The 111,457-nt window shown below is 66.4% G+C and carries 106 protein-coding genes (1 of these 106 only partly in view); 34 read left to right on the top strand and 72 right to left on the bottom strand.

Translation table 11 applies throughout. The annotated features are described in order from the left end of the window. Nucleotides 1–32: 32 nt before the first annotated feature. From pyk to speD, 5 genes are all read right to left on the bottom strand, one after another. Entirely contained in the window at nucleotides 33–1,469 is a 1,437-nt protein-coding gene (gene pyk, locus ATF69_RS09170) for a pyruvate kinase (RefSeq protein WP_056743254.1), read from the bottom strand. A 108-nt stretch (nucleotides 1,470–1,577) separates the two neighbouring features. After that, nucleotides 1,578–2,375 carry a CPBP family intramembrane glutamic endopeptidase gene (locus ATF69_RS09165; RefSeq protein ID WP_244303682.1) on the bottom strand — a complete coding sequence of 266 codons (798 nt, stop codon included), beginning with the start codon at nucleotides 2,373–2,375 and terminating at the stop codon, nucleotides 1,578–1,580. A gap of 2 nt (nucleotides 2,376–2,377) precedes the next feature. Beyond that, nucleotides 2,378–3,775: an aminopeptidase P N-terminal domain-containing protein gene (locus ATF69_RS09160; RefSeq protein ID WP_146870676.1), complete on the bottom strand. Its 1,398-nt coding sequence runs from the start codon at nucleotides 3,773–3,775 to the stop codon at nucleotides 2,378–2,380. After that, on the bottom strand, nucleotides 3,772–4,548 hold the full coding sequence (locus tag ATF69_RS09155; protein WP_146870675.1) for a nucleotidyltransferase family protein: 777 nt from the start codon (nucleotides 4,546–4,548) through the stop codon (nucleotides 3,772–3,774). Before ATF69_RS09155 ends, ATF69_RS09160 begins: the two co-directional genes overlap by 4 nt. Next, on the bottom strand, nucleotides 4,545–4,934 hold the full coding sequence (gene speD / locus ATF69_RS09150) for an adenosylmethionine decarboxylase (RefSeq protein ID WP_056068022.1): 390 nt from the start codon (nucleotides 4,932–4,934) through the stop codon (nucleotides 4,545–4,547). Before speD ends, ATF69_RS09155 begins: the two co-directional genes overlap by 4 nt. A gap of 123 nt (nucleotides 4,935–5,057) precedes the next feature. Between speD and tkt the strand changes: the two genes are divergently transcribed. Together tkt and gap are read left to right on the top strand one after the other, a co-directional pair. Beyond that, nucleotides 5,058–7,139 carry a transketolase gene (gene tkt, locus ATF69_RS09145; RefSeq protein WP_146870674.1) on the top strand — a complete coding sequence of 694 codons (2,082 nt, stop codon included), beginning with the start codon at nucleotides 5,058–5,060 and terminating at the stop codon, nucleotides 7,137–7,139. 88 nt (nucleotides 7,140–7,227) lie between these two features. Further along, a complete protein-coding gene (gap, locus tag ATF69_RS09140; protein WP_056068017.1) occupies nucleotides 7,228–8,226 on the top strand; it encodes a type I glyceraldehyde-3-phosphate dehydrogenase in 999 nt (332 codons plus the stop codon). Between the two features lie 112 nt (nucleotides 8,227–8,338). Here the strand turns inward: gap and ATF69_RS09135 are convergent, their stop codons facing one another. Then, nucleotides 8,339–9,442: a mechanosensitive ion channel family protein gene (locus tag ATF69_RS09135; protein WP_146870673.1), complete on the bottom strand. Its 1,104-nt coding sequence runs from the start codon at nucleotides 9,440–9,442 to the stop codon at nucleotides 8,339–8,341. 373 nt (nucleotides 9,443–9,815) lie between these two features. Between ATF69_RS09135 and ATF69_RS09130 the strand changes: the two genes are divergently transcribed. Next, a complete protein-coding gene (locus ATF69_RS09130; RefSeq protein ID WP_146870672.1) occupies nucleotides 9,816–10,193 on the top strand; it encodes a DUF4398 domain-containing protein in 378 nt (125 codons plus the stop codon). A 103-nt stretch (nucleotides 10,194–10,296) separates the two neighbouring features. Then, nucleotides 10,297–11,217, top strand: a complete 921-nt coding sequence (locus tag ATF69_RS09125) for an OmpA family protein (RefSeq protein WP_146870671.1) — start codon at nucleotides 10,297–10,299, stop codon at nucleotides 11,215–11,217. Between the two features lie 79 nt (nucleotides 11,218–11,296). Here ATF69_RS09125 and ATF69_RS09120 read toward each other — a convergent pair whose 3' ends face one another. The 3 genes from ATF69_RS09120 to ATF69_RS09110 all read right to left on the bottom strand — a co-directional run bounded on the left by ATF69_RS09120 (nucleotide 11,297) and on the right by ATF69_RS09110 (nucleotide 13,843). Next, complete coding sequence (locus tag ATF69_RS09120; RefSeq protein WP_146870670.1) at nucleotides 11,297–12,316, bottom strand: aldo/keto reductase; 1,020 nt, start codon at nucleotides 12,314–12,316, stop codon at nucleotides 11,297–11,299. 58 nt (nucleotides 12,317–12,374) lie between these two features. Further along, nucleotides 12,375–12,983: a YdeI/OmpD-associated family protein gene (locus tag ATF69_RS09115; RefSeq protein WP_146870669.1), complete on the bottom strand. Its 609-nt coding sequence runs from the start codon at nucleotides 12,981–12,983 to the stop codon at nucleotides 12,375–12,377. Between the two features lie 62 nt (nucleotides 12,984–13,045). Continuing rightward, nucleotides 13,046–13,843: a sigma-70 family RNA polymerase sigma factor gene (locus ATF69_RS09110; RefSeq protein ID WP_342212238.1), complete on the bottom strand. Its 798-nt coding sequence runs from the start codon at nucleotides 13,841–13,843 to the stop codon at nucleotides 13,046–13,048. Between the two features lie 361 nt (nucleotides 13,844–14,204). Here ATF69_RS09110 and ATF69_RS09105 point away from each other — a divergent pair, with 361 nt between their 5' ends. Next, nucleotides 14,205–14,828, top strand: coding sequence for a hypothetical protein (locus ATF69_RS09105; RefSeq protein ID WP_146870667.1), 624 nt, complete (start codon nucleotides 14,205–14,207; stop codon nucleotides 14,826–14,828). Nucleotides 14,829–14,970: 142 nt separating this feature from the next. On the opposite strand, the gene ATF69_RS09100 is transcribed toward ATF69_RS09105, so the two are convergent. After that, on the bottom strand, nucleotides 14,971–15,354 hold the full coding sequence (locus ATF69_RS09100; protein WP_146870666.1) for a hypothetical protein: 384 nt from the start codon (nucleotides 15,352–15,354) through the stop codon (nucleotides 14,971–14,973). A gap of 235 nt (nucleotides 15,355–15,589) precedes the next feature. Between ATF69_RS09100 and ATF69_RS09095 the strand changes: the two genes are divergently transcribed. Continuing rightward, a complete protein-coding gene (locus ATF69_RS09095; protein WP_146870665.1) occupies nucleotides 15,590–16,909 on the top strand; it encodes a flavin-dependent oxidoreductase in 1,320 nt (439 codons plus the stop codon). A gap of 134 nt (nucleotides 16,910–17,043) precedes the next feature. Next, nucleotides 17,044–17,649: an ATP-dependent Clp protease proteolytic subunit gene (locus ATF69_RS09090; RefSeq protein WP_146870664.1), complete on the top strand. Its 606-nt coding sequence runs from the start codon at nucleotides 17,044–17,046 to the stop codon at nucleotides 17,647–17,649. A gap of 78 nt (nucleotides 17,650–17,727) precedes the next feature. Here the strand turns inward: ATF69_RS09090 and ATF69_RS09085 are convergent, their stop codons facing one another. The 8 genes from ATF69_RS09085 to ATF69_RS09050 form a co-directional block, all read right to left on the bottom strand. Continuing rightward, nucleotides 17,728–18,681, bottom strand: a complete 954-nt coding sequence (locus tag ATF69_RS09085; protein WP_108498508.1) for a Gfo/Idh/MocA family oxidoreductase — start codon at nucleotides 18,679–18,681, stop codon at nucleotides 17,728–17,730. Nucleotides 18,682–18,705: 24 nt separating this feature from the next. Further along, nucleotides 18,706–19,572, bottom strand: a complete 867-nt coding sequence (locus ATF69_RS09080) for a class III extradiol dioxygenase subunit beta (RefSeq protein WP_056742996.1) — start codon at nucleotides 19,570–19,572, stop codon at nucleotides 18,706–18,708. Nucleotides 19,573–19,574: 2 nt separating this feature from the next. Then, nucleotides 19,575–20,015, bottom strand: a complete 441-nt coding sequence (ligA, locus tag ATF69_RS09075) for a protocatechuate 4,5-dioxygenase subunit alpha (RefSeq protein ID WP_056067994.1) — start codon at nucleotides 20,013–20,015, stop codon at nucleotides 19,575–19,577. Between the two features lie 4 nt (nucleotides 20,016–20,019). Next, nucleotides 20,020–20,949, bottom strand: coding sequence for an amidohydrolase family protein (locus ATF69_RS09070; RefSeq protein WP_146870663.1), 930 nt, complete (start codon nucleotides 20,947–20,949; stop codon nucleotides 20,020–20,022). A 33-nt stretch (nucleotides 20,950–20,982) separates the two neighbouring features. After that, complete coding sequence (locus ATF69_RS09065) at nucleotides 20,983–21,987, bottom strand: Bug family tripartite tricarboxylate transporter substrate binding protein (protein ID WP_146870662.1); 1,005 nt, start codon at nucleotides 21,985–21,987, stop codon at nucleotides 20,983–20,985. Between the two features lie 86 nt (nucleotides 21,988–22,073). Next, nucleotides 22,074–22,757: a 4-carboxy-4-hydroxy-2-oxoadipate aldolase/oxaloacetate decarboxylase gene (gene ligK / locus ATF69_RS09060; protein ID WP_056067987.1), complete on the bottom strand. Its 684-nt coding sequence runs from the start codon at nucleotides 22,755–22,757 to the stop codon at nucleotides 22,074–22,076. A gap of 1 nt (nucleotide 22,758) precedes the next feature. Beyond that, the gene (locus ATF69_RS09055) at nucleotides 22,759–23,793 is read right to left on the bottom strand and encodes an amidohydrolase family protein (protein WP_056742987.1); all 1,035 of its coding nucleotides are present in this window, start codon (nucleotides 23,791–23,793) and stop codon (nucleotides 22,759–22,761) included. A gap of 35 nt (nucleotides 23,794–23,828) precedes the next feature. Beyond that, nucleotides 23,829–24,521 carry a substrate-binding domain-containing protein gene (locus ATF69_RS09050; RefSeq protein WP_146870661.1) on the bottom strand — a complete coding sequence of 231 codons (693 nt, stop codon included), beginning with the start codon at nucleotides 24,519–24,521 and terminating at the stop codon, nucleotides 23,829–23,831. Between the two features lie 169 nt (nucleotides 24,522–24,690). Here ATF69_RS09050 and ATF69_RS09045 point away from each other — a divergent pair, with 169 nt between their 5' ends. Then, on the top strand, nucleotides 24,691–25,671 hold the full coding sequence (locus ATF69_RS09045) for a LysR substrate-binding domain-containing protein (RefSeq protein ID WP_146870660.1): 981 nt from the start codon (nucleotides 24,691–24,693) through the stop codon (nucleotides 25,669–25,671). Between the two features lie 44 nt (nucleotides 25,672–25,715). Here the strand turns inward: ATF69_RS09045 and ATF69_RS09040 are convergent, their stop codons facing one another. From ATF69_RS09040 to ATF69_RS08995, 10 genes are all read right to left on the bottom strand, one after another. Further along, entirely contained in the window at nucleotides 25,716–26,708 is a 993-nt protein-coding gene (locus ATF69_RS09040) for a tripartite tricarboxylate transporter substrate binding protein (RefSeq protein ID WP_146870659.1), read from the bottom strand. A gap of 66 nt (nucleotides 26,709–26,774) precedes the next feature. Further along, complete coding sequence (catC, locus tag ATF69_RS09035; protein WP_146870658.1) at nucleotides 26,775–27,053, bottom strand: muconolactone Delta-isomerase; 279 nt, start codon at nucleotides 27,051–27,053, stop codon at nucleotides 26,775–26,777. 68 nt (nucleotides 27,054–27,121) lie between these two features. Further along, complete coding sequence (gene pcaD, locus ATF69_RS09030; protein WP_146870657.1) at nucleotides 27,122–27,940, bottom strand: 3-oxoadipate enol-lactonase; 819 nt, start codon at nucleotides 27,938–27,940, stop codon at nucleotides 27,122–27,124. Nucleotides 27,941–28,006: 66 nt separating this feature from the next. Then, nucleotides 28,007–29,374 carry an MFS transporter gene (locus tag ATF69_RS09025; protein WP_146870656.1) on the bottom strand — a complete coding sequence of 456 codons (1,368 nt, stop codon included), beginning with the start codon at nucleotides 29,372–29,374 and terminating at the stop codon, nucleotides 28,007–28,009. A gap of 36 nt (nucleotides 29,375–29,410) precedes the next feature. After that, nucleotides 29,411–30,187: a 1,6-dihydroxycyclohexa-2,4-diene-1-carboxylate dehydrogenase gene (locus tag ATF69_RS09020; RefSeq protein WP_146870655.1), complete on the bottom strand. Its 777-nt coding sequence runs from the start codon at nucleotides 30,185–30,187 to the stop codon at nucleotides 29,411–29,413. 14 nt (nucleotides 30,188–30,201) lie between these two features. Further along, nucleotides 30,202–31,233, bottom strand: coding sequence for a benzoate 1,2-dioxygenase electron transfer component BenC (benC, locus tag ATF69_RS09015; protein WP_146870654.1), 1,032 nt, complete (start codon nucleotides 31,231–31,233; stop codon nucleotides 30,202–30,204). A gap of 16 nt (nucleotides 31,234–31,249) precedes the next feature. Further along, nucleotides 31,250–31,738 carry a benzoate 1,2-dioxygenase small subunit gene (gene benB, locus ATF69_RS09010; protein ID WP_146870653.1) on the bottom strand — a complete coding sequence of 163 codons (489 nt, stop codon included), beginning with the start codon at nucleotides 31,736–31,738 and terminating at the stop codon, nucleotides 31,250–31,252. After that, nucleotides 31,735–33,099, bottom strand: a complete 1,365-nt coding sequence (locus tag ATF69_RS09005) for a Rieske 2Fe-2S domain-containing protein (protein WP_146870652.1) — start codon at nucleotides 33,097–33,099, stop codon at nucleotides 31,735–31,737. Before ATF69_RS09005 ends, benB begins: the two co-directional genes overlap by 4 nt. 94 nt (nucleotides 33,100–33,193) lie before the next feature. Beyond that, nucleotides 33,194–34,129: a catechol 1,2-dioxygenase gene (catA, locus tag ATF69_RS09000; protein WP_146870651.1), complete on the bottom strand. Its 936-nt coding sequence runs from the start codon at nucleotides 34,127–34,129 to the stop codon at nucleotides 33,194–33,196. A 70-nt stretch (nucleotides 34,130–34,199) separates the two neighbouring features. Further along, the gene (locus ATF69_RS08995; RefSeq protein ID WP_146870650.1) at nucleotides 34,200–35,393 is read right to left on the bottom strand and encodes a muconate/chloromuconate family cycloisomerase; all 1,194 of its coding nucleotides are present in this window, start codon (nucleotides 35,391–35,393) and stop codon (nucleotides 34,200–34,202) included. A 143-nt stretch (nucleotides 35,394–35,536) separates the two neighbouring features. Here ATF69_RS08995 and ATF69_RS08990 point away from each other — a divergent pair, with 143 nt between their 5' ends. Continuing rightward, nucleotides 35,537–36,535: a LysR family transcriptional regulator gene (locus ATF69_RS08990; RefSeq protein WP_146870649.1), complete on the top strand. Its 999-nt coding sequence runs from the start codon at nucleotides 35,537–35,539 to the stop codon at nucleotides 36,533–36,535. 83 nt (nucleotides 36,536–36,618) lie between these two features. On the opposite strand, the gene ATF69_RS08985 is transcribed toward ATF69_RS08990, so the two are convergent. The 7 genes from ATF69_RS08985 to ATF69_RS08955 all read right to left on the bottom strand — a co-directional run bounded on the left by ATF69_RS08985 (nucleotide 36,619) and on the right by ATF69_RS08955 (nucleotide 43,324). Further along, on the bottom strand, nucleotides 36,619–37,596 hold the full coding sequence (locus ATF69_RS08985; protein ID WP_146870648.1) for a tripartite tricarboxylate transporter substrate binding protein: 978 nt from the start codon (nucleotides 37,594–37,596) through the stop codon (nucleotides 36,619–36,621). Between the two features lie 8 nt (nucleotides 37,597–37,604). Then, a complete protein-coding gene (locus tag ATF69_RS08980) occupies nucleotides 37,605–38,336 on the bottom strand; it encodes an ABC transporter ATP-binding protein (protein WP_146870647.1) in 732 nt (243 codons plus the stop codon). Then, a complete protein-coding gene (locus ATF69_RS08975; RefSeq protein WP_146870646.1) occupies nucleotides 38,329–39,102 on the bottom strand; it encodes an ABC transporter ATP-binding protein in 774 nt (257 codons plus the stop codon). Before ATF69_RS08975 ends, ATF69_RS08980 begins: the two co-directional genes overlap by 8 nt. Nucleotide 39,103: 1 nt before the next feature. Next, the gene (locus ATF69_RS08970; RefSeq protein ID WP_056067974.1) at nucleotides 39,104–40,099 is read right to left on the bottom strand and encodes a branched-chain amino acid ABC transporter permease; all 996 of its coding nucleotides are present in this window, start codon (nucleotides 40,097–40,099) and stop codon (nucleotides 39,104–39,106) included. Beyond that, nucleotides 40,099–40,971: a branched-chain amino acid ABC transporter permease gene (locus ATF69_RS08965; protein ID WP_060984885.1), complete on the bottom strand. Its 873-nt coding sequence runs from the start codon at nucleotides 40,969–40,971 to the stop codon at nucleotides 40,099–40,101. Before ATF69_RS08965 ends, ATF69_RS08970 begins: the two co-directional genes overlap by 1 nt. Before the next feature lie 246 nt (nucleotides 40,972–41,217). After that, nucleotides 41,218–42,402, bottom strand: a complete 1,185-nt coding sequence (locus ATF69_RS08960) for an ABC transporter substrate-binding protein (RefSeq protein WP_146870645.1) — start codon at nucleotides 42,400–42,402, stop codon at nucleotides 41,218–41,220. A 145-nt stretch (nucleotides 42,403–42,547) separates the two neighbouring features. Next, entirely contained in the window at nucleotides 42,548–43,324 is a 777-nt protein-coding gene (locus ATF69_RS08955; RefSeq protein ID WP_146870644.1) for a GntR family transcriptional regulator, read from the bottom strand. A 252-nt stretch (nucleotides 43,325–43,576) separates the two neighbouring features. Here ATF69_RS08955 and ATF69_RS08950 point away from each other — a divergent pair, with 252 nt between their 5' ends. Then, nucleotides 43,577–44,632 (top strand): aromatic ring-hydroxylating dioxygenase subunit alpha, encoded by a 1,056-nt coding sequence (locus ATF69_RS08950; RefSeq protein ID WP_146870643.1) that lies wholly within the window; start codon nucleotides 43,577–43,579, stop codon nucleotides 44,630–44,632. Then, nucleotides 44,629–45,594, top strand: a complete 966-nt coding sequence (locus ATF69_RS08945; protein WP_146870642.1) for a PDR/VanB family oxidoreductase — start codon at nucleotides 44,629–44,631, stop codon at nucleotides 45,592–45,594. The genes ATF69_RS08950 and ATF69_RS08945 overlap by 4 nt, the downstream gene beginning before the upstream one ends. A 122-nt stretch (nucleotides 45,595–45,716) precedes the next feature. On the opposite strand, the gene ATF69_RS08940 is transcribed toward ATF69_RS08945, so the two are convergent. The 3 genes from ATF69_RS08940 to ATF69_RS23390 form a co-directional block, all read right to left on the bottom strand. Beyond that, nucleotides 45,717–46,073, bottom strand: coding sequence for an HPF/RaiA family ribosome-associated protein (locus ATF69_RS08940; RefSeq protein ID WP_056742968.1), 357 nt, complete (start codon nucleotides 46,071–46,073; stop codon nucleotides 45,717–45,719). A gap of 128 nt (nucleotides 46,074–46,201) precedes the next feature. Then, complete coding sequence (locus ATF69_RS08935) at nucleotides 46,202–48,223, bottom strand: adenylate/guanylate cyclase domain-containing protein (RefSeq protein WP_146870641.1); 2,022 nt, start codon at nucleotides 48,221–48,223, stop codon at nucleotides 46,202–46,204. Then, nucleotides 48,195–51,764, bottom strand: coding sequence for a TonB-dependent receptor domain-containing protein (locus ATF69_RS23390; protein WP_146870640.1), 3,570 nt, complete (start codon nucleotides 51,762–51,764; stop codon nucleotides 48,195–48,197). The genes ATF69_RS08935 and ATF69_RS23390 overlap by 29 nt, the downstream gene beginning before the upstream one ends. 293 nt (nucleotides 51,765–52,057) lie before the next feature. On the opposite strand from ATF69_RS23390, the gene ATF69_RS08925 reads away from it, so the two are divergent. Beyond that, nucleotides 52,058–52,933, top strand: coding sequence for a gamma-glutamyl-gamma-aminobutyrate hydrolase family protein (locus tag ATF69_RS08925; protein WP_146870639.1), 876 nt, complete (start codon nucleotides 52,058–52,060; stop codon nucleotides 52,931–52,933). Here the strand turns inward: ATF69_RS08925 and ATF69_RS08920 are convergent. Then, nucleotides 52,916–53,869: a LysR family transcriptional regulator gene (locus ATF69_RS08920; RefSeq protein ID WP_146870755.1), complete on the bottom strand. Its 954-nt coding sequence runs from the start codon at nucleotides 53,867–53,869 to the stop codon at nucleotides 52,916–52,918. The two genes, ATF69_RS08925 and ATF69_RS08920, sit on opposite strands and share 18 nt — an antisense overlap. A gap of 76 nt (nucleotides 53,870–53,945) precedes the next feature. On the opposite strand from ATF69_RS08920, the gene ATF69_RS08915 reads away from it, so the two are divergent. The 4 genes from ATF69_RS08915 (at nucleotide 53,946) to ATF69_RS08900 (ending at nucleotide 57,567) form a co-directional block, all read left to right on the top strand. Then, nucleotides 53,946–54,293: a protocatechuate 4,5-dioxygenase subunit alpha gene (locus ATF69_RS08915; protein ID WP_146870638.1), complete on the top strand. Its 348-nt coding sequence runs from the start codon at nucleotides 53,946–53,948 to the stop codon at nucleotides 54,291–54,293. Nucleotides 54,294–54,305: 12 nt separating this feature from the next. Next, a complete protein-coding gene (locus ATF69_RS08910) occupies nucleotides 54,306–55,151 on the top strand; it encodes a class III extradiol dioxygenase family protein (RefSeq protein WP_146870637.1) in 846 nt (281 codons plus the stop codon). Between the two features lie 136 nt (nucleotides 55,152–55,287). Next, nucleotides 55,288–56,562: a putative DNA modification/repair radical SAM protein gene (locus ATF69_RS08905; RefSeq protein WP_146870636.1), complete on the top strand. Its 1,275-nt coding sequence runs from the start codon at nucleotides 55,288–55,290 to the stop codon at nucleotides 56,560–56,562. A 15-nt stretch (nucleotides 56,563–56,577) separates the two neighbouring features. Beyond that, a complete protein-coding gene (locus tag ATF69_RS08900; RefSeq protein ID WP_244303681.1) occupies nucleotides 56,578–57,567 on the top strand; it encodes a TIGR03915 family putative DNA repair protein in 990 nt (329 codons plus the stop codon). Here ATF69_RS08900 and ATF69_RS08895 read toward each other — a convergent pair. Both ATF69_RS08895 and ATF69_RS08890 read right to left on the bottom strand, forming a co-directional pair. Next, nucleotides 57,461–58,462 carry a pyridoxamine 5'-phosphate oxidase family protein gene (locus tag ATF69_RS08895; RefSeq protein WP_146870635.1) on the bottom strand — a complete coding sequence of 334 codons (1,002 nt, stop codon included), beginning with the start codon at nucleotides 58,460–58,462 and terminating at the stop codon, nucleotides 57,461–57,463. The genes ATF69_RS08900 and ATF69_RS08895 overlap by 107 nt on opposite strands. Next, nucleotides 58,459–59,100 (bottom strand): glutathione S-transferase family protein, encoded by a 642-nt coding sequence (locus ATF69_RS08890; protein ID WP_146870634.1) that lies wholly within the window; start codon nucleotides 59,098–59,100, stop codon nucleotides 58,459–58,461. Before ATF69_RS08890 ends, ATF69_RS08895 begins: the two co-directional genes overlap by 4 nt. A gap of 116 nt (nucleotides 59,101–59,216) precedes the next feature. Between ATF69_RS08890 and ATF69_RS08885 the strand changes: the two genes are divergently transcribed. Beyond that, nucleotides 59,217–60,155 carry a LysR family transcriptional regulator gene (locus ATF69_RS08885; protein WP_146870633.1) on the top strand — a complete coding sequence of 313 codons (939 nt, stop codon included), beginning with the start codon at nucleotides 59,217–59,219 and terminating at the stop codon, nucleotides 60,153–60,155. An 85-nt stretch (nucleotides 60,156–60,240) separates the two neighbouring features. Further along, complete coding sequence (locus tag ATF69_RS08880; RefSeq protein WP_146870632.1) at nucleotides 60,241–60,567, top strand: hypothetical protein; 327 nt, start codon at nucleotides 60,241–60,243, stop codon at nucleotides 60,565–60,567. 153 nt (nucleotides 60,568–60,720) lie between these two features. On the opposite strand, the gene ATF69_RS08875 is transcribed toward ATF69_RS08880, so the two are convergent. Continuing rightward, nucleotides 60,721–61,314, bottom strand: a complete 594-nt coding sequence (locus ATF69_RS08875; RefSeq protein ID WP_146870631.1) for a TetR/AcrR family transcriptional regulator — start codon at nucleotides 61,312–61,314, stop codon at nucleotides 60,721–60,723. 115 nt (nucleotides 61,315–61,429) lie between these two features. On the opposite strand from ATF69_RS08875, the gene ATF69_RS08870 reads away from it, so the two are divergent. Beyond that, the gene (locus ATF69_RS08870; protein WP_146870630.1) at nucleotides 61,430–62,257 is read left to right on the top strand and encodes an SDR family NAD(P)-dependent oxidoreductase; all 828 of its coding nucleotides are present in this window, start codon (nucleotides 61,430–61,432) and stop codon (nucleotides 62,255–62,257) included. Nucleotides 62,258–62,287: 30 nt separating this feature from the next. Then, nucleotides 62,288–63,421 (top strand): thiolase family protein, encoded by a 1,134-nt coding sequence (locus tag ATF69_RS08865; RefSeq protein WP_146870629.1) that lies wholly within the window; start codon nucleotides 62,288–62,290, stop codon nucleotides 63,419–63,421. Nucleotides 63,422–63,466: 45 nt separating this feature from the next. On the opposite strand, the gene ATF69_RS08860 is transcribed toward ATF69_RS08865, so the two are convergent. From ATF69_RS08860 to ATF69_RS08835, 6 genes are all read right to left on the bottom strand, one after another. Then, nucleotides 63,467–63,943: an FKBP-type peptidyl-prolyl cis-trans isomerase gene (locus ATF69_RS08860; RefSeq protein WP_060985498.1), complete on the bottom strand. Its 477-nt coding sequence runs from the start codon at nucleotides 63,941–63,943 to the stop codon at nucleotides 63,467–63,469. A 161-nt stretch (nucleotides 63,944–64,104) separates the two neighbouring features. Continuing rightward, entirely contained in the window at nucleotides 64,105–65,184 is a 1,080-nt protein-coding gene (locus ATF69_RS08855) for a pirin family protein (protein ID WP_146870628.1), read from the bottom strand. A 226-nt stretch (nucleotides 65,185–65,410) separates the two neighbouring features. Further along, nucleotides 65,411–66,856: an MFS transporter gene (locus tag ATF69_RS08850; protein ID WP_146870627.1), complete on the bottom strand. Its 1,446-nt coding sequence runs from the start codon at nucleotides 66,854–66,856 to the stop codon at nucleotides 65,411–65,413. 156 nt (nucleotides 66,857–67,012) lie between these two features. After that, entirely contained in the window at nucleotides 67,013–67,501 is a 489-nt protein-coding gene (locus tag ATF69_RS08845; RefSeq protein ID WP_146870626.1) for a DUF1579 domain-containing protein, read from the bottom strand. Nucleotides 67,502–67,533: 32 nt separating this feature from the next. After that, entirely contained in the window at nucleotides 67,534–68,241 is a 708-nt protein-coding gene (locus tag ATF69_RS08840; RefSeq protein WP_244303680.1) for a glutathione S-transferase family protein, read from the bottom strand. Further along, nucleotides 68,238–68,666 carry a VOC family protein gene (locus ATF69_RS08835; protein WP_146870625.1) on the bottom strand — a complete coding sequence of 143 codons (429 nt, stop codon included), beginning with the start codon at nucleotides 68,664–68,666 and terminating at the stop codon, nucleotides 68,238–68,240. Before ATF69_RS08835 ends, ATF69_RS08840 begins: the two co-directional genes overlap by 4 nt. Before the next feature lie 112 nt (nucleotides 68,667–68,778). On the opposite strand from ATF69_RS08835, the gene ATF69_RS08830 reads away from it, so the two are divergent. Further along, nucleotides 68,779–69,444: a TetR/AcrR family transcriptional regulator gene (locus ATF69_RS08830; protein WP_146870624.1), complete on the top strand. Its 666-nt coding sequence runs from the start codon at nucleotides 68,779–68,781 to the stop codon at nucleotides 69,442–69,444. A 127-nt stretch (nucleotides 69,445–69,571) separates the two neighbouring features. Here the strand turns inward: ATF69_RS08830 and ATF69_RS08825 are convergent, their stop codons facing one another. Then, the gene (locus ATF69_RS08825; RefSeq protein WP_146870623.1) at nucleotides 69,572–70,558 is read right to left on the bottom strand and encodes a helix-turn-helix transcriptional regulator; all 987 of its coding nucleotides are present in this window, start codon (nucleotides 70,556–70,558) and stop codon (nucleotides 69,572–69,574) included. A gap of 137 nt (nucleotides 70,559–70,695) precedes the next feature. Between ATF69_RS08825 and ATF69_RS08820 the strand changes: the two genes are divergently transcribed. Both ATF69_RS08820 and ATF69_RS08815 read left to right on the top strand, forming a co-directional pair. Beyond that, the gene (locus ATF69_RS08820) at nucleotides 70,696–71,424 is read left to right on the top strand and encodes an NIPSNAP family protein (protein ID WP_146870622.1); all 729 of its coding nucleotides are present in this window, start codon (nucleotides 70,696–70,698) and stop codon (nucleotides 71,422–71,424) included. Nucleotides 71,425–71,474: 50 nt separating this feature from the next. Continuing rightward, on the top strand, nucleotides 71,475–72,011 hold the full coding sequence (locus ATF69_RS08815; protein WP_099731821.1) for a hypothetical protein: 537 nt from the start codon (nucleotides 71,475–71,477) through the stop codon (nucleotides 72,009–72,011). A gap of 100 nt (nucleotides 72,012–72,111) precedes the next feature. Here ATF69_RS08815 and ATF69_RS08810 read toward each other — a convergent pair whose 3' ends face one another. Then, nucleotides 72,112–73,023 (bottom strand): oxidoreductase, encoded by a 912-nt coding sequence (locus ATF69_RS08810; RefSeq protein ID WP_146870621.1) that lies wholly within the window; start codon nucleotides 73,021–73,023, stop codon nucleotides 72,112–72,114. Nucleotides 73,024–73,180: 157 nt separating this feature from the next. Here ATF69_RS08810 and ATF69_RS08805 point away from each other — a divergent pair, with 157 nt between their 5' ends. Beyond that, entirely contained in the window at nucleotides 73,181–74,164 is a 984-nt protein-coding gene (locus ATF69_RS08805) for a LysR family transcriptional regulator (protein ID WP_146870620.1), read from the top strand. 178 nt (nucleotides 74,165–74,342) lie between these two features. Here ATF69_RS08805 and ATF69_RS08800 read toward each other — a convergent pair whose 3' ends face one another. Continuing rightward, nucleotides 74,343–75,140, bottom strand: a complete 798-nt coding sequence (locus ATF69_RS08800) for an SDR family oxidoreductase (protein ID WP_146870619.1) — start codon at nucleotides 75,138–75,140, stop codon at nucleotides 74,343–74,345. A 141-nt stretch (nucleotides 75,141–75,281) separates the two neighbouring features. Between ATF69_RS08800 and ATF69_RS08795 the strand changes: the two genes are divergently transcribed. Beyond that, the gene (locus ATF69_RS08795; RefSeq protein WP_146870618.1) at nucleotides 75,282–76,208 is read left to right on the top strand and encodes a LysR family transcriptional regulator; all 927 of its coding nucleotides are present in this window, start codon (nucleotides 75,282–75,284) and stop codon (nucleotides 76,206–76,208) included. 76 nt (nucleotides 76,209–76,284) lie between these two features. Further along, the gene (locus ATF69_RS08790) at nucleotides 76,285–76,986 is read left to right on the top strand and encodes an aspartate/glutamate racemase family protein (RefSeq protein ID WP_146870617.1); all 702 of its coding nucleotides are present in this window, start codon (nucleotides 76,285–76,287) and stop codon (nucleotides 76,984–76,986) included. Nucleotides 76,987–76,992: 6 nt separating this feature from the next. On the opposite strand, the gene ATF69_RS08785 is transcribed toward ATF69_RS08790, so the two are convergent. Both ATF69_RS08785 and ATF69_RS08780 read right to left on the bottom strand, forming a co-directional pair. After that, a complete protein-coding gene (locus ATF69_RS08785) occupies nucleotides 76,993–77,973 on the bottom strand; it encodes an alpha/beta hydrolase (RefSeq protein ID WP_146870616.1) in 981 nt (326 codons plus the stop codon). A 37-nt stretch (nucleotides 77,974–78,010) separates the two neighbouring features. Next, nucleotides 78,011–78,583, bottom strand: a complete 573-nt coding sequence (locus ATF69_RS08780) for a hypothetical protein (protein WP_146870615.1) — start codon at nucleotides 78,581–78,583, stop codon at nucleotides 78,011–78,013. Between the two features lie 257 nt (nucleotides 78,584–78,840). On the opposite strand from ATF69_RS08780, the gene ompR reads away from it, so the two are divergent. Both ompR and ATF69_RS08770 read left to right on the top strand, forming a co-directional pair. Then, a complete protein-coding gene (ompR, locus tag ATF69_RS08775) occupies nucleotides 78,841–79,605 on the top strand; it encodes an osmolarity response regulator transcription factor OmpR (protein WP_146870614.1) in 765 nt (254 codons plus the stop codon). After that, nucleotides 79,602–80,990, top strand: coding sequence for an ATP-binding protein (locus ATF69_RS08770; RefSeq protein WP_146870613.1), 1,389 nt, complete (start codon nucleotides 79,602–79,604; stop codon nucleotides 80,988–80,990). Before ompR ends, ATF69_RS08770 begins: the two co-directional genes overlap by 4 nt. 142 nt (nucleotides 80,991–81,132) lie before the next feature. On the opposite strand, the gene ATF69_RS08765 is transcribed toward ATF69_RS08770, so the two are convergent. Beyond that, entirely contained in the window at nucleotides 81,133–83,091 is a 1,959-nt protein-coding gene (locus tag ATF69_RS08765) for a sigma-54-dependent Fis family transcriptional regulator (protein WP_146870612.1), read from the bottom strand. Between the two features lie 312 nt (nucleotides 83,092–83,403). Here ATF69_RS08765 and exaC point away from each other — a divergent pair, with 312 nt between their 5' ends. Next, on the top strand, nucleotides 83,404–84,927 hold the full coding sequence (gene exaC, locus ATF69_RS08760) for an acetaldehyde dehydrogenase ExaC (RefSeq protein ID WP_146870611.1): 1,524 nt from the start codon (nucleotides 83,404–83,406) through the stop codon (nucleotides 84,925–84,927). 181 nt (nucleotides 84,928–85,108) lie between these two features. Continuing rightward, on the top strand, nucleotides 85,109–85,486 hold the full coding sequence (locus ATF69_RS08755) for a DUF779 domain-containing protein (protein WP_146870610.1): 378 nt from the start codon (nucleotides 85,109–85,111) through the stop codon (nucleotides 85,484–85,486). A 101-nt stretch (nucleotides 85,487–85,587) separates the two neighbouring features. On the opposite strand, the gene ATF69_RS08750 is transcribed toward ATF69_RS08755, so the two are convergent. After that, on the bottom strand, nucleotides 85,588–87,558 hold the full coding sequence (locus ATF69_RS08750) for a methyl-accepting chemotaxis protein (RefSeq protein WP_146870609.1): 1,971 nt from the start codon (nucleotides 87,556–87,558) through the stop codon (nucleotides 85,588–85,590). A gap of 278 nt (nucleotides 87,559–87,836) precedes the next feature. Between ATF69_RS08750 and ATF69_RS08745 the strand changes: the two genes are divergently transcribed. Beyond that, the gene (locus ATF69_RS08745; protein ID WP_056742911.1) at nucleotides 87,837–88,277 is read left to right on the top strand and encodes an acyl-CoA thioesterase; all 441 of its coding nucleotides are present in this window, start codon (nucleotides 87,837–87,839) and stop codon (nucleotides 88,275–88,277) included. Beyond that, nucleotides 88,274–89,245, top strand: coding sequence for an EamA family transporter (locus ATF69_RS08740; RefSeq protein WP_146870608.1), 972 nt, complete (start codon nucleotides 88,274–88,276; stop codon nucleotides 89,243–89,245). Before ATF69_RS08745 ends, ATF69_RS08740 begins: the two co-directional genes overlap by 4 nt. Before the next feature lie 48 nt (nucleotides 89,246–89,293). On the opposite strand, the gene ATF69_RS08735 is transcribed toward ATF69_RS08740, so the two are convergent. The 12 genes from ATF69_RS08735 to def form a co-directional block, all read right to left on the bottom strand. Continuing rightward, nucleotides 89,294–90,286 (bottom strand): M14 family metallopeptidase, encoded by a 993-nt coding sequence (locus ATF69_RS08735; RefSeq protein ID WP_146870607.1) that lies wholly within the window; start codon nucleotides 90,284–90,286, stop codon nucleotides 89,294–89,296. After that, entirely contained in the window at nucleotides 90,283–91,257 is a 975-nt protein-coding gene (locus ATF69_RS08730; RefSeq protein WP_146870606.1) for a Bug family tripartite tricarboxylate transporter substrate binding protein, read from the bottom strand. Before ATF69_RS08730 ends, ATF69_RS08735 begins: the two co-directional genes overlap by 4 nt. 169 nt (nucleotides 91,258–91,426) lie before the next feature. Continuing rightward, nucleotides 91,427–92,326 (bottom strand): LysR family transcriptional regulator, encoded by a 900-nt coding sequence (locus ATF69_RS08725; protein ID WP_146870605.1) that lies wholly within the window; start codon nucleotides 92,324–92,326, stop codon nucleotides 91,427–91,429. Nucleotides 92,327–92,425: 99 nt separating this feature from the next. After that, nucleotides 92,426–93,250 (bottom strand): orotidine-5'-phosphate decarboxylase, encoded by an 825-nt coding sequence (gene pyrF, locus ATF69_RS08720; RefSeq protein WP_116748285.1) that lies wholly within the window; start codon nucleotides 93,248–93,250, stop codon nucleotides 92,426–92,428. Between the two features lie 184 nt (nucleotides 93,251–93,434). Continuing rightward, entirely contained in the window at nucleotides 93,435–93,992 is a 558-nt protein-coding gene (locus ATF69_RS08715; protein WP_056742900.1) for a FlgO family outer membrane protein, read from the bottom strand. After that, complete coding sequence (locus ATF69_RS08710) at nucleotides 93,989–94,675, bottom strand: hypothetical protein (RefSeq protein ID WP_056742898.1); 687 nt, start codon at nucleotides 94,673–94,675, stop codon at nucleotides 93,989–93,991. Before ATF69_RS08710 ends, ATF69_RS08715 begins: the two co-directional genes overlap by 4 nt. Before the next feature lie 216 nt (nucleotides 94,676–94,891). Continuing rightward, nucleotides 94,892–96,091: a phosphoglycerate kinase gene (locus ATF69_RS08705; protein ID WP_146870604.1), complete on the bottom strand. Its 1,200-nt coding sequence runs from the start codon at nucleotides 96,089–96,091 to the stop codon at nucleotides 94,892–94,894. Nucleotides 96,092–96,174: 83 nt separating this feature from the next. Further along, nucleotides 96,175–96,510 (bottom strand): AzlD domain-containing protein, encoded by a 336-nt coding sequence (locus ATF69_RS08700; RefSeq protein ID WP_146870603.1) that lies wholly within the window; start codon nucleotides 96,508–96,510, stop codon nucleotides 96,175–96,177. Continuing rightward, the gene (locus ATF69_RS08695) at nucleotides 96,507–97,280 is read right to left on the bottom strand and encodes an AzlC family ABC transporter permease (protein ID WP_425291770.1); all 774 of its coding nucleotides are present in this window, start codon (nucleotides 97,278–97,280) and stop codon (nucleotides 96,507–96,509) included. The genes ATF69_RS08700 and ATF69_RS08695 overlap by 4 nt, the downstream gene beginning before the upstream one ends. Before the next feature lie 47 nt (nucleotides 97,281–97,327). After that, the gene (fmt, locus tag ATF69_RS08690) at nucleotides 97,328–98,302 is read right to left on the bottom strand and encodes a methionyl-tRNA formyltransferase (RefSeq protein ID WP_146870601.1); all 975 of its coding nucleotides are present in this window, start codon (nucleotides 98,300–98,302) and stop codon (nucleotides 97,328–97,330) included. Nucleotides 98,303–98,364: 62 nt separating this feature from the next. Next, nucleotides 98,365–98,871 (bottom strand): hypothetical protein, encoded by a 507-nt coding sequence (locus ATF69_RS08685; protein ID WP_146870600.1) that lies wholly within the window; start codon nucleotides 98,869–98,871, stop codon nucleotides 98,365–98,367. Continuing rightward, nucleotides 98,871–99,380 (bottom strand): peptide deformylase, encoded by a 510-nt coding sequence (gene def / locus ATF69_RS08680; RefSeq protein WP_056067873.1) that lies wholly within the window; start codon nucleotides 99,378–99,380, stop codon nucleotides 98,871–98,873. Before def ends, ATF69_RS08685 begins: the two co-directional genes overlap by 1 nt. 199 nt (nucleotides 99,381–99,579) lie before the next feature. Here def and ATF69_RS08675 point away from each other — a divergent pair, with 199 nt between their 5' ends. Both ATF69_RS08675 and dprA read left to right on the top strand, forming a co-directional pair. Continuing rightward, nucleotides 99,580–100,782: a LysM peptidoglycan-binding domain-containing protein gene (locus tag ATF69_RS08675; protein WP_082564861.1), complete on the top strand. Its 1,203-nt coding sequence runs from the start codon at nucleotides 99,580–99,582 to the stop codon at nucleotides 100,780–100,782. Between the two features lie 79 nt (nucleotides 100,783–100,861). Further along, a complete protein-coding gene (dprA, locus tag ATF69_RS08670) occupies nucleotides 100,862–102,028 on the top strand; it encodes a DNA-processing protein DprA (protein WP_146870599.1) in 1,167 nt (388 codons plus the stop codon). A gap of 126 nt (nucleotides 102,029–102,154) precedes the next feature. On the opposite strand, the gene ATF69_RS08665 is transcribed toward dprA, so the two are convergent. The 5 genes from ATF69_RS08665 to ATF69_RS08645 form a co-directional block, all read right to left on the bottom strand. Then, nucleotides 102,155–104,554, bottom strand: a complete 2,400-nt coding sequence (locus ATF69_RS08665; protein WP_146870598.1) for a DUF1631 domain-containing protein — start codon at nucleotides 104,552–104,554, stop codon at nucleotides 102,155–102,157. Between the two features lie 17 nt (nucleotides 104,555–104,571). Then, nucleotides 104,572–105,522: a protein translocase subunit SecF gene (secF, locus tag ATF69_RS08660; protein WP_056742880.1), complete on the bottom strand. Its 951-nt coding sequence runs from the start codon at nucleotides 105,520–105,522 to the stop codon at nucleotides 104,572–104,574. A gap of 12 nt (nucleotides 105,523–105,534) precedes the next feature. Beyond that, nucleotides 105,535–107,418, bottom strand: coding sequence for a protein translocase subunit SecD (gene secD, locus ATF69_RS08655; RefSeq protein WP_146870597.1), 1,884 nt, complete (start codon nucleotides 107,416–107,418; stop codon nucleotides 105,535–105,537). A gap of 112 nt (nucleotides 107,419–107,530) precedes the next feature. Further along, entirely contained in the window at nucleotides 107,531–107,866 is a 336-nt protein-coding gene (gene yajC, locus ATF69_RS08650; RefSeq protein WP_015016243.1) for a preprotein translocase subunit YajC, read from the bottom strand. 299 nt (nucleotides 107,867–108,165) lie between these two features. Beyond that, nucleotides 108,166–111,457, bottom strand: partial view of an indolepyruvate ferredoxin oxidoreductase family protein gene (locus tag ATF69_RS08645; protein WP_146870596.1) — the 3' portion only. 278 nt of this gene lie beyond the right edge of the window; only the last 3,292 of its 3,570 coding nucleotides appear in the window; its start codon lies off the right edge, out of view; its stop codon occupies nucleotides 108,166–108,168.

Below are 111,457 nucleotides of genomic sequence, written 5' to 3'. Positions count from 1 at the left end.
CCGCAGCGGTGAGGGAGCAACCCTTCGATCGGTCAGCTGGCCACGCAGATCTTCAGCATGTTCGTGCCGCCGGGTGCGCCCATGGGCTCACCGCAGGTGATGGCGTACACATCCCCCTTTTGCACGATGTTGCGGCTCTTGAGGTGGCGCTCGGCCTGATCCAGCGCAGTGTCGCGGTCAGCACTGGTGTCCATCAGCAAAGGGCGCACGTTGCGGTACATGGCCATCTTGCGTTGCGTGGCCACCTTGGGGGTGAGCGCATAGATGGGGATGCGGATGCTGTGCCGGCTCATCCACAAGGCAGTAGCGCCACTGTCGGTCATGGCGACGATGGCCTTGGCGCCCAGGTGGTGGGCGGTGAACAGCGCGCCCATGGCGATGGACTGGTCGATGCGGCCAAAGGTCTGGCCGGTGAAGTCGGCATCGAGCTGGTGGTCTTCCGCCGCTTCGGCCGCGGCGCAGATGGTGGCCATCTCTTCCACGGTCTCGAGCGGGTAGCGGCCTGCGGCCGTCTCGGCACTCAGCATCACGGCGTCGGTGCCATCCAGCACGGCGTTGGCCACGTCACTCACCTCGGCGCGCGTGGGCACGGGATTGGTGATCATGCTTTCCATCATCTGCGTGGCGGTGATCACGACCTTGTCCAGCTCGCGCGCCATGCGAATCATCTTCTTTTGCAGCGCGGGCACGGCCGCGTTACCCACTTCCACGGCCAGGTCGCCACGCGCCACCATGATGCCGTCGGAGACACGCAGGATGGCCTCCAGGTGCGGGATGGCCTCGGCGCGCTCGATCTTGGCGATCAGGCCTGGCTTGTGGCGGTACTCGGAAGCAGCCACATTGCACAGCTGGCGCGCCATTTCCATGTCGGTCGCGTTCTTGGGAAAGCTCACGGCCACGTAGTCGGCCTGAAAGCTCATCGCCGTGCGGATGTCTTCCATGTCCTTGGCTGTCAAGGCCGGTGCCGTGAGTCCGCCGCCCTTCTTGTTGATGCCCTTGTTGTTCGACAGCTCGCCGCCCACCTTGACGGTGGTGTGTACTTCTTCGCCCCGCACCGCATCCACGGTGAGCACGATCAGGCCATCGTTGAGCAGCAACAGGTCGCCCGCCTTCACGTCGCGCGGCAGCTCCTTGTAGTCCAGCCCCACGCCTTCGATGTCGCCCAGCTCGGTGCGCGAGGCGTCGAGCACGAATTTGGCACCCGATTCCAGCTGCACCTTGCCTTCGGCAAACTTGCCCACACGGATCTTGGGCCCCTGCAGGTCGGCCATGATGGCCACCTCGCGGCCTGCGCGCTGGGCAGCGGCACGCACGGTGGCGGCGCGATCGATGTGGTCCTGCGCCTTGCCGTGGCTGAAGTTCAGCCGCACCACGTTCACCCCCGCTCGGATCATCGCCTCCAGCAGCGCCGGATCGCTCGATGCAGGACCCAGGGTGGCAACAATCTTGGTGGCGCGGCGGGTAGGCATGGACATGTCTCTTTTCTCTCTGTCGTTGGGGATGTAATCGAGTTTCAATTCTCACACGAAGCGGTTACATGCGAGTTACCCCGTGCAGCGGCACCGTGACTCGGCCTCTCAGAGCAGCGGAGATGACAGCAGATGCGCCAGCACATGCGCAATGACCGCGGCCTCCAGGCCGTGGCGCGCATAGAGCCAGCCCGCCACCAGACCAAAGGCCGTGTTGCCCACCAGCACGAACGCCACCACATGCACGGTCAACACCCCGGCCAGCGCCTGCGCGGCAGGCAGATGCCCCACGGCAAACAACACAGCGCTGAGCAACACCGCCGCAGCCACCAGCCCCTTGCCTGGCCGCCCCTGACCACGCTGCAGCAGGCGCCAGCCCAGCCACAGCAGCAGGGTCATCACGCCCCAGCGCACCAGCAGCTCTTCGGTGATGCCGCCATACAGCAACTTGACCGCCAATGGCATGGCACTGGCAGGATCGGAGGGCTGCAGCGCCGTGGGCGCCAGCCGAGACAGCACCCATAGCCACGCAGTGCCCGCCACCCCACCGCAGACTCCGGGCAGGAGTTGGGCCCGCAGCGCGGGCCCTGCGGGCCGGCCGGCCAGCCAGGACGACATGGCCGGCGCCTGCAGGCCCACACGAGGCGCCAGCCAGACCCCGAGCGCCACGGCCAGCGCCAGGAGCACCGCCGTCTGCAACCCGCTGAGCACCAGCACGACCCCTGGTGGCAGCGGCAGCAGGGCTGCGTTGGCCTTCAGGGTGGGCAGCAGCGCCCAGACCACCGCCACCACGCCGGGCATGCCCAGCAGCCACAGTGCACCGCCCAGCCGCCACTTGCCGGGTTGCGCCGGAGCGCGCGCCGCGCCTGCCCCCGCAGTGTTGTCCACGGCCATGGTTTTGCCCACGCTCAGGCGCGCATCAGCGCTTCGATTTCGTCGGCTTTCACCGGGACACCGCGCGTAATCAGCTCACAACCCGTCTCGGTGACGATGGCATCGTCTTCGATGCGGATGCCGATGTTGTGGAACTGCTCGGGCACGCCGTCGGCGGGGCGCACGTAGATGCCGGGCTCGATGGTCAGCACCATGCCGGGCCGCAGGATGCGGCTGGGGCGATTGGTGATCGTTTCGCCCGAGAGCGGGTCTTTGCGTTCGCTGGTCTGACCCACCTCGCCGGGCTCCACATAGCTGCCGCAGTCGTGCACATCCATGCCCAGCCAGTGGCTGGTGCGGTGCATGTAGAACTGGAAGTAGGCGCGCTTGTCGATCACGTCCTGTGCGGTGCCCACCTTGTTCTTGTCGAGCAGGCCCAGGTCCAGCATGCCCTGCGCCAGCACGGCCACCGTGGCGTCGTGCGGGTCGTTGAAGCGTGCACCTGCCTTGGTGGCCGTCACGGCCGCATCCTGGCTGGCCAGCACCAGGTCGTACAGCGCACGTTGCGGGCCCGTGAATTTTCCGTTGGCGGGGAAGGTGCGGGTGATGTCGCTGGCGTAGCTGTCCAGCTCGCAGCCCGCGTCGATCAGCACCAGCTCGCCATCGCGCACCAGTGCGGCATCGGCCCGGTAGTGCAGCACGCAGGCGTTGGCACCGGCGGCCACGATGGAGCTGTAGGCCGGGTACTGCGAGCCCGCATCGCGGAACGCATGCAGCAGTTCGGCATCCAGGTGGTATTCGCGCACATCCTCCCCGGCGCGTAGCATGCGGGCCGAGCGCTGCATGGCGCGGATGTGGGCCTGCGCGCTGATGGCGCTGGCGCGGCGCATGATGTCCTGCTCGTGGGTGTCCTTGAACAGGCGCATCTCGTCGAGCAGCGTGCACAGGTCGTTCTGTTCTGCGGGGCAGATGGCGCCATAGCGCACACGGCCGCGCACCACGTTGAGCCAGCCCTCCACCCGGGCGGCCAAGCCGCTGTGCGTGGCAAACGGGTACCAGACGCAGGCCGTGTTTTCGAGCAGGCGTGGCAGTTTGCTGTCCAGTTCGGCCATCGAATGCGCGGCATCCACACCCAAGGCCGCAGGCGCAGCGGTCGGGCCCAGGCGGTAGCCGTCCCAGATCTCACGCTCCAGGTCCTTGGGCTGACAGAACAGCGTGCTGCGGCCATCGTGCGCCAGCACTAGGCAGGCGCCAGGCTCGGTAAAGCCTGTCAGGTAGTAGAAGTAGCTGTCGTGGCGGAACAGAAAGTCGCTGTCCCGGTTGCGCGGACGCTCCAGTGCCGTAGGAATGATGGCAATGCCCCCGGGGCCCAACTGGGCAGCGAGGTGCGCGCGGCGCTGGGCATAGACAGAGGCAGGCACGGTGGTGTTCATGGCGCGTCGTGAGAATAGGAATTGAGTTCGGCCAGCCGCTCTGGCGTGCCCACATCGGTCCAGCGGCCGGTGTAGAGCTGCGCACTGACGCGGCCATTGTCCATTGCACGGCGAAGCAGCGGCGCCAGCGGGGCTTTGATGCCGCTGGGGTTTCCGGGCGGAATGTCGCACCACGGCGCTGCAAACAGCTCGGCGCGCAACAGGGCGATGGTGCTATAGGTGTAACGCGGTGCGGGGTCGTCGGCGGGCAGGTTGAGCGCCAGCCCGTCTGCCGACAAGCCAAAGTCGCCACGCGGGTTATGCGCCGGATTGGGCACCAGCCACAGGTGGGCCAAATGATCGCTGGCCTCGAAGGCCGCTACCGCTGCGCTGTCGAACACGAAATCGGGCGCAAACACATCGCCTGCGGCCAGCCAGAACACCGGGCCGAGCTGCGGCAATGCACGGGCGATACCGCCAGCGGTTTCCAGCGCGCCGCCAAAGTCCACCCCTTCGTGGGAGTATGAAATTGATAGCTGCTCAGGCATATTTTTCCAGCGCTTGGAGGCAAAAATGCTAGAAAAATACCCGCTGATCTGTTCGCCCAGCCATGCGGTGTTGATCACCGCCCGCTCCACACCTGCGTCCAGCAAAGCCTGCAGGTGCCACTGCAGCAGTGGCTGGCCCTGCACCTGCAGCAGCGGCTTGGGCATGCTGTCGGTCAGCGGGCGCATGCGCTCGCCACGGCCTGCGGCCAGAAGCAGGGCAGGCACCTGATGGCGGGCGGCACTCATGCCGCCACCCCGCTCACAGAGCCCCGCTGGAGCGCATGGCGCTCCACGGTGGTGGGGTCGAACAAGGCCAGCAGGGCTTCCATCAGCGCACGCGCCTTGGCCGAATGGTCGGCGCCGAAATTGCACACATACACATCCAGCGTCACGCCGCGCTGCTCGGGCCACGTGTGCACGCACAGGTGCGACTCGGCCAGCAACACCGTGGCAGTCACCCCGCCGGGGCCATGCTCGGTGGCAGGAAATTCATGGAACAACTGCCCCACAGGCTGGAGCCCAGCGGCGCGCACCGCTTCGGTACAGGCGCGACCCAGGGCGGTAGCGTCCAGCAGCCATGCGGAGGCGCAACGGCAGCCATGGAGATCGGCGGTGAGATGCAGTCCTTGCATGGGCCGCACTGTAGTGCATTGCCACCGGGCTTCCTGCTGGCAGCCTGCGAATTCAGGTGAGCGCAAGCCACCTCGGTAAAATGCCGGGTTTCCCCCGACTCACCCACCCTGAACTCTCCCCCCATGGCCAACACCCAGCAATCCCAACAGATGGCAAATGCGATCCGCGCATTGGCCATGGACGCCGTTCAACAAGCCAACTCCGGCCACCCCGGCGCCCCCATGGGCATGGCCGACATGGCCGTGGCGCTGTGGAGCCGCCACCTCAAGCACAACCCCACCAACCCCCAGTGGTTTGACCGCGACCGGTTTGTGCTGTCCAACGGCCACGGCTCGATGCTGCTGTACGCGCTGCTGCACCTCACGGGCTACGACCTGCCGATTGGCGAGCTGAAGAACTTCCGCCAGCTGCACAGCAAGACGCCCGGCCACCCCGAAGTGGGCTACACCGCTGGCGTCGAGACCACCACCGGCCCGCTGGGCCAGGGCATCACCAATGCCGTGGGCTTTGCGCTGGCTGAAAAGCTGCTGGCCGCCGAGTTCAACCGCGAAGGCCATGCCGTGGTGGACCACCACACCTACGCCTTCCTGGGCGATGGCTGCCTGATGGAAGGTATCAGCCACGAAGCCGTGTCTCTGGCAGGCGCCTGGAAGCTCAACAAGCTGATCGCCCTGTACGACGACAACGGCATCAGCATCGACGGCCAGGTCGCTCCCTGGTTTGCCGACAACACCCCCCTGCGTTTTGTGGCCAGCGGCTGGAACGTGATCGGCCCCATCGACGGCCACGATGCTGACAAGGTGGCCGCCGCCATCGAAGAAGCCAAGAAGCAGACCGAGCGCCCCACCCTGATCGTGTGCAAGACGCACATCGGCAAGGGCAGCCCCAACCGCGCCAACACCGCCAAGGCCCACGGCGAGCCCTTGGGCGCCGAAGAAATCGCGCTGACCCGCGAAGCCCTGGGCTGGGCCAGCGAACCCTTCGTGATCCCCGAAGACGTCTACGCCAGCTGGGACTCCAAGGCCAAGGGCCAAATCGCTGAAGCCGCCTGGAACGACCGCTTTGCCGCCTATAGCAATGCATTCCCCGAGCTGGCTGCCGAGCTGACGCGCCGCATGAACGGCGACCTGCCCGCCAACTTTGCCCAGGTGGCCGTGGACACCGTGGTGGCCGCCCATACCAAGGGCGAAACCGTGGCCAGCCGCAAGGCCAGCCAGCTGGCGCTGGAAGCCTTCACCGCCGCCCTGCCCGAACTGCTGGGCGGTAGCGCCGACCTGACCGGCTCCAACCTCACCAACACCAAGAGCACGCCCAACCTGCGCTTTGACATGCAGGGCAACGTGGTCAAGACCGAAGCCGCGAATGGCGACAAGGTCGGTGGCCGCCACATCAACTACGGTGTGCGCGAGTTCGGCATGGCCGCCATCATGAACGGCGTGGCACTGCACGGCGGCTTCATCCCCTACGGCGGCACCTTCCTCACGTTCAGCGACTACAGCCGCAACGCCATCCGCATGGCAGCGCTGATGAAGCAGCGCGTGATCCACGTGTTCACGCACGACTCCATCGGCCTGGGCGAAGACGGCCCCACGCACCAGTCCATCGAGCACGTGGCCAGCCTGCGCCTGATCCCGAACCTGGATGTGTGGCGCCCTGCCGACACGGCCGAAACCGCCGTGGCCTGGAGCGTAGCCCTGTCCAACCGCAACAAGCCCACCGTGCTGGCCCTGTCGCGCCAGAACCTGCCCTACGCGCCCAAGCGCGACCTGGGCGACATCTCGCGCGGCGCCTATGTGCTGTCAGAACCCTCCGACGTGGGCATCAAGAAGAAGCCCGTGGCCGTGATCATCGCCACCGGGTCTGAAGTACAACTAGCCCTCAAGGCCCAGCGCCTGCTGGCCGACAAGAAGATCGGCGTGCGCGTGGTCTCCATGCCCAGCACCACCACCTTTGACCGCGAAGATGCCAAGTACAAGAGCAGTGTGCTGCCTGCGGGCGTGCCGCGCGTGGCCGTGGAAATGGGCGTGACCGACGGCTGGTGGAAGTACGGCTGCGCCGCCGTGGTGGGCATCGACACCTACGGTGAATCGGCCCCCGCGCCTGTGCTGTTCAAGCACTTCGGCTTCACCGAAGAGAACGTGGCCGACGCAGTGCTGGTGGCCATCGGCGCGGCCCGTCTGAAGCCCGCCAAGAAGGCCCGTTAAAACGCCCTTTGCCCGCTGCGCACCGCTGCCAGCGGGCGCGCGGCGGCCAATTCATGATTTCGACTTTGCAACTTTGAAGAGGCTCCCTATGACGATCAAGATTGGTATCAACGGCTTCGGCCGCATCGGCCGCAACGTGCTGCGCTCGGCCATCCAGAACTTCAGCGACATCGAAGTCGTGGGCATCAACGACCTGCTGGAGCCCGAGTACCTCGCGTACATGCTGCAGTACGACTCGGTGCACGGCCGCTTCGACGGCACCGTGGCCGTGGAAGGCAACACCCTGATCGTCAACGGCAAGAAGATCCGCCTGACGCAAGAGCGCGACCCCGCCAACCTGAAGTGGAACGAAGTCGGCGCCGACGTGGTGATCGAATCCACCGGCCTGTTTCTGGACAAGGTCACCGCGCAGAAGCACCTGGACGCTGGCGCCAAAAAGGTCATCCTGTCGGCTCCGTCGAAAGACGACACCCCGATGTTCGTGTTCGGCGTGAACCACGACACGTACGCGGGCCAGGCCATCATCTCCAACGCATCGTGCACCACCAACTGCCTGGCCCCCGTGGCCAAGGTGCTGAACGACAAGTGGGGCATCAAGCGCGGCCTGATGACCACCGTGCACGCCGCCACCGCCACGCAAAAGACCGTGGACGGCCCTTCGAACAAGGACTGGCGCGGCGGCCGTGGCATTCTGGAAAACATCATCCCCTCCAGCACTGGCGCTGCCAAGGCCGTGGGCGTGGTGATCCCTGCGCTGAACAAGAAGCTGACCGGCATGTCCTTCCGCGTGCCCACCTCCGACGTGTCGGTGGTGGACCTGACGGTGGAGCTGGACAAGGCTGCCACCTACGAAGAAATCAAGGCCGAAATGAAGGCCCAGTCCGAAGGCGCCCTGAAGGGCGTACTGGGTTACACCGAAGACAAGGTGGTGGCCACCGACTTCCGTGGCGATACCCGCACGTCCATCTTTGACGCTGACGCCGGCATCGCGCTGGACGGCACCTTCGTGAAGGTCGTGAGCTGGTACGACAACGAATGGGGCTACTCGAACAAGTGCCTGGAAATGGTGCGCGTGGTCGCCAAGTAAGCTTTTTTGAGAAGTTGAAAAAGCGCTAGAAGCAACTACCCTGTTCAAGCCGGTCGCCTGCAAAGGCTGCCGGCTTTTTTTCGTCTGCGCGTTTGTGGTGGCTTGCCCCGCCTCAGAGCATGGCAGCGGCAGGTGCCTGCGGCGGCGCACTGGCAATGTGCACCGTGCAGGTAGGAAACGCAAATTCCACGCCCATGGCTTTGAACTCGCGCAGCAGCCCAAGGTTGATGGACTGCTGCAGGTCCATATAGAGGTTGTAGGCCGGGTCTTCGACGATGTAGACCACCTCATAGTCCAGCGAGTTGGTGCCCAGCGCCTTGAAATGTGCACGGTCAAAGCGCAGCTCCGGGTGTGCCTCGATGAGGTTGCGCACAACGCCTGGAATGGCCTCGGCCTGCTCGGGGGTGGTGCCATAGGCTACGCCAAAGGTGAACACGATGCGCCGCCGCTCTAGCATGCGGAAGTTGCTGATGGTCTGCTTGAGCAGGTCGGTGTTGGACATCACGATCTGCTCGCCCTGCAGACTGCGGATGCGCGTGGTCTTGAGACCAATCACCTGCACGGTGCCCGACACATTGCCCACCACGATGAAGTCGCCCACCTCGAAAGGCTTGTCCACCGCAATCGCTAGCGATGCGAACAGGTCGCCCAAAATGTTCTGTACCGCCAACGCCACGGCAATACCGCCCACCCCCAGGCTGGCGATGAAGGCCGTGATGTTCACCCCCACGTTGGACAAGATGGCCAGCAGCACCACGCTCCACAGCAGCGTGCGCAGCCCCCACGACATCAGCGTGGCCGAGGCGCTGACCTGCGTCATGCCGCTGGACGAGTGCCGCTCCACATAGCGGCGTACGCCAATGCCAATCGCGCGCATGCCCCACAGCCCCATCTGCAGCGCCACGGCGACAAACCACAGCTGGCTCAGACGGCTCTCCCAGCGGCCCGGCAGGTCGAGCAGGCTTGCGCCCACCAGCAGTGCCACAACCAGCATCAGTGTGCGGCTCGTGCCTTCCAGCACATCCACCAGGGTCAGTGCCATGCCGCTGTGTGACTGCGTGGCCCACACTTTGGCGCGGCGGGTCAGCAGGTGCAGCACCACAAGGATGGCTGCGTAGGTGGCCACAGCCGCCGCCAGGGCCACACACAGGCTCCATAGCGGCACGCCCGCAAAGGTGGTCTCCTGGACCCAGGTAAAAAAGGTGGATGGCGGCATGCAGTAACTCTCCTCTTCGTTGTGTTGCGGTGATGAAGCAGGCGTGCGCAGCGCCCGCGCAGGTGCCCGGCCATGGGACGTGGCGTACGGGTGAAGGGCACCCGCAACAACACGCTGCGTGCGCGCGCTGTCATTGATCGAGACCCGGGGGAGATGAGAGTTCCCGAACGCAACAAGCCACTCTGCTTCAAGCAAATGGAGAGCGCCTTGTTTGCAAGTGTTCGTAAGACATGCCCCACAGCAATACAGAGGCAGGGCCTACGCCTGCTTGCCGGGCGTGCCCCAACAATGCATCAACACCAGAACCCCCTGGTGGCCCGCCCGCTACGTCGGCACGGCCTACCCAACCACCTCCAGAGGAGTCCACCACACCATGCATTCATCCGCATTGATCCGTACCGCCACAGCGGCACTCGCACTGGGCGCACTGACCGCCTGTTCTTCCACCCCGGCGCCCACCGAACAGATGGCGGTCACCCGAACCACTGTCAACCGCGTGGCGGCTGCCCCGGCTGTGGCCACCAGCGCCCCCGTGCAGTTGCAACAAGCACGCGAGAAGCTGATGCAGGCCGAAAAAGCGATGGCAGAAAAGGACTATGTGGCAGCGCGCCGCCTGGCCGCTGAGGCCGAGGTAGATGCCCGTGTCGCTGAAACCCGCGCAGACGCGGCGAGCAATGCCGCCAACCTCGCCCAAGTGCAAGACGGTATCCGCGCACTGCAAGAAGAAATCAACCGCCGATCGCCCCGCTGAGCCAGCGCCAACCATGGGGCCACCGCGCCCCCTGGCTTCGCCTCAGGCACCACACCGTTGAGGCCCCGCGATTGCCCCATCCCATTTCAAGGAACACCTGACCATGCACCGCATTTTTCATCGCACCACCGCCCTGTGCACCAGCCTGATTGCCGTTGGCCTGCTGGCCGCGTGTGCAAGCACCACGCCATCGCCTGCACTGGAAGAGGCTCGCACCGCAGTGGGCACTGCGGCCGGAGACCCCACTGTGAACCAGTACGCGCAGCTCGAACTGAAGCAGGCCACCGATGCGCTCGCCCAGGCCGACCGCGTGTGGGCGGACGACCACGATACATCCGAGACCAACCACCTGGCGTACATCGCCCGTCAACGCGCCGAGATCGCCACCAACGCAGCCCGCGCACGCCAGCTCGATGCCAACATCCAACAGGCCGGCAGCGAAGCCGACCGCATCCGTCTGCAGGCCCGCACCCAAGAGGCTGACGCGGCCCGCCTGCGCGCCCAGCAAGCCCAGCAGCAGGCGATGAGCGCCGAGCAACGCGCCGCACAACAGCAGGCGCAAGCCACCGCTGCCATGGCCCAGGCCAATGCAGCACAAGACCGCGTGCGCGCACTCGAAGCGCAATTGCGCGAACTCGAAGCCCAGCAGACCGAACGCGGCTTACTGGTGACCTTGGGCGATGTGCTGTTTGCCTTCAACAAGGCCGAGCTCTCGGCCCAGGCCGGCCCGCGCCTGGACAAGCTGGCGAACTTTCTCAAACAGTTCCCGGACCGCAAGCTGCTGATCGAGGGCTACACCGACAGCGTGGGTGGCGACAGCTACAACCAGGACCTGTCAGACCGCCGCGCACAGTCCGTGCGCGATGCGTTGGTGCAGCGCGGCGTGGACAGCAGCCGCATCGCCGCACGCGGCTACGGCAAGGCTCACCCGGTGGCTGACAACGCGTCGCCCGAAGGCCGCGCCATGAACCGCCGTGTGGAGATCGTGATTGCCGATGACAAGGGCAATTTGCGAGGCCGTTGAGGCTCCACAAAAAGCCCCACCGTCAAGCCGTATTGAAACTGCAGTGAACCTGCACTGAAGCCCACAAAGACCGCGCCGCCTACGCTGCGCGGTCTTCAAACGTTTCGGTATCGACTTCGCTCGCGGCTTGTGCGTTGTAGCGATGGCCCACGACCGTGCGCTCGTTGATCAGCGCATCCAGCCGCGCCATGGTGGCGGCGTCCAGCCGCACGTTGGCAGCATCCAGGTCGTCCTGCAAATGCTCCACACTGGTGGTGCCTGGGATGGGAATGATGTGCTCGGCCTTGTGCAGCAGCCACGCGAGCGCCAGCTGGGCGGGGGTGCAACCCACATCGTGCGCAATGGCTTGGTAGCCATCGAGCAGCTTCAGATTGGCGGCATAGGCGTCGGGCGCAAAACGGGGCATGGCGCGGCGGATATCCTTGGCATCTAGCGTGCTCACATCGCGCAGATCGCCACACAGAAAGCCCCGCGCCACGGGGCTGAACGCCACAAAGGCGGCGCCCAGTTCTCGGCAGGCGTCCAGCACAGCAATCTCGGGGTTGCGCGTCCAGAGCGAATACTCGGTCTGCACCGCAGCAATGGGGTGCACCGCGTGCGCCTTGCGCAGCGTGGCGGCCGACACCTCCGACAGGCCGATGCTACGGATCTTGCCCGCACGCACCAGGTCGGCCAGTGCGCCCATGCTGTCTTCAATGGGCACCTTCTTGTCCCAGCGGTGCAGGTAGTACAGGTCGATCACGTCGGTCTGCAGACGGCGCAGGCTGTCTTCGCAGGTCTGGCGCAGCGTGGCGGGGCGGCCGTCGATCACGCGCACCAGCTTGCCGTCGCCATTCACATCCACGCCCTGCATGCCGCATTTGCTGGCCAGGGTGAAACGGCTGCGGTGCTGCTTCAGCACACGGCCCACCAGGGTTTCGTTGGCGCCAAAGCCGTACAGCGTGGCGGTGTCAAACAGCGTCACGCCCGCATCCAGCGCGGCCAGCAGCACGCGTTCGCCCTGCTCGGCAGACACCGGGGAGCCATAGGCGTGCGACAGGTTCATGCAGCCCAGGCCGATGGCCGAGACGGAGAAAGGTCCAAGGTTTCTTTGTTGCATGCCGCGAGCTTACGGCAAGCGAGGCAACCCACCGGGTGGCTCGGGCTTGGAGGCTGGGCTAAGCCTTTGCAACGGGTGGCCGCTTCGCCCACAGCTCAATGCGCTCGCCCGCAGCACAGGCGGCCACCAGCTGCGCAAACCGCGCCTCCCGGGTCGCATCACGTTTGGCGGATGTGACCCAGTGCAGCATCACCTTGCGGTAGCTGGGCGGTGTGGACTCCTGAAAGTACCGCCACGCGGCCTTGTTGCGCTGGAACGTGCGTTGCAGCGCCACCGGCAACTCGGCCACCCCCGCCTGCTCGTGCGAGTAGATGGCCGACTTGTCTGCCTTGCGGTGCGCGAAGGCGGCCAGCCCCGCAGGCGTCATGCGGTCTGCCGCCTGCAACTGCTCTACCTTGGCGATGTTGACCGCGCTCCAGATCGACGACGGCTTGCGCGGCGTGAAGCGGATCGAATACGTGTGCTCGTCAATACGCCGCCGAATGCCATCGATCCACCCAAAGCACAGCGCTTCGTCCACCGACTCCGGCCAGCCCATGCTGGGGCGGCCCGAGCCCACCTTGTGAAAACCCACCAGCAGCTCCGTCGCGCTGGCAGCGTGGCGCTCCAGCCAATCGCGGAACGCCTGCGGGGTGGCAAAGAAGGTGGGCGCGGGCTGCTGGATCATGGTGCTGCAAACGTCCTTCCGTCTTGCCTTCTTCCTACCAGCTGCAGATGCAGGTGCGCGGGTCAGGCCACCACGGCGTCATGCACTTGCTCGGCGTGTGGCCCCAGCGGCACCACGCACAGCGTCACACCATCGAGCGTGAGCACCAGCCCCAACTGCCCGCCTACCTGCACCACCCCACCCACAGTGGCGCTTGCGTGCTGGGCACGCGGTGGCACAAGCTGCATCGCCTGGGCTGCGGCATGCACCGCCCCCGCGCTGACGGGCGGCTGGCGCAGCAGCGCCCACAGTGTCTGTGGGTCTCGCGATTGCAGCGACTGCAGATACAGGCGCAGCGCTGCTGCGGTGGCGCCCTTGGGTTCATGGCTGGATTCGTCACCCTCCTGCGCCTGCCGCAGCCGCTGCAAGGCGCGGCGCAGTTGCTGGCGGCTGGCTGCTTCAGACCGACCGCTGGCCTGCGCCAGCTCGGCATGGCTAGCGTCGAACACCGCATGCAACAGCACCGCAGCGCCCTCCGCGGGCGTCACACACTCTGCCAGTCGCCGCAGCGCCAGCGTGGCCTGCTGCGCAAGAGCAGCATCGGCCTCCGCAGAAGGTGCGACCGCGCCAGCGACATCGGCGTGCACGCTCTGCACGGCTTCAGCCAGCCATTGCGCCATCCACTGGCGCCGCCGCAAACGGTCGATGGCCAGATTGCGCACCACTGTCAGCAGCCAGGCCTGGGCAGCATTGAGCGCAGGGACATTGGCCTCCAGCGCGCGCACATAGGCGTCCTGCACCGCGTCTTCAGCATCGGCCGGGCCTAGAAGGCGCGTGGCGGCGCGCACCAAGGCACTGCGGCTGGCGCCTACGAGCGCCACGGTGTGTTCGTCTTTTCGCATCGGAGCATGGTGCCACAGCCTGACTGGACGCGCACCAGGGCAAAAGATGGAGGCCCAATGCAGAGCGAGCACGCCTCGACCTCGCCACGGGATGCAGAGCTCGCGCAAAGCCGCCTCGTCCCAAACGAACTTTTCGGTCTGCAAACGATTGGCATCGGTTCCATGGAGGCCACGCCATGAGGGTGATCAACACTTTCTTCAGGCATAGCGCAGGCTATAGTGCACCTCGCTGCGGCTCCGTCGGGTGCGCTCTCCGTGCCGGAACCATAGCCCTTACTTCCTCCACCGCTCCAGTTGTCGCCGGGGCAAACAACGCCCCTTCTACCCGTTGACTGCCACAATGACGAACGTTCTCAGCGAAAAGAAGCGGGCTTCACTGGCTGCGCTGTACCACGACATGCCCATCGAGGAGCTGGAACGCCGAATCGCCGAAGGTCAACTTGCGGCACCAACGATGGCCATCGCACGGGAGGTTTTGCACTACAGGCTGGAGCATGGTGACTCGACGCCAGGGTCGGCCAGCGCCACACAGCGCGGTGGCAACCAGGGCTCGGTTGTGGGAACGGCGATGGTGCAGGTGCTAGTGGCGTGTTTGAGCTGGGTGGTCCTCCCTGGACACTTGGCCGCACTGGTCACGATGGTGGCAGTTTGCTGGGTAGTGGTCGGTCTGGGCAAGGCGTTACCTCGTGTGGGGCTGGCCGTGGGAGTTGTCTTTGCCCTGGCGCCCCTGGGTCTGTTGCTATGGGCATGGCGTACCGGGGCGCTAGTGATGCGGGGCGGTGACTACAAACCCCTGGAGGCCTTACTGACATGGGTGGGGTTAGTCATCGCGTTCGGGCTGTTTTGGTCACTCGCCAGCTTGCTCATCTTCGGCTCTCGCCACAAGGGCTCGTGGCGTGACTTGCACGACAAGCTTGAGAAGATGAGCGATGAACAGAGAGAAGCCATCACCAGGCGACGCTGAGGGGCTTGGAAACGCCGCCTGTACGTCCGATCCTGCGGCAGGAGACCTGACGTGGAGCGGCATTGGCGCCCGAGTGAATGTATTGCGGTTCTTTGAAGCAGGCGGCTGCTCAGGGCCCATTCCGGACGTCAGTCGATAGTGATCAGTACCAGCTTGCTTGGTTAACTGCCACTTCTTTGAATAGCACCCAAGGACAATTGACTGCAAAGGCCCTCAGCATTTGTTTCGCTTCGCTGCGAGATGTGTCCTTCACGTCATCGGCCCGAATCAATGCCGCTTGCAGCGCGTGATTCCACTCACTCTCGTTGCCTCTAAGGCCAACCACGAGAGCGACTATCTCTCGCGGCGTAGCGCGCTCTGGAATTGAGTAATCTGCAACGTGGTTGCGAACAAACTCCGCCAAGTGGCTCACGTAATCCGTGCCAGCCCAGGCGAGCAACTCGCCCTCCGACAACGCTGCAAGTTGATGGAACCATTCGACTTGATCATCTCGTGAGATAGGCAGGCCTGTACCGCGCTGATTCATGTGATGCTTCTAAGAGGATGGTTGAACGAAAGCTCTCGGCCGATAGTACTCACTCCAATGTCCCCAGCAGTTGCAATGCAGCCTAACCCTCTGGTCTGGGAACAACCTAGGTACCTACGCCTGACAAGGCTGGCTGAACGGGCACAACCCGCCGCAAAAAGCCACCCGCTATTCCCCCGATTCGCCTGCGGCGTCCGCGACAAGCTCCACCCGCCGTTCCATGGACAATCTCGGCATGTCTGGCGCACCTACTCTTACTTCACACCCCTCCTCGCCCCGCCCCGTCCTGATCGCTGGCGGCGGCATCGGTGGCATGGCCAATGCCCTGACCCTGCACCAGATCGGCGTGCCCTGCATCGTCTTTGAATCGGTGCCCGAGCTGCAGCCGCTGGGCGTGGGCATCAACCTGCAGCCCAACGCCGTGCGAGAACTGCACGACCTGGGGTTTGGCAACGAGGTGCTGGACACGATCGGCCTGCAGGCGCGCGAATGGGCGCTGGTGGGTCGCAACGGCAACGAGGTGTACGCCGAGCCACGCGGGCTGGACGCAGGCTACCACTGGCCCCAGTATTCGGTGCACCGGGGGCAGCTGCAGATGATGCTGTTCAACGCCGTGCGAGAGCGCCTGGGAAACGACGCTGTGCAACTGGGGCAGCGGGTGGTGGGCTACCGGCAGGAGGCGAATGGCGTCATCGCCATTGCCGAGACACGCGATGGTGAGAAGCGTGAAGTAGCCGGATCGCTGCTGATTGCCGCCGATGGCCTGCACTCGGCCGTGCGGGCGCAGATGCACCCCACGCAGCCGCCCATCCAGTGGGGCGGCGCCATCATGTGGCGCGGCACCACGCCGGGGGTGCCGGTGCGCACGGGCGCGTCGTTTGTGGGCGTGGGCTCGCTGCGGCACCGTGTGGTGTTCTACCCCATCACCCCGCCCGACCCGGCCACAGGCCTGGCCACCATCAACTGGATCGCCGAGATCACGGTCGACAACCAGGGCGGCTGGCAGCAGGGCGACTGGAACCGGCGCGTGGCACTGGAGGAGTTCATCCACCACTTCGAGGGCTGGAACTACAGCTGGCTGGACGTGCCTGCCATGCTGCGCGGCGCCAAGGACATTTTTGAGTACCCCATGATCGACCGCGACCCCGTGCCCACCTGGGTAGACGGCCGCGTGGCGCTGCTGGGCGACGCGGCGCATGTGATGTACCCCGTGGGCTCCAACGGTGCCAGCCAGGCCATCGTGGATGCGCGCGTGCTGGGGGCGCAGCTCATCGCGCACGGTGTGGGCCCGCAGGCGCTGCGTGCCTATGACGACAAGCTGTGCAAGGACATCTCTGCGCTGGTGCTGCGCAACCGGGGCTCCGGCCCGTTTGGTCTGCTGGGGCTGGTGGACGAGCGCTGCGGCGGGGTGTTCGACCACATCGACGACGTGCTGCCGCGCGAGGAACGCGAGGGCTTCATGGCCCGCTACAAGGCGGCGGCGGGCTTTGCGATCGAGACGCTGAATGCGGCGCCGCCCACCATTGCGCCGGGGCAACGCGTGGCCGCAGGCTGAACAGTCCAAAGGGTGCAGTGCGGGCCAGTGGGTCCGCCATGCAGCGCTGGCCTGGATATGCAAGCGCAGAGAAATGTCACGCCCGGCGTCTCTCGTTCGTCAAGGCAGTCCTATCACTCGCAAGGACTTGCCCCATGGACACGCCAGACACCACCACACCCGCTCCAGCCCCAACCCAAGGCGCCGAACCGCGCACGTCTTACCTGGAAGAAAAAGCCTTCAAGGCCCGCACCCTGCTGGTCTTTGGCACCATCACCGACACCCTGGCCGCCGATGTGGCGCGGCGGCTGATTGCGCTGGATGCCGAGAGCGCCGAGCCCATCGACATGCTGGTGAGCTCGCCCGGCGGGCACCTGGAGTCGGGCGACACGATCCATGACCTGGTGCGCTTCATTTCTCCGCCGGTGAACATGATTGGCACCGGCTGGGTGGGCAGCGCGGCCACGCACCTGTACCTGGCGGCACCCCGCGAGCGGCGGTTCTGCCTGCCCAACACGCGCTTTCTGATCCACCAGCCCAGCGGTGGCGCCGGCGGCCCGGCCAGTGACATCGCCATCCAGGCGCGCGAGATGGTGAAAGCGCGTGAGCGGATTGCAGCCACCATCGCTCGGCAGACCGGCAAGCCGCTGGAGGTGGTGCTGGCAGACATCGAGCGCGACCGCTGGCTGTCGGCCGAAGAGGCCGTGGACTATGGTCTGGTCTCGCGCATCATCGAGCACAAGGCGGCATTGAAGGAGTGATGCCAGGCACCCCTAACTATCAAATGCATAGCTGCTGGCGCTTGATATAAAAGCGCCAGCAGCCAATTGGGCTTGCAATCAGCCTGCGTTGAGCTGCAGCTCCAGGTCGTGCAGCACCTGGTAGCACGGCAGCACCTGTGCCACGCTGGCGTTGGGCTCGCGGCCTTCGCGGATGGCGGCGAAGAACTCGCGGTCCTGCAGCTCGATGCCGTTCATGCTCACATCGACCTTGCTCACGTCGATCTTCTCTTCCTTGCCATTCACCAGGTCGTCGTAGCGCGCGATGTACGTGGCCGAGTCGCCGATGTAGCGGAAGAAGGTGCCGAGCGGGCCGTCGTTGTTGAACGAGAGCGACAGCGTGCAGATGGCACCGTTGGCGGCCTTGAGCTGGATGCTCATGTCCATCGCAATGCCCAGCGTGGGGTGGATAGGGCCCTGGATGGCGTTGGCCTTCACGATGGGGCTGCCGGCCTGGTAGGCGAACAGGTCCACCGTGTGGGCAGCGTGGTGCCACAGCAGGTGGTCCGTCCAGCTGCGGGCCTGGCCCAGCGCGTTCATGTTGGTGCGGCGGAAGAAGTAGGTCTGCACATCCATCTGCTGGATGTTGAACTCGCCTGCCGTGATCTTCTTGTGCACGTACTGGTGGCTGGGGTTGAAGCGGCGGGTGTGGCCACACATGGCCACCAGGCCGGTCTGCTTTTGCAGGGCGATGACCTTCTCGCCATCGGCCAGCACGTCGCACAGCGGGATCTCGACTTGCACGTGCTTGCCCGCTTCCAGGCAGGCGAGGGTCTGGCTGGCGTGCATCTGCGTGGGCGTGCACAGGATCACGGCGTCCACCTCCTTGATCGCCAAGCTGTCGGCCAGGTCGGTGGTGACATGCTTGATGCCGTACTTGTCGGCCACTTCCTGGGTCTTGGCCAGGTCGCGGCTGATGAGGGAGACGACTTCGACGCCGTCAATGTTCTTGATGCCGTCCAGGTGCTTGATGCCGAAGGCGCCAGCGCCGGCGAGTGCGACTTTGATGGTCATGGTGTGTGTCCTTTGGCGTGTTTTTTAGGTGTTCTCAAGAATCAGGTGGCCCACGGCGGTGTTGGACGCGGGCACATGGTAGAAGCGGTGCGCCAGCTTGGGCGGCTTGCCACCAGCCACATCGGCCATGGCGCCGCGGGCGATGAGCCACATCACGAGTTCAATGCCTTCGCTGCCCGCTTCGCGTACATAGTCGATGTGCGGGATGCTGGCGGCGGCCTCGGGGTCGTTGATGAGCTTGTCGAGGAAGGCGTTGTCAAACTCTTTGTTGATGAGACCTGCGCGCGGGCCCTGCAGCTGGTGGCTCATGCCGCCCGTGCCCCAGATGTGCACGTTCAGGTCTTCGTCGTAGCTCTCCACGGCCTTGCGGATGGCCTGGCCCAGGTTGTAGCAGCGGCGGCCGCTGGGCACGGGGTACTGCACCACGTTGACGGCGAACGGGATCACCGGGCAGGGCCAGGCGCCCGTCTTCGGGTCTTGCTCGCCGCACATCAGCGACAGCGGCACGGTGAGACCGTGGTCCACGTCCATCTTGTTGACGATGGTGAGGTCAAAGTCCTGCTGGATGACCGACTGGGCAATGTGCGCGGCCAGGTCGGGGTGGCCCTGCACCACGGGCACGGGGCGGGGGCCCCAGCCCTCGTCGGCGGGCTGGAACTGCGCGGCCGTGCCGATGGCGAACGTGGGGATCATCTCCAGGCTGAAGGCCGTGGCGTGGTCGTTGTAGACCAGGAAGATCACGTCGGGCTTGTTGTCCTTCATCCATTGCTTGGAGAAGTCGTAGCCCGCGAACAGCGGCTTCCAGTAGTCTTCCTGCGTCTTGCCCAGGTCCAGCGCAGCGCCAATGGCAGGCACGTGCGACGTGAACACGGAGGCGGTGATCTTGGCCATGGTCAGTTTCCTTTCTTGCCGGCAGCGCCTTGTGGCTGGCGGTGAGCCTGTGCGTCGCCGTCTTCGCCGATCACGCGGTTGCCATTGGCCGAGCGGCCGCCGCTGATCATCATGTTGCGGTATTCCTCTTCGGTCATGCCGGTCATGCTGCCCGCCATCTGCTGGAAGCTCTTGCCATCGGTGGCGCCGATCTTGGCCAAAAAGTAGATGTTGCCGCCCAGGCGGATGCACCAGTTCAGGTCGCGTGCCAGCACGGCCTGCTTCTGCTCTTCGGTCATCGCCCATTCATCGAGGTAGGCGCGTTCGTTGGCCTTGAAACGCTCGCGGTTGCCGGCCTTCATCAGGCTCATGCAGAACTGGTTGAGCCAGTAGCCCTTGCGGCTTTGCTCGGCGTCGAAGATGGTCGTGCCGGGCACGTCCAGGTAGGGTTTGTCGAGTGGCATGGCATCAGCCTTTCTTTGTCACTTCTTCAGGCCAGTAGAGGCGCATGGGGTTGTCCACCAGCAGCTTTTGCTGCAGCTCCGCCGTGGGGGCGATGTGCGGAATGAAGTCCACCAGCAGGCCGTCGTCGGGCATGTGGTCCTTGAGGTTGGGGTGGGGCCAGTCGGTGCCCCACAGCACGCGATCGGGGAACTCTGCGACCACCTTGCGGGCAAAGGGCACGACGTCCTGGTACGCGCTCTGCTCACCATTCAGCGCCTTGGGGCCGGTGACGCTCAGGCGCTCGGGGCAGCTCACCTTGCTCCACACATTGGGGTGCTGGCGCATGAACTTCAGGAACAGCTCAAACTCCGGTCCGTCCACCGGCTTGTTCACATCGGGGCGGCCCATGTGGTCCACCACCACGGTGGTGGGCAGGGCGGTGAAGAAGTCCCACAGCTCGGGCAGGTCCACGGCCTCGAAGTAGATCACCACGTGCCAGCCGAGCTTGGCGATGCGCGCGGCAATCTCCATCAGCTCGTCCTTGGGCGTGAAGTCCACCAGGCGCTTGACGAAGTTGAAGCGCACGCCACGCACACCGGCGTCGTGCATGGCCTGCAGCTCTTGGTCGGTGACCGAGCGCTTGACGGTGGCCACGCCCCGCGCCTTGCCGCCAGAGTGGACCAGCGCATCCACCATCGCGCGGTTGTCCGCACCGTGGCAGGTGGCCTGCACCACCACGTTGCGCGCAAAGCCCAGGTGGTCGCGCAGCGCGTACAGCTGGTGTTTGCTGGCGTCGCAGGGCGTGTACTTGCGCTCAGGCGCGTAGGGGAACTCGGCCCCGGGGCCGAACACGTGGCAGTGCGCGTCCACAGCGCCTGCGGGCACCTGGAAGCGGGGTTTGCAGGGGCCGGCGTACCAGTCCAGCCAGCCGGGGGTCTTGGTGAATTCGCTCATGGGCGTGGGTCCTTGGTTGCTGGGTGGGGCAGGTCAGTCGAGGGACACGTTGGCCTTCTTGATCACGTCGCCAAAACGCTGGCTCTCGTCCTTGACGAACTGGGCGAACTGCGCGCGCGTTGTGGGGAAGGGCTCGTAGCCAAAGCTCTTGAACTTCTCCTGCACATCGGCGCCGGACAGGGCCTGCTCGATGTCCTTGCGGATCTTGTCGGTCACGGCAGCAGGCAGGCCGGGCGGCACGGCGATGGCGTTCCAGCCCGTCACCTCAAAGCCCTTGGGGCCACCCGATTCGCCCACGGTGGGCACATCCGGAAAGCTGGCCAGGCGCTGCGGCGCGGTGACGGCCAGAAAGCGCAGCTTGCCCGCACGTTGCAGCGGCCCGGCCGTGGCGGCGCTGCCCAGCGCAAACGACAGCTCGCCGGTGGAGACCGAAGTGTAGAGCTGCGTCGTCTCTTTGTAGAGCACATGCTCCATCTGCGTGCCGGTGGCGCTTTCAAACAGCTCGGAGCCCAGGTGCACCGGGTTGCCGATGGACCAGGAGCCGTAGTTGAGCTTGCCGGGGTTGGCCTTGGCGTCGGCCACGATGTCGCCCACGGCTTTGTATTTGCTGTTGGCGGCCACCGTGAAGAAGAAATAGGTCTTGAACAGCGGCAGCAGCGTGTCGAAGTCCTTGGCCGTGTCGTACGGCAGCTTCTTGAACAGGCTGGGGTAGGCGGCCAGGTGCACGTTGTCGAGCACGATCAGGTCATGCCCGTCTTTGGCGCCGCGCTTGAACGCATCGATGGCGATGAAGCCGTTGCCACCGGGGCGGTTCTCGACCACCACGGGCTGGCCCCAGCTCTTGGACAACTTGTCGGCCACCAGGCGGGCCACGCCGTCCGGGCCACCGCCCACGGGGAAGGGCGTGATGATGCGCACGGGCTTGGACGGAAACGCCTGCGCCGAGGCGAACTGGGGCACACAGCCCAGGGCTGTGGCCAGGCCCACGGCCAGGCCCACACGGCGGGAGAGAGAAACGGGAGGCACGGAACAACGCATGGAAAGAAGAAGCTATTTGCTATTAATTACATAGCTGCAAGCGCATGATTGACTAGCGCTTGCAGCCCAAAAGACTGAAAAACCGCTCAATCGATGTACTTGAGGCCCGCCTTCTCCAGGCCGGGGCGCATGTTGTACATGTCCAGGCCCAGCACGCCGCTGGCGAGCTTGGCGCGCTTCTCGCCCTCAAAGCTCTCGCGCTTTTGCGCGGCGGCCAGGGTCTCGGCCGCGCGGGCGGCGGGCACACACACCACGCCGTCGTCGTCGGCCACGATCACGTCGCCCGGCGTGACCAGCGCACCGGCACACACCACGGGGATGTTGACCGAGCCCAGCGTGGCCTTGATGGTGCCCTTGCTGCTGATCGCGCGGCTCCACACGGGGAAGTTCATCTCCTGCAGCGTCTTCACGTCGCGCACACCGGCGTCGATGATGAGGGCGCGCGCGCCACGCGCCTGGAAACTGGTGGCCAGCAGGTCGCCAAAGTAGCCGTCGGTGCACTCCGAAGTGACGGCCGCCACCACGATGTCGCCGGGCTGGATCTGCTCGGCCGCCACATGCATCATCCAGTTGTCGCCAGGCTGCAGCAGCACGGTGACGGCCGTGCCGCTGACCTGCTGGCCGCTGTAGATGGGGCGCATATAGGGCTTGAGCAGGCCCACGCGGCCCATGGCCTCGTGCACGGTGGCCGAGCCCAGGGCTGCGAGGCCGTCAGCGGCTGCGCGGTCAGCGCGGGTGATGTTGCGATAGACAACGCCAAGTTCAAACATGTCAGAGCCCCTTTGCCTTCAGGCGTGAGTCGAGTCGGGAGAACACGCGGCGCGTGTTGGCTTCGTAGATCTGGTGCTTGTCGTCGGCACTCAGGATGGTGGAGGCCTCGATGTAGCGCTTGGTGTCGTCGTAGTAGTTGCCGGTGGTGGGGTCAATGCCCCGCACCGCGCCGATCATTTCGCTGGCGAACAGCACGTTCTTCACCGGGATCACGGTGTTCAGCAGGTCGATACCGGGCTGGTGGTACACGCAGGTGTCGAAGTACACGTTGTTCATCAGGTGCTCGTCGAGCAGCGGCTTCTTCATTTCCTGCGCCAGCCCACGGAAGCGGCCCCAGTGGTAAGGCACCGCGCCACCGCCGTGCGGGATCAGGAACTTGAGCGTGGGGAAGTCCTTGAACAGGTCGCCCTGGATGAGCTGCATGAAGGCCGTGGTGTCGGCGTTCAGGTAGTGCGCGCCGGTGGTGTGGAAGCACGCGTTGCAGCTGGTGCTCACGTGGATCATGGCGGGCAGGTCGTACTCCACCATCTTTTCGTAGATGGGGTACCAGTGCTTGTCGGTCAGCGGGGGGCTGGTCCAGTGGCCGCCGGAAGGGTCAGGGTTCAGGTTGATGCCCACGGCGCCGTATTCGTGCACGCACTTTTCCAGCTCAGGGATGCAGGTCGCGGGATCGACACCGGGGCTTTGCGGCAGCATAGCCACGGGCACGAAGTGGTCGGGGAACAGCGTGGAGACCCGATAGCACAGCTCGTTGCAGATGGCGGCCCAGGTGCTGGACACATTGAAGTCGCCGATGTGGTGGGCCATGAAGCTGGCGCGTGGGCTGAACAGCGTGATGTCGCTGCCGCGCTCCTTCATCAGCTTGAGCTGGTTGGTCTCGATGGACTCGCGCAGCTCGTCGTCGCTGATGTGCAGGTCTGCCACTTTGGGCATGGCGGCTGGGTCTTTGATGCCGGCGATCTGCGCATTGCGCCAGTTCTCCAGCGCCTTGGGGGCCGTGGTGTAGTGGCCGTGGCAGTCGATGATGAGGCTCATTTTTGGGTGCTCCAGGAAGGTGTTCTTGTGATCGGTCAGGCGGGGGTCATGCCCTGCTTTTGCTTGGCGTCCGCCGCAGCGGGAGAGGCCAGGTAAGCCAGCAACGCACGTGCTGCATCCGCCTGTTGCGAATGCACGCCAACGCCTGCGGAAAACGTGGTGGTGATCTGGATGGCCGGTGGCAGCGGGCCCACGATCTGGATGCCCTGCACGTGCAGCAGCTCGCTCAGTTGCTGAAAGCCCAACGCCACCTCGCCCTTGGCCACCAGCGAGCCCACGGGCACGCCGGGGGGCGCCTGCACCATGCGCGGGGCGATCTGATCGGCAATGCCCCAGCGCTCGAACAGCTTGGCCAGCGCCACGCCGCTGGGGCCGGTGGACAGGCTGATGCTGGGCGCAGCCAACACGGCCTGGCGCACGGCGTCTTCGCTCGACAGGTCGGGCAGCGGCGCGCCGGCAGGCACGGCCACGGCCACGCCGGAGTGCACCCAGTCCACCTTGCTACCGGGCACCAGATGGCCCGCAGCCAAAAGCTTGTCGATGGCGTCGGAGGCGAGGATCACCACGTCGAATGCCTCCCCGGCCGCCACGCGCTTGGCGGCGTCCACCCCGCCCACCGATTCGATGGCGGCCTGCGTACCCGACTGCTGTGCAAAACCGGCCACCAGATCGGCCAGCACCTGGCGCGTGGCCATGGAAGAAATGCCACGGATCACGGTCTGCGTCATGCGTTGTCTCCTGCCGGGCTGCGGGTGGCCCAGGCGGTGCGTGCAGTTGTATACATGCCGCCGATTGTGGGCAGCCGCAGCCCAAACATGAAGGCGGCACCGGCACTACCAGATATATCATTCCGTGATCGTTGACCTACAGCTATTGCAAATAGCAGAGAGCCTTGCCATGGACCTCAAGCAGATCGAATACTTTGTGCGGGTGGCCGAGCTGGGCAGCTTTACCCGCGCCTCGGTGGTACTGGACATCGCCCAGCCTGCGCTGAGCCGCCAGGTGCGCCTGCTGGAGGTGGAGCTGCGCCAGAACCTGCTGGTGCGCAACGGCCGGGGCGCCACGCCCACCGAGGCGGGCAAGCTGCTGCTGGAGCACGGGCGCGGCATCCTGCACCAGGTGGAGCGCGCCCGCGAGGAGCTGGGCCGCGTGCGCGGCGCCCTGGCCGGGCGCGTGGCCATCGGCCTGCCGCCCAGCATTGCCAAGGTGCTGACCGTGCCGCTGACCCGCGCCTTCCGCGTGAAGATGCCCGACGCGGCGCTGGCCATCAGCGAGGGCCTGTCGGTTGCCATGCGCGAATCGCTGACCACCGGGCTGCTCGACATCGCACTGCTTTACAACACCACGCCCGCGCCGGGCATCGAGACCACGGCGCTGCTGGAGGAAGACCTGTTTCTGGTGCAGCGCCGCGCCCCAGGCCAGAGCGAGGCGGAGGCCGATGCCCTGGCCCGCACGCCCCTGCCGCTGGACGAGCTGCCGCGTTTTCCGCTGGTCATCCCCACGCGCCCCAACTCCATCCGCATGCTGGTGGAATCCGAACTGGCAGCACGCGGCAAGCGCCCGCAGATCAGCCTGGAGATCGATGGCGTGGCGGCCATCCTGGACCTGGTGGCCGACGGCGCGGGCTGTGCGGTGCTGCCCATGAATGCGGTCACCACGTCGGGTAAGCCCGAGGTGTTCAGCACCCGGCCACTCCAGGGCGCTACGGGAGACGGGGGGGCCGACACGGCCGAGGGATCTGCTGGCGGTGGTCGGTTGCGCAGCAAACTGTTCATGGCCGTGAGCTCCCAGCGCCCCGCCACACTGACCCAGCAGGCGATGGCAGAGCTCATCCGCCATACGCTGCGCACGCTCTATCCGGCGTCGGTGGTGGCCTGATAGGTAAAGGTGTTGAAAGCGCGCGGCGGCAGGCTCGGAGCCTGTCAGTCCGCGCGGATTTGGCGCTGCCGGATGAGTTGACCCCAGCGGTCCAGTTCGTGGTTCAGGTGCGCGGCCAGCTCCTGCGGCGTGGAGCCGATGGGCTCGGCGCCCACACCCTCCAGCTTTCGCAGCGTCTCGGGCTGTTTCATAGCGGTATTGAGCACCTTGTTCAGGCGCGCAATCACCTCGGGCGGTGTACCCGCGCGGACAAACACTGCGAACCAGGGAGATACCTCGTACCCGGTTACGCCCGCCTCGGCCAGAGTCGGCACGTCAGGCAGCGCGGCAGAGCGCCGCGCTGTGGTCACGGCCAGCGCGCGCAGCTTGCCGGACTGGATGTGCGGCCGTGCCGATGTGATGCTGTCAAACATCAGGTCCACCTGGCCACCCAACATGTCGGTCACAGCAGGTCCGCTGCCCTTGTACGGAATGTGCGTGATCTGTACACCCGCCATGGACGCGAAGACTTCGCCTGCCAGGTGGATGGACGTGCCGTTCCCCGCCGACGCATAGGTGAGCTTGCCAGGCGCCTTCTGGGCACGGGCAATCACCTCTTTGACCGTGCGCTCGACGGAGCTGGCGGCATTGACGACCAGCACATTGGGCACCATGGCCAGCAAGCTCACGGGGGCGAAGTCCTTCACCGGGTCATACGTGAGCTTCGGGTAGAGCGCCCGGTTAGTGGCCATGCCAATCGACGTGATCATGATGGTGTAGCCGTCGGCAGGCTGCTTGGCCACGTGGTCGGCCCCGATGTTGCCGCCAGCGCCTGGCCGGTTCTCAATCACCACCGGCTGGCCAAGCTCGCTCGCGGCCCTTTCACCCAGGGTGCGTGCAATCAAGTCCATCGCACCACCAGGGGGGAACGGCACCACCCACTTGATGGGCTTGCTGGGCCAGGTGGACTCAGGCTGGGCCCGCGCCGGTGCGGTCAGCATCAGCGTTGCAGCAACAGCCGCGATGGCGGCTGCAAGGATTTGGCGTAGGGGGCGCATGGTGGGCCTTACAAAGAAGCACAGGGGAGCGTCAGCAGCGCGGTGCGCACGCCGACGCAGGCCACCTCAGGCGATGGCTGAAGGGTGTTTGGCCAGCGGGGTAACGGTGATCTTCATGTACGGGAACAGTGGCAGCTTGCTCAGCAGGTCGTGCAGCTCGTCATTGCCGGGCACATCGAACACGCTGTAGTTGGCGTACTCGCCCACCACGCGCCACAGGTGGGCCCATTGGCCGCTCCGCTGCAACTGCTGGGAATAGGCCTTTTCCTCGGCCTTGATGCGCGCGGCTTCTTCGGGGGCAATGGAGGCAGGAATGTCAACGATCATGTGGACGAGGTACAGCATGGGTTTCCTTGAAAGAGAGTTGCGAAAGGGAAAGAGGGTATGGGGTATGGGGTATTGGACGCGGCGGCTCAGACAGCGGCCACCGCCGCACTGGCCAGAAAACCCAACACGGCCTCGGAGAAAGCCTGCTGCGCCTCGAGGTTCGACAGGTGCGATGCGGGCACCACGGCCAGTCTGGAACCTGGGATGCCAGCCTGCATGGCTTGGGCATCGGTCACCGTGGTGACGGGGTCCGAATCGCCCGCCAGCAGCAGCGTGGGCGTGGCAATACGGTTCAGCGCATGGCGCAGGTCCGATGCACCAAGCGCCTCGCAACAGGCGGCATAGCCTTCGGGTTCGATACCTGCGATCCACTGCTGGGCTCGCTGCACGACGGCCGGATGGGCTTGGGCAAACTCCGCAGTGAACCAGCGTGCGGGCGCCGAATCAGCCAGCGACCGCATGCCGGCGACACCTGCGGTGCGCACCATGGTAGCCCGCTCCATCCAGGGGCCCAGTGCACCAATGCGGGCCGCACTGTTGCAAACGGCCAGCGCCTGCAGGCGATCACTCGCATGCACACCCAGCCACAGGCCGGTGTGTCCGCCCATTGAAATGCCGCAAAACGATGCCTTGTCCACCCCGAGCGCGTCCAGAATGGCCAGCACGTCAAGCCCCAGCTCTTCAAAGCTATATGGCCCTGGGGTGACCGGGCTGCCACCGTGGCCACGCGTGTCGTAGCGGATGACGCGGAACGTCGAGGAAAACGCAGGCACCTGTGGCTCCCACATTTCCAGAGTGGTGCCCAGCGAGTTGCCCAGCACCAGCGCGGGTGCTGCGGCGTCGCCATCCACGGCAACGCGGAAGGTGCCGCGTGCGGTGGCGAGTGCGATGGCTTGGTGGCTCATGTTTCTCCTTCAATGATCGAAGCTGCCAGCACTGACGGTGCGCTGGCAGCGGCAGGGATGTGCAGCTCAGCGCACCACGCCAGCCCGTACGGGTTGCAGGTGCACGGCGGCGGCAGGCTGGGCTTGGAAGGCCTCGCGCCGGTACCAGATGATGAACGCACCCATGGCCAGCGCAGCCACCAAGCCCGGCAGCGCGAACGCCAGGAAGTTCAGCTTGAGTGGCAGGGCGGCGGCCAACAGAGAGCCACCGAGCAGCGGGCCCACGATGGCCCCCGTGCGGCCAACACCCGAAGCCCAGCCCAGGCCGGTGGAACGCATGGCCAGCGGATAGAACTGCGCCGTGTTCGCATACAGCAGGATCTGCGTACCGATCGTGGTGGCTCCGGCAATGAAGATCAGCAGGTACAGAAGCGGCATAGGGCTGTTGAAACCCAGCAGCGCAATAGCCACTGTCCCTACGGCAAAGAATGCCACCACCACCTTGGGCAGGCTGAAGCGGTCACCCAGCCACCCGCCTGCAATGGCGCCGGCCATGCCGCCGAAGTTCAGTGCCAGCAGGAACGACAGGCTCGAACCCAGGCTGTAGCCTGCACCCGCCATCAGCTTAGGCAACCACGAACCCAGTGCGTACACCATGAGCAGGCAGCAAAAAAACGCCAGCCAGATCATGAGGGTGCCCACCGTGCGTCCGTCCTTGAAGAGGTCGAGCATCGGAACGCCTGCGCCTTTGGCGTCGGCCGCCACCAGACGCGCGTCAGCGTCGATTCGTGCCTCCGGATTCACGCGGGCCAGCATGTCACGCGCTTGCTTGTCCTTACCCTGGCGCACCAGAAAGCCTACCGATTCCGGCAGCTTCCACATGATCAGTGGCAGCAACAGCATGGGGAAGGCCGCTGCGAAAAACATCGCCTGCCAGCCAAAGCGCGGCAGGACGTAGATGCCCAGTCCGGCCGAAAGCATGCCACCCAGCGAGTAGCCGCTGAACATCAGCGCCACCAGGGTACTGCGGGCACGCTTGGGGGCATATTCGTTCATCAGAGCCACGGCGTTGGGCATGAGACCGCCACAACCCAACCCAGCGATGAAGCGGTAGATACCGAACTCGGTCGGTGTCTTGGCAAAGCCATTGAGAAAGGTCGCGAGGCTGAACATCATGAAGCAGATCGCGATGCCCTTCTTGCGCCCAATGCGGTCAGCCAGCGGGCCGAAGATGAATGCACCGAACATCATTCCAAACAGTGCGTAGCTGCCGAGCGCACCCGCCTGCACGGGCGAGAGTCCCCATTCGGTCATCAGTACGGGCAGGACCACTCCGTAGATGAACAGGTCGTAGCCGTCAAAGACCAGCAGCAGGGCGCACAGCACCACCACCATCCAGTGAAACCGCGTGAAGCGGGCGTTGTCGATGACGGGGTTGATTTCGATTGTTTTCATATGTGTCTCCTCAAAAGATGGGCATGCGCCGCAATGTCAGCCCTGGTCGCCACCACCGACAGGGATGACCGTGCCAGTGATGTAGGACGACTCGTCCGAAGCCAGAAACAGGATCGCTGAAGCCTGCTCGTCCAGCGTGCCGTAGCGCTTCATGAGCGTGCTGTCGACGGTCTGGTCCACGATCTGCTGGTACCAGGCCTGCTCCTTCTTGCTGGGCTTGGCACTGTTGCGCGGAATGCGGCGTGGAGGCGCCTCGGTGCCCCCGGGCGCCACGGCGTTGATGCGGATGCCGCGCTCGCCGTTCTCGAAAGCCAGGCAGGCGGTCATCGCGTTGACCCCGCCTTTGGCCGCACCGTAGGGCACGCGGTTGACGCTGCGCGTGGCGATGGACGACACGTTGACGATGGCGCCCTTTTTCTTCTTGAGCATGTAGGGCAAGACAGCCCGGCAGCCCCATAGCGTGGGGAACAGCGAGCGGCGCACCTCGGCTTCGATTTCATCGGGGCCATAGTGCTCGTAGGGCTTGGTCCAGATGGTGCCGCCCACGTTGTTCACCAACACATCGATGCGGCCAAAGGCCTTGTGTGTGGCCTCTGCGGCCTGCTGTGCGCCTTCGAACTTTTCGAGGTCGGTCTCGATGGCGATCACGCGGGTGACCTCCGCCAACCGGTCGCGCAGCTCACGCACCAGCGGCGAGCGGTCCACCAGGGCCAGCGTTGCGCCTTCTGCGGCGGCGCGCTCAGCCACGCGTTCGCCGATGCCTTGTGCGGCGCCGGTGATCAGCATCACCTTGCCTTCAAATCGTTGGTTCATGGTGGGGTCCTCGGTCACGCAGCCACAGGCGCGGCGGCCTGGTTGGGCGTGAATTTTTCATAGTGGAAGCTGGCGGGCGCAATGCCTGCCGTCTTGAAATAGCGCTGCACGGCGTCGACCATGGGCGGCGGGCCGCACAGGTACACATCGACATTGCCGTCATGCAGTGCCTGCGGGGGCAGGTGGTCGGTCACGTAGCCCTGCTGCGGATGCGCGGTGGCGGCATCGGCCACGCAGGTGCTGAAGGTGAAGCCCGGAATGCGGCGCGCGTAGTCTTCTAGGCGCTCTACCAGCACCAGGTCCTGGTCGCGCGTCACGCCGTACAGCATGTGGATGGGCTGCGCGCAGCCTTGTACGGAGAGCGTCTCCAGCATGGAAAGGAAGGGCGCCAGCCCTGTGCCGCCAGCCAGGAACAGCAACGGCCGCGCCACGGGGCGCAGGTAGAAGCTGCCTAGCGGGCCGATCATCTCCAGCGTGCTGCCGGGCTGCGCCTGGGTGAGCCAGCTGCTCATCAGCCCCCCCGGAACATGCTTGATCAGGAAGGTCATGCGGCGTGCGCCGGTGGCCGAGCTGAAAGAGTACGACCGGTGCTGGCCGCTGCCGGGCACGCCGATGTTCACGTACTGCCCGGGCAGAAAGGCCGGTGCATCCTCAGGCACGTCCAGCGTCAGCTCGTAGGCCGCATCGCTGAAGCGCTCCACGCCGGACACCGTGCCGCTGAATTCGGCCGTGCCGGTCTTGCAGGCCGTGGAGGGCACAGGCACCGCGATCACGCAGTCGGAGCGGGGGACCATCTGGCAGGTGAGCACCAATCGCTGCCCCGCCTCTTCGGCGGTCAGCGCGTCTTCGATGAAGTCGTCGCCCAGGTCATAGTCGCCGCTTTCGGCGCGGCACTTGCAAGTGCCGCACACGCCGTCGGAGCAGTCCATGGGCAGATTGATGCGCTGGCGGAAGGCGGCGTCCAGGACTTTCTCCTGGGCGCCACAGGAAATGAAGCGGGTGACCCCGTCTTCAAAATTCAGGGCAATGTGGTAGCTGGTGCTCATCGTGCTCTCCTGTCTGTCAGACGTGGTACACGTCGATGACCTGGCGGATGTAGTCGTTTTTCAGGACGATCTTTTTGCGGCCGATGAGGAAGCTGTTTTCCTGGCGGCGCAGCGTCACGAAAATGGTCCCGAAGAATTCGTCCGTGGCCTTGTAGCGGTGGCTCAGCGTGTGGAAGTTGTAGCGGACATCCACCTCGGTGCCACGGTCTGCCAGTACCTCGACATTGAGCACGGCATGGCCTGTACGCGCCTCGGGCATGGAAGCACCAGAGCGCTCCGTCTTGATGCGGAAAACGCGGTCTTCCAGTCCATGGCGATTGCTGTAGTAGATGAGCGAGATCTGGCTGTTCGGGTCTTCGGTGATGCAGTCGTCATCGTCCCACGCGGGCATCCAGTACTCCACATCCTCAGCGTACAAGGCCAGCCATTCGTCCCACAGGCGGTCATCCAGCAGGCGGGCTTCGCGGTACAAGAAGGTGCAGATGGCGCTGTAGTCGGCGGTCATGCTGTGCCTCCCTTGCGCTCGGTTGCCACGGCCTTGCGCATCTCTTGCGCCCAGTACTCGTGCTGGCACACAAACAGACCTTCGTCCTCGCTGCGCTCGCCGCTCAGCAGGGGTTTGAGCCCCATCTTGCGGGCGTTCTCGTCCTGCCCTTCAATCCACAGCGGTGCGCCGCGACTCAGGTCGTTCCAGGGGGCGGCCTTGCCGGCGTAGCCGCTCTGGCACGAGCGGAACTCTTCCAGGTCATCGGCCGTGCCCATGCCGGACACATTGAAGAAGTCTTCGTACTGGCGGATGCGCGTGGCGCGGTCTTCAGCGCTTTCCCCCTTGGGGGCAAAGCAGTAGATGGTAATTTCCGTCTTGTCCACACTGATGGGGCGCGCCACACGGATCTGCGTGGAGAACTGGTCCATCAGGTACACGTTGGGGTATAGGCACAGGTTGCGCGTCTGCTTGACGATGAACTCGGCCTTGTCTTCGCCCAAGCGCTCCTTGAGCTCGTCGCGGCGGTTGTAGACCGGGCGCACCTCGGGGTTCATGGTGTTGGTCCACAGCAGGATGTGGCCGTTTTCGAAGCCATACACACCGCCCACGCTCTTGCTCCAGCCGTTGGCGTCCACGGCCTTGGTGCCGCCTTCCTTGCGGCGGCCCATGGTGGCGGCGTAGTTCCAGTGCACCGAGCTCACGTGGTAGCCATCGCAGCCGTTTTCCATCTGGAGCTTCCAGTTGCCGTCGTAGATGTACGAAGAGTTGCCGCGCAGCACTTCCAGCCCTTCAGGCGCCTGGTCCACGATCTGGTCGATGATGACTTTCGTCTCGCCCAGGTAGTCTTGCAGGGGCTGTACGTCGGCGTTGAGGCTGCCGAACAGAAAGCCCTTGTAGCTTTCAAAGCGCGCCACCTTCTTGAGGTCGTGCGAGCCTTCCTTGTTGAACTGCACCGGGTACTCGGTGGTCTTCTCGTCCTTGACCTTGAGCAGCTTGCCGGTGTTGTTGAACGTCCAGCCGTGGAAGGGGCAGGTGAAGCTGCCCTTGTTGCCATGCTTCTTGCGGCACAGCATGGCGCCTCGGTGTGCGCAGGCATTGATTACGGCGTTCAGCTGGCCGTCCTTACCCCGCGTGATGACGATGGGTTGACGACCGATGTAGGTGGTGAAGTAGTCGTTGATCTCGGGGATCTGGCTCTCGTGCGCCAGATAGACCCAGTTGCCTTCGAAGATGTGCTTCATCTCGAGCTCGAAGAGCGCGGGGTCCGTGAAGATGTCCCGGCGGCAACGGAAGACGCCGTTTTCCTTGTCGTCCTGCAAGGCGCCTTCGATCAGGGCTTCAACATCAGAGCGCTCGGCCATAGCAGCGTTGGTGTTCATAGTGGATTCCTCAGGGTGCAGCAGTTCCCCCGCCGCGATATGCGCGGCAGTGCAGGGGAGAAAGCAAAGGGGAGCGGAAGGCGGTCGGGGCGGATCAGGCCGCCAGACGGGGGCGTTCCACCAGCTGGTTGTCCACGCCGTTGACCAGCGCGCTCAGCGTGAAGTCAAAGACGATTTCTGCGAACGGTCCGTCGACGCCCTGGGCCTGGATGCTGGCGGCGTCAGTGCGCTCGACCAGCGGTGGCACCAGGCCTTCGCGGGTGGCGTAAGCAAAGTCGTCGTTCACCAGCGGATCGCCATCGATGTTGATCTGCGTGGTGAGCTTGCGGTGGCCGTCGGCCGTCACGAAGAAGTGGATGTGCGCAGGGCGGTTGCCGTGGCGGCCCAGCTGGTTCAGCAGGGCTTGCGTGGGGCCGTCAGGTGGGCAGCCGTAACCCTTGGGCACGATGCTCTGGAACTTGTAGCGGCCCTGTGCGTCGGTGATGATGGTGCGGCGCATGTTGAAACCCTGCTGCTCGCCCGTGGGGTCGAAGTGCGAGTAAAAGCCCTTGGTGTTGGCATGCCACACCTCGACCTTGGCATTGGGCAGGGGCTTGCCGTCGGCACCGTGCACGGTGCCGTGCATGATCAGCGTATGGCCTGCCTTGTCGCTGCCATCGTCCAGGCGGGCAAAGCCGTGGGCCTCCGGCGCGCCGGCCACGTACAGGGGGCCCTCGATGGTGCGGGGCGTGCCGTTTTCAATGCCCAGCGCTGCGTCCTTGGCGTCCATGCGCATGTCCAGGAAGCGGTCCAGGCCCAGGCCGGGAGACAGCAGTCCGGCTTCGCTGCGCGCGCCCAGCGTGTTCAGGTAGGCAACGCCCGCCCAGTATTCATCGGAGGTGATGTCCAGGTCGTCGATGGCCTTGAACAGGTCCGACAGCAGGCGATGCACGATCTGCTTGGCGCGGGCATTGCCGCCAGGCTGGGTCAGGCCGCTGGCCATGCGCAGGAAGTCCTGGACTTCGGGGGTGTTGAAAATGTGGGTGGTCATGGTTGTCTCCTCGGATCGTGGGATGGGTACAGGAACTGGGCTGGGGGGGAACTGAAAGACGCCTGCCGGATCAGTGCGCAGCGGAGGGTTGCCCCACCCCCACGGCATGGCTGCGTTTGCGGTCGCGACGGAAGTGCTGGACACGGTCTTCGTCCAGCGCAATTCCCAGACCGGGGGTTGTGGGGACCGCCAGCTGGAAATCTCGGTACTGCAGGGGCTCAGCCAGAATTTCTTCGGTCAGCAGCAGCGGGCCGAACAGCTCGGTGCCCCACTGCAGATGGCGGAACGTGGCAAACACATGGGCCGAAGCCATGGTGCCCACCGCGCCTTCGAGCATGGTGCCGCCATACAGCTCGATGCCGGCGGCATCGGCAATGGCAGCCACTTGCAGGGCTTCCAGCAGGCCGCCCGATTGCTCGATCTTCACGGCGAACACATCGGCGCCCGCCACACGTGCCAAGGCAAAAGCCGAGGCAGGCCCGGTCAGAGACTCATCGGCCATCACCGCAATCGGGTAACGGCCCTTGAGACGCGCCAGCGCATCGACCGACGCCACGGGCTGTTCGACCAGGTCGCAGCCTGCATCCACCAGCGCGGCCAGGCCGTGTTGCGCGTCGAGCTCACTCCAGGCCATGTTCACATCCACACGGACGGAGGCGCGGTCGCCCAGAGCCTTCTTGATGGCAGCCACATGGGCCACGTCATCGGCCACGCTGCGGCGGCCGATCTTGAGCTTGAAGATGTTGTGGCGGCGCTGCGCCAGCATGCGCTCTGCCTCGGCAATGTCCTTGGCCGTGTCGCCGGAGGCCAACGTCCAGGCAATCGGGAGGCTGTCGCGCACCCGGCCGCCCAGCAGCTGCGAGACGGGCAGACCGGTGCGATGGCCCAGGGCGTCGAACAGCGCGGTCTCGATGGCGCACTTGGCGAAGCGGTTGTCCTTGATGGCCTTGTTGAGGCGGGCCATGATGGCCGGCACATGGTTGGCGTCGGTACCGATCAGCAGTGGAGCGAAGTAAGTGTCCACCGCGAGCTTCATACCTTCGGGCGACTCGGCGCCGTAGGCCAGGCCGCCGATGGTGGTGCCTTCGCCCACGCCAACGGTACCGTCCGCGCAGTAAACGCGCACCAGCATCAGGGTCTGGCCGTTCATGGTGGCCATGGACAGCTGGTGCGGGCGGATGGTGGGCAGGTCCAGCAGCAGGGTCTCGACCCGCTCGATGACGGCGGCGCCTGCGGAAGACTCGGGACGTTGTGTGTATTGCATGGACTGAATTGGACCGCTGGACCCCCTTCGCAATCCAACACCAAATAGGTCTTGCTCAATACCCTGAAGGTATAGTGTTGATTGAGCCCCATAAAAATCAACCACTTGCGAATGTGCGATTCGCAAACCTATGGTTTACCCTGATGGATATCCGCCAGCTCAAATATTTCGTCGCCGTAGCCAATGCGCGCAACTTCACGCGCGCCTCCGAGCTGCTGCACATTGCGCAGCCACCGCTGAGTCGGCAAATCCAGTTGCTCGAGGAGGAGCTGGGGGTACAGCTGATCCTGCGCAATAGCCGCCCATTGCGCCTGACCGAGGCCGGGCGCATGTTCTACGAGCAGGCGTTGCAGATCCTCAACCGCGTTGATCAACTCAAGACGGCCACACGCCAGATCGGCCTGAACCAGCAGCGCACGCTGTCGATAGGCTTTGTGGCATCCACGCTGTACGGTGGCCTGCCCATGCTGGTGCGCAAGCTGCGCCTGCAGCACCCGAATGTGGACATCCAGCTCGTGGAACTCACGTCGCAGCAGCAGTTTGCAGCGCTGAAATCTGGCCGGATTGACGTGGGCTTTGGGCGGGTGCGGGGCAACGACTCCACGGTGGCACGCACCATCCTGCGCGAAGAGCGTCTGGTGCTGGCCCTGCCGCCAGACTCTCCGCTAGCCGGGGAGTCCAGCCGCATTGCGCTGAGCGCGCTGGAAGGTCAAAAACTCATCGTGTACCCCAAGGAGCCCCGGCCCAGCTTTGCGGACCATGTGCTGAGCCTACTCAACGACCATGCGGTGCGGCCGGCGGAGGTCCACGAGGTCCGCGAGATACAGACCGCGTTGGGTCTGGTGGCGGCGGACTCGGGCCTGTGCCTGATCCCCGCGTCTGCGCGGCTACGCAGCGACCTGTGTTACCGGTTGATCGACGATGCGCGCATCACATCGCCCATCATCATGAGCCACCGGCTCAATGACAACGCCTGGTACATCCCCGTCATCAAGGAGATGGTGGCCGCCATGTACGCAGAGAACCCGCCCTGGCTGGATGTGGAGCACAGCGTGTTTCCGGGCGGTGGCGGTGCAGCCCCATCACGACCTGCGCCGGAGGCAAAGCCGCCACGCGTGCGCAAGAAGCCCAGACCAGCCTGAGCGGCCCGACCCGGTGCACGCCTTTTCAGGAAACCATCATTGCCCACGGCACACGCTGAGGGTGTGGCGTGGCGATGGCGGGCCTACTGCCGTGGAATGCGAGCCCGGGCGATCACATCACTCCAACGGCGCACATCGGCGGCCAGGTGCTCGCCCAGTTGCGTGGGGGTGCTGCCCTGGGCATGGAGGTTCAGTTCCAGCAGGCGCTTTTTGACGTCGGGCTGGGCCAGCGCGGCCTGCACCTCGCGCGAGAGGCGCTCCACCACGGCCGGGGGCGTCTTGGCGGGCACGGCTAAGCCGTTCCACGAGGTCACATTGAAGCCCGCGAGCGGCCCGCCGCTCTCGCGCACCGTGGGCACATCGAGCAGCTGCGGCGCCCGCTGCGCGCCCATCACAGCCAGCGGCCGCAGGGCCTTGGCGCCGATCTGTGGCATGAGACCACCCAGGATGTCGATCATCACGTCGATCTCGCCACCCCGCAGCGCCGTGATGACCGGCGGCGTGCCGTTGAAAGGCACCACCTGCGCGTCGATGCCCGCCGTCACCTTGAACAGCTCGGCCGCCAGGTTCTGTGTGGTGCCGATCTGTGGCGTGCCGATGTTGAGCTTGCCCGGGTGGGCTCGCGCATAAGCCAGAAGCTCGGCCAGGGTGGCAAAACGCCCACCTTCTTTCACCACCACGGCCAGATCAAACGTGGCCAGCAGCGAGACAGGCGCAAAGTCCTTGAGTGTGTCGAACGGCAGCGACTGGAACAGCGCGGCGCTCACCGCCGTGCCACTGCTCACCAGCAGCAGCGTGTGGCCGTCGGGCTCAGCCCGCGCCACCAGGTCTCCCGCCACCACGCCGCCAGCGCTCGGTTTGTTTTCGATGACCACACTTTGCCCCAGCGGGCCGGCGATCTTCTGGCCCACCGTGCGCGCCGTGATGTCGGCCGCACCGCCCGCCGCATTGGGCACGACGATACGCAGCGGGCGTGAGGGGAAAGCGGCCTGCGCGCTGGCCGCACCGCCGAACGACGCTGCCAGCCAGGCCAGAAGGGTTCTGCGGTGCACGGCTTGCATGGCGCGCGCTACCGTGCCACGCCCAGCAGGCGGTCCAGCAGGTTAGGCTGGGCGCTCAGCTCGGCGGCACTGCCGGTGTGCACCACGGTGCCCCGGTCCAGCACGGCGGCGTGGTCCGAGATGGCCAGGATGGCCTGCGGATGCTGCTCCACGATGATGGCCGACAGGCCCTCTTCGCGCGTGATGCGGCGGATGGCGCGCAGCAGCTCTTCCACGATGATGGGCGCGAGGCCTTCGAGCGGCTCATCCAGCAGCAGCAGGCGCGGGTTGAGCACCAGCGCGCGGCCCACGGCCAACATCTGCTGCTCGCCACCCGACAGCTGTGTGCCCAGGTTGGTCTTGCGCTCGGCCAGGCGCGGGAACATTTCGTACACGCGCTCGGGCGTCCACGGCCGTGCGGTCGATCCTTTGCGGCCCGGGCGCGCCACGGCCGTGAGGTTCTCGTGCACCGTGAGCGACTTGAAGATGTTGCGCTCTTGCGGCACCCAGCCGATGCCGGCCGCCGCGCGTTCGTGCGGGGGCAGCTTGTGCAGCGCCACACCGCCCAGGCTCACCGTGCCCGCATGCTGGCGCGTGGCCCCGGCCAACGTGTTGATGAGCGTGGTCTTGCCCGTGCCGTTGCGCCCCAGCAGGGCCAGCGTGTCGCCTTCGGGCAGGACCAGCGAAATGCCTTGCAGCACCACGGCCTCGCCGTAGCCTGCGCTCAGGCCCTCGATGCGCAGGAGTTCTGTCTTAGACATGCGCATCCTCCCCATGACCGAGGTACACCGCCTTCACCTGCGGGTCATTGGCAATCGTGTCCGGGTCGCCCTCGGTGAGCACGGTGCCGTTGACCAGCACCGTCATGCGGTTGGCAAAGCTGAAAACCAGGTCCATATCGTGTTCGATCAACAGCACCGAGACATCGGCGGGCAAGGCCGCCACGGTCTGCAGCAGTTCTTCGCGCTCGCCGGCGGGCACACCGGCCACGGGTTCGTCGAGCAGCAGCACGCGCGGCTCGCAGGCCAGCGCAATCGCAATCTCCAGCAGGCGGCGTTTGCCGTAGGCCAGCACGCGCGTTTCCTCGGCCATCACGGACGTAAGGTGGAACTGCTCCAGCAGTTGTTCGCAGCGCTCATTGACCGCTTTGCGCGCGCCCAGCGGCTGCCACCATTTGCCGCCCAGGCCCTGGTGCTGCGACACGGTGAGCGCCAGTGTCTCCAGCGGCGTGAGGGTGTCGAACAGCTGGTTGATCTGGAAGGTGCGCACCATGCCGCGCTGCACACGCTGGTGCGGCGCCAGGCGCGTGATGTCCTGGCCTTCGAGGGTGATGGAGCCTTCGGTGGGCTCCAGCACGCCAGTCAGCAGATTGATGAGCGTGGTCTTGCCCGCGCCATTGGGGCCAATGAGCGCATGGCGCGCGCCCTTTTGCAGGTTCAGCGTGACGTTGTTGGTGGCCGTGATGCCGCCAAAACGCTTGACCAAGCCCTTGGCCGACAGCACGGTGGTGGAAGTTGTCGTGTTCATATCAATGCCCTCCCGCTTTGGAGGCAGCCCCGGCCTTGCGACCGGCGCCAAACCACGTCCAGGGGCGGAACAGACGGTCACGCCCGACCAGGACCAGCACCACCAGGAACAAGCCCACCCAGAAGGTCCAGTACTGCGGTGTGATGGACGAGATCACGTCCTGCAGCAGCTTGAAGCCAATGGCGCCGAGGATGCCGCCGTAAAGCCAGCCCACGCCGCCGATCACCAGGATCAGCATCACGTCGGCCGAGCGGTGAAACTCGAACAGGTCGAGCGAGGCAAAGCCTGTGGTCTGCGTGAGCAGTGCGCCCGCGGCACCGGCCAGCGCAGCAGCCAGCGTGTACACCTGCGCCAGCTTGGCCGTCACGGGGATACCGATGGCCATGGCGCGCAGCCGGTTGTCGCGGATGGCCTTGAGCGTGGCACCAAAAGGCGACTGCACGATGCGGCGCGCGATGAGGAAGAACACCAGCAGCACGGTGAGCGAATACCACGCGGCCGTGCGGCCGTACAGGTCAAACTCGAACTGGCCAAGTACCGGCCCCATCATCACGCCCTGCAGGCCGTCGGCGCCACCGGTCAGCCAATCGAGCTTGTTGGCCAGCTCCAGCATCACCAGTCCCACGCCCAGCGTGACCATGAGGCGGGTGAGATCGGTGCCGCGCATGATGGTGAGCGACGCCACGGCGCCCAGCACGGTGGCCGCGCCAATGCCCACGGCCAGGCCCACCAGCGGGTCGGGCATCACATGCTTGGCAAACAGCGCGGCCGCGTAGCCGCCCAGCCCGAAGAAAGCCGCATGGCCCAGCGAGACGATGCCGGTGTAGCCCAGGATGAGGTCCAGCGAAATCGCGAACAGCGCCACGATGGCGATCTCGTTGATGATGAGCGCATGGCTCGGCAGCGCCAGCGGCGCGGCAAAGGCCAGCAGCCACAGCACGGGCTCCCACCAGCGAAAGCGCCGGGCCTGCAGCAAGGTGTTTTGCAGGTTCGACATCACTTGCCCCCCTTGCGCACAAAGAGGCCCTGGGGGCGCCAGATGAGGATCAGGATCATGAGGCTGTACACAATGAAGGCGCCCAGCTTGGGGATGTAGTACTTGCCTGCCACGTCGGCAATGCCGAGCAGCAGCGCGGCCAGCAGCGGGCCGGTGATGGACGAGGTGCCGCCCACCGCCACCACGATCAAAAAGTAGATCATGAACTTGAGCGGGAAGCTCGGGTCGAGACCCAGCACCTCCGCGCCCAGCGCACCGCCCAGGCCCGCCAGGCCGGACCCAAAAGCGAAGGTGGACAAAAACACGATGTTCACGTTGATGCCCATGCCAGCGGCCACGCGCTGGTCGTCCACACTGGCGCGCAGGCGGCTGCCGAAGCGGGTTTTGGTGAGCACATACTGCAGGCCCACGGTGAGCGCAGCGCACACCGCGATGATGAACAGGCGGTAGTGCCCCATGCCCAACATGAGGGCACCGCTGCCGATCTCGGTACGGCCCTTGAGCCATTCAGGCAGCTGCATGATCTGCTGCGTGGAGCCCACAAAGTAGTCCACGCTGGCCACGGCCATGAACACCAGACCGATGGAGAACAGCACCTGGTCCAGGTGGGCCTTGTGGTACAGCGGGCGGTACAGCGTGCGCTCCAGCACACCGCCGAGCAGGGCCGTGCCGACAAAGGCGATGGGCAGACAGACAAGGAAGGGCACATCCAGCCGCTGCATGAGCAGCACGGTGATGTAGCCCCCTGCCATGGCAAACGCCCCGTGCGCCAGGTTGATGAAGTTCATCAGCCCCATGGTCACGGCCAGGCCCACTGCCAGGATGAACAGCAGCATGCCGTAGGCAACGCCGTCGAAAAGAATGGTCAGCATGAAATCACTTCATTGAAGACAAAAGTGCACCACCCTGCTCAGGGCTGTGGAAGTGCGACGAATCACCAAGGCTGAGCGCTCAACGTGCGCGCCCCGGCATCAACAAGCTCAGCCCGAACGGATCGAGATAAAGCCCTGCCCTTAAAAACTGGCGTGCCCAAGGCCAGTGCCGCCGTGCAAGGGCCGCCCCGCCGCACGGGCGGCGTCCCCCTGGGGGGAAGCCGCGCAGCGGCTCAGGGGGGCTTCTTATTTAGTTTTGCCGGGATCCTTGACGTCCTTGATCACGTCAAATTCCACGTTGTACAGCTGGCCGTTCACGCGCTCCACCTTGCGCAGGTACACGTCCTGCACGATGTCGCGGGTCTGCGCGTCGATGAACACCTTGCCGCGTGGGCTCTCGAAGATCTGGCCCTTCATGGCGGCCAGCAGGGCGTCGCCGCCGCCGGCACCCTTGGTGGTCTTGAGCGCTTCGTAAATCACGCGCATGCCGTCATAGCCACCCACGGCCATGAAGTTGGGGCGCAGGCCCTTGTTGGCCTTCTCGAAGGCTTCCACAAACTTCTTGTTCATGGGCGAGGGGTGCGCGGCCGAGTAGTGGTGCGAGGTGACCACGCCCAGCGCGCCGTCGCCCATGTCGTTCAGTTGATCGTCATCCGTCACGTCGCCGGTGCCGATGAGCTTGATGCCGGCCTTGTCCATGCCGCGCTCCAGGAACTGCTTCATCACCGCAGCGCCCGCGCCCGAGGGCACAAAGACGAACAGCGCGTCGGGCTTGGCGTCGCGCACCTTCTGCAGGAAGGGGGCGAAGTCGGGGTTGCGCAGCGGCACGCGCAGGGCTTCGGTCACCTGGCCGCCGTTGAACGTGAGGCGCTGGTTGAAGAACTTTTCGGCATCGATGCCGGGGCCGTAGTCGCTCACCAGCGTCACGACCTTCTTGATGCCGTTCTTGGGTGCCCAGTCGGCCAGGGCCACCGACACTTGCGGCAGCGTAAAGCTGGTGCGCACCACATAAGGCGAGGCTTCGGTGATGCTGGAAGTAGCGGCAGCCATCACCACCAGTGGCGTCTTCGACTGCGTGGCCAGCGGCGCCGTGGCCATGGCCGAGGGCGTAATGCCCATGCCGGCCAGCACGTTGACCTTTTCGTTCACCACCAGCTCCTGGGCCAGGCGGCGTGTCACATCGGGCAGGCTGGTGTCGTCCTTGATGATGAGCTGCACCTTCTTGCCACCCACCATGTCGCCGTTCTGGGCTATGTAAAGCCGCGCGGCGGCCTCGATCTGGCGGCCTGTGGTGGCTTGCTGGCCCGTCATGGGCAAGATCAGACCGATCTTGAACACGTTGTCTTGCGCCACTGCGGGCGACACGGTCAGGCCGGTGGACAGCGCGATGGCGGCGGCAGCCGAGGCACGAAGAAGGTGGCGTTTTTGCATCGTTGTCTCCTGTGGAAAGTCGTTGTATACAGAAAATGCTGGCGGGAGTTTGGCGTGGGCTGGGTTATTTCACAAGCGCAAATTCAAGCATTCAGGTATTACCAAATGCAATAACTCAAGACACCCTGGACGCTTGCACCGGCCGTTATGCCCGCTCGCGGATCAGCTGTACACCGGGCAAGCCCTGCACCTGCGACGCCTGCACCGCCGCCAGCAGGTTGCGCCGGGTGATGCGGGAGTGCTCGCGCAGGATGGCCTCGGCCCGCGCGCCTTCGCGCCGCTCGATGGCGTCGAGCGCCTGGCGGTGCTGGTCCTGCGCCACCACCAGCATGTCGCGCGCCTGGGCCGAATGCGTCTGCACCACCACAAACGCCGAGGGCGACGCAAACGGCAGGCCCTTGACGCGGTCCAGCTCGCGCGCCACCACGTCGCTGCCCACCATGCGGCTTAGCAGCAGATGGAACCGCGCATTCAGCTCCACATAGCGCGAGAAACCCTCGTCATCCAGCGTGGAGGGGGCCAGCGTGGCGTCGATGGCGTCCAGGCACGCATGGGCCTCGGCCAGCAGCGCGGGGGCCACGCCCCGCTCGGCCGCCAGGCGCGCGGCCAGGCCTTCCATGGTCCCGCGCAGCTCAATGGCATCGGCCACATCGGTTTCAGAGAACGTGCGCACGGCGTAGCCGCCACCGGGCAGCCGGTGCAGCAGCCCCTCCTGCTCCAGCCGCATCAGCGCGGCGCGGATGGGCGTGCGCGACACGCCCAGTTTCTCGACCAGGGTCAGCTCGGCGATGCGGGCACCGCCGGGCAACTCGCCCGCCAGGATCATCTCGCGCAGGCGCAGTTGTGCCTTGACGGCCTGCGAGGCGCCCGCCTCGGCAGCCTCGGCCGGTTGAGCGATGGTCAGGGGGTCGGACAGGTTCATGGCGGGTGATGGGAGGGAATTCAGCCTCCAGAATGTATACAGAAATCAGGACAACTTCCACCCATTCTCATGAAGCACCATTACAAAACAACAGCTTACGAGATATAAAGAACTGAGATAGCTGTTTTACGGCTTTCTTATGTATACAGAAAATCCCCTTTTCCGCACAATTGCGCTACTCCAGCCGCGATCCGAACCCGGGCTGTATACCAAGCCTGCAACGACACCATCCACCCACGGAGAGAGACAACCATGTATCCCAAGAACGCCTGGTACGTAGCCTGCACGCCCGACGAGATCGCGGACAAGCCTCTGGGCCGCACCATCTGCGGAGAGAAGATCGTGTTCTACCGCCCCGCGCCCGACCAGGTCGCCGCGCTGGACGACTTCTGCCCCCACCGGGGCGCCCCGCTGTCGCTGGGCACGGTGTGTGAAGGCCACCTGCAATGCGGCTACCACGGCCTGCGGGTGGAATGCACGGGCAAGTCGGTGTCCATGCCCGGCCAGCGCGTGCAGGGGTTCCCCAAGGCGCGCAGCTTTCCGGTGGTGGAGCGCTATGGCTTCATCTGGGTGTGGCCCGGCGACGCCGACAAGGCCGACCCCGCCACCATCCACCACCTGCCCTGGGCCAACAACCCTGAATGGGCTTACGGCGGCGGGCTGTACCACATCGCCTGCGACTACCGCCTGATGATCGACAACCTGATGGACCTGACGCACGAGACCTATGTGCACTCCACCAGCATCGGCCAGAAAGAAATCGACGAAGTGCCCTGCAAGACCCGCGTGGAGGGCGACGAGGTGATCACCAGCCGCTTCATGGAAGGCATTGAAGCCCCCCCGTTCTGGAAGATGGCGCTACGCATGAACGGCCTGCCCGATGACCAGCTGGTGGACCGCTGGCAGATCTGCCACTTCACGCCCCCCAGCCACGTGCTGATCGAGGTGGGCGTGGCCCTGGCCGGCAACGGCGGCTACAACGCACCGGCCGACAAGAAGGCATCGAGCATCGTGGTGGACTTCATCACGCCCGAGACCGAAACCTCGATCCACTACTTCTGGGGCATGGCGCGCAACTTCAAGCCACAAGACCCGTCGCTCACCACCCAGATCCGCGACGGCCAGGGCAAGATCTTTGCGGAGGACCAGCAGATGCTGGAGCAGCAGCAGGAGAACCTGCTGCGTTACCCCGACCGCAAGCTGCTCATGCTCAACATCGATGCGGGTGGCGTGCAGTCGCGCAAGATTCTGGACCGCCTGCTGGCGGCAGAACGCACACCTGCCGCAGCACAGGCGGTGGCCGCATGACCGCGCAGGAGACCCTGCAGGTCCGCGTCGTCAAGAAGCAGGCCGAAGCCGAGGGCATCGCTAGCTACGAGCTGGCGCGGCTGGACGGCGCCGCACTGCCGCCGTTCAGCGCGGGCTCGCACATCGATGTGCATCTGCCGGGTGGGCTGACGCGGCAGTACTCGCTGTGCAATGCCTCGCACGAGTCGCACCGCTACCGCATCGCCGTGTTGCGTGACCCGGCATCGCGCGGCGGCTCGGTCGCCATGCACGACAGCGTGCACGAGGGCGACGTGATCACCATCAGCACGCCGCGCAACCACTTTGCGCTGCACCCTGCACAGCGCACGCTGCTGCTGGCGGGCGGCATTGGTGTGACGCCATTGCTGTGCATGGCCGACCGGCTGGCGCGCACGGGCGCTGACTTTGCGCTGCACTACTGCACCCGCTCTGCCGAACGCACGGCGTTTGCTGCTGAAATTGCCGCATCGGCCATTGCGCCCCACGCCCACTTTCACTTCGATGCAGGCGCCCCCGAGCAGAAGCTGGACACCGCCGCCGTGCTGGCAGCCCCCGGCCCCGACAAGCGTCTGTACGTGTGTGGCCCGGCAGGCTTCATCGACCATGTGGTGACCACCGCCAAGGCCCTGGGCTGGGCGCAGGACCACATCCACCTGGAATACTTTGGCGCCCCGGCGCAAGACACCTCGGGCGACCAGGGGTTTGAGGTGCGCATTGCCAGCACGGGCAAGGTCTACCCGATTGCGCCCGATGTGTCGGTGGTGGAAGCGCTGCGCAAGGAGGGCATCGACATCCTGACCTCGTGCGAACAAGGCGTGTGTGGCACCTGCCTCACACGCGTGCTGGAAGGCGAGGTGGACCACCGCGACATGTACCTGACCGACGAAGAAAAGGCGGCCAACGAGCAGTTCATGCCCTGCTGCTCCCGCGCGCGCAGCAAGCTGCTGGTGCTCGACCTGTAGGCGACCCCAACAAAAAGGCGCTGCAACCTTCGGGCTGCAGCGCCTTTTTCATTACTCCTGAATTGATAGCTACCAGCACATGAAAATCATGCGCTAGAAGCCTATTTCACCTCGAATTCACTTCAATCCCGTTCGTCGGCGGCCACACGGATGGTGTCACGGCCATTGCGGTCCTTCACACGGCCCAGGTCAGTGTCGAGGGCGCGGGCCAGTTTGTCGGCCGCGCCGATGAAGGCGTTGGCCATCTTGTCGGCCTCATCAGTCACGGTGATGGGCTGGCGGCCCGTGACGCGCGCTTCGATGCGGCAGCGCTTGTCATTGGCACCGGACTTGCCCGCATCCAGATCGGTGAGGAACACCTCCAGCCGCGTCACATGATCCTGAAAGCGGGACAGCCGGCTCTTGCACTCGTCTGTGATCCAGCGCGCCAGCGAATCGCCGCCGTGGATGTGGTCGTCGGTGTTGACTTGTACTTGCATGGAGAGGGTCCTTCCTGATGAAGTTGCGAAGTCCCCATCATGGCACCTGCATCCATATCCCCGGTGAATACATGTCAAAGGATGTAGAGAGCCTGGTGACGATGTCGCGGGGGATGGTCCACAGGCTCTTACAGTTTGTCGAGCGCCACGGCGGCCTGCCAGGGCGCATCGGCAGGCAACCCCCGCGCTTCATTCACACGCGCCAGCAGGCGGGTAGCGGCCGGGTCTCCGGGCAGCCGCTCCAGCACCGTTGCCAGCTGTGCCTCGGCGCCGGCCCAGTCGCGTGCATGGAAGGCGTTCAACGCGGCCAGGCTGGCATCGCGCACCGCAGCATCCTCGCATGGCGTGAATACGCGCACGGGCTCGGTCTTGCCCTTGACGATCACATCGTCCAGCGCGCGCAACGCCACCGTGGGCGGCAGCTGCGCTGCGGTGGCGGCCGACAGCAGGATGCCGGTGCCAAACGCCTTGTTGGCGCCCTCCAGCCGCGCGGCCAGGTTCACCGCGTCGCCAATGGCCGTGTACGAAAAGCGCTGGTCCGAGCCCACATTGCCCACCACCACACGCCCCGTGTGCAGCCCGATCCGCATGTGGATGGGCGGCAGTCCGCGCGCGCGCAGATCGGCCACCAGCGCCTGCATGGCCTGCTGCATGGCGATGGCGGCGGCCACGGCGTGTTCGGCATGCCGCGGGTCGTCCAGCGGCGCGCCCCAGAAGGCCATCACCGCGTCGCCAATGAACTTGTCCACCGTGCCGCCCGTGGCGTGCACGATCGGCGTCATGGCGTTGAAGTAGCCGGTGAGCACCTCCACCGTTTGCTCGGCACTGAGCTGCTCGGACAGCGTGGTGAAGTTGGCCAGGTCGGTGAACATGAGCGTGACCTCGCGCGCCTCGCCACCCAGGCGCATCAGCTCGGGCTGCGCAATGAGGCGCGAGACCACGGCAGGCGGCACGTACTGCGCAAACATCGCCCGCGTCTGGCGCGCGCGCTGGCGCACCACGGCATAGCCCACCAGCGCAGCCGCCCCATAAATGGCGACTGCCGCCGCCGCAGGCAACAGCGGCGGCCACCACAGGCGCGGGCCGGCAAACAGCCCCCACGACACGGCTCCCATGGCCACCACCAGCGCCGCCGTCAGCGCCGCCGCGCCCGCCGGGTGCAGCCGCCGGCTCGCCCCCAACAGCACCGGCAGCAGCAGCACGGTGATCACCAGAGTCCACGCGTCCGACACGCTGCGCAGCCCGCCGCCGGTGAGGTAGTTGTCCAGCAGCGTGGCCTGCAGCTCCACCCCCGGGAAAAGCCGCTCACCGCCCGCCGTGCCAAACGGCGAGTTGAACAGGTCGGCCTGCGAGTGCGCCAGCTCGGTGGCGGTGCGCGCCGAGCGCCCCACCAGCACGATCTTGCCCTTGAAGAAACCTGCAGGCAGCAACCCCGGCTCCAGCGCCTGGTAGTACGAGCGCGTGTCAAACGTGCCACGCGGGCCCCGGTAGCCGATCCAGTCGAAATGGTGCAGCGCCGGGGTCTGGCCGCGCGCCTCGGTCGCGCGCTGGGCCAACCGCAGCGCAAAGCCTTCGCGCGCGACGGGGGCGCGGCGCACCACGAAGTCGTCGTCCGGCTCGACCCCGGCATCGCCCGCATCGGCACCAGCGTCCAGAAACCGCTGCAGCGGCTGGATGTCCATCCACAGCGCGGCATTGGCGCTGTCGATCTTCTCGCGGGTGGAGGCCAGCACCACGGGCAAGCCCTGCCCCACCTGGGCCATCGTGCGGTCCAGAGCGGCGTCTTCAGCCTCGGTGGTGGGGTCGGCAAAAACAATGTCCAGCCCCACGGCCAGGGCACCGTCTGCGCGCAGCCGCTCCAGCAGGGCCGCATGCACGCTGCGCGGAAATGGCCAGGTCTGTTGCAGCTCCTGAAACGTCGGCTCGTCGATCGCAAGAATCACCACCGGCACCGTCGTGCGGTGGGGGGCCGCCAGCGCCGTCAGCACGTCAAAGGTCTTGAACTCCAGCGCATGCCAGGTGCGGCTGAGCGTGGCCGCCCCCACCAGCAGCAGCGCCAGCACCCCCGCCGCGAGCGAGAGCCACCGCTGGCGCTGTCGGGCGTGCGGCATCGCCGCCCGATCAGAAGCGATAGCGCGCATCCAGGACATAGCGGGTCTTTTGCCGGTCGGACTTGGGCGCCCACAGGTTCATGGCCGCAACGCCCACCACCCAGCGTTTGTCCTGCGTTTCCCAGAAGCCCATCAGGTCCACGCCCCAGCCCGGCGCACGGCGCGTGAGGTTCTCCTTGTCCTCAAACCGCTCGGACCGGTACACCGCGCGCGCGCTCAGGTACAGGCGCTGCGCGCTGGCCCAGGTGGCACCCAGCGCCACGGTATGGCGCGGGATATAGGGAATGCGCCCCACCACCTCGGCACCACCATCGAGCATGCGGCTTTCGCTGTGCTGGTACAGGTACTTGGCGTAGCCCGACCAGCGGCGGCTGAACATGTGGTTGACCGTGCCACCCAAGGTCTGCAGCGTGCCGCGCTCAAAACTCGGCGTGTCCTCCAGCAGATCACTGGTGGACAGGTTGACCAGCTGCGCGTTGCGCATCTCTTCGAGGAACGGCAGGCTGGGCGTGCGCAGGTCCACGCCAATCGTGCCAGGGTTGTTCACCCGCAGATGGTCGGCCCGCAGGCCCACAAAGGTGTTGGCACCCACCTCCATGCCCAGCTGTGCCACTGTGCGCTTGTGGCGCCCTCCAGCCTCCACCAGGCGGTCCTCGACAGGGATGCCTGCGGTCTCCACGCTGGCGAGGGTGGAGACGCTGAGAGGCCGCAGCCAGTCCTGATAGGCCACGCGCAGCGTGGTGCGCGCAGCAGGCTGCCACACCGCGCCCAGGCGCGGCGTGACCACGCGCTCGGTGTCCGCGCGGCGGGCCTGGTCTTCGCTCAGGGCATCCAGCCCCACCAGGTAGCTCTGCGTGAGGCCGTCCACGCGGTGGCGGATTTGCTGCAGCCCCAGGGCTGCGTCCAGGCTCAGCGCCGGGTCCAGGCGTTGCGTGGTGGCCAGGGTGAGGCCGGTGTAACGACGGTCAATGCGGTTGTAGCCTGCCAGGACGAGGTAGTCGCGGTACAGGCCCACGTTTGGAATGTCAGCCACCACGGCGGCCTCGCCCGCCAGCAGGTTGTTCTGGCGCTCGCGCACATGCTCCAGCGTCACGCTCCAGCGGCTGCCGGGGGTGGTGTCCACGGTGTGGCGCAGCTGAATGTCGCTGAAGTCCTTGCGCGGGGCACTGCTCACGCCCATGACGGTCAGGAACGGTGGCTCGATGTAGGCCGTTGGGTAGCGCAGCAATTGCAGGTTGTCCACGCTGCGGCCCAGCTTGATCCAGGTTTGCTCCGTCGGCCCCCACCGGTAGGCCATGCCCAGGGCGCCCTGGGTGACGGTGTCGTCCAGCGAAGTCTCCTGCGCGTTCTGGCCGCGCAGGCGCATGCTGAACTGGTTGGCGTAGGCAAACAGGTTGATGCGCTCGGTGGGCTGCATGCCCACCCCAGCGGTGATGGCATGGGCACGCAGGTCTCCCTCTCCCGCACGCATGGCAGGAAGGCGGTTGACCTGCAGGTCGAACGGATAGGCACTCACATCCGCCGTCTGCGCCTTGAAGAACCAGGACACCGGCACATGGCTGTTGTCCAGGCCATTGAGCGTGACCGCTGGCGCACGCATCCGGTAGAACTCGCGGTCCAGCGTCACACCCACCGATCCGTGGCTGCCGGGCTGCTGCAGCAGCGGCGAATAACGCTGGCTGCCCCCAAACGCCATGGGGTCGGTCAGAAAGCCCTGGAACAGCGCCGAGTTCTTGTTGAATTCGCCCGCATAGCGGTCTGCCATGAACAGGTGGCTGCCACCCCAGTAGGGGTAGAAGCTCTGCTGCGCCATCTCCAGCGCCCAGTCTTCCATGCCAAAGAAGGCCAGCGATGCGCCCAGGTTGGCACTGCCCTTCTGGTCGTTGGCCACCTGGTTGAGCGACTTGAGGTACGGCATGCGCGCCACGGCGGCGCGCGCAGCCTCCACCGCTTCGCCGGGCTGGAACAGATCGGTGTGGATCTGCGCCAGCAGCATGTAGGGCACAGGGTCCTTGTCGTCCAGTACGGTCGCCTGCTGCAAGGTGGTCAGCGCATCCTGATGGCGGCCCAGCTGGTAGTAGGCCACGGCAGTCCAGGTCTTGGCGCGGGCATAGCGCGGCTCCATCACGCCCGCCCGCAAGAACGCATCCAGCGCGGCATCCGGCTGCCCTTGCTTGAGGTGCAGCAGCCCCTGGCCGGTGAGCGCGACGTAGTCTGCCGGGTTGTCACCCAGCGCGGTGGCAAACGCCTGACCCGCCTCGGTGAACTGGTTCACAAAGGTTTCCAGAGTCCCTAACTCGCCCCAGGCACCGGGCGATTGCGGCGACAGCTGCAACGCGCGACGCAGGTTCTCGCGGGCGGGGCGCGGGTCTTCGCGCTCGGCATGCGCACTGCCCAGGCCTTGCCAGGCGCGTGCATCGCCTGGCGCCAAAGTCTGGGCCTCGGCATAGGCGGCCAGCGTGCCAGGCGCATCGCCCCGGCGCCGGGCCAGCTCGGCGCGCACCAGCGCCAGGTCGGCGTGGGCCGTGCCTTGCGCGGGGGCCAGGGTGGCAGCCGCTTCGTCCACCCGGTCGCTCAGAATCTGCACGCGCGCCAGTTGCGCCACCAGCGCCGGGTGGGCAGGCCAGCGCTGGAGCGCCGTGCGCAGCGTCCCGGCCGCTGCAGCCCCTTCCCCCTCCATCAGCTGCACGTCGGACTGCATGAGCCACGCGGGCAGCGGCGCGGCGTCCACTGCAGCCACCTGCCGCGCCAGCGACCCGCGTGCGGCCAGCAGGTCGCCCGCCTGCAGGGCCACGGCTGCATCGAACACATCCACCCATACAGGCGCTGCGGCAGTGCGCGCCTGCGCCAGCGCGGCACGGGCTGCCGCGAGGTCGCGCGCCGCCAGGGCATCCCGTACGGGCGCCAGCGCTGCAGGCACGGGCTCGGCCGACAGGTGGGGCACCGGGTCGGCCCGCAGCGCGTTGACCCACTGGATGCGGTCTCGCGGCTGGCTCAGCACCAGCTTGACCGGAGCCTTGCCCACTTCGGCCAGCGCCGCTTCGTTGGCGCCCACCGACACCGAGCCCTGCGCGTTGGAAAACTCCACCGTGCCCGACAGCACGGTGATCAGCGTGCGGCCATCGTCCTCCACACTGATGTCCCAATCGGTGCCACGGATCGCAGCGGTCGCGGCCGGTGTCTCCAGGTTCAGGCGGCTGCCGTCGGCGCGTTTGGTCTGCGTCCACGCACGGCCGGCGTTGAGCAGCAAGGTGGTCACGGGCTGTGCCGGGGTGGCCACGCCCTTGACCTGCAGCACCGTGTTCTGGTGCAGGCGCAGCTGGGTATCGTCTGCAAACAGCAGTGCCATCTTGGCGGCCTGGCGTGTGCGCACAAAGTCGCCCTGGGCCAGCGCCTGGGCCAGTCGGGCAGGGCCCCAGTCGGCTGCGGAGGCGGCACGCTGGTCACCTGCGCCTTGCAGGCTGATGATCTCTGCCGCCGCACCGGCGGGCACGGTGGCCTGTGCCACCAGCGGACAGGCGGCAGCAGTCGCGGCCACCAGCGCAGCCAGGGCGGACCAACGGAATTTTGGATGGGACATTTTTTCTGCTTTCGGGGAAGGCGTGCATCGCGCCACCGGGCGCCCCTCCCTGGCACCGGGTGAGCCGAAATTATGGCGATCAGCCCCCCAGATTTCGCCCGCGTCCCGTCGACATGCGGACACATTTCATGAAGAAAGCCACATTTCGTTGCAGGTTGTGGCGCTTTGCGCGCCCCACCAACCCATGGAGGCGACGCGCCGCTCCGCACGGCCCTTTCCTACAGACGCCACAGGGGGTGCGGTGCTACAACTGCAGGAATCACGCGCACAAGCGCTGCCCGGAGCTTTCCCCCATGCCTGCTGCCCCCCGCCTCAAGATTGGACTGTCCGCCTGCTTTCAACACGCCGACCCTGCACGCCCGCTGTTCACGGGCAAGACGCTGCAATACGTCGAGCAGTCCATCGCCCACTGGCTGATGTCGGCCGGTGCCATGGTGGTGATGGTGCCCTGCCCCACAGGCGAGACCGCGCGTGGTGATGTGACGCTGGACCACTACGCCGAATGGCTGGACGGCATCGTGATGCACGGCGGCGCCGACGTGTGGCCGGGCAACTATGGCGAGGAGCCCTTGCGCGACGAGTGGGTGGGTGACCGCGTGCGCGACCTGTACGACCTGGCCGTGGTCAAAGCCTTTGCCCAGGTCGGCAAGCCCATCTTTGGCGTGTGCAGGGGCCTGCAGCTCATCAACGTGGCCTTTGGCGGCGCGCTGTACCAGGACATCGAGACCCAGCACCCTGGCGCGCAGCAGCACCGTAACGCCACCACCTACGACCAGCACTTCCACGACATCCAGATCCTGCCAGACTCGCATCTGGCCGAGCTGTACCCCAACACGCCACGCGCGCGGGTCAACAGCATCCACCACCAGGGCATCAAGCGGGTGGCGCCGGAATTTGTGGTCGAGGCACTGAGCGAACCCGATGGCGTGCCCGAGGCGATTCGCCTCAAACCCGCGCCAGGGCGTGGCTACATCGCCGCCACGCAATGGCACCCCGAGTTCCACAAGCAGGGCTCGGACACGCTGGACGACACGGCCATCCTGAATGACTTTCTGGCGGCTTGCGAACAAGCCAAGGCCCACCCGCGACCTGCGGCGCGCCCCGCGCCCTCGCTGCGGGAGCGGGCCGCGCGGCGGCTGCGTCAAGCACTGTCACGGCAGCGCAACTGACGCAGACGCAGGTGCACCCCTGCCCGGCGGCAACACCGCAAACAGCACTTCCTGCAGCTGTGCCCGCAACCACCGGTGCGCCGCATCCTGCTGATACCGCGCATGCCAGATCAGGTACATCGGCATGTCCGGACACACCACCGGCACAGGCGCGCTGGTCAGGTCTGCCAGGGCCGTGCGGGCCAGCAGCGAGGGCGCGGTGGTGAGCAGCGCCGTGCCACGCACAAAGGCGGGTAGCGCGGCAAAGCCCGGTACGCGCACCGCAAAGCGGCGGCGCACGCCGCGGGCCAGCAGTTGGCGGTCCAGGTCCAGCCCCCGGTGCGCCTCATAGGCCACCGTGGCGTGGTCGGCGGCCAGGTAGTCGGCCTCGGTGGTGGGGGCGCTGCGCACGCTGGCGTCGTAGAACACACGGTACTGGTCTTCAAACAAGCGCTTTTGCACGATGTCCGTGCCATCCGGCGGGCGGGGGCTGATGACGAGCTGGCACGCGTCCGAGCGCAGCAGTTCGGCGCTGGGCGCGCCGCTGGGCACGATGCGCAGCGTGACGCCCGGTGCAGCGCTGCGCAGGCGCGCGGCCAGCGCGGGCAGCAGCAAATCGCGCTGGAAGTCATTGGCGGCGATGGTCAGCTCGGTCTGCCAAGCGCGCGGGTCAAAGTCGGCCCCTTGGGCAAACAACTGCATCTGGTGCAGCATGTCGCGCGCGGGCTGGGCCAGGGCCTCGGCGCGTGCGGTAGGTACGATGCCGCGCCCGCGCTTCACAAACAACGGGTCGCCGGTGATGGCGCGCAGCTTGTCGAGCAAGTGGCTCACCGCCGACTGGGTGACGCCCAGGCGCTCGGCCGCCGCCGTGATGCTGCCCGTCTCCAGCACCGCCAGCAGCAGCTTCAGCAGGTGCCCGTCCAGCTGTGATCCATCGAATTTGCTCATGCATTCGATGATCTTGGGCCACTTCATCTTTGGCAATGCCGTCGCGACACTGCGGGCTGACTTACATCAAGCCCCGGAGACTTCCATGCCTTCCAAACTGCCCCCGATTCCCGGCACCACGCCGTTCGATGGCGACCAGGCCCGCAAGGGCTATGCGCTGAACAAGATGTGCTTCTCGTTCAACAACGAGGCCAACCGCAAGGCCTTTGTGGCCGACGAAGAGGCGTACATGAAGCAATACCGCCTGAACGAGCAGCAGGCCGCCGCCATCCGCGCCAAGAACGTGCTGCAGCTGATTGCCGCAGGCGGCAACGCCTACTACCTGGCCAAGTTTGCGGGCATCTTTAAGCTGGACATGCAGGACATCGGCGCGCAGCAGACGGGCATGACCAAAGACGAATTCAAGGCCATGCTCGTGGCCGCAGGCAAATAAGGAGACAAACCCATGGCACAACTCATCGGCGGCCTCGGCACCTCGCACATCCCGGCCATTGGCAACGCCATCCACAAGGGCCTGCAAAACGATCCGTACTGGAAGCCCTTCTTCGACGGCTTTCCGCCCATCCGCCAGTGGCTGGGCGAGAAGCAGCCCGACGTGGTGGTGATGTTCTACAACGACCACGGCCTGAACTTCTTTCTCGACAAGATGCCCACCTTTGCCGTGGGCGCAGCGGCGCAATACAACAACGCCGACGAAGGCTGGGGCATCCCCACGTTGCCGCCCTTCCCCGGCGAGGTGGACCTGTCGTGGCACCTCATCAACACGCTCATCGAGCAAGAGTTTGACGTGACCACCTGCCAGGAGATGCTGGTGGACCACGCCTGCACGCTGCCGCTCAAACTCTTCTGGCCCGAGGGCGATTGCCCCGTGACGGTGGTGCCGGTGTGCATCAACACCGTGCAGTTCCCGCTGCCCTCGGCCAAGCGCTGCTACGCGCTGGGCAAGGCCGTGGGCCAGGCGATCCAGAGCTGGGACAGCAACAAGAAGGTGGCGGTGATTGCCTCGGGCGGCCTCAGCCACCAGCTCGACGGCGAGCGCGCGGGCTTCATCAACAAGGCGTTTGACCTGCAGTTCATCGAAAGCCTGACCACCAACCCCGAGTGGGCCACGCAGTTCAGCGTGCACGAGCTGGTGGAAAAAACCGGCACCCAGGGCGTGGAACTGCTGATGTGGCTGGCCATGCGCGGGGCGCTGTCCACCGCCAGCGCGGGCGTGCGGCGGGTGCACAGCAACTATCACATCCCCATTTCGAACACGGCCACGGCGGTGATGGCCCTCGAAACGGTGTAATCCAGCAATTTTCAGGTGATTTTGGCTGCAAGCGCATGATTTTCATGCGCCTGCAGCTATTAAATCAGGAGCATATTGCCGCTATCGTTTGACCCCAGGCTGGCGTCAGACAATCAAAATACTGTAAATTCATCCAGTGAATTTACAGTCCAAACTCGCCATCCTGGCCGACGCCGCCAAGTACGACGCCTCGTGTGCATCGAGCGGAGCTGCGCCGCGCGACTCGGTGGGCGGGCGCGGCATGGGGTCCACCGAAGGCATGGGCATCTGCCACAGCTACGCGCCGGATGGGCGCTGCATCTCGCTGCTCAAGATTCTGCTCACCAACTTCTGCCAGTACGACTGCCTGTACTGCGTGAACCGTGTCACCAGCAACGTGTCCCGCGCGCGCTTCACGGTCGATGAGGTGGTGCAGCTCACGCTCGATTTTTACCGCCGCAACTGTATCGAAGGGCTGTTCCTGTCCAGCGGCATCATCCAGAGCCCCGACTACACCATGGAGCAGGTGGTGGAGGTGGCCCGCGTGCTGCGCGAAGAGCACGACTTTCGCGGCTACATCCACTTGAAAACCATTCCCGACGCATCGCCCGAGCTGATGCAGCGCGCTGGCCGCTATGCCGACCGCCTCTCCATCAACATCGAGCTGCCCACGGCCGAGGGCCTGAAGGCGCTGGCCCCTGAGAAAAACAGCGCCGCCATCGACCGGTCCATGGCCCGCATGGCCGTGCACATTGGCGAATCCCGCGCCGCGCGCAAGGAGCAGGCTGCACTGCCCATCGTGTCCATGCCGCAGTCGCGCACCACACGCCGCGCCAGCGTGCCGCACTTTGCGCCCGGCGGGCAGAGCACGCAGATGATCGTGGGGGCGGATACGACCAACGACCGCACCATCCTCGCCACCAGCGCGCGGCTGTACGGCGTGCACCGGCTGCGGCGCGTGTACTACTCGGCCTTCAGCCCCATCCCCGACGCGGCCCGCGCGCTGCCACTGGCCGCGCCGCCCACGGTGCGCGAGCACCGGCTGTACCAGGCCGACTGGCTGATGCGCTTTTATGGCTTCACCCACGACGAGATCGTGCCGACATCTCAGCAGGGCATGCTGGCGCTGGACGTGGACCCCAAGCTGGCCTGGGCACTGGCGCACCGCGAGCTCTTTCCGGTCAACCTGAACACCGCCCCGCGCGAACTGCTGCTGCGCGTGCCCGGGTTTGGTGTGCAGACGGTGGACCGCCTGCTGGCCGCGCGCCGCGTGCGCCGCCTGCGGCATGCGGACCTGGCGCGGCTGCATGTGTCGCTCAGGAAAGTGCTGCCCTTTGTGGAGGCGGCCGACTACCGCCCCGGCCGTGCGCTGGACGCTGCCGACCTCGCCGCGCAGTTGACGCCGCCGCCGGTGCAGCGCAGCCTGTTCTGAGCTGGAGAGGCCCGCATGCAGCGCCACACCATCACGCTGGACCACGCCACCGACTGGCCCGGTTTTCGCCAAGCGGCACGCGCCCTGGTGCAAGCCAACGTGCCTCCGCAGGCTGTGGACTGGCGCTGCCAAGCGGATGCCGCTGAAGACCTGTTCGCGCCCGAGCCTGCTGCCAGCCACACCTTGCCCAGCCCAGCCCCCGATGCGCCGCCGCTGCGCGTACCGCCCGACTTTGTGCACCTGTGCGAGCAACTCATCCTGCACCGCGACCCGGCCCGCTTTGCGCTGATGTACCGCCTGCTGTGGCGCATGGCACAGGGCGGCCATGAAGCCGACGCCGCGCGGCACGACCCGCTGGACGCCGACCGCATGTTGGCCCACCACATGGTCCGCAGCGTGCGGCGGGACATCCACAAGATGCACGCCTTTGTGCGCTTCCGGCCCGTGGTGGAACCCGACGGCCAGACCCTGCACATGGCCTGGTTCGAGCCCGACCACTACATCACCGTAGCCAACGCGGGCTTCTTCATCCGCCGCTTCACGCAGATGCGCTGGGCCATCCTCACCCCCGACGCCAGCGTGCGCTGGGACGGCCAGCAGCTGCACACCGGCCCCGGCGCGCAGCGCAGCGACGCGCCGCCGCCCGATGCGGGCGAGGCGCTGTGGCTCACCTACTACCGCCACATCTTCAACCCCGCGCGGCTCAAGCTGGCCATGATGAAAAAGGAGATGCCCACGCGCTACTGGCACAACCTGCCCGAGGCCGCGCTCATCACCGAGCTGGCGCAGACAGCGCACGAGCGCAGCGCCAAGATGGTGGAGGCCGAGGCCACCGTGCCGCGCAGGCGCATCGCGGGGACAACGGCACCCCGTGCGCGGCCCGCTGGTGGTGCCCCACTCAGTCCAGCGCTGCCTCGCGCATCACCCGGAACTGAGGGGCCGACACCGGCGGTGTCCAGCGCCACGGCAGCACCTGCGGCCGCCACAGGGCGCGCAGCACCGTGAGCCGCAGCACACGCTGTGCGCCGGGCCAGGCAGCACGCGCAGCGCGGTCCCACAGCACCTCGGCCTGCGCGGCAATGTGCAGCAAGCCGCCCTCTTCATAGTCCACCACCAGCAGGCCTGCCAGCGGGTGCAGCGCAAGGTTGCCCAGGGTGTTGAAGAACTGGTTGCCAGGGTAGTCCGGCAGGCTCAGCACCACGCCGGCCTCCGTGTGCGCCACCTGCACAAAGCCCGGCTCGCCGCCCCGGTGCGATACATCCACGCCTTCGCTGTGCCCGGCACCGGGGCGTGGCGCCGAGGCACTGGCGATGAACAGGGTGTCGGCACGCTGCACGCGCGCGATGGCGGCGGCGTCCAGTCCGGCGCCCAGCCACTGCACCGGGCCCGGAGCGGCCAGCGCAGCGCGCAGGCCTGGCTCCCGCGCCTGGATGTATTTGGGGCAGTTGCCAAAGCTCTGCACCACCTGCATGTCCAGGCCGGTATCGCCAAACGCTGCCACCCGCCCGTTCATGCGGTTGCGCCGCCGCGTGTGCGGCTCCAGCCCCAGCACGCCCACGGCCGCGTCTGGCGCCAGGTGTGCGAGCACCGGGTCCTTGGAATCCGGCGCGGTCGCGATCTGCATGCGCTGCGCATCGGGGGTGTGCACAAACCCAGGCGGTCCGGCAAGCATCGTGGCCCACGGCTGGCCTTGTTCATCCAGCGCCCCCAGCAGCAAGGTGGGCAGCTTTTCAAACAGCTCACGGTGCTGGTCGGGCATGTGATCGCGCAGCACCATCGCACCCACGGCCGCCATGCGCTCGCGCACGCCCACGCGCGCCTGCAAGGCCTGCTCACCGGGGTGGAATGCCTCGGGCGGCACCGGCACCCCAACCGGTGCAGCGGGCACGGTGGCTGTCATGCCGCCACCTGCTCGGCAGCGGGCAGCTGGTCGGCCAGCACCGGGTAGCCCGGCAAGGCCTGCATGCGCGCCACCCAGGCCGCAATGCGCGGGTAGGCATCCAGCGGCAGCCCTGCCAGATGGGCCTGCGAGGTGTAGCTGACCATGGCCACATCGGCCAGGCTGGGCGCTGAGCCCCCGAGCAACCAGGCCCGCCCCTGCAGTTCGTCCTCCATGAAGGCGAGCAGGCGCTTGCCGGTGGCCTGCGCCACCTCGTTCACGGCACGGCCCGTCAACGTCGCAAAGCGCGGCCCCCCGATGCCCGGCGCCAGAAAGCCCGCAGCCAGGCTGAACCAGCGCTGCAGCTGCGCCTGCCCCACGGCGTCTTGCGGCAGCCAGGCATTGCCGGGGGCGTAGCGCTGCACCAGATACACCAGAATGCCATTGCTGTCGCTCAGCACCTGGCCCGCGTCCACCAGCACGGGCACCTGGCCCAGCGGGTTGAGTGCCAGAAACTCCGCGCGCTGGTGTTCGCCGCGCAGCAGATTCACATCAATCAGTTCATAGGGAAGGCCGAGCAGGGACAGCATCAGCTCCACGCGATGGCAATGGCCCGAGATGGGCATGCGGTACAGCTGGAGCGGGGTGGTGGGGAACATCGTGAAGCCTCGTCGGATGTGAGTGAAAAGATGGCTCGACGATATCTATTGCAAGCCGCGGTGTGAATAATCAATCACCGCTTTTCATAATTGCGGTATCCGCAATAATGGGTCGCATGGACTATCTCGACACCCTGCGCTGTTTTGTGGCCGTGGCGGACGCTGGCGGCTTTGCCGTGGCGGGGCGGCGGCTGGGCTGCTCGGCCACGGCCGTCACGCGCGCCATTGCGGCGCTGGAGGCGCGGCTGGGTGTGCTGCTGTTCCAGCGCAGCACGCGCATGGTGCGCTTGACCGAGGCGGGCGAGCGCTTCTTGCACGACTGCCGTCCCCTCCTGAACGACCTGCACGAGGCCGAGCAGGCCGCCAGCGGCGCACAGGCCGAGGCCCAGGGGCTACTGTCCATCACGGCACCGCAGATGTTCGGCATCCAGCATGTGGCGCCCATCGTGCAGGGCTTTTTGCAGGCCCAGCCGCGCGTGCAGGTGCGTACGCTGTTCGTCAACCGCCTGGTGCACTTGCTCGACGAAGGCATGGACGTGGCCATCCGCATCGCGCACCTGCCTGACTCCGGCCTCACTGCGGTGCAAGTGGGCGCGCTGCGCCGCCTGGTGGTGGCGTCTCCCGCCTACCTGGCGCAACACGGCAAGCCACGCCACCCGGCCGACCTGAGCAGCCACCGGGCCATCGGCTTCGCCTTTGACGCACGCACGCCATCGCCCTGGAAGTTTCGCGATGGCGCCACCGGCCAGCCGCAATTCACATGGATCAGCAACAGCAACGAGGTGGACATTGCCGCCGCAGAGGCAGGCATCGGCCTGACCCGCTGCCTTGCCTATCAGGCCGCAGCCAGCCTGCGCGCAGGGCGCTTGCGCATCGTGCTGGCCGACCACGAACTGCCACCCGTGCCCGTGCACATCGTGTACCCCGCAGGCCGACGGGCCCCAGCGAAAGTGCGCGCCTTTGTGGAATGGGCACGCGAGCGCTTGACCGAGGAGCCGGTGCTGAACGGGCGCGGTCTGGGGCGCGGTAACGCCTTGTTGCCAATGACTTCGTAACCTGTCATCGCAACGCCTCCGAGCGCCGTTGCATAGCTAAGTCCGACGCTGTGTCGGGCGGTCATCCGATCTGAAAGGATTTCTCATGAACAAGCTCCTCGCTGCCCTGCTCGCCGGTTTCTTTGTGACCGCATCGTTTGCCCAAGCCCCTGCGGCCCCCGCAACGCCAGCAACCCCCGCGAAGACCGCGGCGCCTGCGACCCCTGCCACATCGGCCATGCCTGCCACCCCAGCGACTCCAGCCACGCCCGCCACCCCTGCGGCCAAAGCCGAAGCCAAGCCCGCAGTAACGCCAACCGCCACCGCGTCGGCCCCTGCAGAAAAGAAGGCAGAGAAGAAGGCGAAGGCCAAGAAGACTAAGGCAATGGCAGAGAAAAAAGCCGACGCTGCCAAGCCTGAAGCAGCCAAGTAAGTTCCAGGTCGACCACTACACAAAGCCCGCTCTGCGGGCTTTGTGTTTTTCCATCTCAGGGCTCAATGCTGTCGCTGTAACCCCCGCAGAAATGCGAGGACAAAAAATGCGATAGCAAGATCCAGCGCGCTGCGTTTCATATGCCGTGGGCACTCACCGCGGGACAGGCTCTGGCAAGCGCAGTGAGGCTGCGGTTGCATTCAGGATTTCGTTCGACAGCTCTTCATCGTCCACCGCGCGCGCCAGCACCATGGCGCCCACCAGATTCGCATAGTCGGCCAGCGCACGCTGGCGCTTCGCAGCCTTGGTACGGCCAGGCACCAAGGTGGCCAGTCCTTCCAGTTGGGCGCGCACGCCCTCGGTCACAGCATGGCGGACGGCCGGCCCCTGCCGCGCTGCATCACCGCCCAGAGCGGCCAGCAGACAACCCTGACCGGGTGCATCTCGGTGGCGGGGCGAAAGATAAGCCGCCTCGATAGCTGCCAAAGGGTCCTGCCCCTTATCCACAGCGTCACGCGCAATGGCTGCCCAGGCGGTCTGCAGCCGGTGCAAGGCCCTTGCGCTGGCCTGCGCCATCAGCTCGTCCTTGGACGCAAAGTGCCCATAGAACCCGCCATGCGTGAGCCCCGCGCTCTTCATGAGGTCGGCCACACCAATGCCATCGAAACCCTTTTCGCGAAACAACTGCGCGGCCGCATCAAGGATGCGCTCACGGTTTTCCGCCATCTGTTCCTTGCTGACCTTCATTGTCTATCTCTCCTCGGACTGCAAGCCCTGAAACTTAGTCTTGACATTTTAAATGATGATCGTCATATAATTTAAACGTGACAATCATCATCTAAAACAGATTTCAGGAAACCTTATGACCACCACAGAAAACCATTCCTCTCGCCCCTCTCTGGGCACAGCCCTCATCACTGGCGCTTCGTCCGGCATTGGTGCCGTGTACGCGGACCGTCTCGCGCGCCGTGGCTACGATTTGATCCTGGTTGCGCGTGACTCCGCACGCCTGGCTGCACTCGCCCACCGCCTGGCGCAGGAGACCGGGGTGAAGACTCAGGTGCTGCAGGCGGACCTCACCGACCGCAGCGACCTGGCCCGTGTGGAGCAGCGTCTGCACAGCGACGCCGGCATCACGCTGCTGCTCAACAACGCGGGCATTGCAGTGACAGGGACATTGCTGGACGCCGATATCGATGCCGTGGAAAGCATGGTGGCGCTGAACGTTCTGGCACCCACCCGGCTCGCTGCGGCTGCAGCCAAGGGCTTTGCGGCACGCAAGGCGGGCACGCTGATCAACATTGCCTCCGTTCTGGCACTGCTGCCGGAGATGTTCAGCGGCACGTACAGCGGCACCAAGGCTTACCTGCTGAACCTCACCCGGTCCCTGCAGCAAGAGCTGGGGCCAATAGGCGTCCGCGTGCAGGCGGTGATGCCGGGAGCAACACGCACCGAGATCTGGGATCGCGCGGGTACACCCATCAGCCACCTGCCGCAAGACATGCTGATGGACGTGGACGCCATGGTGGATGCCGCGCTGGCCGGTCTGGATCAGGGCGAGGCGGTGACCATCCCCTCGCTGGAAGCGGTGCACGATTGGAACGCGCTGGAAGATGCGCGCCGGGCGCTCGGGCCTTTCCTGTCGCTGCGTCAGCCAGCCCGACGCTACGCGGTCACCACCAGCGCCTGAGCCTTCCTGCACCACAACCGAGGTCTGACCATGCAAGCACTGATTTCTGCCTATGCCCGCTCCCCGTTCCACTTCGCCCGCAAGGGGGCGTTGGCCGATGTGCGGCCCGATGCCCTCGCCGCGCAGGTGGTCACGGGTCTGTTGAAACGCACAGGAATCGACCCTGCAACCCTGGAAGACGTGATTGCCGGCTGCGCGTACCCGGAGGCAGCACAAGGCAACAACATCGCGCGCATCGTGTCGCTGCTGGCGGGCCTGCCACACGAAGTGGGCGGCATGACGGTGAACCGCTTTTGCGGATCGTCCATGTCCGCTATTCACATCGCCGCCGCGCAGATCGAGGCGGGCCTGGGCGAGGCCTTTCTGTGCATCGGTGTCGAGTCCATGACCATGGTTCCGCAGGGGGGCTTCAACTTCTCGGCCCACCCCACGTTGTACGAGCACAGCGATACGTACATCAGCATGGGAGAGACGGCCGAGAACGTGGCCCACCGATACGGGGTGAGCCGCGCTGATCAGGAAGCACTGGCCGTCTCGTCGCACCACAAGGCTGCGGCGGCGCGTGAGGCGGGGCTGCTGAAAGACGAAATCGTGCCCATTACCCTGGCGTCGGGCGACTGGGTCACTCAGGACGGCTGCATCCGCCCCGGCACCACACTGGAAGCACTGGCGGCGCTGCGGCCCGCATTCCGCGCAGATGGTGTGGTGACCGCTGGCACCTCGTCGCCGCTGACCGATGGTGCAGTGGCTGTCTTGGTGACCACCCACGCATATGCAGCGCGGCACGGCCTGGCCCCGCTGGCCCGCATCCGCGCCATGGCCACTGCGGGCGTAGATCCCGCGTACATGGGCATGGGCCCCGTACCCGCCACACGCAAGGCACTGGCCCGCGCGAAGCTGTCGGTCAGTGATCTGGATGTCGTGGAGATCAATGAAGCGTTTGGATCGCAAGCCCTGGCGTGCATCCGCGAACTGGGCCTGCGCGAAGACACCGTCAATCTGGATGGGGGTGGGCTGTCCATCGGCCACCCGCTGGGCGCCACCGGTGCGCGCATCACGGGCAAGGCCGCTGCGCTGCTGCAGCGCGAGAAGGGCCGCTATGCGCTGGCCACACAGTGCATTGGTGGCGGCCAGGGCATTGCGACGGTGCTGGAGGCACTTTAGTCAGCGGGGGGAAACCTGAGGGGCCAGCGGCCCCTGGCCTCTGTATCAATGGTGGTGGCCGTGCGCACCATGCACATGGCGGTGCGCAATTTCTTCAGGGCTGGCAGCGCGCACTTCAGTGACCTTGCAGCTGAAGGTCAACGCCTGGCCTGCCAGCGGGTGGTTGCCGTCCAGGTGCACTTCGGGGCCCTTGATCTTGACCACGTTGAACACGGCGGGCTGGCCGTCGTTGCCCACGCCCTGCAGCTGGCCGCCGACCTTCACGCCGGGCGGGAACTCGCTTTTGGGGATGGTGCGCACCAGGCTTTCATCGCGCGCGCCAAAGGCGTCTTCCACCGCCAGCTGCAGCGTGGTGCTGAAGCCCACGGCCTGGCCATCGAGTGCGGCCTCGACCTTGGGGAAGATGTTTTCGTAGCCACCGTGCAGGTACGACAGGTGCCCCGCATCCAGCGGCTTGCCCTGGGGGGTGGTGACCTTGTAGGTGATGGTGACGGCGGAGTCTTTGGTGATGGTGGTGGCCATGGTGGTGCTTGCGCTTTCAGGCGGTGAAGAATCGGCGCGGGGCTGGCAGGGGTATGCCACCAGCCGCCGCGCGGGTCAGAACGAAACCCCGGATTGTCCACGAGGCGCCGGACGGCTGCCGCAGGGCCTCGTGGAAGCTTGGCAGGGCCTGGTGAACAACCCTATGCGCCCGACAAGGCCTCGGCTGGGCGCTCTTCCTCCGTCTGGCCGGGGTAGCGCGCAAAACGCCGCGCTTCGGTGCCGTGCACCGGGTCCTGGTCGGGCCAGGGCCAGCCGCCGAACTGGGTACGGCGGTAGTCGTTCATGGCTTGCATGATCTCGGCCTGTGTGTTCATCACAAACGGGCCGTACTGCGCCACGGGCTCGGCAATGGGCTGGCCTTGCAGCAGCAGGCATTCCAGCGGCGTGGCGCCGGTGTTGGTCAGCTGCCAGTCCTGCCCGGCCACCAGCTCCAGCGCGGCGTGCTGGCCCACGTCCTGTGGGCCCACGCGCAGGCTGTCGCCCACAAAGAAGTACAGCATGCGGCGCGTGCCCTGGCCGCGCGCGGCGGGCAGCGTCCACTGCGCGCCAGGGTCCATGTGCAGCGTCCAGATAGCCACATCGCCCTCGGGCTGCGAAGCCCAGGACTCGGGTGGCGGCGCCAGCGGCGCGGGCGCGCCGGGCAGAGCGCCCGCCACCACCGTCACCGTGGTGGCGCGACCTGCATCGTCGTGGTGGACCAGGCGCGGAATGCGCTCGTTCCACAGCATGGTGAAGTGCGGCTCCACCATCTTGTTCTTCGCGGGCAGGTTCAGCCAGATCTGGAACAGCTCCAGCGGGTTGGGCTCGGTGGCGTTGAGCAGCGGGAACATCTCCGAATGCACGATGCCCTTGCCCGCCGTGACCCACTGCACATCACCCCCGCCAAAACGCGCGGCGGCGCCCAGCGAGTCGGAATGGTCGATGAGGCCCTTGCGCACGAGGGTCACGGTTTCAAAGCCCCGGTGCGGGTGGCCCGGAAAGCCGGGCACCGTGTCGCCGTGGTACATGCTCCAGCCGTCCTTGCGGCTGAAGTCGCTGCCGATCTGGCGGCCCTCCAGCGACACGGCGGGCGCAAACGCGCCATTGCCTGCGGGGTAGGCGTCGTCATGGTGGGCGCAGAACAGGAACGGGTCCATCGTGGGCCACAGCGGACCCAGCGCCTGGGCCTGCACGACGGGCAGGCTGGCGGCAGACGAAGACACGGTGGGGGAGGACGACATCAAGGACTCCTTGGGTTTGCGCCACCGGCTATCGGGCAGCACGCCTGCCAAAGATAAGGCCAGCGACCGCTTTCAGAAGTGCGCTGGGTGGAACAGTGCGGTGCGGCATACAGGACAGTGCCGCACAGCGTGCGCACACAGCTTCGCCACCATTTCAAGCCAGAATGACTGCATGCGCTAGTGGAATATGCCCGAGTAGCTATCAATTGGATAGCGCCCTATCTCCTCATACGGCACCCGCGTGGGAAGGCGCGGCGGCGGACGGTGGTGGTGCCGGGCGCAACACGAAACCACCCAGCACGGCGGCCACCAGCGAGCACAAGGCCGACACCCAGAACGCCAGCTGGTAGCCTGCATTGAGCGCCTGCTGCACGCTGGCCCCGGCCTGGCGCAGGTGGTCGGTGCGCGCATCGGCCAGGCTGGCCAGAATGGCAAGGCCCAGCGCGCCGCCCATCATGAATGCGGTGTTGACCACCCCCGAGGCCAGCCCCGAGTCTTCGGGCTTCACATCGCCCATGGCGGCCAGCAGCAGCGGGTTGAGCGCAATGCCGGCGCCCACGCCCAGCAGCACCATGCCGGGCAGCACGTGGATCACAAACCGCCCCTCGGTGGGCGCGAGCGCAAACAGGGCCAGGCCCACCGCCGCCAGCAGCAGCCCCCAGCCCAGCGTGCGGCAAATGCCAAAACGCATCACCACCCAGGCCGACAGCCCCAGCGAGCAGCCCGCCATGATGAGGTTGGACGGCAAAAACGCCAGGCCCACCTGCATCGCGTCATAGCCCAGCACCAGCTGCATGTACAGCGCCGACAGAAAGAACCACGCAAACATCGACGCCGCCCACAGCACGCCCACCACGTTGGAGATGGCCAGGTTGCGCAGCCTCAGCAGCGGCAGGGGCACCAGCGGCGCGGCCACATGCGACTCGATGAACAAAAAGGCCGCCAGCAGCGCCGCCGCCGCCCCCAGCAGCCCCAGCGACTGCAGCGAGGTCCAGCCCGCTGCGTTGCCGTTGACGATGGCGTACACCGCCAGCATCAGCGACGCGGTGATGGTGACGGCGCCCGCCACGTCCAGCCGCTGCCCGTGCGCCTGCCCCTTGCCGCCCGGCAGCAGCGCCAGGCAGGCCAGGTAGATGGCCACACCCACGGGGATGTTGACCAGAAAGATCCAGTGCCAGCTCAACGCGCTGGTGAGTACCCCGCCCAGCAGCACCCCAATGCTGCCACCCCCGGCACACACAAAGCCGTAGACGCCCATGGCCCGCGCACGCTCACCCGGCTCGGTGAACAGATTCATGATGAGCGACAGCGCCACGGCCGACACCACCGCGCCGCCCACGCCCTGCACCGCACGTGCCGCCACCAGCAGCCCCTGCGTATTCGCCAGCCCGCAGGCCAGCGATGCCACGGTGAACAGCGTGATGCCGGCCAGAAACAGCCGCCGGTGGCCATACAGGTCGCCCAGACGTCCGCCCAGCAGCAGGCAGCCGCCAAAGGTGAGCATATAGGCGTTGACCACCCAGACCAGCGAGGTTTCGGTAAAGCCCAGGTCGGCCTTGATGCTGGGCAGCGCAACGTTCACGATGGTGGTGTCGAGCACGATCATCAGCTCGCCCAGGCACAGCAGGATGAGTGCGGGCCAGCGTGCGCGGCCTTCGACGCGTAGGGTCATGGGACGGTGGAAATCAAAAGAGATTGGCAGCGCAGTGTGTCATGCGCGTTGCGCTGGCGACTGAGGACTAGCGGGGTGCAATACCAGTGCAGCTGTGGATCGGGCTTAGCCAGCCCTCCGGCTACGTCGCCTTTCAGGTGGAAGCCGCGCAGTGGCTCAGGAGGTTCGGGTGTACTTGGCTTGCATGAACTGCTTCCAGCTGCCGTCTGGCTGCTGGCCGAACGAGGTGAGCGTGCGCTTGTTGGCGCTGACGACGGTGATCACATCCCGGTAGCGCATGGTGGCGCCGTCGGCCTTGAAGCTGGGGCCTTCGGTCTCCAGCGTCAGCACCTTCTGGTCGGCATCCAGCGTGCCGCGGTACACCCACATATGCGTCATCATCGAGCCCACCCAGGTGCCGACAAACGCCTGCCGGTCCGGGTCGTAGCCCAGCGTCATCAGCATGCGGGCCTCGCCACCCCCGCCGGGCATGGATCCCGTCCCTTCGCACAGCACCCACAGGCTGCCCAGTGCGCGCACATGTTCAGTGCCCCGGCTGTGCGCGGGGGGTTCGCCCGGGCCCATGTCGGCCAGCGACTCGCAGGTCCAGTCGCCCAGCAGCTGCTGCTGCCAGCGGTGCATGGCGTGGGGTTCGGGGTTCATCATGGGGGTCTCCTGGTGATGTGGTGGGCGCGCGCTCAGTCGCGGTCGGGTGCTCCGAGCGGAAAGTAGTGGCGGTAGGGGCGACCGCCTTCCACCGCGCGTGCAAACGAGGGGCGTGCGAGCAACCGGGCGCGGTAGGCGCGCAGCTGCGGGTAGGTGGCTGCGATGGGGTGCGTCCAGTCGGCATAGAACAGCGAGGGCGCCGCAGCGCAGTCGGCCAGCGAGAACGACTCGCCCGCCGCCCAGGTGCGCCCTGCCCCCATGCCCTCCAGCCAGGCGTAGGCTTTCTCCAGTTTCTCGGTGGCCCAGGCCACGCCTTCGGCCTTGCGCTCGGCGTTGCCGGTCAGCGCGGCATTCACCGCGTGCTGCACCGGAGCCATCACGTGCAGGTCAAAGAAGCGGTCCATGAACCGCACGTCCAGTGCCGCCCGGGGGTCGGCGGGAATCAGCGGCACAGGCCCCGGGTGCGCGAGCTGCAGGTGCTCGATCACGATGCTGCTTTCCACCACCGTGTGGTCACCGTCCACCAGCACTGGAAACTTCGCCAGCGGCCAGTGGCGCAACCAGTCGGCGGAATGGCTGACGGGCTCTGCGGGGTCAAGATTGAGCAGCTCAAACGGCGTGCCGTTCTCGTAGAGCGCGGTCAGCACCTTCTGGGTGTAGGACGAAAAAGGGTGGCCATAGAGAGCGAGCATGCGGGTTCCTGTGGGGGAGTCGGTGGTGGTGATGGTGGTTGCACTCATTCAGGGGCCACCACCATCCAGGACACGCCAAAGCGGTCGGCCACCATGCCAAACGCCTGCGAGAAAAAGGTCTTGGTGAGCGGCATCTGCACCTTGCCGCCATCGGCCAGCGCATCGAAATAGCGTTTGGCATCGGTCGCATTGACGGGGCTCAGCGCCAGCGAGATGCCCTGGAAGCTGGCGTGGCCCGAGCCCATGCCGTCCGACGCCATGATCTGCGTGTCGCCCACGGTGAACGAGGCGTGCATGACCATCTCGGGCGTGGGGCCCGGGCCGCTGCCATCGGCGCAGCCCTCGCCGGCTGCGGGTTCGGGGTTGTCCTTGTAGCGCATGAGCATGGTGACTTGGGCGCCCAAAGCGTGGCGGTAAAACTCCAGCGCTTCATCGCAGCGGCCTTCGAACATCAGGTAGGGCTCGACTTTCATGGGGGTCTCCTGGGGAACATGGACGGGGCAGGAAGGGTTTCGGCGTGCAATTGTGAACACCGTCCACAAACAATAACAAAGATAATGGACAGTGTCCACATCCCAACGATCCATGACCGTAAGCACCCGCAACAAAGCTGCCCCCTCCAGCGCACCCGCCGCACGCGCCACCTACCGCCACGGGGATCTGCACCGTGCGCTGCTGGACGCGGGCATCGAACTGGCGCGCCAGGGCGGGCCGGATGCGGTGGTGCTGCGCGAGGCCACACGCCGCGCGGGTGTGGCGCCCAATGCGGCCTACCGCCATTTCGCGAACCGCGACGACCTGCTGGGCGCCGTGCGCGCCGCTGCCGTGGCCGCCGCCGCGCGGTCCATGGAGGCCGAGCTGGCCCTTGTGCCCACCACCGGCACGCCCACCGAGCAGGCCCACGCCAAGGTGCGCGCCGTGGGCGCCGGCTACCTGCGGTTTGCGCACGCCGAGACGGGGCTCTTTCGCACCGCCTTCGGTGGCCGCTTCACGGTGCAACAAACCCCCGACCCCGCCATGGGCGGTGCCACGGGGCTCAACCCCTTCCAGCACCTGAGCGCCGCACTGGACGACCTGGTGGCCGCGGGCGCCCTGCCGCCCGGGCGCCGCCCCGGCGCCGAATACCTGGCCTGGTCCACCGTGCATGGCATGGCGCTGCTGGCCATCGACGGGCCGCTGCGCGGCACGCCCCAGCAAATGCTGGACCTGCTGGGCCAGCGGTTGCTGGACATGGTGGAACGGGGGCTTTGAGCGCACCGCGCACGCCGGGTCCACTCAAGAACTGCCTTGGAACAGGCTTCGATGATCCTATGGGCCGGTAGCGACCACAAACAATGCCCTTACCGCTATTTAATTTGTAGCAGATATTGCCCATGCCTCATCCGGCGGCCAGCCCATACAGCCGCGCCGTGGCCTGCACCCGCGCCACCAGCGCGCGGCGCAATGCCATGGGCCGCAACACTTCCACCTGCGGCGACAACCGCATCAGCTGCCCGCAGGCATGCTCCACCGACTCGATGGGGATCGTCACGGCCATGCGGCCGTCCTTGCGGCGGGACGGAGGGGCGGCGGCCACCGCTCGGGCCACGGCGCTGCTGAGCGCGCGCAGACCGCGCAACCCTTCGGGCGTGGCCAGCAGTGCGGCCTCGCCCGTGTACAGGCCTGACTCAAAACGCCGGATCGACGCGGCCCAGTAGCCCGGCAGGTCAAAGCGTGCGGGGCGCCTGGCTGGTTGGTCCAGCGTTGTGGCCGCGAGGATGTTCGACACCCGGTAGGTGCGTGGCCCGCGCGTGTCGGCTCCCGTGGGTAAGGCCACCAGGTACCACACGCCCGCTTTCAGCACCAGGCCCAGCGGGCTCACCGTGCGCTCTGCCGTGCGCGCCCAGCCCTCATAGCGCAGGGTGATCTGGTGGCCGCTCCACACGGCGGCTGCCACCGTGGGCAAATGCGGCGTGGGGTCGCTCTCGCGGTACCAGTCCACGGGGTCCAGGTGCAGGCGCGTGCTCACGCGCTGCGCGTCGTCGCGCCAGGCGGCGGGCAGTGCGGCCAGCAGCTTCAGGCGCGCCCCCGCCACATCGCCGCCCAGGCCTAGGTCCTGCGCAGGGCCGGGCAGGCCGCTCAAGAAAACGGCCTGCGCCTCCGACGGCGTGAGGCCTGTGAGCGTGGTCTTCCAGCCCGGCAGCAGCGCAAAGCCACCGTGGCGCCCCCGCTCGGCATAGATGGGCACGCCCGCAGCGCTGAGCTGGTCCACATCGCGGTACAGCGTGCGCACCGACACCTCCAGCGCCTCGGCCAGCGCCTGCGCACTCATGCGGCCACGCGTCTCCAGCAGCATCTGGAGGGACAACAAACGGCTGGCGCGCATGGGTTTTGGCAGGGGTGGTGCAAAAAAGAAAGAACACCAAAGATAGCGCAAATACCTGCCATGGGTTGGCAGGTATCGGCGCGCACACTGCAGGCCTGTCTTGCCTTGTTGCCCCCCATACCTTTTCAGGAGCCCTCATGCCCACCACCGATCCCCACGCCATCGTTGAATTGCGCCAGTACACCCTGCACCCCCAACAGCGCGAGGTGCTCATCGACCTGTTCGACCGGGAGTTTGTGGAAACCCAGGAGGCGCAGGGCATGCGCGTGCTGGGCCAGTTCCGCGACCTGGACCGGCCCGACCGGTTCGTCTGGCTGCGCAGCTTTGCCGACATGCAGGCGCGCCACCGCGCGCTGGAGGGCTTCTATGGCGGCCCCGTGTGGGCGGCACACCGCAACGCCGCCAATGCGACCATGATCGATTCGGACAACGTGCACCTGCTCTGCCCCGCCTGGCCCGGCGCCACGGCGGCGCTGCCACACCATGCAAGGCCGCAGCCCGGCGCGCAGGGTGCCACCGCTGGCGTCCTGCAGGTCACCGTGTTGCCGTTGCGGGAACCCGCCACACCACCACTGCTGGACTTCTGCCGCCACCGCATGACGCCCACCCTGCAGCGCGGTGGCGCGCGCCAGATCGCCTGGTTCTGCACCGAGCCCAGCCCCAACACTTTTTCCCGCCTGCCGGTGCGCGAAGGCGAACCCGTGCTGATGGGCCTGGCCCTGTTTGGCGACGAGGCTGCGCTGACATCGTTTACCGACAGCGGGGCCTGGGCGCGTGACGTGGTGCCCGGCCTTGCGCCCTGGCTGGCGGCAGAGCCCGAGGTGCTCCGCCTGCAGCCCACCGCGCGCTCGGCGTTGCATGCGTGACGCACCGCAAACCTCTCCCCCTGACGCACCAACCACCACGGAGCCCCACCATGTCCACCCCAGCCCGCCTCACTCCCATCCCGTCGCCCACCATCGCGCCCAGTGCCGCGCGCGACTTCGACTTTCTCATGGGCCCCTGGCGCATTCGCAACACGCGGCTTGTGCACCGGCTCGCGGGCTGCCACGACTGGGAGGTGTTCGACGCCACGGGCACCGCACATCCATTGCCCGGTGGCATCGGCAACTTCGACGACTTCACGCCGCTGGCATGGAAGCCCGGCTACGTGGGCATGGCACTGCGTGTGTTCAACCCCGTCACGCAGCGCTGGAGCATCTACTGGCTGGACAACCTCACGGGCGGCCTGGACCCGGCCAATGGCCTGCTGCTGCCGCCCGTGGTGGGTGGCTTCCAGGGCGGTGTAGGCCTGTTTGAAGGCGAGGAGCTGTTCGAGGGCCGCCCGGTGCGCGTGCGCTTCGAGTGGTCGCAGATGCACACCGGCGCCCCGCGCTGGCAGCAGGCGTTTTCGGACGATGGCGGCGCGACCTGGGAGGTGAACTGGGTGATGGAGTTTGCACGGCCTGTGTGAGCGTGGTCAGCCCCCAGCACCAGGCCCAAAAATGGGAGCCCCAACAGCCCCTGCCGCCTGATGGCAGGGTGCTGCCAGCTATCCCAAGAGGAGCAGGGACTCACGCCGCCTGAAGCGCGGCTTCCTGCACCGGGAAGTCTGTGGACGCCGCCACCGCACGCCACTGCGCCGTCTCTTTTGCCACAAAGGCATGTTTGTCGGCAATGGTCTGCAGCGTGTCCGTGCCCAGCGGCAGGCGCAGCGGCGGCGTGGGGCTGGCCACCAGCTGCATCACGGCCTGGGCCAGGCGCACCGGGTCGCCGGGCTGATTCAGGTTGATGCGGCGGGCGGCTTCGCGCACGGCACCGGCGCTCTCGGCGTAGTCGTCCAGCACCCGGGGCGACACGGCCAGCGAAGCGCTGTCCAGAAACTCGGTGCGGAAGTACCCCGGCTCCACCACGGTGGCGTGGATGCCCAGCGGCGCCAGCTCGGCATGCAGCGCCTCGGTGATGCCCTCGACCGCGAACTTGGTGGAGCAGTACAGGCCAAACCCGGCGGCCGACTGCACGCCGCCCAGCGACGAGATGTTGACCACATGCCCGGCGCGGCGCGCGCGCATGGCAGGCAGCACAGCGCGGGTCATATGCAGCAGGCCAAACACATTGGTGTCGTACAGGCGCAGCACCTCGTCGGCGGTGGCCTCTTCCACCGCGCCCAGCAGGCCGTAGCCCGCGTTGTTGACCAGCACATCGATGCGGCCGAAGCGGTCGAGTGCCGCGCCCACAGCGTGGCGGGCCTGGGCCTCGTCGGTCACGTCCAACGCCAAAGGCAGCAGGGCATCGTGTGCGCCCAAGCGCTTTTCAACCGATGCGGCATCGCGTGATGTGGCGATGACGGCATCGCCCTGGGCCAGCGCAGCCTCGGCAATGCGCGCGCCGATGCCACGCGAGGCGCCGGTGATCAGCCAGACGCGGGGGTACGAAGAACGGGTGGTGGTCGTGGCTGTGGTGGGGGTGGTGTGTGCGGCGTTCATGGTTGGTCCTTGAGGTGGTGTTGAGCAATGGGCGGTGCTCATGGCGGTGAACTTTAGGCAAGCCATTGCCATGCGAATAGCCCATAATCTCTGGATTCATTCGCAAGCAATACTTGCCAATTCACCACACACCCACCACGCAAAATGCCTGCCCACCATGGCCATCAATGAACTGCGCGCCATCGCCAACTTCGTCAAGGCCGCCGAGCTGGGCAGCCTGCGCCAGGCGGCGGCCGCGCAGGGCATCACGCCACAGGCGTCCAGCCAGCTGCTGGTGCAGCTCGAATCGCACCTGGGCGTGCGACTGTTCCACCGCACCACGCGCAGCCTGAGCCTGACCGAAGAAGGGCGCCAGTTCCTGGCCTCGGCACAGCCGGGCCTGGCCACGCTGCAGCACGCGGTGCAGGGCGCGCGGCGCGGGCGTGAGGCAATGGCGGGGCCGCTGCGCATCGTGGCGCCGCGCTCCATCCTGCTGGAGGTGATCTGGCCGGTGCTTGACGAGTTCTGCCGCCGCCACCCGCTGGTGGAGCCCGATGTGCAGCTGGACGACCGCATCGGCAACTGGGTGGAAGACCGCGTGGATGTCGGCTTCCGCTCGGGCTACCCGCCCGAGGGTGGCGTGGTGGCGCGGCGGCTGCTCACGCTGCAGCTCATCGTGTGCGCCGCGCCCGCCTACATCGCACGCCACGGTGCGCCGGCCAGCATCGACGACCTGGCGCAGCACCGCTGCAGCGGCTTTCGCCATGCGTCCACCGGCAAGCCCATGCCCTGGGAGTTCCAGGTGGGCGACGACATCGTGGCGCGCACCATCCACCCCACGTTCTGCACCAACGACATCGAGGTGGAGGCCCGTGCGGTGCTGGGCGGCCACGCGGTGGGCCAGCTGGTGGGCGTGACGGCCGCGCCGCTGGTGCGCAGCGGCCAGCTGGTGCCGCTGCTGCGCCAGCATGTGGCGCAGCACCTGGCGCTCTACGTGTACTACGGCAGCCGCACGGCGCTGCCAGCGCGCGTGCGGGCCTTCATCGACCTGGCGGTGGAGATGGTGGCCAACAACCCCGCCTACCTGCTCACGCCCAAAGAGCTGACGACCCACGGCCCGGCTGTACAGAAAAAGCCCCGGGAGCGAAAGCCCACGCAGTGAGCGCCGTGCTGACAGCTCAGAAGGTGTGAACGGATCCGGCGTGTCCGAGCAGGCCGCTAAAACACGGCCGGTCTAGGCGCAAAGCACAGCCATAGCGCGGGCTATGGCGAGCATTTGCAACGACGAGCGGGCGTGTTTTGGCGGGATGAGCGGGCATGATGGGTTCGTTCACACCTTCTCAAGCCGCAAACCCGCCGTCGATCAGCAAGCTCGCCCCCGTCACCATGCCCGACTCCGGGCCGGCCAGATAAGCCACCATGCCCGCGATCTCGTCGGGGTGGGCATGGCGGCTCAGGGCCATCAGGCCGTGCATGTCGCCCGCCATGGGGCCGTCGGCGGGGTTCATGTCGGTGTTCACGGGGCCGGGCTGCACGTTGTTCACGGTGATGCCACGCGGGCCCAGGTCGCGCGCCAGGCCCTTGGTCAGGCCCACGATGGCGGCCTTGCTCATGCCGTACACGCTGAATCCGGCCCATGGCACGCGGTCGGAGTTGGTACTACCGATGGTGATCACGCGGCCATAGGCACCGCCTTGTCCCATGTGGCGCACGGCGGCCTGGGTGGCTACGAACACGGCGCGCACGTTGACGTTGAGCGTGTGGTCAAAGTCGGCCAGCGCAAAGCTGCCGATTTCACCCGCGATGGCGACGCCCGCGTTGTTGACGAGGATGTCCAGGCGGCCCAGCTCGCGCGCGGCGCGGTCCACCGCCTGCGTGAGGGCGACGGCATCGGCGCTGTCGGCCTGCAGGGCCAGGGCCTTGCCGCCGCTCGCAGCAATGTCCGCCACCAGCGCCTGCGCAGGCGCTGCGGAGCTGCTGTAGGTGAAGGCCACGGCCGCCCCGTCGCGCGCCAGGCGCCGCACGATGGCCGCGCCAATGCCGCGCGCGCCGCCGGTGACGAGCGCGACCTTGCCCGCCAGCAGGCGACCAGGCGATGAAGGAGCGGAGACCGGGGATGTTTCAGACACAGAAGACATGGTGTTGTTTCTCCAACGAGATGCATGCAAAAAATGGTTCGCAACCGAACCGGGAAGACCTGCAGTGTCAGAAAAACACTCATGCTCCGGTAGCCATGAATGGGCTGTATATCTTTCAACCCTTGGTTGAAAATACACCGCATGCAGCCCCTCAGCCACCTCGAATCGTTTGTGCAGTCCGCCCAGGCGGGCAGCTTTTCGGCCGCCGCACGGCTCATGGGCCTGACGCCCGCCGCCGTGAGCAAGAACGTGGCACGGCTGGAGGCCAGCCTGGGCGTGCGGCTGTTCCAGCGCAGCACGCGCAGCCTCACGCTGACCGAGGGCGGGCAGCGCCTGCTGGCGCAAGTGGGCCCGCCACTCACCGCCCTGGCCGATGCGGTGGACCACGCGGCCGAGGCCGAGCAGCAGCCAGCGGGCACGCTCAAGGTCAGCATGGGCCAGGCCTTTGGCCGCGCGTACCTGGTGCCGCTGCTCACCGAGTTCTTGCAGCGCTACCCGGCCATCCAGCCCGACTGGCGCTTTGAGAACCGGCAGGTGGACCTGATCGGCGAGGGCTTTGACGCCGGCATTGGCGGCGGCCTGAACCTGAACCCCGACATGGTGGCGCGCACGCTGGGTCCCATCCACCTGGTGGTTGTGGCAGCTCCTGCACTGCTGCAGGGCCGCAAGCGGGCACCACGCCACCCGGCGGACCTGGTGCAGTGGGATGGCATTGCACGGCGCAACATCCGCACCGGGCGCATCAACCTCACCACGCTGCGCAACAAGGCGGGCGATGCCGCCCCCGTGGAGCTGCGCCCGCGCGTCGTGTTCGACGACCCCGAGGCCATGTGCCAGGCCGCGCTGATGGGCCTGGGCCTGGCCGTGCTGCCCATGCCGTTTGCGCAGCCCTGGCTGGCGCGGGGCGACCTGGTGCGGGTGCTGCCCGGCTGGTGGGCCGATGCAGGTCCGACCTCGCTGTACTACCCCAGCAAGAAGCTGCTGCCCGCCCGCACCCGGGTGTTTGTGGACTTTGTGCTGGAGCAGTTCAGCGCGCGCGGGTTTGCGCAGCGGGTGCGCGGGGACTGACCGGCACAGAGGCAGGGCCAAGCCGCGGCAGCGTGGTGGCAATAATGGGGCTTTGCAACCGCTCTGGACCACCGTCATGCCCCAACACATCGGCATCGTGGGCTGCTCCGCCGAAGGGGCCGCCCTGTGTTACCGCACCCTGTGCGCCGAAGGCGCCGCATTGCTGGGCCGCCCGCATGCGCACCCCGAGGTGACGCTGCACACGCCGTCGCTGGCCGACTATGTAGACTGCCTGGACCGGCATGACCTGCAAGGCGTGGCCGACCTGATGCTGGCCTCCGCCCACAAGCTGGCGCGTGCAGGCGCAGATTTTCTGATCTGCCCCGACAACACCATCCACCAGGCGATGGACCGGGTCCTGCCCCATTCGCCGCTGCCCTGGCTGCACATTGCCGAGGTGGTGGCGGCCGAGGCGGCAGCGCGCGGCCACCGGCGCCTGGCGCTCACCGGCACACGCTGGCTGGTGGACAGCAGCGTGTACCCCGACGCGCTGCAGGCCCGGGGCCTGCAATGGGTGCGCCCCACCGAGGCCGAGCGCAGCGAGATCAACCGCATCATCATGGACGAACTGGTGCCCGGCATCATCCGCCCCGAGGGCGTGGCCATGTTCCAGCAGATCATCGCACGCATGCAGCGCGAGGACGGCTGCGATGCCGTGGTGCTGGGCTGCACCGAGATCCCGCTGATCCTGAGCGACGCCAACTCCCCGCTGCCCACGCTGGACTCCACCCGCCTGCTGGCCCGTGCCGCGCTGCGGCGGGCCGTGCAAGCGGACTGAACGCAACTACTTGAGCCGCTGCGCCACCACCGCATCCAGCGAGGCCATGAAGGTCTCCACGGCCCGCGTGTAGGCGCTCTCCAGGCCCAGCTGCGCGTTGATCTCGCCGTGGGTCAGCTCCTGCGGCAGCACCTCGGCACGGCCGCCCAGGTCGCGCACGCGGCGGGCCATGCCCTGGGCCTGCAGGCAGGGGTGGTCGGGGCGCTCGGTGGAGCACACGAACTGGAACGGCGGCACCGGCCCCGACAGTGCGTGGTACGGCGACACTGCGGCCCAGAACAACGGGTTGGCACCCATCACCTCGTCATAGAACGGGTAGTGCGGCGCGGTCATCACCACCGGCACATTGAGCGCCGCGCTGTCCAGCGACACCGTGCCCAGCCAGGGCCAGGCCCCCTCGCGCTGGGCCAGGGTGGGCGACGCATTGATGAGCGACACCAGGTGCGCGCCCGCTGAATGCCCCATCAGGATGAACCGCGATGCATCGGCGCCCCAGCTGGCGGCGCGGCTTTGGGCGGCGGCCAGTGCCATGGCCACGTCCTGCGCCTCCTGCAGCACGTTCACGGCGGGGTACAGGCGGTAGTTCACCGAGATGAACACAAAGCCCTGGGGCACCCAGCGCGCCACCTTCTCCTGCACCACGCGGGACATGGCCTTGTCGCCCGTACACCAGGCGCCGCCATGCACCATGAAGATCACCGGCGCGCGTGTGCCGCTGGCCACCGCAGCGCTGCTGGCGGCACCGCCAGCGGCGGGCAGGTAGACATCCATGCGCTGCAGCGGGTCCGCACCATAGGGCACATCGGCCACGCGCTGCACACCGGCGGGCAAGGCCGCAGCGGTGTCGCGCACCTGCGCGAAAGGCCCCAGCCCCCGCAGCTGGGCGTGGGCGGGTGGGGTCAGCACAGCGGCGAGCGCACACAGCGCTGCGCCCAGGCCTGTGCGCAGGGAGGCGAACGCGGAGAGCGGGGTGGAAGGACGGGACATGCGGGATCTCCTGGCTCAATGAATGGAAGGTAATGGATCAGGGCCGCGCAGGGCAGGCCATCGGGGCGCCGCTGGAGTCAAAGCAGCTGGCGCTGCGGGTGCGGCCGGTGTCTGCGGTGTACGAGCTGCTGGTCTGCACGCTGTTGCCGGTGGCTGCGCTGGTGGCCGTGGTGGTGCGGCCCTGGGTCACGCTGCCGTCAGCGCTGCGCGTGGCGGCGCCCGTGCTCTGCAGCGTGCCCCGGTCGCCCTGTGCGGCCAAGGTGCTGCTGTGGCTGGCCGTGCCATCGGCATTCCTTGCGCTCTGGCCCTGGCGCACCGCCATGGCGCCGTTGGGGCCCACCACGGCAGCGCCGCTGCGCACACTGCCGTGGCCCTGGCCGTCGGTGGACACGCTGCGGCCGCGCAGCACGCCCCCACCGCCCGGCGCTGCGCGGACCACGCCGGTGCGGGCGGTGGTGCTGCCGTCGGCGTTGTGCTCCACCGTGTGGCGGCTGCGTGCGTTGGCATCGTTGGCTACCAGAAGCAACAGTGCCGCCACGGCCAAGGCGGCCAGCAGCATGGCGCGGTAAGTGGCAACGGGGGCGGTCGGTGTCGGGACGGAAGGGAACATGGCGGTCGGCTCCTTGCAACAGAACAGGGGGTGCAGAGCAGCAGGGTGCTGCTCTGGCCTGAACTATGGCCACCAGGTATGAGCCAGTTGTGGCGCCCGATGCACGATGTATGACAAAGCATGACAAACCACCGGCACGTGTCATGCGTTGTCATGCACCGGAGCACCTGCCCGCGCTGGCACCCGGTGTTTTCGGCCCTACCATTGGCACGCAGCCTTGGCTGCACCCACCCGCTGCCACACCCACACACCGCCCCATGACGGAAGCCCTGGCCAAGATCCTGGTCGCCGATGACGAACCCGACCTGCGTGCGCTGCTGCAGCGCTACCTGAGCGACCAGGGCTACAGCGTACGCACGGTGGAGGGCGCCGGGCCGCTGGATGTGCTGCTGCAGCGCGAGCGCTTTGATGTGCTGGTGCTCGACGTGATGATGCCGGGCGAGGATGGCCTGTCGATCTGCCGCCGCCTGCGCGCGCAGGGCGAGACCATTCCCATCCTGATGCTCACGGCCAGGGGAGACCCCGTGGACCGCATCGTGGGCCTGGAGATGGGCGCCGACGACTACCTGCCCAAGCCCTTCAACCCGCGCGAGCTGCTGGCCCGCATCCAGGCCATGGTGCGCCGCCAGCGCCTGCTGGGTGCGCACACCGGGCCGCGCCAGACGGGCGGGCACATCGCGTTTGGCGCATTCACGCTGTGGCTGGACGAGCGCCGGCTGGAGCGCAACGGTGGCGAGGACGGCCAAGGGGCGCAAGACGTGCCCCTGACCACGGGCGAATTCGCGCTGCTGCAGGCGCTGGCACAGCAACCGCACCGGCCCCTGGGCCGCGACCGGCTCATCGCACTGGCCTATGGCCCCGACCACACGGCCACCGACCGCAGCATCGATGTGCAGGTGATGCGCCTGCGCAAGCTCATCGAGGCCGACCCTGCCCAGCCGCGCCACATCCGCACCGTGTGGGGCGTGGGCTATGTGTTCGTGCCCGATGGCGCAGCGCCGGGCGGCGGAGGCAAGGCATGACACCTTCCGCCACACACCAGGCCGCCGGGGGCTGGTGGCCGCGCAGCCTGCTCGGGCGCAACCTGCTGCTGATGGCGGTGCTCATCGTGCTGGGCCAGCTGGTGGCGGCCGTGCTGGTGCGGCAGATGATCTTTCAGCCCCGCGTGGCACAGGTGGCCGATGGCGTGGCGCGCAATGTGGGCGCGCTGCGCGCAGGGCTGCAGGCGCTGCCCCCGGCACAGCGGGCCGCATTTGTCGAGGCCTTCAACCAGCAGGCCGTGCGGTCGGCCCCACCGGTGGCAGCGGAGAACGCTGCGCGGCGTGCGCTGCTGTCGCCCATGGAGCGGCAGTTTGTGCAGGCGGTGTCGCGCCGCCTGGAGGCGGACGATGCGGCAACAAACACATCGCAACCCGTATGGCGCCGCGACAGCACGGGCGTGCTGGCCCTGCGTGTGGTGCACCAGGGGTCGGAGGGGGCAGAGACCTATTGGTTGAACCTGCCCAGCGTGTTCCCCACGCGCGAGTTCACCGGCGCCTGGCTGGCCGCCACGCTGGCCAGCATGCTGCTGGCGCTGCTGGGGGCCTGGTGGCTGCAGCGGCACATCAACCGCCCACTGGCGCAGGTGGTAGCGGCGGCCCGGCAGCTGGCGCAGGGCCAGCCCCCAGCACCGCTGCCCGAAGACGGACCCGAAGAAATCGCCACCGTGGGCCGCAGCTTCAACCACATGGCGCACAGCCTGGCCGCGGCCGAGCAGGAACGCGCGCTGATGCTGGCCGGTGTGTCGCACGACCTGCGCACCCCGCTGACCAAGCTGCGCCTGGGCGTGGAGATTGCCGGTGCACAGGTGGATGCCCCCCTGGCCGCGAGCATGGCGCGCAGCATCGACGAGATGGACGGCATCGTGGGCCAGTTCCTGCAGTTTGCGCGGGTCGGTTCCAACGCAGGCGAGGCCGAGGTGCCCACCCCGGCATCGCTCAACGACCTGGCCCAGGCCGTGGCCGAGGCGCAGGCCGATCATGGGCGCACCGTGCGGCTGGCGCTGGGCACGCTGCCCGACGTGCCGGTGCGCCCCCAGGCCCTGCGCCGCGCGCTGGACAACCTGGTGGAAAACGCCTGGCGCCACGGCACGCCGCCGGTGCTGCTGCGCACGGGGGCGGATGCCGACGGCGTGTGGCTGGAGGTGCAGGACCAGGGCCCCGGCATCGCACCGGCAGAGCTGGACCGCATCCGCCAGCCCTTTGCGCGCGGCGATGGCGCGGCACGCTCGGGCACGCCGGGCGCGGGGCTGGGCCTGGCCATCGTGGAACGCGTGGTGCGCAGCCACGGCGGGCGGCTGGAGCTGTTCAGCACGCCGGGCGCGGGGCTGCGCGCGCGGCTGGTGCTGCCACGGGGCGGGCAGGCCTGAGAGGTTGATGCCACCCGACGTGCCCTGCGCACGCCCTGGGCATGCTGCGCACTGAAAATTCAGCCAAAAGTGCCACAAGCGCTATTGCGATATGCCGCAACAGCTATCAAATGAATAGCAATTCAGTAAGTCCGGCAGACCCTCAGGCCACCGGCATCTTCAGTTTGCGGTACAGCGTCTGGCGGCTGATGCCCAGCTGGCGAGCGGCCTGCGACATGTTGCCGCGCGCAGCCTGCAGCGCCTGGTCGATGGCGGCCTGGGACAGCTGCTGCAGGCTCAGGCTGGCAGGCAAGCCGTCCACACCAGTGCCCGCTGCAGCATCGCTGCGCGGACCGGCGGGCACCGCCGTGAGGGCCTGCACCAGGTCGTCGGGCATGTGCTCCCAGCCCAGGGTGTCTTCGCCCTCGGCCAGCATGGCGCAGGCGGTGCGCAGCACATTGGCCAGCTGGCGCAGGTTGCCGGGCCAGGGGTAGGCGGCCAGGCGGGCCAGCAGGTCGGGCGCCACCTGCACCTCAAAACCCAGGCCCTGCTCGGTGGCCAGGTCGGCCAGCAGGCGCTGCAGCAGCGCCACAAAGTCGCTGCGCTCGCGCAGTGCGGGCAGCTGCACCGTGAGGCCGTTGATGCGGTAGTACAGGTCTTGCCGAAAGCGCCCCTGTTCCGCCGCCTGCATGAGCTGGTTGTGCGTGGCGCAGACCAGCGCAAAGTCCACCGGCACGGCCTTGCTGGCGCCCACGGGCGTCACGCTGCGCTCTTGCAGCACACGCAGCAGACGGGTCTGCAGGGCCAGCGGCATGTCGCCGATTTCGTCGAGAAACAGCGTGCCGCCATGGGCCTCGCGCAGGCGGCCCAGGTGGCCCTCCTTGCGCGCGCCCGTGAAGGCACCGGCCACATGGCCGAAGAGTTCGGATTCGATCAGGTGCTCGGGAATCGCCGCGCAGTTGATGGCCACAAACGGCGCATCGCGGCGCGGGCCGCTGGCGTGCAGCGCGCGCGCAAACACCTCCTTGCCCACGCCCGACTCGCCCTGCACCAGCACCGCAATCGGTTTGCCCACCACGCGGCGCGCCTTGTCTGCGGCGGCGCGCCAGCGCGCGTCGCCGGTGTCCAGCCGGGCCAGGGCGTCTTGCTGGGGCGCAGCAGTCGCCGCAGCGGTGGGCCGTGTGGGGGTGGCGACCCACGCGGCGTCCATCTGCACCTGGGCAAACAGCAAGGCGCCTTGCAGTGTGCGCAAAGCCTGCGGCTGCTGGGGGCGGCGCTTGTGGTGCGAGAGCAGTTCATCCAGCCGCACGTCCAGCACCCGCTCCAGCAAGGTGGCGCCCACGTCGCCCGCGTGCAGCCCCAGCTGCGCCAGGGCCACGCGGTTGGCGCCCACGATCCAGCCATCGGCCGACACGGCCACGATGCCCTCGGCCACGCTGCCAATGCCCTCGGGCGCGCTGTGCAGGTGCAGCCGGATGTTGCGTTTGCAGGTGGCCGCCAGCAGGCGGTTTTCGATCATGCGGGCGGCCGTGCTCACCAGGCCCAGCGTGTGGGCGTGGCCGTGGCGGTAGTCGCCCGAGATGTCGAGGATGCCCAGCAACTCGCCCGTGGCCGACAGGATGGGCGAAGCCGCGCAGGTGAGAAAGTTGTTGCGCTCCAGAAAATGCTCGCCGCCGTGCACCTCCACCGCGCAGGCCTCGGCCAGCGCCGTGCCGATGGCATTGGTGCCCCGGTGGGCCTCGTGCCAGGAGGCACCGCTGGTCAGCGCCACGCGCTCGGCCTTGTCCACAAAGTACGGATCGCCCAGCGTGTGCATGAGCATGCCGCGCCGGTCGGCCAGCACCACCACGCTCTGGCTGTGGCGCACTTGCTCGAACAGGTATTCCATCACCGGCCGCGAATGCGCAAGCAGCTCAGGGTTGCTGGCCAGCACCTGGCGCAGCGTGCCGCTGCTGGGGTGGTCGATGGCCTGCGGCCGCCCGGTGGGCAGCAGGCCGGCCGCCATGCTGCGCGACCAGGAGCGCGCCAGGCGCTCGTCCACCAGGCCGCTGGGGCACTGGCCAGAGTCCAGCAGGTGCTGGCGAGCCTGTCGCAGGGCGACGGGGGAAGTGTTGGGGCGCACGCTTTGTCTCCGTGCGGGCTCAGGGCGGCCCGCTTGTGGTGTGTGGGCCAGTATGGCGGGCTCGACGGCGCGGGGCAAGGGTGTGGGCGCAAGCGGTGTGCCAACTGTTCCATTTCGTGACAGGTGTCGCGGCCCGGCACACCGCGATGCGGGCGGCTGCAACAGGTGTCCGCCCTGGGCTGCCGAAAAAATCCAATGAAATCAACACTTCGCGCGCCGTGGCCTGCTGGCATGTGTTTTGAGTAAGGGATTGGCATCGGACAGGCCTAAAGAGACCGCCCGATGCACACAACCATCGCAGGAGACAACACCATGACCGTGTACGCAGCCCCCGGCGCCGCTGGCGCCAAGATCACCTACAAGCCCCGTTACGACAACTTCATCGGCGGCAAATTCGTGCCCCCCGTCAAGGGCCAGTACTTTGACGTCATCACGCCGGTGAGCGGCAAGGTTTACACCCAGGCCGCGCGCTCCACCGCCGAAGACATCGAACTGGCACTGGACGCCGCCCACGCCGCCGCAGACAGCTGGGGCAAGGCCGATGCGGCCACGCGCGCCAACATCCTGCTCAAGATCGCCAACCGCATCGAGGAAAACCTGGAGCGCCTGGCCTACGCCGAAACCGTGGACAACGGCAAGGCCATCCGCGAGACGCTGAACGCCGACATTCCACTCACCGTGGACCACTTCCGCTACTTTGCGGGCTGCGTGCGTGCGCAAGAAGGCGCCCTCTCCAACATCGACGAGAACACGGTGGCGTACCACATCCAGGAGCCGCTGGGCGTGGTGGGCCAGATCATTCCGTGGAACTTCCCCATCCTGATGGCCGCCTGGAAGCTGGCGCCCGCCCTGGGCGCAGGCAACTGCGTTGTGCTCAAACCCGCAGAAAGCACCCCCATCTCCATCCTCATCCTGGTGGAGATGATTGCCGACCTGCTGCCACCCGGCGTGCTCAACATCGTCAACGGCTTTGGCCGTGAGGCGGGCATGCCGCTGGCGCAGAGCAAGCGCATTGCAAAAATAGCGTTCACCGGCTCCACCAGCACCGGCCGCGTGATCGCGCAGGCCGCCGCCAACAACCTGATCCCCGCCACGCTGGAGCTGGGCGGCAAGAGCCCCAACATCTTCTTTGCCGATGTGATGGACAAGGACGATGCGTTTTTGGACAAGGCCGTGGAAGGCCTGGTGCTGTTCGCGTTCAACCAGGGCGAGGTCTGCACCTGCCCATCGCGCGCACTCATTCAGGAATCGATCTATGACAAGTTCATGGAGCGCGTGCTCAAGCGTGTGGCCGCCATCAAGCACCAGAACCCGCTGGACACCGACAGCATGATGGGCGCACAGGCATCGAAGGAACAGCTCACCAAGATCCTGAGCTACCTCGACCTGGGCAAGCAGGAAGGCGCCGAAGTGCTGGCTGGCGGCGGTCAGGCCCACCTGGGCGGCGACCTGGAAGGCGGCTACTACGTGCAGCCCACGCTGTTCAAGGGCCACAACAAGATGCGCATCTTCCAGGAGGAAATCTTCGGCCCCGTGCTGGCCGTGACCACCTTCAAGGACGAGGCCGAAGCGCTGGCCATTGCCAACGACACGCTGTACGGCCTGGGTGCGGGCGTGTGGAGCCGCAACGGCAACGTGGCCTACCGCATGGGCCGCGCGATCAAGGCCGGGCGCGTGTGGACCAACTGCTACCACGCGTACCCCGCGCACGCAGCGTTTGGTGGCTACAAGGAGTCGGGCATCGGACGTGAGACGCACAAGATGATGTTGGACCATTACCAGCAAACGAAGAACCTGCTGGTTAGCTACAGCGAAAACAAGCTCGGCTTCTTCTGATGGGGTGGCGGTTCAAAAACCGTCCCTGGCGTCGTTGCTCCGTCTTGCCGTAGCGTTGCTACTGTCTGCGACGGAGGCGCCTAGCCAGGGACGGTTTGTGAACCGCTGGAAACGCTGCTGGCGGCGCGTTGTTCCAACGCGCCGCTTTTCGCTTCTTTTGCATCGCACGCTGGAGACAACCATGGTCGAAAAAGTCATCGCCACCCCTGCCGCGCTGGAGCTTGTGGCCTTTCTGCAAGCAAAGCATGGCCCTGCGCTCATGTTTCACCAGAGTGGCGGCTGCTGCGACAACAGCGCAGCCAACTGCTATCTGCCGGGTGAGATCACGATGGGTGCAGGCGATGTGTACCTGGGCGACATCGGTGGCTGCCCGTTCTACATCGGGCGCGCGCAGTACGAGACCTGGAAGCACACGCAGCTCATCATCGATGTGATCGAAGGCACGGGCGGCACGTTTTCGCTGGAGGGGCCGGAGGGCAAGGCCTTTCACACGCGCTCGCGGGTGTTCACCGACGCCGAGCTGACCGAACTGGGCATTGCGCGCGGGCCTGCGGTGTGAACCCCGGGGGCTGTACGGCCCTCCATGACGCCCCTTCATGCCCGCTCCAGCGCATTTCGGGTCATTCAGACCGGTAGCGCTAGTGCAATATGCCGCCGCAGCTATTGAATTCGTAGCGCGCCTGCGGCTGTGCGCCCGCCGCCATCGTCCCCCAGGCGGAACACCGACACCACCTGCACCAGGTCTTCGGCCTGGTTCTTGAGGCTACTGGCGGCGGCGGCCATCTCTTCGACCAGTGCAGCGTTCTGCTGGGTGACCTGGTCCATCTGTGTCACGGCCTCGCCCACCTGGGCCACGCCCAGGGACTGTTCGTGGCTGGCAGCGCTGATCTCGCCCACGATGTCGGTCACGCGGCGGATGGCACCCACCACCTCGCTCATCGTGGCGCCGGCGCGGTCCACCAGGGCGCTGCCCTGGGCCACGCGCTCCACGCTGGCGCTGATGAGCGTTTTGATCTCGCGCGCGGCCTCGGCACTGCGCCCGGCCAGGCTGCGCACCTCGCTCGCCACCACCGCAAAGCCCCGGCCTTGCTCGCCCGCGCGGGCCGCCTCCACCGCAGCGTTCAGCGCCAGGATGTTGGTCTGGAACGCGATGGAGTCGATCACGCCGATGATGTCGGAGATTTTCTGCGACGAGGCGTTGATGCCGTGCATGGTGTCCACCACCTGCGCCACCACTTCACCGCCCTGAACGGCCACGGTGCTGGCATTGGCGGCCAGCTGGCTGGCCTGCTGGGCACTGTCGGCGTTCTGGCGCACGGTGGCGTTGAGCTGCTCCATGGACGCGGCGGTTTCTTCCAGCGCGCTGGCCTGGCTCTCGGTGCGGGCCGACAGGTCGGTGTTGCCCTGGGCAATCTGCACGCTGGCGGTGGCCACGCTTTCTGACCCGCTGCGCACGTTGCGCACCACCTGTGTGAGTTGTGTGCGCATCTGCTGCAAGGCCTCCAGCAACTGACCCACCTCGTTGGTGCCATGGGCAATGGGGGCGCCGCTCAGGTCTCCCTGCGCCACGGCGCGTGACAGCGCCACGGCCTGCGACAGCGGCCCGGTCATGGAGCGCACGAACACCAGCGCCATCGCACTGGTGGCCGACAGCGTGATGACCAGGGCCAGCGCCACCCACAGCAGGTTGCGCTGCAGCCCCGCCACGCGCGCCTGCAGCGCCTGGTCCAGGCTGGTCATCGACAGGTTGTTGAGCGCGTTCAGCGCCTCGATGGTGCGGGTGAACGCGTCAAAGTAATCCTTGGACGGCAGCTGCAGGTCCGTGGCGTTGAGGATGTCGCGCTCCACCATCTGCAGCGACTGCTGGATCTGCCCTTGCACGGCCTGCACGCTGCTGCCCAGCGCGCGCTGCAGCTCGGCATTGCCCTGCAAAGCGCGGTCCAGCCCCCGGAAGGTGTCGCCCTGCAGCTCGGCCACGCGCTGCTGCAGCACCAGCAGCTGGCCCTTGCCCTGGGGCGTGAGCTCGCGCTTGCCCAAGGCGCTGGCGCCCTGGGCGCGCAGCATGCCCAGCTTTTCCCCCAGCATGGGGGCTTGGGCCAGCGACGCCTGCACCAGCGCGTGGGTGTCGGCCTCGGGGTCGATCTGCAGGCCATAGGCATGCACCAGCGCCTCGTTGAGCTGCAGCAGCGTTGCGATGAGCTGGGTGTGCTGCGCGGTGCTTTGCACCTGTTCAATGCTGCGCGCGGCCACGGCCTGCTCCAGGGTGCGCCAGGTCTGCTGCGCCTGGGTCCAGGCCGCCATCTGCGCCGCAGGCACCTTGGCGGCGACAAAGCGGGCGCTCACGTCGTCCAGGGCGGTGTTGACCGCATCGCGCGCGGCGGGGCGGCGCGCGGCCAGCGACTCGTCACCGCCCAGCATGCCCACCGACAGGCCCCGGTGCACCTGCATGCGCTGCACCAGGTGCGTGAGTGCCTGGGCGGGGGCCACGCCCTGCGCCTCCAGGCGCGCATGGTCGATGGCGTGGAGGGAGTCGCGCACCACCAGGTAGGTGGGCAAGGCGCTCATCATGAGCCCGATGGTCCCCAGGATGAGGAATTTTTCGAGCAGGTTCAACCGGTGAAGCAATGACATGGCAGTGGGCGCAGGCAACGCGGCGTGCGCTTTAGAGTAGGCCCCAGGGGCGGGTGTCGGCACCGCCGACTGGAGGGCGGCCCTCCTGAGGGCCGAACGGAATGTCCCGCAATGTAGGGACGTGTCCACAGTAGGGTTTTGACTCAGGTCAAGTCACGCAGAGCTTCGCCCCCGTGGCTTGACGGCGTGCACTGGCCTGCGTGCCGGTATGGGGGAGGCTGCACCGGCCGGGGCGCTGGAGAATAATGAACGCTTCCCCATCCTTTGGAGCCCCTGGCATGCACTCGATCACCCTGCGCTTCCTGGCGTCCCAGACGACCCTGCCCCAGGCGGGCCGCGTACCCGGTGGCACGGTGCTGCGCTGGGTGGATGAGGCTGGATTTGCCTGCGCCAGCGCCTGGGCCCAAGGAGATTGCGTGACCGAGTTTGTGGGCGGAGCCCACTTTGTGCGCCCTATCCGGCCGGGCAATCTGGTCGAGGTGCACGCGCGCCTGGCTTACACCACCGATACCAGCATGTGCCTGGCGGTGGAGGTGCGCAGCGGCGCCGTACACGGCGCGCCGCTGGAGGATGTGGTGCACTGCGTGGCCGTGTACACCGCCGTGGATGCCAGCGACCAGCCGCGCACCGTGGACAAATGGAGCCCCGAGACCCCCGGCGACATTGCGCTGGCCCAGCGCGTGAAGGCCCACATCGACGCAGCGCGCGCGGCGCAATGAGCGGCGCTGCACAGGCCGCACCCGCGACCAGCCCGCTGCGTGCGCGCGACCTGCTCGCGGCGCTGGTGGTGGTGATCCTCTGGGGCGTGAACTTTGTGGCGATGAAGTGGGGGCTGCGCAGCTTCAGCCCCTTCCAGCTGGGCGCCGCGCGCTACCTGTGTGCAGCGCTGCCGCTGGTGCTGCTGGTGCGCCCGCCGCGCATGCACTGGCGCTGGGTGCTGCTGTTCGGCTTGTTCCAGGGCGTTGGGCAGTTCGGCTTTTTGTTCATCGGGCTCAAGGTGGGCATGACGGCCGGGCTGGCCAGCGTGCTGCTGCAAACCCAGGTGTTCTTCACGGCGCTGCTGGGCTTTGCGCTGTTGCGCGAGCGGCCGGGGCTGCCGCTGCGCGTGGGCATGGGGCTGGCCGCGCTGGGGCTGGTGTGTTTTGCGATGAACTATGTGGGTCCGGGGTCGGGCATGGGGGTGGCGGCAGCCACCACGCTGGCGGGCCTGCTGCTCACGCTGTGTGGCGCGGCGATGTGGGCGTCGTCCAACATCGTGGCGCGGCTGGCGCAGCAGCACAGCCCGGGGTTTGATCCGTTGGCCTTTGTGATCTGGAGCAGCCTGGTGCCGGTGCTGCCGTTCATGGCGCTGTCCGCCCTGTTCGACCCTGACGCCGCGCGCTGGCTGCAGTGGCAGACGCTGGCCAGCGTGCCGCTGCTGTCATGGGCCGCCGTGGCCTACCTGGGCTGGGCCGCCACCATCGTGGGCTACGCGCTGTGGACCAACCTGCTGCAGCGCTACCCCGCCAACCGCGTGGCGCCCTTCAGCCTGGCGGTGCCGGTGGTGGGCCTCACCGCAGGCTGGCTGCTGCTGGACGAGGGCGTGGCGCCCTGGCAGTGGGCGGGCATTGCGCTGGTGGTGGCCGCGCTGGCCTGTGTGGTGCTGGGGCCCCGACTACAAGCCAAAATGGCCGGTAGCGCTGGTTGAACATGCCTTAGTAGCTATCAACTAGATAGCAAACGACGACAGCACTGCCTACAGCAACCGGCGCCGCGCAAAGCGCACCACGGTCACCCCGGCACGCGCCTGGCGCACCGAGGGCATGACCAGCACGCAGTCGTCGTACGGAGTGACCACCGGCACGCCGTCGTTGTCGCCAATCACCGTGCCCGCCTTCTCGAACACTTCGAGGCCCGTGTACGGAGCCACGAAGCGGAAGGCGCTGCTGGTGGCAACCACGGGGCCGGTCACCTCCAGCGCCCACTGGCGCGGTGCGTCGGGCAGGCGCCAGCCGGGCAGCTGCTGCGCCAGCGCATCGGCGCTCAGGGCGCCAGACTGCTCGATGAAGCGCACACACTGGTCCTGCGCCACGGCGCGGCTGGCCGGGTCGCCATGGAAGCCACATTCGATGAGCAGCGAGCGGGTGCCGTTGTCGTCCAGGTCGCCAAACCGGCCGTAGTCGCGCATGCGCACGCCGTCCTTGTGGCCGGCGTCCACCACGATGTGTTCGGGCGAGCGCATGGCACGCGCCAGCGCCAGGTTGCGCGGCTGGATGCCGGTGAGCAGCAGCGGCGCCGAGGGCTCGTGCATGGAATGGATGTCGAGCAGCCAGTCGGCCTGCGCCACCCACGGGCGCAGCGCGGCGGCGCGGCGGCGCTCGTTGGTGTTGGCCGCATCGATGCGCTCGTCCAGCCACTGGCGGTTGAGGTCTTCGTCCGTAAAGCGCGAGGCGTCGTGGTTGCCAGAGTCAAACCGGTCGAAGGCGTCGAGGTTGCAGAACGCCAGCGTGAGCGTGCCCTGCTGCGGGCGCACACCGGCGTCGAGCAGGCCTTTGAGCGCCCAGGCGCCGCACAGCTCGTTGCCATGCACCAGGGCGCTGATCATCACGTGGCGGCCGGGCCGGCCCGAGTCGAAGTGCCACACGCCTTCGGTGCCGGTGTTGCCTGCACGCCAGGCGCCGATGTCGGGAGCGGGCAGCGCAAACACCAGGGGTTGCACGGATGTGGGGGGAAGAGTGCTGCTGCTCATTCTTCGATCTTGGCGAATTCAACAATCTTCTTGTACTTGGCCACTTCCGTGACCAGGAACTGGTCGATGTTGACGGTGGGCGAGGCCACGGTGGAGCCACTGGCCTCCATCTTCTTGCGGAAGTCCGGCGATTGCAGGCTGTCGGCCAGCGCCTTCTTGAGCTTGTCGGTCACCGGCTTGGGCAGGTTGGCAGGCGCCATGAGCGCAAACCACACGCTGATGTCCACGTTCTTGTACTGCGGCGACTCGGCCAGCGCCGGGATGTCGGGTGTGGTGGCAGAGCGCTTGGCCTCGGTGGTGCCCAGTGCAATCACCTTGCCGCTCTTGATGTGCGGCAGGCCGCTGGAGAGCACGAACACGCCGTACTCCAGGTTGTTGCCCATGAGGTCGCTGGTGAGCGGCGCCACGCCTCGGTAGGGGATGTGCGTCATGAACAGCTTGCCCTGCTCCTTCACGGCCTCGCCCGCCAGGTGCAGCGCCGTGCCCACGCCCGAGCTGCCGTAGCTGAACTTGCCGGGGTTCTTGGACACCTTCTGCGTGAACTCCGCCATGTTCTTGACGCCCGCGCCGGTGGAGGCCACCAGCACCAGCGGCTGGGAGGCAATGAGGCCGATGGCGGTGAAGTCCTTGATGTCGTACTTGACCTTCTTGGTCACGAGCTTGTTGATGGCGATCTCGTTGTTGGCGCCCACCAGCAGGGTGTAGCCGTCAGGTGCGGCGTTGGCCACCTTCTGCGCGCCGATCGCGCCACCGGCACCGCCCAGGTTCTCGATCACCACCGGCACGCCAAGCTTGTTGCCCAGTTCGGTGGCCACCGTGCGTGCGGTCAGGTCGGTGCTGCCGCCGGGCGGATAGCCCACCACGATGGTGATGGGCTTGCTGGGGTAGGCGTCTTGGGCGATGGCAGGGGCAGCGAGGACGGCCAGGCCGCACAGCAGTGCAGCACGGCGCAAGGGGTGGACGGTGGTCATGGTGAAACTCCTTGGCAAAGGCGTGGGGCTGAATGGGGCGGGTGAGGTATGGATTGGATTGTGAAAAACCGGCTCTTGGCTGTTGGTGCCAAAACGGCACCAGGTCGTGCTGATTCGCGATGCCTGCCACGGGGAAACCCGCAGGTCTCTCCCCGTGGACACACACTCATCAGCGCTGCGCCAGGGCCTTCCACAGTGCCTCGGCCAGCGGCCCCAGGCGGCGCTTGGGGCGGTACAGGCGCACGTCAAAACGCACCTCCATGCGGGAATCACCCGCCAGCGCGAGCCGCTGGGCCTTGCAGTCGGCAAACACCATGGACCAGGGCAGCCACGCAACGCCCAGGCCTTTTTGCACGTATTCGTAGTGGGCGTCGGCCGAGTCGCACTCCACCACGCGCTGCAGCCGGGGCGCATGGGGGTTGTGCGCCAAGTGGTCTTCCACCAGCCGCCCTAGGGCCAGCTGGGGCGCGTAGGCCAGGTACGGCACCCGCGTGGCGTCGGGCCCGAACCGGTGCAACGCCTGCCCCTGCGCCGTGGCGCGCGAGACGGGCACCAGCCGGTCGGAAGCCACCGTCAGGTGCGTGAACTGCCGCGCATCGAGACGGATGGCCAAAGCCGGGTGGTGGTACACGAGCGAAAAATCGGCCTCGTTGCGCTCCAGCATGCCCACGGTGTCGGCCAGCGCCCGGGTGCGAATGCACAGCTCGCCGCCTTGCAAAATGGGCTGCAGGCGCACCAGCCAGTCGGCCACCACGGTGCGCGCCAAGGTACGGCCCGTGGCCAGGGTCACGGTGCGGGCCTGCCGCCCGGCCAGGCTTTGCAGCTCCTCGTGCGACTGGGTGAGGCTGCGGGCCAGGTGGCCGGCGGTCTCCAGAAAACTCTGCCCCGCAGGTGTGAGGGTGACCGGGCCACCGCTGCCGCGCTCCACTAGTGGCGTGCCAGCCCAGGCTTCCAGCGCACGAATGCGGCGGCCAAACGCGGGGTGGGTGACATGCCGCAGCTCCGCCGCGCGGGTGAAGCTGCGCTCCTGCGCCAGCACGATGAAGTCTTCCAGCCATTTCAACTGCATCGTCGGCTCCTGAAGGGGCGGCTGTCCGGTCGGTGGGCTGGTGCCCGGGCTGTGCCGGCCCCGTTGTAGGACCAGACACCGCGGTCGGAGTGAGAGGGCTCAGCCCCGGGCAGCTTCCAGAACGCCTCGGGTGCGCATGGCTTCTGCACGCGCGGCCGCAGCAAAGTCCTCCCCTTTGGACGCGTAGAGAATGGCCCGCGACGAGTTCACGATGATCGGCCCGTCACTGCGCAGCCCGGCGCGCACGGTGGCGGCGGCATCACCACCCTGGGCACCCACGCCTGGAATCAGCAGCGGCAGCGTGGGCGCGATGGCACGCACGCGCTCGATCTCCTGCGGGTAGGTGGCGCCCACCACCAGGCCGAGCTGGCCATTCTTGTTCCAGGGGCCTTGCGCCAGACGCGCCACATGCTCGTACATGAGCGGCTGGCCCTCGACGCTGGCCAGGCGCTGGGTCTGCAGGTCGTCGCCGCCGGGGTTGGAGGTGCGGCAGAGCAAAAACGCGCCCTTGCCGTGGTAGGCCAGATAGGGCTCGATGGAGTCGAAGCCCATGAAGGGCGACAGCGTGACGGCATCGGCACCGTAGCGCTCGAAGGCCTCCTTGGCGTACTGCTCGGCCGTGGAGCCGATGTCGCCGCGCTTGGCGTCCAGGATCACCGGCACCTGCGGTGCGTTGGCCCGCATGTGCTGCATCAGGCGCTCGAGCTGGTCCTCGGCACCATGCGCGGCAAAGTAGGCGATCTGTGGCTTGAAGGCACACACCAGGTCGGCGGTGGCGTCCACGATGGCCGCGCAAAAGTCATAGATCTTGCGGGGGTCGCCCTGCATCGCGGCGGGAAACCGCGTGGGTTCAGGGTCCAGGCCCACGCACAGCAGGGAGTTGTTCTGTGCCGTGGCGTCGCGCAGCATGTCGGTGAAGTTCATGGGGCGTGATTTTAGGTGGGTGGGCACGGGATGCCCCCGCCGGGGACCGTGATCGTCAAGGAGAGGCGCTGTGCAGTGGAGATTTAAGGCACACCGGGGCGTGCCACCGGACAACAAAAAAGGCCGTCGAGACGGCCTTTTGCGGTAGAACAGGGAGCAACAAGTCCCTGGTGAGAACGAAAGATCAGCGGGGCACAGCCAGCAGGCGTTGCACGTCGCGGTCGTTGGGCAGCGCGTAGTCGTAGCCACGCACGATGCGGCTGTCTTCGGTGCGCACCAGCTTCAGGCTCACGTAGGTGTAGTTGGCAGCCGCTGAGTAGGTGCCCACCAGCACCAGCGAGGCGTTGTGGTTGCGGGCAATGTCCTTGATCTCACGCGACAGCAGCAGCTCGCCCTGGCCTTCGCGCACGAACACGTCACCGCGCAGCTTGATTTCCTTCACGTTGAAGCCGCTGGCCGCCATGCTGGTGGCGTACTGCTCGGACAACGTGCGGCCCAACGGGGCGGCGCGGCTGAGGTCGTTGACATTGACCACGGTGGCCACGAGCACGGGCCCGCCACCCAGCGAGTTCATGTCGAAACCGGTGGTCAGCTTGGTCACCGCGTCGCGGCTGCTCTGGATGAACTGGCTGCTGGCGGCTTCCTGGTAGGTGGGCTCGACGCGCACCGGAGCAGCGTTGTTGGCGCAACCGGCCAGCACCACGCCGGCCAGCACCGTCAGAAGAAGTGCGGGGGTTTTCATTGCGAGACAACCTTCATGTTGACGTTCTTGTACGAGGGGCGCGTGAACAATGGGGTGTCAGCGTTTTCCAGGTAGTACACGTCGGTCTTGCGAGCCAGGTACTGGCCGCCACGCGTGACGGTGGTGGTCAGGATCAGCTCGGTGTTGGTCGGGCCACCAGAGTTGATGCTGTTGGCATAGTCGGCGGCGAGGGTCAGACCCAGGCCAGCGGCCAGCTGGGCGTCGATGTGCTCATGGCGCAGGCCGTAGGCGGCAAACAGGCCTGCAGCCAGCATGGTGAACTGCCCAGGGATGAAATGCGGGCGGTCGCTGTTGTGACGCACGACCTGGATACCGTAGGAGACCTCCAGGGCCTGGCCCAGGTTCTGCTGCACCACGGCGCCGTTCTGGACCAGTTTGGTGATCAGGAACTCGCGGAAGGCGGTTTCAAACTGCGTGGCATTGGCGGGCAATGACACATGCAGGGGGGTGTTGGGGGCCACGCCGGCCTTGTCCAGCGTGCTCAGCGTCTGATTGACCACATCGCGCGAGACCAGGTCCCAATGTCCGGCGGAGCGAACCTTGGGCTGCGAGGTGTACTCGAAATTTTCCGCGACGGGAATAGGCGCCCTCTGTGCGCACCCCACCAAAGTTGCCACAGCGCCAGCCAGCACGGCCAAGCTGATTGCCTTTGAAAACGACATGATTCCCTCCTACGGACTGAATTTGCGAGGATCCGAACAGATGCGACCCGCACGATTGAAAAATAATTCTGGGCGGTATCCTCAACAAAAACAAGAAAAAATTACGCTAACTACGCTCCGGCGTACACAGTTCGTTGTTTTTGGTCACAGTTGTGTGCCGATGCAAGGCGTGTAAGCAGGCAGAGCCACCTTTGCGGTGGCCCGCCTTGCATTTGCTTACACGGAAGCGGCTGCGCGCTGCTCTAGGATGTCGAAAGCGGGCAGCTTTTTGCCTTCCAGCACTTCCAGGAAAGCACCGCCACCGGTGGAGATGTAACCCACCTGTTTGTCGATGCCGTACTTGGCAATGGCGGCCAGCGTGTCGCCACCACCCGCGATACTGAAGGCCGAGGATTCGGCAATCGCCTTGGCGAGTTGCTTGGTACCGTTCTCAAAGGCAGCAAACTCGAACACGCCCACGGGGCCATTCCAGACGATGGTGCCAGCAGACTTGAGCTGGGCCGCGAGGCGGGCAGCCGTCTCGGGGCCGATGTCCAGGATCATGTCGTCAGCAGCCACGTCGGTGGCCGCCTTCACAGTGGCGGGAGCATCCGCAGCAAAGGTCTTGGCCACGACCACGTCGGTGGGGATCGGCACCTCGGCGCCACGCGCCTTCATGGCAGCCATCACGGACTTGGCGGCGTCCAGCAGATCGGGCTCTGCCAGGCTCTTGCCGATGGGCAGGCCCGCCGCCAGCATGAAGGTGTTGGCAATGCCGCCGCCCACGATGAGCTGGTCCACCTTGTCGGCCAGGCTTTGCAGGATGGTGAGCTTGGTGGACACCTTGGAGCCCGCCACGATGGCCGCCAGCGGGCGCTGAGGATGGGCCAGGGCCTTGGTCAGGGCATCAATCTCGGCCGACAGCAGCGGGCCGGCGCAGGCAATGGGGGCGTACTGCGCGATGCCGTAGGTGGTGCCTTCGGCGCGGTGGGCGGTGCCAAACGCGTCGTTCACGAAGATGTCGCACAGCGCGGCCATCTTGCGTGCCAGCTCCTCTTTGTTTTTCTTCTCGCCCACGTTCAGGCGGCAGTTTTCCAGCAGCACGATCTGGCCGGGGGCCACTTGCACGCCGTCCACCCAGTTGGCAACCAGCGGCACATCACGGCCCAGCAGCTCGGCCATGCGCTTTGCAACAGGGGCCAACGAATCTTCGGGCTTGAATTCGCCTTCGGTCGGGCGGCCCAGGTGGCTGGTGACCATGACGGCAGCACCTGCGTCCAGCGCCATGCGGATCGCGGGAATGGAGGCACGGATGCGGGTGTCTTCGGTGATGTTGCCAGCATCGTCTTGCGGCACGTTCAGGTCAGCGCGGATGAAAACGCGCTGGTTGCGGGCCTTGCCCTGGGCGCACAGATCGGAAAAGCGAAGGATGTTCATGGAGGGAGGTTTCCTGGAGGGGCCGGTGGATCAGGGGCGCCATTTTAGGCGGCCCTGCTGACGCGGCCGCCCGCCGCCAGCACCTACCAACCCCAGCCGATGTGCAGTGGCAGATACACCGCCATGCCCACCAGAATGGTGCCCAGAATGCCCCGCCGCCAGAAGTAATACGCGCTGGCGAACAGCACGGCCGGCAGGCGCGCGTCCATGAAGGAGTCGATCAACTCACCCTGCACCATGAGGATCTCGGGCGCGATGACGGCGGTGAGCGCGGCCAGCGGGGCATATTTAAGGCCCCGCTTGAGCCAGTCGGGCAGGGGCAGCTCACGCTCCGGGATCATGAAGAAGGAGCGCGACACCACCGTGATCACCGCCAGGCCCACAGTGGCCAGCAAGGGATAGATCCAGGACCAGCTCATGGGTGGCGTTCCTCGCGCAGCGGCACCACATCGCCCGCCTCGACATGCTCGCGCTCCTCGGACGGCATGACGCTGTCAGCGGGCACCAGCAGCAACTCGGGTTGGCGACGGCGGCGGTCCACGGCCTCCATCAGCAGTCCCGCGGCCACGGCGGCCGCCAACGCCACCAGGATGTTGAGCTTGAGCGGCAAGGCAAACGCAGCAATCGCCGCGGTCGCTGCAACGCCCGTGGCGAGCCAGGTGGCCCGGTCGAACAGCAGGGACAGCAGCACGCCCAGCAAGGCCAGCACCCCCGCAAAACCCAGCCCCCAGGACAGGGGCACCGCGTTGGCCAGCAGGATGCCGGCGATGGACGGCACCTGCCAAGCCAGCCAGTTGGTGGAGGCCGCGCCCCAGAAATACGGCACCTGCTCTGGGGCCGGCCGGGGTTCCGGAAAGCGCTTCATGAACGCCACATAGATCACGTCCCCGCTGAAATACCCCACGGCCAGGCGCTGGCGAAGCGGAAGGTGCGCAAAGTAGCTGCGCCACATGCTGCTGAAAATCACAAACCGCAGGTTGACGCAGGCGGCCGTGAGCCACACCACCCACAGCGGCGCGCCCACGGACAGCAGCGGAATGACGGCGAGCTGGGCGCTGCCGGCATACACCAGCAGCGACATGAACACGGCCATGCCGACCGACATGCCACTTTTGACCATGGCCACCCCGGTGACCAGCCCCCAGGCTGCAATGCCCAGCGAGGTACCGGCCATGTCGATGGCGGCCATTCGGAAGGAGGGGTGGCGCAGTGTCCGGCCCAGCGCAGCAGAGACGCTCATGCAGGGTTTGCGCCCAGCACCATGCCCGGCTGCAGGTCAAAGCCGCGCAAGAAATCAGCCGCCGCCAGCCGCTTGCCACCCGCCCGCTGCAGCGTGGTCAGGCGCAACGCCGTGCCGCTACCGCACGCGACGGTCACTCCCGCGCCATCCGCAGCCAAAATCTGCCCGGAGCGCTGATCGGATATGCCTTGAACGCTATCAATCGCATAGTTCCAGATCTTGATCGTCTCGCCGTTGCACTCGGTGCTGGCCCCCGGGAAGGGATCGAACGCGCGAATGCGCTGGCCAATGACTGCGGCAGGCAGTGTCCAGTCGATCGTGCTCTCGGCCTTTTCGATCTTGTGGGCGTAGGTGATGCCGTCTGCCGGTTGCGGCACGGCAGTGAGGCCACCGCAGGCGGCCAGCTCCAGCGCCTCGACGATCATGCGACCGCCCAGCGCGGCCAGGCGGTCGTGCAGGGTGGCTGTCGTATCGCCCGGGGCAATAGGCAGGCGCTCGGTCAGCAGCATGTCGCCGGTGTCCAGCCCTGCATCCATCTGCATGATGGTGACGCCGGTTTCGGCATCGCCTGCCTCGATAGCGCGGTGAATGGGGGCGGCGCCGCGCCAGCGCGGCAGCAGGCTCGCGTGGATGTTCAGGCAGCCCAGGCGCGGTAGATCCAGGGTCCACTGCGGCAGGATCAACCCGTAGGCGGCCACCACCATCACATCGGCCTGGGCTGCGAGTAAGGCTTCGCGCGCTGCAGCGGCATCCTCGGGGTATTTGCCATCCAGGCGCAGGCTGCGGGGCTGTGCGACAGCAATGCCATGCTCCAGTGCGCATTGCTTCACAGGCGAAGCCTGCAGCTTCATGCCACGGCCAGCGGGGCGATCCGGTTGCGTCAGGACCAGTGGAACGGTGAAGCCTGCAGACAACAGCCGTTCCAGGGCCACACGGGCGAATTCGGGGGTACCAGCAAAAATGACTCTCATGAAAGCAGATAGCGGCTCAGGTGGGCGCGGGACTCAGTGGCCCAGCGGGACCACCCATCCAGTCAATCGCGCGCGTTGTCAAAATTCGGCAGTTCATCGGTGAACAACACCTGGCGCACCACCCCTTGGCGATCCAGGTGCACATGGGCCTGTCGCAGGTCCGAGTTCTGCCGGAAGCGGTAGGTCCAGATATCACCATCAAAGCGCGCCACCTGCTCGACACGCAAGGGCATTCCGAAGGTGTTTTGCAGGTCGGCACGGGTCCAGGTGCCCACGGGCAGGTTCTCGAATCGCTGCTGCGTGAGCACCTGCTCGTTGCGCACCAGCCGGCCAATGGCATCAAAGTCGAGGTTGTAGGCGGCAAACCCGGCGGGTAATTCCGAGTACAGCAGCCGCTCGCCAGAGGGCAGCGCTATCGTGGCGGTTGGCGGGCCCAGGCGAGCGATCACTTCGGCCCGCAACGTGCCTGGCCGTTCACGGGCCGGCAGCACACAGCCCGCCAACTGGCAAGCCAGCGCCACCAGCGCCAGCACTCTGACGCCCCAGCGGACGCAGAGCGCTGCGCGCATCACCCGCGCGCCTCCCGCTGCTGCTTGACCATCTTGGTCTTGATGCGGTTGCGCTTGAGGGGAGAGAGGTATTCCACAAACACCTTGCCCATCAGGTGGTCCATCTCGTGCTGGATGCAAACCGCCAGCAGTCCGTCGGCCTCGATGACGCGGGACTGGCCCTGAGCGTCCAGCGCGCGCACATGCACCGCGTCAAAACGCTCCACGCCGTCATAAATGCCAGGCACCGAGAGGCAGCCTTCTTCGTTCAGGTGCTTTTCGGCGCTGGTCCAGACCAGCTCGGGGTTGATCAGTACCAGGGGCTGGTCGCGCTCCTCCGACACGTCGATGACCACCAGCCGCTCATGCACATCCACCTGGGTGGCCGCCAGGCCAATGCCGTGCGCGTCGTACATTGTGGCCAGCATGTCGGCCACCAGCGTGCGAATGCGGTCGTCCACCGCCTGGACGGGGCGGGCGACCTTGTGAAGCCGGGGGTCCGGGTAACAGAGAATGGGAAGGATTGCCATGGCTGCAGGTAAGAGATGTCGCTATTTTCGCCACTTTTGCGGCCTACTGCCGCCTTGCGAGCCAATAATCGTTGCCGAATCAAGGGCTTGAGCAGAGAATCTAAGAAGCTTTGTAACGTATTTGCCCGGCCGCACGCCTGCTTTGTGCGCCGAGGTGCCAGCGAGGGGGCGTTTCCCAATGCATGAGAAAAGGAACAACATGACGGCATTCACCAGCGTGCGGCGGACCGCCCTGGGCGCGCTCACGATCATTGCTGGCGCCCTGCTGGTCATGCCGGCCCAGGCGCAGAATTACCCCATCTCCAGCGGCCAGCGCGCCACAGCGCAGCAGGTGTCCGAGCGGGGTGTACCGCTGGAGGAGCTGGCGCCCAACGCCCCAGACACCTACACCGTGAAGCGGGGCGACACGCTCTGGGGCATTTCGGGCATGTATCTCAAGCGCCCATGGCGCTGGCCCGAGCTCTGGGGCATGAACCTCAAAGCCATTCCCAACCCGCACCTGATCTTCCCGGGCCAAACCCTGTACCTGATCAAGGAAGACGGTTATGCCCGGCTGAGCACCAGCCGCTCTAGCGAACCCGAAACCGTGCGCATCTCGCCCCGCACGCGCAGCGATAGCCTCGCTGATTCGGCGCTGCCCACACTCAAGCAGCACCTCATCGAGCCCTTCCTGGTCGAGCCCCTCGTGGTGGACGAGCAAGTGCTGTTGCGCGCCCCACGCGTGATCGCAACAACCGACGAGCGCGTGTTGATGGCGGCCGGCGACCGCGCCTATGTGCGTGGAGATGCGACGGCGCCCATGCTGGCCGAAGCGGGCGAGCCCCGTTACTACCGCGTGTTTCGCAATGCCGTAGCCCTCAAGGATCCTATCTCAGGCGAGGTGCTGGGCTATGAGGCCCAGTACCTGGGCAAGGCGGAACTGGTGCGCGGCGAGTCGTTTGAGGAGATTCCGAATGGCAAGGGCGGATACACGGCGGAATATATCCCTGCCACCGTGGATCTCTCAGCCACCAAGGAGGACGTGCGCGCGGGAGACCGCCTCCTGCCAGCACCGGCCCGACCCTTCATGAGTTTCACCCCGCGAGCGCCCCAGATCGAGGTCGATGCGCGCGTAGTATCCATCTATGGCAGCTCTGCAGTGGCCTACGCGGGTCAGAATCAGGTGGTAGCCATCAACATGGGTTCGCAGGACGGACTGGAGCCTGGCCATGTGCTCAGCCTGCTGACCAAGGGTGACCGCATCAAGGACATGACGGACGACAAGAAGGCGATGGTCAAGCTGCCCAGTGAAATCAACGGCACGGCCATGGTGTTCCGCACCTTCGAGCGCGTGTCCTATGTGCTGCTGCTGGAAATCCGCAACGGTGTGCGCGTCGGCGACCGCTTGGTCAACCCCAAGTAACGCTCAGGGCCGGTAGTACGTATCGCCGCGCGGGGCTCCTGCGCTGCGGTAGTGACGTTGCCGCGCCGTACTGGTATCCATGGACCACGACGAACTCGGCGCCTGGCTGCGGCTGACCTTGACGCTAGGCATTGGCAACGGGGCCGCGCGGCGTCTGCTGGCACGCTTTGGCTTGCCGCAATCCATCTTTCAGCAGACCGAAGCCGCCCTGCAACTCTGTGTGCCCGCCGCGCAGGCCAAGGCGTTGCGCGAGATTCCGCAGGGGTGGGAAGCCCTGTGGCAGACCACCGCCCAATGGCTTGCCAGTGCTGTGCCCCAAGGCCCCGCGCGCGCCATCGTGAGCCTGGGCGACCTGCGTTATCCGCAGGCCTTGCTGGACACGGAAGACCCACCGCTGCTGCTCTACCTCATGGGCCCGGCATCACTGCTGGAGGACCAGCCTTTTCCCAGTGATCGGTGTCTCGCTGTGGTCGGGAGCCGCAACCCCACCGCCCAGGGCGCCGAGAACGCTCGCCTGTTTGCCCGGGCGCTGCACAGCGCAGGCTTGACCATCGTGTCGGGGCTTGCGCTGGGGGTAGACGCTGCCGCCCACGAAGGCGCGCTGGACTCGGCGACGCCCCCTTGCGCAAGGGCCGCCACCATCGCCGTGGTAGGCACCGGGCTCGACCGCGTGTATCCGCGCAAGAACTTGGACCTGGCCCATCGCATTGCCGCACACGGACTGATCGTCAGCGAGTACCCCCTGGGCACTCCACCGCTGCCAGGCAACTTTCCCAAACGCAACCGCATCATTTCGGGCCTCTCGCAGGGCACGCTGGTGGTGGAAGCCGCACTGGCATCGGGCTCGCTGATCACAGCCCGCATGGCGGCCGAGCAGGGGCGTGAAGTGTTTGCCATTCCAGGTTCCATTCATGCACCGCAGTCACGCGGCTGCCATGCGCTGATCCGTCAAGGCGCCAAGCTGGTGGAGTCTGCCCAGGATGTGCTGGAAGAACTCAAGATCCCCGCCACCACTATGTCCGGCCTGCCCCACGAAGGCGCGAACGCCGCGGGAGTCACTGTATCGGACGGCACCGAAGACCCCGTGCTCGCCGCCTTGGGCTACGACCCCATGGGGCTGGATGCTCTGGTCGCCCGCACGGGCATGGGCGCATCGGCCTTGCAGGTGGCCCTGCTGGAACTGGAACTCGATGGCAGCATTGCGCGGTTGCCGGGGGGGGTGTTTCAGCGGGTCGGCAGGGGCTAGCTGATCGCTGCGTGATCGCCCAGGGCCAGAGGGGCGCAAGGGATGCCAACACGCATCCCGGATAAAAGCGCCTGTTGACGATCTCACAGGAGATCTCACACAGGCTCTGAGCAACGCCTGCGGGGCTCAGTCCAGCAATCGTTCCGGGTTGGCGTCCAGCTTGGCCAGGGCATCGCGCGTGGCGCGCAACGTGAGTCCTTCCTCGTCCTGGGCCACCAGCAAGCCAGCCTGCAGGTACGCCGCCAGGCGGCGCAACTGGATCAGGTAACTGCTGCCATCCACCGCAGCAAACAGGTGCAACTGCTTGCGCTGGCTTTGCCAGGCGTACTGCACCTGGGCCGATGCACCGTTGTGGTCCAGCGTATACCAAGTGCCAGGCTGCAGATCCTGCGCCCAGGCCACCATGGCATCGTCCACCGGAGCACCGTTGTCAGCAATAACGTGGATGGACGAGGCGTCGATGCCCAGCATCATCTCGATGTTGTCCGCATTGAGCGGCATGTCACCCAGTGTGGCATCACTGATGAAGTCTTCGAGGTTGGCCAGGCGTTTGGCCATGGCATCGATGTGCGCCTGGGGAATGGACGCCGTCTTGGACAAAAAGGCGTCGGCAAGGGTGTCTGTCAACACTTTGACCTGCGCATCCTGCGCCGCGCCGTTCACACCCAGCAGGGTCAGCCCTTGGCGCAGGCGTTGCAGCAGCGCGGGCAGGTTCTGGATGACCTGGGCCCGGTCGCTGCGATTGGGTTTGGCGCTGGCGGCCCAGACGAGGTCTGCTGCCGTGCGCTTGAAGGCCACCGTGTCGGCATGTTGAGGGCCGTCACGCACGGCCGACAGCGCCAGCACCTCGGCCCAAGTCTTGAACAGGAACTCGCGGATCTCGTCGCGCACCGGCATGTCGCGCAACATGGTGCGCAGCTCGATGGTGTACTGGATCGCCAGCGTTTCCCGCTGCTCGACCTGTTGGGCGACGCTGACCAGGCGCGAGGTGACCTGCTTTTCGGTCAGGAACTTGGCCAGGAATTTTTCGAACTCGTCATAGACCAGCTGGAAGACGCGGCGTCCCGTCTCGGGGTACTGTTCGATCACCTGCACCACGCGGCGAATCTCGGCTTCCAGCGCACTGCCATTGATGCTGGTCGCGTCAAAACCGAGAACACAGGCTCCCATGCGGTCGATCAGCTTGCGCGCAGGGTGGTCGAGGTTGCTGAAGAATTCGGGCTCGGCCAGGGCCACGCGCAGCACGGGCACCTGCAGCCGGGCAAACCACACCCGCACGGCGGGCGGTATCCGGTCTTCGGCGAGGATGCTCTGGAACATCAGGGCCACCACCTCGATGATGGCCTTTTCGCCCGAGGTGGTCGCTTTCTTCTTGAGTTCAGTGGAGCGCTCGCGCACGGCGCCCACCAGCTGGACCACAGCGGCAGGGCTGTAGTCCTCCATCAGGGTAGCGACGCCGCTGTAGTAGGTGTCCGCATGCACGCGGTGCGCGGTGAGTGCATGGGCCAGCGCCGCCGACGCGGGGGGCGCATTCACCATGTCAAAGCCCGTAGCGGGCTGCGTGAGCAGGCGCCGCAGCTGCCCCATCACACCCTGCGCACGCTGGCGTGCCCGGGCCAGGGGCGTCATGCCCGTGGCAAAGGCCGTGGGCATTCCGTGTTGTGGCCGGGGGTAGCCGCCATGTCCAGGGGGCGGCATCTGCGTGCCCGGTGGCCCCATCGGCCGAGCCCCAGCGGGCATGCCGGGAGGCTGCTGCATTCCTCCGCGCGCGGCCATCATGACCTGGCGGGTCTGCGCCAGGGCCTGCGAAGCCAGGCCCCCGGAACCCGAATCGCCCCCGCCACTGCCCGTGGCGGTGCCACCCTGCGTGCGGCGCACCTTGGATTTGAGATCGACCTGCGGCGTGATGCCCTGCTCTACGTAGAACACGTTGACCGCCTGGTAGTGCTTCTGGAGCAGATTGGCCAGCTCGCGCTGCAGGGGATCCACCACGGTTTGCAGGTCCGTTCGGGGTAGCCCTGCCTCCACCCATTGTTCCACCAGCAACAGGCATACCGTGTCGGGTCGCAGGATGTCGCTACTGTCCAGCTCCTGCCCCTCCAGCGACTGGGTGCGCTGGCGCAAGGTGTCGAACTGATGGCTGACCTGCTCGTTCACCGTCAACGCCATGCGCGAGGCGAGGATCTTGTTCTCGACCACATCGTCGCTGAGCAGCTCGAACTGACTGAGCCCACCACCACCAGCCGCCAGCTGGCCACGTGTAGAGCTGACGTGGGGAGCCAGCGCCTCTTGCCAGGCCTTGCCGGCGCGCTCCGTCCATGCGGAATGTTTTTGCTGGTACAGAAGCCACGCATCCCGGCGCGACTGCATCTCGCGGGCTGTGCCCGTCTGGTTCATCAACGCGGTGAGGAAGTCCTGGACGGTCTTGTCCAGGTCCACCAACCCTCCACAGATCCCCTCTACAAACCGCTGGCGCGCCTGGCGGGCCAGGCGGCGTTGCGGAACAGAAGGGGGCGTGGTGTGCATGAACAGATATTAGCGGGTCAGACGGTAGCTCCGGCATGGGGATCGTTGGGATCCCCCTCCTTTTTGGCGGGCTTGACGAGGTCCTCGCGCTTGACGCCCAGCCACATGGCAATAGCCGCCGCCACGAACACCGAGGAATAGATACCGAACAGGATACCGATGGTCAGCGCCAATGCAAAGTAGTGCAAGCTCGGGCCGCCAAAGAAGAACATCGACAGCACCATCGCCTCGGTGGAGGCGTGGGTGATGATGGTTCGACTCATCGTGCTGGTGATGGCGTGGTCGATCACTTCGTGCGTGGTCATCTTGCGGTACTTGCGGAAGGCCTCGCGAATCCGGTCGAAGATCACGACCGATTCGTTCACCGAGTAACCCAGCACGGCGAGCACGCCGGCGAGCACCGACAGCGAGAACTCCCACTGGAAGAATGCAAAGAAACCCAGGATGATCACCACGTCATGTAGGTTGGCAATGATTGCGGCGACGCCGAATTTCCACTCAAAGCGGAAGGCCAAGTAGATCACGATGCCCACGACCACCATGGCCAGCGCCATCAGGCCGCCGTGCACCAGTTCCTCGCCCACCTGCGGACCTACAAATTCGGTGCGACGCAAGGTCACTGCGGGGTCTGCAGCCTTCAAGGCACCCAGCACCTGCTCGCTCTGCTGTGCGGACGTCACGCCCTTTTGCACGGGCAGGCGGATCATCACGTCACGCGAGGTGCCGAAATTCTGCACCTGCACGTCGGGGTAGCCCAGTGCGGCCACGGTGTCGCGGACCTTGGCTAATTCGGCGGGCTGGCTGTAGGCCACTTCCATCACGGTGCCGCCCGTGAACTCCACCGACAGGTGCAGCCCACGCGTAAGCAGGAAGAAAACCGCCAGAGCGAAAGTGATGAAGGAGATCGCGTTGAAGACCAACGCGTGCTTCATGAAAGGGATGTCTTTGCGGATACGGAAGAATTCCATGGTCTTCCTCCTTTAGTTCGTCTTGGCCACAGCACTATCGGACTCAGGCTTCCACACCTGACCGATGGCCACGCTCTTGAGCTTCTTCTTGCGGCCGTACCACAGGTTCACCAGGCCACGCGAGAAGAACACGGCCGAGAACATGCTGGTCAGGATGCCGATGCAGTGCACCACAGCAAAGCCACGCACCGGGCCGGAGCCAAACGCCAGCAGCGCCAGGCCCGCGATCAAGGTGGTCACGTTCGAGTCCAGGATGGTGGCCCAGGCACGCTCATACCCCGCGTGGATGGCCGCCTGGGGCGACACACCCTCGCGCAGCTCTTCGCGGATGCGCTCGTTGATCAGCACGTTGGAGTCAATCGCCACCCCCAGCGCCAGCGCCATGGCAGCAATGCCGGGCAGCGTGAGCGTGGCCTGCAGCATGGACAAAATGGCCAGCAGCAGCAGCACGTTCACCGCCAGCGAGACGGTGGAGAAAATGCCGAACAGTGCGTAGTAGATGCACATGAACACCGCAATGGCCACCATGCCCCACACCACGCTGTGGATACCGCGCTCGATGTTGTCGGCGCCCAGGCTGGGGCCGATGGTGTATTCCTCGATGATTTCCATGGGCGCGGCCAGCGAGCCAGCGCGCAGCAGCAGGGCGGTGTCGTTGGCCTCGGCCGTGGTCATGCGGCCCGAAATCTGCACGCGGCCGCCACCGATTTCGGAACGGATGACAGGGGCCGTGACGACCTCGCCCTTGCCCTTTTCGAACAGCACGATGGCCATGCGCTTGCCCACGTTCTCGCGCGTGATGTCCTTGAAGATGCGGGAGCCCTTGGCGTCCAGCGTGAGGTTGACAGTGGGTTCCTGCGTCTGACCGTCAAAGCCCGGCTGCGCATCGGTCAGGTTTTCGCCGGTCAGGATGACCTGCTTCTTGACGATGACGGGCTGGCCGTTGCGTTCCAGGTAGCGCTCGGAGCCGAACGGCACAGGGCCGCGGCCTGTCTCTGCCGAACGGGCTTCGGTGCCCTCGTCCACCATGCGCACTTCCAGCGTGGCAGTGCGCCCCAGGATGTCCTTGGCCTTGGCGGTGTCCTGCACGCCGGGCAGCTGCACCACGATGCGGTCCAGACCCTGCTGCTGGATCACGGGCTCGGCCACGCCCAGCTCGTTGATACGGTTATGCAGCGTGACCATGTTCTGCTTGAGCGCCTGCTCCTGCACGCGGCGTGTGGCTTCGGGCTTGATCGAAGCGCGCAGCTTGAACTCAGTGCCTTCTGGCGTGGTGGTGACCTGGAGATCGGCGAACTGGTCGGCGATCAGGTTGCGCGCGGCCGTGGCCGTGGCTTCATCGCGCACCTTGACGTCGATGGACTGGCCGTCGCGGCTGATGCCGCCATGGCGGATGTTCTTGTCGCGCAGTGCCGTGCGGATGTCACCCGCATAGGACTCGGACTTCTTGGTCAGCGCCGCCTGCATGTCCACCTGCAGCATGAAGTGCACGCCACCGCGCAGGTCCAGCCCCAGGTACATCGGATTGGCGTGCAGGGCCTTGAGCCACAGCGGCGAACGCGACACGAGGTTGAGGGCCACGATGTAGGAAGGGTCGTTGGCGTCAGGCACAAGCGCCTTCTGGATGGCGTCCTTGGCCTTGAGCTGGGTGTCGGGCGTGTCGAAACGCGCGCGCACCGAGTTGCCCTCCAGCGCCACAAAGTCAGGTGTCACACCGGCGGCCTTGAGGGCTTCTTCCACCCGCTGCTGCACGGCGGTATCCACCTTGATGGTGGCCTTGGCCGACGACACCTGCACAGCAGGCGCCTCGCCAAAGAAATTGGGCAGGGTGTACAAGGCCCCCACCAGCAGCACGATCACCAGGATCGCGTACTTCCAGACCGGATAACGGTTCATGATCGCGCTCTCACCTCAGTTGTGCAGGCGCCCTACGCGCCAGCGCCCCCCGACCCCGACCCCGCGCCCGGACGGGCCGGGGCGCGCAGCGCCTCAGGGGAATGTTCATGGATTACTTGACGGAGCCCTTGGGCAGCACCTGCACCACAGCGCTGCGCTGCATTTGCACTTCCACGCCACTGGCGATCTCGATGTGCAGAAACCCTTCGGACAGGCGCGTCACCTTGCCCACGATGCCACCGGCGGTAGCCACTTCATCGCCCTTGGCGATGGCGTCGATCATGGCGCGGTGTTCTTTCTGGCGCTTCATCTGGGGGCGGATCATGACGAAGTACAGCACCACAAACATGAGCACCAGGGGCAGCATGCCGGTCAGAGAGGACATGATGTCACCGCCGCCAGCGGCTGCGGCAGGTGCGGTTTGGGCGAAAGCGGAAGAAATAAACACGGACTGGACTCCACAACGGATGGTCAAAATTCACACAACCCGCCCACACCACGCGCCAAAGCGCCTGCGGGGGCAGAACAGGGCATTGTATGCGGCGCCTTGAGCGCCGCCCAAGGGGGAAGACCCAAGCGCGCAGCGGGTGTTTTCCACCTGCGGGCCCCACAAGGGCCTGCCAGCGGAAATACAGGCCAAAAACGGGTGATGCGCTAGGGATTCATGCCTCGATAGCTACACTATTAATAGCAAAAGCCCGCACAGAGGCGGGCTTTTGTGGGAGACACTGACGGCAGAAAGACCTATCAGGCGACCTGACGCTGGACCGGGGCGCCCGTGCGCCACTGGGCCATCAGGCCGTCCCACTTGGGACGCGCCGCCTTCAGGTGCCGTTCCTTCACGTGGCCGTAACCACGGATCTCTTCGGGAATGCGGGCAATTTCCACCGCCAAGGCCAGGTTGTCAGCGTTCAGGCGGGCCAGCAGCTCGTCGACGCAGGCGCGGTATTCGACGATCAGCGCACGCTCCATGCGGCGCTCCTCGGTCTTGCCGAAGATGTCCAGTGCCGTGCCGCGCAGGCCTTTCATCTTGGCCAGCAGGCCGAAGGCGCTGCGCATCCAAGGGCCAAACGGCTGCTTCACCAGCTCGCCCTTGTCGTTCTTCTTGGCGGTCAGGGGCGGTGCCAGGTGGTGCACCAGCTTGTAATCGCCTTCGAACATGTTCGCGATCTTGTCCGTGAAGGCCTTGTCGGTGTGCAGGCGCGCCACTTCGTACTCGTCCTTGTAGGCCATGAGCTTGAACAGGTAGCGGGCCACCGCCTCAGACAGGCGGGTGCCGCTGCCCAGTTTTGCTTCCGCCGCCTTCACTTTCTCGACGAAGGCCTGGTACTCGGAAGCGTAAGCGGCGTTCTGATAACCCGTCAGGAACTCCACGCGCTTGGCCACCATCTCGGCCAGCGACGGCTTCTTGACGAACTGGATCACTTGCGCGGCCTGGAACAGCGCCTGCACCGCCGCCAGGTCGTGCGCGCAGCGGCGACCCCATTCAAACGCTGCCTTGTTGTTGTCCACCTGCACGCCGTTCAATTCCATGGCGCGCATCAGCGATGCGTAGGTGAGTGGCACGCGGCCCTTTTGCCAGGCGTAGCCCAGCATCAGCGGGTTGGTGTAGATGCTGTCGCCCAGCAGCTGGGTGGCCACTTGCTCGGCGTCAAAGCTGCCCACACCTGCCGCGCCTACGGCGGTGGCAATGGCGGCGTCGCAGTTGCCCCCAGGGAACTGCCAGTCCGGGTTGTTCACAAACGCCGCCGTGGGCGTGCTGTGGGTGTTGAGCGCCACAAAGGTGCGGCCGGGCTGCATGACAGCCAGGGTGTACTTGTGCGCGGCCACGATGGAGTCGCAACCGATCACCAGGTCGGCCTTGGCGGTATCAACCTTGGTGGTGTAGATGGCGTCGGGGCGATTGGCAATCTGGATGTGGCTCCAGGTAGCGCCGCCCTTTTGCGCCAGGCCCCCGGCGTCCTGCGTGATCACGCCCTTGCCGTCCAGGTGCGCGGCCATGCCCAGCAGCGAGCCGATGGTGATCACGCCCGTGCCGCCCACGCCGCCCACCACAATACCCCAGGCGCTTTCAGCCACGGGTAGCACGGGCTCAGGAATGGAGGGCAGCGCCGACAGGTCGCCCTTCTTCTCCTTCTTGGGCTTCTTGAGCTGGCCACCTTCCACCGTCACAAAGCTCGGGCAGAAGCCGTTGACGCAGGAGTAGTCCTTGTTGCACGTGCTCTGGTTGATCCGGCGCTTGCGGCCGAACTCGGTCTCCACGGGCTCCACGCTCAGGCAGTTCGACTTCGTCGAGCAGTCGCCGCAGCCCTCGCACACCAGGTCGTTGATGACCACGGTCTTGTCAGGGGTGGCCAGCTTGCCGCGCTTGCGACGGCGGCGCTTTTCGGTGGCGCAGGTCTGGTCGTAAATGATGGCAGTGCAGCCCTTGATCTCACGGAACTGGCGCTGGATGGTGTCCAGCTCGTCGCGGTGGTGCACCGTCACGCCATCGGCCAGGGCCACACCGTCGTATTTGTGCGGCTCGTCCGTCACGATCACGAGCTTTGCCACACCTTCGGCCTTGAGGCTGTTCATGATCTGCAGCACCGAGTGGCCCTCGGGCCGCTCGCCCACCTGCTGGCCGCCGGTCATGGCCACGGCGTCGTTGTAGAGCACCTTGTAGGTGATGTTCACACCCGCCGCAATGCTCTGGCGAATGGCCAACAGGCCGCTGTGGAAGTAGGTGCCGTCGCCCAGGTTGGCAAAGATGTGCGCGTCCGTGGTGAAGGGCTGCTGGCCCACCCAGGTCACGCCCTCGCCGCCCATTTGCGTGAAGGTGCTAGTGCGGCGGTCGGGCATCCAGTTGACCATGTAGTGGCAGCCAATGCCGGCGACGGCGCGGGAGCCCTCGGGCACACGGGTGCTAGTGTTGCGGGGGCAGCCGCTGCAGAACCACGGAGCGCGTTCGCCCGTGTCCACCTGCAGCTCCGTCATGGCGCGTTCGCTGGCCTCGATGATGGCCAGGCGCGCCTCCATGCGGGCCACGATGTCAGAGGGCACCCCCAGCTTCTTGAGGCGCTTGGCAATCGCCTTGGCGATGATGGCGGGCGTGAGGTCGGCCTTGGCGCGCAGCAGCCAGTTCTGGCTGGGGTTGGGCATGCTCCATTCGCCGCCGGTGGCGTCGCCCTCGGGCTCGTCGAACTTGCCCAGCACGTTGGGACGCACATCGGGGCGCCAGTTGTACAGCTCCTCCTTGAGCTGGTACTCGATGACCTGGCGCTTTTCCTCCACCACCAGAATCTCTTGCAGGCCCTGGGCAAAGTCACGCGTGATGGTGGCTTCGAGCGGCCACACCACGTTGACCTTGTGTACGCGGATGCCCAGGCTGCGGCAGGTGTCGTCGTCAAGGCCCAAGTCCACCAGCGCCTGGCGCGTGTCGTTGTAGGCCTTGCCGCTGGCGATGATGCCGAAGCGGTCTTGTTTGCCTTCGATCACGTTGTAGTTGAGCTTGTTGGCGCGGATGTACGCCAGGGCTGCGTACCACTTGTAGTCCATGAGGCGCGCTTCCTGCTCCAGCGGCGCGTCGGGCCAGCGGATGTGCAGGCCGCCGGGCGGCATCACGAAGTCCTCGGGCAGGATGATCTTCACGCGGTCCGGGTCGATGTTGATGCTGCTGGACGACTCCACCACCTCCTGGATGGTCTTCATGCCCGACCACACACCCGAGAAGCGGCTCATGGCAAACGCATGAAGGCCCATGTCCAGAATCTCTTGCACGCTGCTCGGAAAGAACACCGGCGTGCCGCAGGCCTTGAAGATGTGGTCGCTCTGGTGCGCGGCCGTGCTGCTCTTGCTGATGTGGTCGTCGCCCGCAATCGCGATCACGCCGCCGTGCTTGGCGGTGCCCGCCATGTTGGCGTGCTTGAACACGTCCGAGCAGCGGTCCACGCCCGGGCCCTTGCCGTACCAGATGCCGAAGACGCCATCGAACTTTTTGCTTTGCGGGTACAGGTCGAGTTGCTGCGTGCCCCACACGGCCGTGGCGCCCAGTTCTTCG

Source organism: Acidovorax delafieldii, assembly GCF_007993815.1.
GTDB classification, from domain to species: domain Bacteria; phylum Pseudomonadota; class Gammaproteobacteria; order Burkholderiales; family Burkholderiaceae_C; genus Acidovorax; species Acidovorax delafieldii.
Note: the sequence above shows the minus strand (reverse complement) of the source record. Positions and strands in the feature narration are given on the sequence as shown.

Bases quoted from the DNA above. Each gene is read 5' to 3' on its own strand.
- pyk (WP_056743254.1), bottom strand. From the start codon at position 1,469: ATGCCTACCCGCCGCGCCACCAAGATTGTTGCCACCCTGGGTCCTGCA.
- ATF69_RS09160 (WP_146870676.1), bottom strand. From the start codon at position 3,775: ATGAACACCACCGTGCCTGCCTCTGTCTATGCCCAGCGCCGCGCGCAC.
- ATF69_RS09155 (WP_146870675.1), bottom strand. From the start codon at position 4,548: ATGAGTGCCGCCCGCCATCAGGTGCCTGCCCTGCTTCTGGCCGCAGGC.
- speD (WP_056068022.1), bottom strand. From the start codon at position 4,934: ATGCAAGGACTGCATCTCACCGCCGATCTCCATGGCTGCCGTTGCGCC.
- tkt (WP_146870674.1), top strand. From the start codon at position 5,058: ATGGCCAACACCCAGCAATCCCAACAGATGGCAAATGCGATCCGCGCA.
- gap (WP_056068017.1), top strand. From the start codon at position 7,228: ATGACGATCAAGATTGGTATCAACGGCTTCGGCCGCATCGGCCGCAAC.
- ATF69_RS09135 (WP_146870673.1), bottom strand. From the start codon at position 9,442: ATGCCGCCATCCACCTTTTTTACCTGGGTCCAGGAGACCACCTTTGCG.
- ATF69_RS09130 (WP_146870672.1), top strand. From the start codon at position 9,816: ATGCATTCATCCGCATTGATCCGTACCGCCACAGCGGCACTCGCACTG.
- ATF69_RS09125 (WP_146870671.1), top strand. From the start codon at position 10,297: ATGCACCGCATTTTTCATCGCACCACCGCCCTGTGCACCAGCCTGATT.
- ATF69_RS09120 (WP_146870670.1), bottom strand. From the start codon at position 12,316: ATGCAACAAAGAAACCTTGGACCTTTCTCCGTCTCGGCCATCGGCCTG.
- ATF69_RS09115 (WP_146870669.1), bottom strand. From the start codon at position 12,983: ATGATCCAGCAGCCCGCGCCCACCTTCTTTGCCACCCCGCAGGCGTTC.
- ATF69_RS09105 (WP_146870667.1), top strand. From the start codon at position 14,205: ATGACGAACGTTCTCAGCGAAAAGAAGCGGGCTTCACTGGCTGCGCTG.
- ATF69_RS09100 (WP_146870666.1), bottom strand. From the start codon at position 15,354: ATGAATCAGCGCGGTACAGGCCTGCCTATCTCACGAGATGATCAAGTC.
- ATF69_RS09095 (WP_146870665.1), top strand. From the start codon at position 15,590: ATGTCTGGCGCACCTACTCTTACTTCACACCCCTCCTCGCCCCGCCCC.
- ATF69_RS09090 (WP_146870664.1), top strand. From the start codon at position 17,044: ATGGACACGCCAGACACCACCACACCCGCTCCAGCCCCAACCCAAGGC.
- ATF69_RS09085 (WP_108498508.1), bottom strand. From the start codon at position 18,681: ATGACCATCAAAGTCGCACTCGCCGGCGCTGGCGCCTTCGGCATCAAG.
- ATF69_RS09080 (WP_056742996.1), bottom strand. From the start codon at position 19,572: ATGGCCAAGATCACCGCCTCCGTGTTCACGTCGCACGTGCCTGCCATT.
- ligA (WP_056067994.1), bottom strand. From the start codon at position 20,015: ATGCCACTCGACAAACCCTACCTGGACGTGCCCGGCACGACCATCTTC.
- ATF69_RS09070 (WP_146870663.1), bottom strand. From the start codon at position 20,949: ATGAGCGAATTCACCAAGACCCCCGGCTGGCTGGACTGGTACGCCGGC.
- ATF69_RS09065 (WP_146870662.1), bottom strand. From the start codon at position 21,987: ATGCGTTGTTCCGTGCCTCCCGTTTCTCTCTCCCGCCGTGTGGGCCTG.
- ligK (WP_056067987.1), bottom strand. From the start codon at position 22,757: ATGTTTGAACTTGGCGTTGTCTATCGCAACATCACCCGCGCTGACCGC.
- ATF69_RS09055 (WP_056742987.1), bottom strand. From the start codon at position 23,793: ATGAGCCTCATCATCGACTGCCACGGCCACTACACCACGGCCCCCAAG.
- ATF69_RS09050 (WP_146870661.1), bottom strand. From the start codon at position 24,521: ATGACGCAGACCGTGATCCGTGGCATTTCTTCCATGGCCACGCGCCAG.
- ATF69_RS09045 (WP_146870660.1), top strand. From the start codon at position 24,691: ATGGACCTCAAGCAGATCGAATACTTTGTGCGGGTGGCCGAGCTGGGC.
- ATF69_RS09040 (WP_146870659.1), bottom strand. From the start codon at position 26,708: ATGCGCCCCCTACGCCAAATCCTTGCAGCCGCCATCGCGGCTGTTGCT.
- catC (WP_146870658.1), bottom strand. From the start codon at position 27,053: ATGCTGTACCTCGTCCACATGATCGTTGACATTCCTGCCTCCATTGCC.
- pcaD (WP_146870657.1), bottom strand. From the start codon at position 27,940: ATGAGCCACCAAGCCATCGCACTCGCCACCGCACGCGGCACCTTCCGC.
- ATF69_RS09025 (WP_146870656.1), bottom strand. From the start codon at position 29,374: ATGAAAACAATCGAAATCAACCCCGTCATCGACAACGCCCGCTTCACG.
- ATF69_RS09020 (WP_146870655.1), bottom strand. From the start codon at position 30,187: ATGAACCAACGATTTGAAGGCAAGGTGATGCTGATCACCGGCGCCGCA.
- benC (WP_146870654.1), bottom strand. From the start codon at position 31,233: ATGAGCACCAGCTACCACATTGCCCTGAATTTTGAAGACGGGGTCACC.
- benB (WP_146870653.1), bottom strand. From the start codon at position 31,738: ATGACCGCCGACTACAGCGCCATCTGCACCTTCTTGTACCGCGAAGCC.
- ATF69_RS09005 (WP_146870652.1), bottom strand. From the start codon at position 33,099: ATGAACACCAACGCTGCTATGGCCGAGCGCTCTGATGTTGAAGCCCTG.
- catA (WP_146870651.1), bottom strand. From the start codon at position 34,129: ATGACCACCCACATTTTCAACACCCCCGAAGTCCAGGACTTCCTGCGC.
- ATF69_RS08995 (WP_146870650.1), bottom strand. From the start codon at position 35,393: ATGCAATACACACAACGTCCCGAGTCTTCCGCAGGCGCCGCCGTCATC.
- ATF69_RS08990 (WP_146870649.1), top strand. From the start codon at position 35,537: ATGGATATCCGCCAGCTCAAATATTTCGTCGCCGTAGCCAATGCGCGC.
- ATF69_RS08985 (WP_146870648.1), bottom strand. From the start codon at position 37,596: ATGCAAGCCGTGCACCGCAGAACCCTTCTGGCCTGGCTGGCAGCGTCG.
- ATF69_RS08980 (WP_146870647.1), bottom strand. From the start codon at position 38,336: ATGTCTAAGACAGAACTCCTGCGCATCGAGGGCCTGAGCGCAGGCTAC.
- ATF69_RS08975 (WP_146870646.1), bottom strand. From the start codon at position 39,102: ATGAACACGACAACTTCCACCACCGTGCTGTCGGCCAAGGGCTTGGTC.
- ATF69_RS08970 (WP_056067974.1), bottom strand. From the start codon at position 40,099: ATGTCGAACCTGCAAAACACCTTGCTGCAGGCCCGGCGCTTTCGCTGG.
- ATF69_RS08965 (WP_060984885.1), bottom strand. From the start codon at position 40,971: ATGCTGACCATTCTTTTCGACGGCGTTGCCTACGGCATGCTGCTGTTC.
- ATF69_RS08960 (WP_146870645.1), bottom strand. From the start codon at position 42,402: ATGCAAAAACGCCACCTTCTTCGTGCCTCGGCTGCCGCCGCCATCGCG.
- ATF69_RS08955 (WP_146870644.1), bottom strand. From the start codon at position 43,324: ATGAACCTGTCCGACCCCCTGACCATCGCTCAACCGGCCGAGGCTGCC.
- ATF69_RS08950 (WP_146870643.1), top strand. From the start codon at position 43,577: ATGTATCCCAAGAACGCCTGGTACGTAGCCTGCACGCCCGACGAGATC.
- ATF69_RS08945 (WP_146870642.1), top strand. From the start codon at position 44,629: ATGACCGCGCAGGAGACCCTGCAGGTCCGCGTCGTCAAGAAGCAGGCC.
- ATF69_RS08940 (WP_056742968.1), bottom strand. From the start codon at position 46,073: ATGCAAGTACAAGTCAACACCGACGACCACATCCACGGCGGCGATTCG.
- ATF69_RS08935 (WP_146870641.1), bottom strand. From the start codon at position 48,223: ATGTCCTGGATGCGCGCTATCGCTTCTGATCGGGCGGCGATGCCGCAC.
- ATF69_RS23390 (WP_146870640.1), bottom strand. From the start codon at position 51,764: ATGTCCCATCCAAAATTCCGTTGGTCCGCCCTGGCTGCGCTGGTGGCC.
- ATF69_RS08925 (WP_146870639.1), top strand. From the start codon at position 52,058: ATGCCTGCTGCCCCCCGCCTCAAGATTGGACTGTCCGCCTGCTTTCAA.
- ATF69_RS08915 (WP_146870638.1), top strand. From the start codon at position 53,946: ATGCCTTCCAAACTGCCCCCGATTCCCGGCACCACGCCGTTCGATGGC.
- ATF69_RS08910 (WP_146870637.1), top strand. From the start codon at position 54,306: ATGGCACAACTCATCGGCGGCCTCGGCACCTCGCACATCCCGGCCATT.
- ATF69_RS08900 (WP_244303681.1), top strand. From the start codon at position 56,578: ATGCAGCGCCACACCATCACGCTGGACCACGCCACCGACTGGCCCGGT.
- ATF69_RS08895 (WP_146870635.1), bottom strand. From the start codon at position 58,462: ATGACAGCCACCGTGCCCGCTGCACCGGTTGGGGTGCCGGTGCCGCCC.
- ATF69_RS08890 (WP_146870634.1), bottom strand. From the start codon at position 59,100: ATGTTCCCCACCACCCCGCTCCAGCTGTACCGCATGCCCATCTCGGGC.
- ATF69_RS08885 (WP_146870633.1), top strand. From the start codon at position 59,217: ATGGACTATCTCGACACCCTGCGCTGTTTTGTGGCCGTGGCGGACGCT.
- ATF69_RS08880 (WP_146870632.1), top strand. From the start codon at position 60,241: ATGAACAAGCTCCTCGCTGCCCTGCTCGCCGGTTTCTTTGTGACCGCA.
- ATF69_RS08875 (WP_146870631.1), bottom strand. From the start codon at position 61,314: ATGAAGGTCAGCAAGGAACAGATGGCGGAAAACCGTGAGCGCATCCTT.
- ATF69_RS08870 (WP_146870630.1), top strand. From the start codon at position 61,430: ATGACCACCACAGAAAACCATTCCTCTCGCCCCTCTCTGGGCACAGCC.
- ATF69_RS08865 (WP_146870629.1), top strand. From the start codon at position 62,288: ATGCAAGCACTGATTTCTGCCTATGCCCGCTCCCCGTTCCACTTCGCC.
- ATF69_RS08860 (WP_060985498.1), bottom strand. From the start codon at position 63,943: ATGGCCACCACCATCACCAAAGACTCCGCCGTCACCATCACCTACAAG.
- ATF69_RS08855 (WP_146870628.1), bottom strand. From the start codon at position 65,184: ATGTCGTCCTCCCCCACCGTGTCTTCGTCTGCCGCCAGCCTGCCCGTC.
- ATF69_RS08850 (WP_146870627.1), bottom strand. From the start codon at position 66,856: ATGACCCTACGCGTCGAAGGCCGCGCACGCTGGCCCGCACTCATCCTG.
- ATF69_RS08845 (WP_146870626.1), bottom strand. From the start codon at position 67,501: ATGATGAACCCCGAACCCCACGCCATGCACCGCTGGCAGCAGCAGCTG.
- ATF69_RS08840 (WP_244303680.1), bottom strand. From the start codon at position 68,241: ATGAGTGCAACCACCATCACCACCACCGACTCCCCCACAGGAACCCGC.
- ATF69_RS08835 (WP_146870625.1), bottom strand. From the start codon at position 68,666: ATGAAAGTCGAGCCCTACCTGATGTTCGAAGGCCGCTGCGATGAAGCG.
- ATF69_RS08830 (WP_146870624.1), top strand. From the start codon at position 68,779: ATGACCGTAAGCACCCGCAACAAAGCTGCCCCCTCCAGCGCACCCGCC.
- ATF69_RS08825 (WP_146870623.1), bottom strand. From the start codon at position 70,558: ATGCGCGCCAGCCGTTTGTTGTCCCTCCAGATGCTGCTGGAGACGCGT.
- ATF69_RS08820 (WP_146870622.1), top strand. From the start codon at position 70,696: ATGCCCACCACCGATCCCCACGCCATCGTTGAATTGCGCCAGTACACC.
- ATF69_RS08815 (WP_099731821.1), top strand. From the start codon at position 71,475: ATGTCCACCCCAGCCCGCCTCACTCCCATCCCGTCGCCCACCATCGCG.
- ATF69_RS08810 (WP_146870621.1), bottom strand. From the start codon at position 73,023: ATGAACGCCGCACACACCACCCCCACCACAGCCACGACCACCACCCGT.
- ATF69_RS08805 (WP_146870620.1), top strand. From the start codon at position 73,181: ATGGCCATCAATGAACTGCGCGCCATCGCCAACTTCGTCAAGGCCGCC.
- ATF69_RS08800 (WP_146870619.1), bottom strand. From the start codon at position 75,140: ATGTCTTCTGTGTCTGAAACATCCCCGGTCTCCGCTCCTTCATCGCCT.
- ATF69_RS08795 (WP_146870618.1), top strand. From the start codon at position 75,282: ATGCAGCCCCTCAGCCACCTCGAATCGTTTGTGCAGTCCGCCCAGGCG.
- ATF69_RS08790 (WP_146870617.1), top strand. From the start codon at position 76,285: ATGCCCCAACACATCGGCATCGTGGGCTGCTCCGCCGAAGGGGCCGCC.
- ATF69_RS08785 (WP_146870616.1), bottom strand. From the start codon at position 77,973: ATGTCCCGTCCTTCCACCCCGCTCTCCGCGTTCGCCTCCCTGCGCACA.
- ATF69_RS08780 (WP_146870615.1), bottom strand. From the start codon at position 78,583: ATGTTCCCTTCCGTCCCGACACCGACCGCCCCCGTTGCCACTTACCGC.
- ompR (WP_146870614.1), top strand. From the start codon at position 78,841: ATGACGGAAGCCCTGGCCAAGATCCTGGTCGCCGATGACGAACCCGAC.
- ATF69_RS08770 (WP_146870613.1), top strand. From the start codon at position 79,602: ATGACACCTTCCGCCACACACCAGGCCGCCGGGGGCTGGTGGCCGCGC.
- exaC (WP_146870611.1), top strand. From the start codon at position 83,404: ATGACCGTGTACGCAGCCCCCGGCGCCGCTGGCGCCAAGATCACCTAC.
- ATF69_RS08755 (WP_146870610.1), top strand. From the start codon at position 85,109: ATGGTCGAAAAAGTCATCGCCACCCCTGCCGCGCTGGAGCTTGTGGCC.
- ATF69_RS08750 (WP_146870609.1), bottom strand. From the start codon at position 87,558: ATGTCATTGCTTCACCGGTTGAACCTGCTCGAAAAATTCCTCATCCTG.
- ATF69_RS08745 (WP_056742911.1), top strand. From the start codon at position 87,837: ATGCACTCGATCACCCTGCGCTTCCTGGCGTCCCAGACGACCCTGCCC.
- ATF69_RS08740 (WP_146870608.1), top strand. From the start codon at position 88,274: ATGAGCGGCGCTGCACAGGCCGCACCCGCGACCAGCCCGCTGCGTGCG.
- ATF69_RS08735 (WP_146870607.1), bottom strand. From the start codon at position 90,286: ATGAGCAGCAGCACTCTTCCCCCCACATCCGTGCAACCCCTGGTGTTT.
- ATF69_RS08730 (WP_146870606.1), bottom strand. From the start codon at position 91,257: ATGACCACCGTCCACCCCTTGCGCCGTGCTGCACTGCTGTGCGGCCTG.
- ATF69_RS08725 (WP_146870605.1), bottom strand. From the start codon at position 92,326: ATGCAGTTGAAATGGCTGGAAGACTTCATCGTGCTGGCGCAGGAGCGC.
- pyrF (WP_116748285.1), bottom strand. From the start codon at position 93,250: ATGAACTTCACCGACATGCTGCGCGACGCCACGGCACAGAACAACTCC.
- ATF69_RS08715 (WP_056742900.1), bottom strand. From the start codon at position 93,992: ATGAAAACCCCCGCACTTCTTCTGACGGTGCTGGCCGGCGTGGTGCTG.
- ATF69_RS08710 (WP_056742898.1), bottom strand. From the start codon at position 94,675: ATGTCGTTTTCAAAGGCAATCAGCTTGGCCGTGCTGGCTGGCGCTGTG.
- ATF69_RS08705 (WP_146870604.1), bottom strand. From the start codon at position 96,091: ATGAACATCCTTCGCTTTTCCGATCTGTGCGCCCAGGGCAAGGCCCGC.
- ATF69_RS08700 (WP_146870603.1), bottom strand. From the start codon at position 96,510: ATGAGCTGGTCCTGGATCTATCCCTTGCTGGCCACTGTGGGCCTGGCG.
- ATF69_RS08695 (WP_425291770.1), bottom strand. From the start codon at position 97,280: ATGGCCGCCATCGACATGGCCGGTACCTCGCTGGGCATTGCAGCCTGG.
- fmt (WP_146870601.1), bottom strand. From the start codon at position 98,302: ATGAGAGTCATTTTTGCTGGTACCCCCGAATTCGCCCGTGTGGCCCTG.
- ATF69_RS08685 (WP_146870600.1), bottom strand. From the start codon at position 98,871: ATGCGCGCAGCGCTCTGCGTCCGCTGGGGCGTCAGAGTGCTGGCGCTG.
- def (WP_056067873.1), bottom strand. From the start codon at position 99,380: ATGGCAATCCTTCCCATTCTCTGTTACCCGGACCCCCGGCTTCACAAG.
- ATF69_RS08675 (WP_082564861.1), top strand. From the start codon at position 99,580: ATGACGGCATTCACCAGCGTGCGGCGGACCGCCCTGGGCGCGCTCACG.
- dprA (WP_146870599.1), top strand. From the start codon at position 100,862: ATGGACCACGACGAACTCGGCGCCTGGCTGCGGCTGACCTTGACGCTA.
- ATF69_RS08665 (WP_146870598.1), bottom strand. From the start codon at position 104,554: ATGCACACCACGCCCCCTTCTGTTCCGCAACGCCGCCTGGCCCGCCAG.
- secF (WP_056742880.1), bottom strand. From the start codon at position 105,522: ATGGAATTCTTCCGTATCCGCAAAGACATCCCTTTCATGAAGCACGCG.
- secD (WP_146870597.1), bottom strand. From the start codon at position 107,418: ATGAACCGTTATCCGGTCTGGAAGTACGCGATCCTGGTGATCGTGCTG.